Origin of the sequence: Chryseobacterium sp. CFS15, assembly GCF_031118795.1 — a bacterium.
In the GTDB taxonomy this organism is placed as follows: Bacteria; Bacteroidota; Bacteroidia; order Flavobacteriales; family Weeksellaceae; genus Chryseobacterium; species Chryseobacterium indoltheticum.
This window is the reverse complement of record NZ_JAVHYL010000002.1, coordinates 173,014-288,356: the sequence shown is the minus strand read 5'-3', so window position 1 is coordinate 288,356 and position 115,343 is coordinate 173,014. Positions and strand designations below refer to the sequence as shown.

Annotated in this window: 98 protein-coding genes, 1 pseudogene and 2 riboswitches (2 of these 101 only partly in view); of the genes and pseudogenes, 45 read left to right on the top strand and 54 right to left on the bottom strand. The window is 34.3% G+C overall.

Going from position 1 to position 115,343, the window contains the following annotated elements:
* Positions 1-796, bottom strand: the 5' portion of a protein-coding gene (locus OH814_RS04050) for a transketolase C-terminal domain-containing protein (RefSeq protein WP_308827205.1). Its footprint begins 1,637 nt before the window's first position; the window shows 796 of its 2,433 coding nt (coding positions 1-796); its start codon is at positions 794-796; its stop codon lies off the left edge, out of view.
* A 139-nt stretch (positions 797-935) separates the two neighbouring features.
* Here OH814_RS04050 and OH814_RS04045 point away from each other — a divergent pair, with 139 nt between their 5' ends.
* A complete protein-coding gene (locus OH814_RS04045; RefSeq protein ID WP_076560705.1) occupies positions 936-1,232 on the top strand; it encodes a hypothetical protein in 297 nt (98 codons plus the stop codon).
* Between the two features lie 81 nt (positions 1,233-1,313).
* Here OH814_RS04045 and OH814_RS04040 read toward each other — a convergent pair whose 3' ends face one another.
* From OH814_RS04040 to queA, 5 genes are all read right to left on the bottom strand, one after another.
* Complete coding sequence (locus OH814_RS04040; RefSeq protein WP_308827204.1) at positions 1,314-2,291, bottom strand: polyprenyl synthetase family protein; 978 nt, start codon at positions 2,289-2,291, stop codon at positions 1,314-1,316.
* 72 nt (positions 2,292-2,363) lie between these two features.
* Positions 2,364-3,242, bottom strand: coding sequence for a hypothetical protein (locus OH814_RS04035; RefSeq protein WP_308827203.1), 879 nt, complete (start codon positions 3,240-3,242; stop codon positions 2,364-2,366).
* 82 nt (positions 3,243-3,324) lie between these two features.
* Entirely contained in the window at positions 3,325-4,359 is a 1,035-nt protein-coding gene (rlmN, locus tag OH814_RS04030; RefSeq protein ID WP_076560700.1) for a 23S rRNA (adenine(2503)-C(2))-methyltransferase RlmN, read from the bottom strand.
* A 41-nt stretch (positions 4,360-4,400) separates the two neighbouring features.
* Positions 4,401-4,748, bottom strand: a complete 348-nt coding sequence (locus tag OH814_RS04025) for a four helix bundle protein (RefSeq protein ID WP_308827202.1) — start codon at positions 4,746-4,748, stop codon at positions 4,401-4,403.
* Between the two features lie 46 nt (positions 4,749-4,794).
* Positions 4,795-5,844, bottom strand: a complete 1,050-nt coding sequence (gene queA / locus OH814_RS04020) for a tRNA preQ1(34) S-adenosylmethionine ribosyltransferase-isomerase QueA (protein WP_076560696.1) — start codon at positions 5,842-5,844, stop codon at positions 4,795-4,797.
* Between the two features lie 199 nt (positions 5,845-6,043).
* On the opposite strand from queA, the gene OH814_RS04015 reads away from it, so the two are divergent.
* Positions 6,044-6,736 (top strand): AIM24 family protein, encoded by a 693-nt coding sequence (locus tag OH814_RS04015; RefSeq protein ID WP_076560694.1) that lies wholly within the window; start codon positions 6,044-6,046, stop codon positions 6,734-6,736.
* Positions 6,737-6,770: 34 nt separating this feature from the next.
* Here OH814_RS04015 and OH814_RS04010 read toward each other — a convergent pair whose 3' ends face one another.
* From OH814_RS04010 to OH814_RS03995, 4 genes are all read right to left on the bottom strand, one after another.
* On the bottom strand, positions 6,771-7,448 hold the full coding sequence (locus OH814_RS04010; RefSeq protein ID WP_308827201.1) for a hypothetical protein: 678 nt from the start codon (positions 7,446-7,448) through the stop codon (positions 6,771-6,773).
* A 39-nt stretch (positions 7,449-7,487) separates the two neighbouring features.
* A complete protein-coding gene (locus OH814_RS04005) occupies positions 7,488-8,147 on the bottom strand; it encodes a hypothetical protein (RefSeq protein ID WP_308827200.1) in 660 nt (219 codons plus the stop codon).
* 54 nt (positions 8,148-8,201) lie between these two features.
* A complete protein-coding gene (locus tag OH814_RS04000) occupies positions 8,202-8,690 on the bottom strand; it encodes a DNA-deoxyinosine glycosylase (RefSeq protein WP_308827199.1) in 489 nt (162 codons plus the stop codon).
* 171 nt (positions 8,691-8,861) lie between these two features.
* The gene (locus OH814_RS03995) at positions 8,862-10,856 is read right to left on the bottom strand and encodes a S9 family peptidase (RefSeq protein WP_308827198.1); all 1,995 of its coding nucleotides are present in this window, start codon (positions 10,854-10,856) and stop codon (positions 8,862-8,864) included.
* A 316-nt stretch (positions 10,857-11,172) separates the two neighbouring features.
* Between OH814_RS03995 and OH814_RS03990 the strand changes: the two genes are divergently transcribed.
* A complete protein-coding gene (locus OH814_RS03990; protein WP_123887241.1) occupies positions 11,173-11,709 on the top strand; it encodes a dihydrofolate reductase family protein in 537 nt (178 codons plus the stop codon).
* A 79-nt stretch (positions 11,710-11,788) separates the two neighbouring features.
* Here the strand turns inward: OH814_RS03990 and OH814_RS03985 are convergent, their stop codons facing one another.
* The 4 genes from OH814_RS03985 to OH814_RS03970 form a co-directional block, all read right to left on the bottom strand.
* Positions 11,789-12,088 carry a hypothetical protein gene (locus OH814_RS03985; protein ID WP_123887240.1) on the bottom strand — a complete coding sequence of 100 codons (300 nt, stop codon included), beginning with the start codon at positions 12,086-12,088 and terminating at the stop codon, positions 11,789-11,791.
* Positions 12,089-12,225: 137 nt separating this feature from the next.
* Complete coding sequence (locus tag OH814_RS03980) at positions 12,226-13,194, bottom strand: D-glycerate dehydrogenase (protein WP_308827197.1); 969 nt, start codon at positions 13,192-13,194, stop codon at positions 12,226-12,228.
* Positions 13,195-13,339: 145 nt separating this feature from the next.
* On the bottom strand, positions 13,340-13,735 hold the full coding sequence (locus tag OH814_RS03975) for a DUF1801 domain-containing protein (RefSeq protein ID WP_308827196.1): 396 nt from the start codon (positions 13,733-13,735) through the stop codon (positions 13,340-13,342).
* Positions 13,736-14,080: 345 nt separating this feature from the next.
* A complete protein-coding gene (locus OH814_RS03970; RefSeq protein WP_308827195.1) occupies positions 14,081-14,731 on the bottom strand; it encodes a protein-L-isoaspartate(D-aspartate) O-methyltransferase in 651 nt (216 codons plus the stop codon).
* Positions 14,732-14,853: 122 nt separating this feature from the next.
* Here OH814_RS03970 and OH814_RS03965 point away from each other — a divergent pair, with 122 nt between their 5' ends.
* The 4 genes from OH814_RS03965 (at position 14,854) to OH814_RS03950 (ending at position 21,560) form a co-directional block, all read left to right on the top strand.
* Positions 14,854-15,816, top strand: coding sequence for a Gfo/Idh/MocA family oxidoreductase (locus OH814_RS03965; RefSeq protein WP_308827194.1), 963 nt, complete (start codon positions 14,854-14,856; stop codon positions 15,814-15,816).
* Positions 15,817-16,031: 215 nt separating this feature from the next.
* On the top strand, positions 16,032-17,753 hold the full coding sequence (locus OH814_RS03960; protein ID WP_308827193.1) for a cellulase family glycosylhydrolase: 1,722 nt from the start codon (positions 16,032-16,034) through the stop codon (positions 17,751-17,753).
* Positions 17,754-17,934: 181 nt separating this feature from the next.
* A complete protein-coding gene (locus OH814_RS03955) occupies positions 17,935-20,217 on the top strand; it encodes a cation:proton antiporter (protein ID WP_308827192.1) in 2,283 nt (760 codons plus the stop codon).
* Positions 20,218-20,429: 212 nt separating this feature from the next.
* Entirely contained in the window at positions 20,430-21,560 is a 1,131-nt protein-coding gene (locus tag OH814_RS03950; protein WP_308827191.1) for a hypothetical protein, read from the top strand.
* A gap of 50 nt (positions 21,561-21,610) precedes the next feature.
* Here the strand turns inward: OH814_RS03950 and OH814_RS03945 are convergent, their stop codons facing one another.
* The 9 genes from OH814_RS03945 to OH814_RS03905 form a co-directional block, all read right to left on the bottom strand.
* Positions 21,611-22,459: a lytic transglycosylase domain-containing protein gene (locus OH814_RS03945; protein ID WP_201133702.1), complete on the bottom strand. Its 849-nt coding sequence runs from the start codon at positions 22,457-22,459 to the stop codon at positions 21,611-21,613.
* Between the two features lie 68 nt (positions 22,460-22,527).
* A complete protein-coding gene (locus tag OH814_RS03940) occupies positions 22,528-25,023 on the bottom strand; it encodes an ATP-dependent Clp protease ATP-binding subunit (RefSeq protein WP_308827190.1) in 2,496 nt (831 codons plus the stop codon).
* A 454-nt stretch (positions 25,024-25,477) separates the two neighbouring features.
* Positions 25,478-29,077 carry a choice-of-anchor L domain-containing protein gene (locus tag OH814_RS03935; RefSeq protein ID WP_308827189.1) on the bottom strand — a complete coding sequence of 1,200 codons (3,600 nt, stop codon included), beginning with the start codon at positions 29,075-29,077 and terminating at the stop codon, positions 25,478-25,480.
* Positions 29,078-29,247: 170 nt separating this feature from the next.
* The gene (locus OH814_RS03930) at positions 29,248-31,617 is read right to left on the bottom strand and encodes a choice-of-anchor L domain-containing protein (RefSeq protein ID WP_308827188.1); all 2,370 of its coding nucleotides are present in this window, start codon (positions 31,615-31,617) and stop codon (positions 29,248-29,250) included.
* 175 nt (positions 31,618-31,792) lie between these two features.
* On the bottom strand, positions 31,793-32,344 hold the full coding sequence (locus OH814_RS03925) for a DUF1003 domain-containing protein (protein ID WP_083677045.1): 552 nt from the start codon (positions 32,342-32,344) through the stop codon (positions 31,793-31,795).
* A 10-nt stretch (positions 32,345-32,354) separates the two neighbouring features.
* Positions 32,355-33,122, bottom strand: coding sequence for a TIGR02757 family protein (locus OH814_RS03920; RefSeq protein WP_308827187.1), 768 nt, complete (start codon positions 33,120-33,122; stop codon positions 32,355-32,357).
* Positions 33,123-33,128: 6 nt separating this feature from the next.
* Complete coding sequence (locus OH814_RS03915; protein ID WP_308827186.1) at positions 33,129-34,043, bottom strand: ribonuclease Z; 915 nt, start codon at positions 34,041-34,043, stop codon at positions 33,129-33,131.
* A 148-nt stretch (positions 34,044-34,191) separates the two neighbouring features.
* Positions 34,192-34,761, bottom strand: a complete 570-nt coding sequence (rdgB, locus tag OH814_RS03910; protein WP_308827185.1) for an RdgB/HAM1 family non-canonical purine NTP pyrophosphatase — start codon at positions 34,759-34,761, stop codon at positions 34,192-34,194.
* A gap of 94 nt (positions 34,762-34,855) precedes the next feature.
* Entirely contained in the window at positions 34,856-35,686 is an 831-nt protein-coding gene (locus tag OH814_RS03905; RefSeq protein ID WP_308827184.1) for a CPBP family intramembrane glutamic endopeptidase, read from the bottom strand.
* Between the two features lie 170 nt (positions 35,687-35,856).
* Between OH814_RS03905 and OH814_RS03900 the strand changes: the two genes are divergently transcribed.
* Entirely contained in the window at positions 35,857-37,056 is a 1,200-nt protein-coding gene (locus tag OH814_RS03900; RefSeq protein WP_308827183.1) for an MFS transporter, read from the top strand.
* A gap of 93 nt (positions 37,057-37,149) precedes the next feature.
* Here the strand turns inward: OH814_RS03900 and OH814_RS03895 are convergent, their stop codons facing one another.
* Genes OH814_RS03895 through namA form a run of 3 tightly spaced genes read right to left on the bottom strand, consistent with a single transcriptional unit; the run spans position 37,150 to position 38,874 of the window.
* Positions 37,150-37,482: a CCC motif membrane protein gene (locus tag OH814_RS03895; protein ID WP_076560649.1), complete on the bottom strand. Its 333-nt coding sequence runs from the start codon at positions 37,480-37,482 to the stop codon at positions 37,150-37,152.
* 18 nt (positions 37,483-37,500) lie between these two features.
* Positions 37,501-37,776 carry a DUF2752 domain-containing protein gene (locus OH814_RS03890; protein ID WP_374990551.1) on the bottom strand — a complete coding sequence of 92 codons (276 nt, stop codon included), beginning with the start codon at positions 37,774-37,776 and terminating at the stop codon, positions 37,501-37,503.
* 45 nt (positions 37,777-37,821) lie between these two features.
* Positions 37,822-38,874 carry an NADPH dehydrogenase NamA gene (namA, locus tag OH814_RS03885; protein ID WP_308827182.1) on the bottom strand — a complete coding sequence of 351 codons (1,053 nt, stop codon included), beginning with the start codon at positions 38,872-38,874 and terminating at the stop codon, positions 37,822-37,824.
* Positions 38,875-38,982: 108 nt separating this feature from the next.
* On the opposite strand from namA, the gene cdd reads away from it, so the two are divergent.
* The 3 genes from cdd (at position 38,983) to OH814_RS03870 (ending at position 42,646) form a co-directional block, all read left to right on the top strand.
* Positions 38,983-39,465 (top strand): cytidine deaminase, encoded by a 483-nt coding sequence (gene cdd / locus OH814_RS03880; protein WP_308827181.1) that lies wholly within the window; start codon positions 38,983-38,985, stop codon positions 39,463-39,465.
* 67 nt (positions 39,466-39,532) lie between these two features.
* A riboswitch (cobalamin riboswitch) is annotated at positions 39,533-39,711 on the top strand.
* A gap of 34 nt (positions 39,712-39,745) precedes the next feature.
* Positions 39,746-41,584, top strand: a complete 1,839-nt coding sequence (locus OH814_RS03875) for a TonB-dependent receptor domain-containing protein (RefSeq protein ID WP_308827180.1) — start codon at positions 39,746-39,748, stop codon at positions 41,582-41,584.
* A gap of 12 nt (positions 41,585-41,596) precedes the next feature.
* Positions 41,597-42,646: a DUF5074 domain-containing protein gene (locus OH814_RS03870; protein ID WP_279195141.1), complete on the top strand. Its 1,050-nt coding sequence runs from the start codon at positions 41,597-41,599 to the stop codon at positions 42,644-42,646.
* 63 nt (positions 42,647-42,709) lie between these two features.
* Here OH814_RS03870 and OH814_RS03865 read toward each other — a convergent pair whose 3' ends face one another.
* From OH814_RS03865 to OH814_RS03820, 10 genes are all read right to left on the bottom strand, one after another.
* On the bottom strand, positions 42,710-45,055 hold the full coding sequence (locus OH814_RS03865) for a hypothetical protein (protein ID WP_308827179.1): 2,346 nt from the start codon (positions 45,053-45,055) through the stop codon (positions 42,710-42,712).
* A complete protein-coding gene (locus OH814_RS03860) occupies positions 45,015-46,061 on the bottom strand; it encodes a hypothetical protein (protein WP_181898904.1) in 1,047 nt (348 codons plus the stop codon). Before OH814_RS03860 ends, OH814_RS03865 begins: the two co-directional genes overlap by 41 nt.
* A 169-nt stretch (positions 46,062-46,230) precedes the next feature.
* Positions 46,231-47,652, bottom strand: a complete 1,422-nt coding sequence (locus tag OH814_RS03855; RefSeq protein WP_308827178.1) for an HD domain-containing protein — start codon at positions 47,650-47,652, stop codon at positions 46,231-46,233.
* A 174-nt stretch (positions 47,653-47,826) separates the two neighbouring features.
* Positions 47,827-48,375: an L-threonylcarbamoyladenylate synthase gene (locus OH814_RS03850; protein WP_308827177.1), complete on the bottom strand. Its 549-nt coding sequence runs from the start codon at positions 48,373-48,375 to the stop codon at positions 47,827-47,829.
* 68 nt (positions 48,376-48,443) lie between these two features.
* Complete coding sequence (gene tnpA / locus OH814_RS03845) at positions 48,444-48,884, bottom strand: IS200/IS605 family transposase (RefSeq protein WP_308827176.1); 441 nt, start codon at positions 48,882-48,884, stop codon at positions 48,444-48,446.
* A gap of 129 nt (positions 48,885-49,013) precedes the next feature.
* Positions 49,014-49,517 (bottom strand): DinB family protein, encoded by a 504-nt coding sequence (locus OH814_RS03840; protein ID WP_308827175.1) that lies wholly within the window; start codon positions 49,515-49,517, stop codon positions 49,014-49,016.
* 78 nt (positions 49,518-49,595) lie between these two features.
* A complete protein-coding gene (locus OH814_RS03835) occupies positions 49,596-50,045 on the bottom strand; it encodes a GNAT family N-acetyltransferase (protein ID WP_308827174.1) in 450 nt (149 codons plus the stop codon).
* A 61-nt stretch (positions 50,046-50,106) separates the two neighbouring features.
* Complete coding sequence (locus OH814_RS03830) at positions 50,107-51,321, bottom strand: cystathionine gamma-synthase (protein WP_308827173.1); 1,215 nt, start codon at positions 51,319-51,321, stop codon at positions 50,107-50,109.
* A 10-nt stretch (positions 51,322-51,331) separates the two neighbouring features.
* A complete protein-coding gene (gldC, locus tag OH814_RS03825) occupies positions 51,332-51,658 on the bottom strand; it encodes a gliding motility protein GldC (protein WP_076560627.1) in 327 nt (108 codons plus the stop codon).
* Positions 51,659-51,775: 117 nt separating this feature from the next.
* Positions 51,776-52,762 (bottom strand): gliding motility protein GldB, encoded by a 987-nt coding sequence (locus OH814_RS03820; RefSeq protein ID WP_308827172.1) that lies wholly within the window; start codon positions 52,760-52,762, stop codon positions 51,776-51,778.
* Positions 52,763-52,881: 119 nt separating this feature from the next.
* On the opposite strand from OH814_RS03820, the gene OH814_RS03815 reads away from it, so the two are divergent.
* From OH814_RS03815 to OH814_RS03795, 5 genes are all read left to right on the top strand, one after another.
* Complete coding sequence (locus OH814_RS03815) at positions 52,882-53,418, top strand: GNAT family N-acetyltransferase (protein WP_308827171.1); 537 nt, start codon at positions 52,882-52,884, stop codon at positions 53,416-53,418.
* Between the two features lie 9 nt (positions 53,419-53,427).
* Complete coding sequence (gene nadE, locus OH814_RS03810) at positions 53,428-54,219, top strand: NAD(+) synthase (protein ID WP_079465334.1); 792 nt, start codon at positions 53,428-53,430, stop codon at positions 54,217-54,219.
* Positions 54,220-54,301: 82 nt separating this feature from the next.
* Positions 54,302-54,790, top strand: coding sequence for a ribonuclease domain-containing protein (locus OH814_RS03805; protein WP_308827170.1), 489 nt, complete (start codon positions 54,302-54,304; stop codon positions 54,788-54,790).
* The gene (locus OH814_RS03800) at positions 54,777-55,388 is read left to right on the top strand and encodes a matrixin family metalloprotease (protein ID WP_308827169.1); all 612 of its coding nucleotides are present in this window, start codon (positions 54,777-54,779) and stop codon (positions 55,386-55,388) included. Before OH814_RS03805 ends, OH814_RS03800 begins: the two co-directional genes overlap by 14 nt.
* A 114-nt stretch (positions 55,389-55,502) precedes the next feature.
* Positions 55,503-55,808 carry a barstar family protein gene (locus OH814_RS03795; protein WP_308827168.1) on the top strand — a complete coding sequence of 102 codons (306 nt, stop codon included), beginning with the start codon at positions 55,503-55,505 and terminating at the stop codon, positions 55,806-55,808.
* Positions 55,809-55,923: 115 nt separating this feature from the next.
* Here the strand turns inward: OH814_RS03795 and pafA are convergent, their stop codons facing one another.
* Positions 55,924-57,570, bottom strand: coding sequence for an alkaline phosphatase PafA (gene pafA / locus OH814_RS03790; RefSeq protein ID WP_308827167.1), 1,647 nt, complete (start codon positions 57,568-57,570; stop codon positions 55,924-55,926).
* 232 nt (positions 57,571-57,802) lie between these two features.
* Between pafA and OH814_RS03785 the strand changes: the two genes are divergently transcribed.
* Both OH814_RS03785 and OH814_RS03780 read left to right on the top strand, forming a co-directional pair.
* Positions 57,803-59,521, top strand: coding sequence for a S41 family peptidase (locus OH814_RS03785; protein ID WP_308827166.1), 1,719 nt, complete (start codon positions 57,803-57,805; stop codon positions 59,519-59,521).
* Between the two features lie 113 nt (positions 59,522-59,634).
* Positions 59,635-60,348 carry a hypothetical protein gene (locus tag OH814_RS03780; RefSeq protein ID WP_308827165.1) on the top strand — a complete coding sequence of 238 codons (714 nt, stop codon included), beginning with the start codon at positions 59,635-59,637 and terminating at the stop codon, positions 60,346-60,348.
* Positions 60,349-60,397: 49 nt separating this feature from the next.
* Here the strand turns inward: OH814_RS03780 and OH814_RS03775 are convergent, their stop codons facing one another.
* Positions 60,398-60,772: a transcriptional repressor gene (locus OH814_RS03775; RefSeq protein WP_308827164.1), complete on the bottom strand. Its 375-nt coding sequence runs from the start codon at positions 60,770-60,772 to the stop codon at positions 60,398-60,400.
* Between the two features lie 98 nt (positions 60,773-60,870).
* Between OH814_RS03775 and OH814_RS03770 the strand changes: the two genes are divergently transcribed.
* The 6 genes from OH814_RS03770 to OH814_RS03745 all read left to right on the top strand — a co-directional run bounded on the left by OH814_RS03770 (position 60,871) and on the right by OH814_RS03745 (position 64,597).
* Positions 60,871-61,776 (top strand): NAD(P)/FAD-dependent oxidoreductase, encoded by a 906-nt coding sequence (locus tag OH814_RS03770; RefSeq protein ID WP_308827163.1) that lies wholly within the window; start codon positions 60,871-60,873, stop codon positions 61,774-61,776.
* A 54-nt stretch (positions 61,777-61,830) separates the two neighbouring features.
* Positions 61,831-62,679, top strand: coding sequence for a GLPGLI family protein (locus OH814_RS03765; protein WP_308827162.1), 849 nt, complete (start codon positions 61,831-61,833; stop codon positions 62,677-62,679).
* A gap of 53 nt (positions 62,680-62,732) precedes the next feature.
* Positions 62,733-62,984: a hypothetical protein gene (locus OH814_RS03760; protein ID WP_308827161.1), complete on the top strand. Its 252-nt coding sequence runs from the start codon at positions 62,733-62,735 to the stop codon at positions 62,982-62,984.
* Positions 62,985-62,995: 11 nt separating this feature from the next.
* On the top strand, positions 62,996-63,556 hold the full coding sequence (locus OH814_RS03755) for a hypothetical protein (protein ID WP_308827160.1): 561 nt from the start codon (positions 62,996-62,998) through the stop codon (positions 63,554-63,556).
* A 5-nt stretch (positions 63,557-63,561) separates the two neighbouring features.
* Positions 63,562-64,131: a Crp/Fnr family transcriptional regulator gene (locus OH814_RS03750; protein ID WP_308827159.1), complete on the top strand. Its 570-nt coding sequence runs from the start codon at positions 63,562-63,564 to the stop codon at positions 64,129-64,131.
* 76 nt (positions 64,132-64,207) lie between these two features.
* Positions 64,208-64,597 (top strand): RidA family protein, encoded by a 390-nt coding sequence (locus OH814_RS03745; RefSeq protein ID WP_308827158.1) that lies wholly within the window; start codon positions 64,208-64,210, stop codon positions 64,595-64,597.
* Between the two features lie 282 nt (positions 64,598-64,879).
* On the opposite strand, the gene OH814_RS03740 is transcribed toward OH814_RS03745, so the two are convergent.
* The 4 genes from OH814_RS03740 to OH814_RS03725 form a co-directional block, all read right to left on the bottom strand.
* Entirely contained in the window at positions 64,880-65,806 is a 927-nt protein-coding gene (locus tag OH814_RS03740) for a malate dehydrogenase (RefSeq protein WP_115621650.1), read from the bottom strand.
* Between the two features lie 160 nt (positions 65,807-65,966).
* A complete protein-coding gene (locus OH814_RS03735) occupies positions 65,967-66,518 on the bottom strand; it encodes a biliverdin-producing heme oxygenase (protein ID WP_308827157.1) in 552 nt (183 codons plus the stop codon).
* Between the two features lie 9 nt (positions 66,519-66,527).
* Positions 66,528-68,735, bottom strand: coding sequence for an ATP-binding protein (locus OH814_RS03730; RefSeq protein WP_308827156.1), 2,208 nt, complete (start codon positions 68,733-68,735; stop codon positions 66,528-66,530).
* Positions 68,736-69,261: 526 nt separating this feature from the next.
* On the bottom strand, positions 69,262-70,275 hold the full coding sequence (locus tag OH814_RS03725) for a nucleoid-associated protein (RefSeq protein WP_076560588.1): 1,014 nt from the start codon (positions 70,273-70,275) through the stop codon (positions 69,262-69,264).
* 483 nt (positions 70,276-70,758) lie between these two features.
* Between OH814_RS03725 and OH814_RS03720 the strand changes: the two genes are divergently transcribed.
* A complete protein-coding gene (locus OH814_RS03720; protein ID WP_123887203.1) occupies positions 70,759-71,157 on the top strand; it encodes a hypothetical protein in 399 nt (132 codons plus the stop codon).
* 131 nt (positions 71,158-71,288) lie between these two features.
* Here OH814_RS03720 and OH814_RS03715 read toward each other — a convergent pair whose 3' ends face one another.
* Positions 71,289-72,827, bottom strand: coding sequence for a RagB/SusD family nutrient uptake outer membrane protein (locus OH814_RS03715; protein ID WP_308827155.1), 1,539 nt, complete (start codon positions 72,825-72,827; stop codon positions 71,289-71,291).
* 10 nt (positions 72,828-72,837) lie between these two features.
* Positions 72,838-75,750, bottom strand: coding sequence for a TonB-dependent receptor (locus tag OH814_RS03710; RefSeq protein ID WP_308827154.1), 2,913 nt, complete (start codon positions 75,748-75,750; stop codon positions 72,838-72,840).
* A 382-nt stretch (positions 75,751-76,132) separates the two neighbouring features.
* On the opposite strand from OH814_RS03710, the gene OH814_RS03705 reads away from it, so the two are divergent.
* The 7 genes from OH814_RS03705 (at position 76,133) to OH814_RS03675 (ending at position 82,800) form a co-directional block, all read left to right on the top strand.
* Positions 76,133-76,489 (top strand): response regulator, encoded by a 357-nt coding sequence (locus tag OH814_RS03705; protein WP_076560570.1) that lies wholly within the window; start codon positions 76,133-76,135, stop codon positions 76,487-76,489.
* Between the two features lie 148 nt (positions 76,490-76,637).
* Positions 76,638-76,730, top strand: a riboswitch (TPP riboswitch).
* Between the two features lie 61 nt (positions 76,731-76,791).
* Entirely contained in the window at positions 76,792-77,589 is a 798-nt protein-coding gene (gene thiM / locus OH814_RS03700; RefSeq protein ID WP_308827153.1) for a hydroxyethylthiazole kinase, read from the top strand.
* Positions 77,586-78,224 (top strand): thiamine phosphate synthase, encoded by a 639-nt coding sequence (thiE, locus tag OH814_RS03695; RefSeq protein WP_308827152.1) that lies wholly within the window; start codon positions 77,586-77,588, stop codon positions 78,222-78,224. The genes thiM and thiE overlap by 4 nt, the downstream gene beginning before the upstream one ends.
* Positions 78,221-79,054 carry a bifunctional hydroxymethylpyrimidine kinase/phosphomethylpyrimidine kinase gene (gene thiD / locus OH814_RS03690; protein WP_308827151.1) on the top strand — a complete coding sequence of 278 codons (834 nt, stop codon included), beginning with the start codon at positions 78,221-78,223 and terminating at the stop codon, positions 79,052-79,054. The genes thiE and thiD overlap by 4 nt, the downstream gene beginning before the upstream one ends.
* Entirely contained in the window at positions 79,041-79,691 is a 651-nt protein-coding gene (tenA, locus tag OH814_RS03685; RefSeq protein ID WP_123887196.1) for a thiaminase II, read from the top strand. Before thiD ends, tenA begins: the two co-directional genes overlap by 14 nt.
* Before the next feature lie 379 nt (positions 79,692-80,070).
* A complete protein-coding gene (locus OH814_RS03680) occupies positions 80,071-81,189 on the top strand; it encodes an AraC family transcriptional regulator (RefSeq protein ID WP_308827150.1) in 1,119 nt (372 codons plus the stop codon).
* A 153-nt stretch (positions 81,190-81,342) separates the two neighbouring features.
* The gene (locus OH814_RS03675) at positions 81,343-82,800 is read left to right on the top strand and encodes a serine hydrolase domain-containing protein (protein ID WP_308827149.1); all 1,458 of its coding nucleotides are present in this window, start codon (positions 81,343-81,345) and stop codon (positions 82,798-82,800) included.
* A gap of 107 nt (positions 82,801-82,907) precedes the next feature.
* On the opposite strand, the gene OH814_RS03670 is transcribed toward OH814_RS03675, so the two are convergent.
* From OH814_RS03670 to OH814_RS03660, 3 genes are all read right to left on the bottom strand, one after another.
* Positions 82,908-84,542 carry a GMC oxidoreductase gene (locus tag OH814_RS03670; protein ID WP_308827148.1) on the bottom strand — a complete coding sequence of 545 codons (1,635 nt, stop codon included), beginning with the start codon at positions 84,540-84,542 and terminating at the stop codon, positions 82,908-82,910.
* A 412-nt stretch (positions 84,543-84,954) separates the two neighbouring features.
* Entirely contained in the window at positions 84,955-85,182 is a 228-nt protein-coding gene (locus tag OH814_RS03665) for a toprim domain-containing protein (protein ID WP_374990548.1), read from the bottom strand.
* 234 nt (positions 85,183-85,416) lie between these two features.
* On the bottom strand, positions 85,417-85,686 hold the full coding sequence (locus OH814_RS03660) for a hypothetical protein (protein WP_308827147.1): 270 nt from the start codon (positions 85,684-85,686) through the stop codon (positions 85,417-85,419).
* 578 nt (positions 85,687-86,264) lie between these two features.
* Between OH814_RS03660 and OH814_RS03655 the strand changes: the two genes are divergently transcribed.
* Together OH814_RS03655 and OH814_RS03650 are read left to right on the top strand one after the other, a co-directional pair.
* Positions 86,265-86,411 (top strand): hypothetical protein, encoded by a 147-nt coding sequence (locus tag OH814_RS03655; RefSeq protein WP_308827146.1) that lies wholly within the window; start codon positions 86,265-86,267, stop codon positions 86,409-86,411.
* A gap of 82 nt (positions 86,412-86,493) precedes the next feature.
* A complete protein-coding gene (locus tag OH814_RS03650) occupies positions 86,494-86,859 on the top strand; it encodes a helix-turn-helix transcriptional regulator (RefSeq protein WP_308827376.1) in 366 nt (121 codons plus the stop codon).
* Between the two features lie 36 nt (positions 86,860-86,895).
* On the opposite strand, the gene OH814_RS03645 is transcribed toward OH814_RS03650, so the two are convergent.
* Genes OH814_RS03645 through OH814_RS03635 form a run of 3 tightly spaced genes read right to left on the bottom strand, consistent with a single transcriptional unit; the run spans position 86,896 to position 99,239 of the window.
* The gene (locus OH814_RS03645) at positions 86,896-87,636 is read right to left on the bottom strand and encodes a hypothetical protein (protein WP_308827145.1); all 741 of its coding nucleotides are present in this window, start codon (positions 87,634-87,636) and stop codon (positions 86,896-86,898) included.
* The gene (locus tag OH814_RS03640) at positions 87,626-97,846 is read right to left on the bottom strand and encodes an RHS repeat-associated core domain-containing protein (RefSeq protein ID WP_308827144.1); all 10,221 of its coding nucleotides are present in this window, start codon (positions 97,844-97,846) and stop codon (positions 87,626-87,628) included. The genes OH814_RS03645 and OH814_RS03640 overlap by 11 nt, the downstream gene beginning before the upstream one ends.
* A gap of 10 nt (positions 97,847-97,856) precedes the next feature.
* Complete coding sequence (locus OH814_RS03635) at positions 97,857-99,239, bottom strand: T9SS type A sorting domain-containing protein (RefSeq protein ID WP_308827143.1); 1,383 nt, start codon at positions 99,237-99,239, stop codon at positions 97,857-97,859.
* A gap of 331 nt (positions 99,240-99,570) precedes the next feature.
* On the opposite strand from OH814_RS03635, the pseudogene OH814_RS03630 reads away from it, so the two are divergent.
* The 7 genes and pseudogenes from OH814_RS03630 (at position 99,571) to OH814_RS03600 (ending at position 108,987) form a co-directional block, all read left to right on the top strand.
* A pseudogene (locus tag OH814_RS03630) lies at positions 99,571-100,043 on the top strand (recombinase family protein).
* Between the two features lie 110 nt (positions 100,044-100,153).
* Complete coding sequence (locus OH814_RS03625; RefSeq protein WP_308827142.1) at positions 100,154-100,729, top strand: XRE family transcriptional regulator; 576 nt, start codon at positions 100,154-100,156, stop codon at positions 100,727-100,729.
* 337 nt (positions 100,730-101,066) lie between these two features.
* Positions 101,067-103,892, top strand: coding sequence for a TonB-dependent receptor (locus OH814_RS03620; protein ID WP_308827141.1), 2,826 nt, complete (start codon positions 101,067-101,069; stop codon positions 103,890-103,892).
* Positions 103,893-103,899: 7 nt separating this feature from the next.
* Positions 103,900-105,213, top strand: a complete 1,314-nt coding sequence (locus tag OH814_RS03615; protein WP_308827140.1) for a DUF5690 family protein — start codon at positions 103,900-103,902, stop codon at positions 105,211-105,213.
* Between the two features lie 10 nt (positions 105,214-105,223).
* Positions 105,224-106,378 carry a TIGR03364 family FAD-dependent oxidoreductase gene (locus OH814_RS03610; protein ID WP_308827139.1) on the top strand — a complete coding sequence of 385 codons (1,155 nt, stop codon included), beginning with the start codon at positions 105,224-105,226 and terminating at the stop codon, positions 106,376-106,378.
* A gap of 3 nt (positions 106,379-106,381) precedes the next feature.
* Positions 106,382-107,050 (top strand): phosphonatase-like hydrolase, encoded by a 669-nt coding sequence (locus tag OH814_RS03605; protein ID WP_308827138.1) that lies wholly within the window; start codon positions 106,382-106,384, stop codon positions 107,048-107,050.
* Between the two features lie 83 nt (positions 107,051-107,133).
* Positions 107,134-108,987 carry a LamG-like jellyroll fold domain-containing protein gene (locus OH814_RS03600; RefSeq protein ID WP_308827137.1) on the top strand — a complete coding sequence of 618 codons (1,854 nt, stop codon included), beginning with the start codon at positions 107,134-107,136 and terminating at the stop codon, positions 108,985-108,987.
* Between the two features lie 356 nt (positions 108,988-109,343).
* On the opposite strand, the gene OH814_RS03595 is transcribed toward OH814_RS03600, so the two are convergent.
* The 3 genes from OH814_RS03595 to OH814_RS03585 all read right to left on the bottom strand — a co-directional run bounded on the left by OH814_RS03595 (position 109,344) and on the right by OH814_RS03585 (position 112,352).
* Positions 109,344-109,637: a helix-turn-helix domain-containing protein gene (locus OH814_RS03595; protein WP_308827136.1), complete on the bottom strand. Its 294-nt coding sequence runs from the start codon at positions 109,635-109,637 to the stop codon at positions 109,344-109,346.
* Positions 109,638-109,764: 127 nt separating this feature from the next.
* Positions 109,765-110,613 (bottom strand): RteC domain-containing protein, encoded by an 849-nt coding sequence (locus OH814_RS03590; RefSeq protein WP_308827135.1) that lies wholly within the window; start codon positions 110,611-110,613, stop codon positions 109,765-109,767.
* A gap of 65 nt (positions 110,614-110,678) precedes the next feature.
* The gene (locus OH814_RS03585; protein ID WP_308827134.1) at positions 110,679-112,352 is read right to left on the bottom strand and encodes an AraC family transcriptional regulator; all 1,674 of its coding nucleotides are present in this window, start codon (positions 112,350-112,352) and stop codon (positions 110,679-110,681) included.
* Positions 112,353-112,709: 357 nt separating this feature from the next.
* Between OH814_RS03585 and OH814_RS03580 the strand changes: the two genes are divergently transcribed.
* Genes OH814_RS03580 through OH814_RS03565 form a run of 4 tightly spaced genes read left to right on the top strand, consistent with a single transcriptional unit; the run spans position 112,710 to position 114,867 of the window.
* The gene (locus tag OH814_RS03580) at positions 112,710-112,883 is read left to right on the top strand and encodes a hypothetical protein (RefSeq protein WP_308827133.1); all 174 of its coding nucleotides are present in this window, start codon (positions 112,710-112,712) and stop codon (positions 112,881-112,883) included.
* A 9-nt stretch (positions 112,884-112,892) separates the two neighbouring features.
* Positions 112,893-113,048 carry a hypothetical protein gene (locus OH814_RS03575; protein ID WP_308827132.1) on the top strand — a complete coding sequence of 52 codons (156 nt, stop codon included), beginning with the start codon at positions 112,893-112,895 and terminating at the stop codon, positions 113,046-113,048.
* 4 nt (positions 113,049-113,052) lie between these two features.
* Positions 113,053-114,558 carry a MauE/DoxX family redox-associated membrane protein gene (locus tag OH814_RS03570; RefSeq protein WP_308827131.1) on the top strand — a complete coding sequence of 502 codons (1,506 nt, stop codon included), beginning with the start codon at positions 113,053-113,055 and terminating at the stop codon, positions 114,556-114,558.
* A gap of 36 nt (positions 114,559-114,594) precedes the next feature.
* Positions 114,595-114,867 carry a DUF6520 family protein gene (locus OH814_RS03565; RefSeq protein ID WP_308827130.1) on the top strand — a complete coding sequence of 91 codons (273 nt, stop codon included), beginning with the start codon at positions 114,595-114,597 and terminating at the stop codon, positions 114,865-114,867.
* 64 nt (positions 114,868-114,931) lie between these two features.
* Here the strand turns inward: OH814_RS03565 and OH814_RS03560 are convergent, their stop codons facing one another.
* Positions 114,932-115,343: the end of a prolyl oligopeptidase family serine peptidase gene (locus OH814_RS03560; protein ID WP_308827129.1), read on the bottom strand. The gene runs 2,075 nt beyond the window's last position; only the last 412 of its 2,487 coding nucleotides appear in the window; its start codon lies beyond the right edge, outside the window; its stop codon occupies positions 114,932-114,934.

Below are 115,343 nucleotides of genomic sequence, written 5' to 3'. Positions count from 1 at the left end.
CATCCAATAATGAAGGATAATCCCAGGCTTTCACCTGAATAATTTCACAACCTTGGTTTTCACCTTCTTTTCTCTGGAAACCGCTCAACATTTCAGAAATATCAGCTTTTGCTCTCTGCTTCATTGTAGGAACAGAAATTCCGTAACCATCATCCCAGATAGAAACAATCATCGGAACCTGAAGCGCACACGCAGCATTCAATGTTTCCCAGAAGTGACCTTCTGCTGTAGAAGCGTCTCCGATGGTACCGAAAGCAACTTCGCCACCTTTATTTGAGAATTTTTCAGAACCGTCAAACTGTACGGTTTTATATATGTTTGAAGCTTGTGCTAAACCTAATAATCTAGGCATTTGACCTGCAGTAGGAGAAATGTCGGAAGAAATATTTTTCTGCGCCGTCAAATCTTTCCAGCTTCCGTCTTCATTTAAACTTCTTGTCGCAAAGTGACCGTTCATCTGTCTTCCGGCAGAAGCAGGCTCTCTTTCTACACTTGTATCTGCATACAGCTGAGCAAAGAAACTTTCAACCGTCAAGGCATCTGCTACTAATGCAAAAGTCTGATCTCTGTAATATCCTGAACGGAAATCTCCGTTTCTGAAAACTTTTGCCATTGCAAGCTGCGGAAGCTCTTTTCCGTCTCCAAAAATTCCGAATTTAGCTTTTCCGGTAAGTACTTCTCTTCTGCCCAGATAAGACATTTCACGAGAGATTCTTCCTAACTTATAGTCTTCAAGTATCTGATTTTTAAAATCTTGAAAGGAGATCTGTTGAGTTTCAATATAGGTTGTCTGCATAGCCAAATATTAAATATTTTTTATTAATGAAGTATTTTGCTAATATACACTTTTTATATTAATTTTAATTTTCAATAATGTTTTTTAAAAATTTGATAATCAAGATTATGATGTCTTAATTTTACATAATATAAAGAAAATGGAAAAAAAATCATCTCATATACTCAATGCATCCAGCAATTTACTGGGTTTTTCGATGCTGATTATCACTTCGCTGAAAATCACAAAAACTAGCCACAATACATATCTAGATGAATTTGCAGGAGTCGCATGTGTACTTTTTGCATGCAGCAGTTTTCTCTCATTTTTGGCAATAAGATCACGGAAGGAAAAGATGGAGAATAGATACGAGCAGATTGCGGATTATTTATTTTTATCCGCTTTATTTTGTATTGTTTTGTCGGTGATTATGGTAACAACGATGATTTTAGACTAAAATTTTCTCTCGCTGATTTTTTATTAAAATCTACCAAATCCCTTAATCTGCGGCAATTTAAAACAGAAAAGGATTAAAGTTTTAGAACTTTCTTTCAATAACGTAATCAAGCATTTTATGTAAAGATTCTCTAACCTGAGAATCCGGAAATTCATTGAGGATATCTTTTGCTTTTTGCTGAAAATCTTTCATCACGGTAATGGCGTAATCTAAACCGCCCGAACTTTTCACAAAAGCAATCAGTTCTTTTACCCTTTTTTGATCGTTGTTGTAACGTTTAATCGTATTGAAATAATACTTTCTGTCGGTTTCGCCGGCTATTTTTAAAGTATGAATCAACGGCAAAGTCATCTTTTGTTCTTTGATATCGATTCCGACAGGTTTTCCGATGACATTTGAACTTAAATAATCGAATAAATCATCCTTAATTTGAAAAGCCATTCCGGTATATGTTCCGAACTGCATCATTTTCATGGCTAAAGCTTCGTCTGCGTTATTCGACAAAGCGCCTATTTCACAACAGGCGGCAATTAAGGTTGCTGTTTTCTGGCGGATAATTTCATAATAAACATCTTCGGTAATATCAAGTTTTCTGGCTTTTTCCAATTGAAGAAGTTCGCCTTCAGACATTTCTCTGATGGTTCTGGAAATCACGGAAAGTAAATCATAATCTTTATGGTCTGTAGAAAGTAATACCGCTTTTGATAATAAAAAATCACCTACTAAAACCGCAATTTTATTCTTCCACAAAGCATTGATTGAAAAGAAATTACGACGTTTAAAACTTTCATCCACCACATCGTCATGGACCAAAGTTGCCGTGTGAATCAACTCAATCATTGAAGCGCCACGATACGTTTTTTCGTTAACATCGCCAATTAATTTTGCACACAGAAACACAAACATCGGACGCATCTGTTTCCCTTTTGTGGTAACAATAAAACGGGTAACTTTATCGAGTAAAGCGACTCTGCTCTGCATAGATTCATAAAACTTTTGTTCGAAAAGTTTCATTTCCTCATTGATCGGCTGCTTGATTTCTTCTACAATGTTTGCCACGAAGTAAGAATGATGGGTGAGTATTTATTAATTCTCACAAAGATAATTTTTTTCCGCCAATTTTAACAGAAATTAAAGTTTGAGTTTTTCTTTAGGAATAAAATAAAAAAATGGCTTGGTCTTCTTAATAGGCGAATAAAATTTTTCGCCGGAAATATAAACTCCGGTTTCATCAACAGCAATTCCTTCAATCTGACCAATGGTTAAAGCACTTCCCAAATAAAGATGTCTGGAGCTTTCTTTGAAAAAGATTCCGGGCTCAGATTCATTAAAGATGTTTAAAAACACTTCTGTTTTCTTGGTGTAACCCACTACGTAAAGCTTTTTATCAAAATAAGAAGCATCTGTTACGACAAAATTTGTTTTGTAAGATTCTATTTTTTGAGCGGGCTGATTTTCAAAAACTTCTGGATCAATCGTGTAATGCGTGGTAGATTTTGAAGCCCATTCTTTAGTGAAAATATGGATTTTACCATTTAAATAAATCATTGATTCCAAATCAAAATCTGTGTTGATATTTCTTGAAATAAAATCTTTTTGCTCAGGATAATAAAATGAAATCGTCGTCATCGAATCATTTTGCAGCTGATTGTTTTGAAAAGGAATTTTATAAATTTTTAAATGTTGTCGTGTTCCGGCATTGTTTCCAAAATCTCCGATGTAGAAGTTTTTGCCATCGTTGGTTAATGCTTCCCAATCTTTATTTTCGGCATTTATTTTTAAAACTTTTAAAATTTTTCCTGAACTTTTATCTATTTCAAACAATTCTGCAGGGTTTCCACTGTCGTTAAAAGTGTAAAGTTTTCCATCAAAAAAATTCAGTCCTGAAGTTTCCTGAATTGAATCATTGAGAACTGCAATTCTATATTTTTTTAGCTTAAAAATTTCTGCCTGTTGAGAAAAAACAGTCTGAAAAAAGAATAGGGTAAATAATAGAATGATCTTCTTCATTCTACAAAAATAGGATTTTAGGTATAAACTGACTGTTAAGAATAATCAAAAACCTTTAGAAAAAGGCAATGATTAATAGAATTTAGTCTGTAACTTTATTAGCCAACTGTCCGCAAGCTGCATCAATATCACCACCACGACTTTTCCGAATCATAACGGTAATTCCGGCATTCTCAAGCTGACGAACATAATTGTCTTCTGCTTTCTTGTTGCATTGGTCGTATTTTCCGTCACCGATTGGGTTATATTGAATCAAATTAACTTTAGAAGGAATCTGTTTACAATATTTAATTAATGCTTTAATATCCTCGTCTCCGTCATTAATGCCTTTCCAGACACAATATTCGAAAGTGACTACTGAACCTGTTTTTTTGTACCAATATTGAAGAGACTCCATAATATCCGTCAACGGAAATTTATCAGAGAACGGCATAATTTCGTTACGCTTAGACTCAATCGCTGAGTGAAGAGACAAAGCTAATTTAACACGCAACTCATCATCTGCCAACATTTTTATCATCTTCGGAATTCCGGATGTAGAAACAGTGATTCTTCTTGGCGACATTCCCAAACCTTCCGGCTGAGTAATTTTTCGGATCGCTTCCACTACATTTTTGTAATTCATCATCGGCTCGCCCATTCCCATAAATACGATATTGGAAAGCGGCCTGTTGAAATACATTTTACTTTGGCTATCAATTAAAGCAACCTGATCTACTATTTCAGCGACTTCAAGATTTCTCATTCTTTTGAGTCTTGCTGTAGCACAAAATTCGCAGTTTAACGAACATCCTACTTGTGAAGAAACGCAAGCTGTAGTTCTGGTTTCTGTCGGAATTAAAACAGATTCTACCAATAAGCCGTCGTGAAGCTTCACTCCATTTTTAATGGTTCCATCTGTACTTTTCTGAAGCTGATCTACAGAAACTGGATTAATGGTATATTCTTCAGAAATTTTGTCACGAAGCTGCTTTGAAAGATTCGTCATCTCCTCTATTGAATGCAGATTTTTGCTCCACAGCCAATCGTAAACCTGTTTCGCACGAAACGGCTTTTCTCCTAAAGATCCAAAATAATCTTTAAGCTGGTCAAGGGATAGAGTTCTTATATCTTTCATAATATTAAAGAGCCAAGTTAAAAGTAGAAATTAAAAAGTTTTTAAAGTTTAGTGTTATTTACTATTGCAGCCAGAATATTTTTCAATTCGGAACTTTCTTTCAATAGAAATTTAAATTCCTCAGAATCATAACCGTCTAATTTTTCCAAAACCCGAAGCCAAAAATTACTTTCCCTTGCTTCTCTTAAAGCAATTTTCACTTTATTTCTAAAGTCTGCTTTAGAAGATCCGGCTTGAGATTCTTCATAATTAGCACCAATTGATGTAGCAGATTTTCCAAGCTGAAATCTTATCAATTTACTTTCAGAATCATTTGGTAGTTTTCTTAAAAATATAAGACAATTAACTCCAAATTCAAAAGTTCTCGTAAGTAAATCGTTTTCTCTCATCTTAACCTCTAACTTTATACTTTTAACTTGGTTCTTTTTACTTGTTTTATATAATCAACATTGCGTCACCGTAAGAATAGAATTTATACTTTTCTTTTACGGCTTCTTCGTATGCATGCATTAGGAAATCTTTTCCGGCAAACGCAGCAATCATCATCATTAAAGTTGATTTTGGCGTATGGAAATTGGTAATCATTGTGTTGGCAATTCCGAAATCATGTGGTGGATAAATGAATTTATTAGTCCAACCATTGAAAGCCGAAATTTTTCTGTTTGAAGAAACAGAAGTTTCAATTGCTCTCATCGTCGTCGTTCCTACTGCACAAACTCTTCTGTTTTCCTGAACAGCTCTATTGATAATTTCAGCATTTTTCTCATCGATGATGATTTCTTCTGATTCCATTTTATGCTTAGACAAATCTTCTACCTCAATTGGGTTGAAAGTTCCTAATCCTACGTGAAGTGTGACCTCAGCAAAATCAATTCCTTTGATCTCTAGTCTCTTCATCAAATGCTTAGAGAAATGCAAACCTGCAGTTGGTGCCGCTACAGCTCCTTCCACTTTTGCATAAATCGTTTGATATCTCTCAGCATCTTCCGGTTCTACGTCTCTTTTGATATATTTTGGAAGCGGAGTTTCTCCTAATTCTTTTAATTTTGATCTGAATTCTTCATAAGAACCATCAAATAAGAATCTTAAAGTTCTACCTCTTGAAGTTGTATTATCGATTACCTCAGCAACCAAAGATTCGTCTTCAGTGAAGAATAATTTGTTACCAATTCTTATTTTTCTTGCAGGATCTACCAAAACATCCCAAACACGAGTTTCTTTATCAAGTTCTCTCAATAAGAAAACTTCAATCTTAGCTCCTGTTTTTTCTTTATTTCCGTAAAGACGAGCCGGGAAAACTTTAGTATTATTAAAGATGAAAAGATCTTTCTCATCGAAATAGTCTACTACATCTTTGAATAATTTATGCTCAATGGTTTGAGTTTTTCTGTCGAGAACCATTAATCTAGCTTCATCTCTATGCTCAGAAGGGTGTTCTGCCAATAATTCTTCAGGAAGGTCGAAATTAAAATCGGATGTTTTCATTTTTTAAATTACGGTTTAAAAATTATGTAAAATTACATGGTGTAATTTTCGAAGTGCAAATATACAACATTCTATACCCCTTTGTCAAGTGTTTATTTCACGCCTCTTTATTCATGAGGCTTTGAGGCTAAAATTTTATTATTTTTGATTTTTTATCAGCAAAAAAATGACTATTTTGGCTTAATCAAAATATTAAACGATGAGCAAATATTCTATTGAATCTTTTGTAAATGAAACAAAAGAAAACCCTCTTGAAAGAGATTATTTCGAACTGGAAAAACCAGCACTTTTAGAAATCAACCTAAACAATCAATCTGTCTGGACAAAAACAGGAAGTATGGTCGGTTATATCGGCAATATTAATTTTGAAAGACAAGGAATGCTTTCTGGCGGACTTGGGAATTTGTTGAAAAAAGCAATCAGCGGAGAAGGTGCAAAGTTGATGAAAGCAGAAGGAACAGGAAAACTATATGTTGCAGATGATGGTAAAAAAGTAAGAATTTTACATCTCAATAACGAAACGGTTTGTGTGAACGGAAATGATATTTTAGCACACGAACAAAGCATAAAAAGTGACATCACCATGCTGAAAAGTATTGCCGGAGTAATGTCGGGCGGATTGTTTCAGGTAAAACTTTCGGGAACAGGACATATCGCAATTACTACTCACGGTGAGCCATTAACTCTATTAGTAACTCCGGATGCACCAGTTTTCACAGATCCGAACGCAACTGTAGCCTGGTCTGGAAACCTAAGCCCAGAACTGAAAACCAATGTTTCTTTTAAAAGTTTAATCGGAAGAGGAAGCGGCGAAGAGTTTCAGATGAAATTTTCAGGTAATGGTTGGGTTTTGATTCAGCCTTATGAGGAAGTTTATAGACTTGAAAAATAAATATTAAAAAATGCGATTCGATTGAATCGCATTTTTACTCTTTAAAATCTGACCAATTAGTAGGTTCTTTTAAAACTTTAGGTACCTCTACAGTCAAGTCGACTTTTTGAATCAATTCAAAAAAATTAGATCTATTATATTTAGAATTGTATTTATAATCAACACTTCTAACTATATATTTTTGATTCTGATTAAGCAAATTTTTTAATTGTTTTTCAGCTTCACGTGTAATTATATGATCTATTCTAAAATCAATATATTCAAACTTTCCAATAACCAAATTTACAACTGCGTCAATTACTTTCTTTTTCCGTTTTGAATTCTTGAAAACAACAAAACTATATTTCAAAGAATCAAGTTTTTTAATCTCAAAGACTTCTTTTCCTTTGTAAGGAATTTCATGATAATGTTCCTGATTTATTTTGCGAGAATGCTTGTATAAAAAATTAACTTGCTTCCCTATATTTTTCACTTTAAAAACATGTTTTAATTTGTAATCTTGTGAATAAAGTACCGCAATAATATTATTTTTTTCAGACTCAAGATTGAGTCTAACACCATTTTTTGTATCATAAAACCATTCTTTATTCCAAACATGTTTTTTAGTTATTTGATATTCTGATTTTTCTTTTATGAAATAATCAAAATGATACTTCTGCGAAAAAGCAAAGCTCGAAATAAAACAAAATAAAAGCAAAAAAAAATTCTTCATTATAAATAATTTGTGAAACATAGTATATTTAGTAAAACTTTAATCACATGTATTTTTGATGACTTGTCCTTGATTATAATGATCTACTTTATTAAAATTCTTATAAGAAGTAGTTATGGAACATGATGTAAGATTTTGAATTTTTGAAAATGAAATATATTTAAACTTCTGAGGTAAAATTATTTTTACTTCTTTTTTTATTATTGGAAAAAGTTGTAATTCCTTGAAATTATCAAATTCTCCTTTTAAAGAAAATACAGACAGAGAATCTTTATTTATAACTTCATTTTTGAATAAATAATACGAATTATTATGACCAAACTCAGAATGAAGTAATATTATCTTATCAATTGTAGGATACTTTTCATCAGAAATAGGTTTTACTATAAAAAAATCATCCAAATCTTTCATGTTAGAAACTGTACCTATATAATTATATATTTCTCCCTTCTTTTTTGAATTTATATAATAGAAATAATGTCGCTCTTTAGTCGAAAAATCTCTAATTACAGCAAATAAACGTTGATTTGGTTTATAGAGTTGTAAAACTGGATCTGTACCTTGAAAACCGACACGCATAATACCTAGTTTTTTAATTCCATTAGCCTTGTGATAATCAAGTTCATAATAAAAAGTATACTCTTGCGAAAAAACAAGGCTTGAAATAATACAAAATAGTAGCAAAAAATTTTTCTTCATATAAAAGTATTTGTGGAACACAAATATATCTTTTTAATTGGAAATGTTTAAAGTTTATAAATAATCTAATACTTTTTTCCATTCCTCAAATTTTCTTTCAAAAGAAATCGTGTGAAGAGGGCTTGTTGAAGGCAATAAATATATTGGGATTCTAAAATTTTTGCCTAATAATTTCTGTAGATTTTTATATGACTTTCCGCCATTGCAAAATATTGCCTGAATGTTTGGATAACTTTCTAAAAGCTCTCCAATCTGGTTGGCTTCTTCATTTTTAATTTCAGAATCGAGGCTTCCTTTTCTTTCGCAGGAATCGATGACATCCCAAATTGCAATGTTATTTTTCTTTAAAATATCAATTCGTTCTGAATAATCTTCTGTAAATTCTTCATTAAACAGTTCAAAAATAATCTTCCAGAATTTGTTTTGAGGATGAGCGTAGTATTGTTGTTTTTCTAAAGACTTCACACCGGGAATTGAACCTAAAATTAAAATTTTCGATTGACTATCAATAAATGGTGGAAATGATGAAATTCGGTTCTCCATAATCTTAAGATATAAATTTTGAATTGAATTTATTTAACGCAAAAAGCGCAAAAATTTCTTTTAAATCAAACTAAATATTTTCGTTATTATTAAACAAAAAACGGGCTAAAGCCCGTTCCTATTGATATTTTTGAATACTTAAATTAATTATTCATTTTTAATTATTGATTATTAAAGCGTTTCTTTCAACCAATCAAAAAATTCTCTCTGCCAAACTAAGCCGTTTTGCGGATGAAGAACCCAGTGGTTTTCGTTCGGGAAATATACTAGCTTTGATTTCAGACCTCTCAATTTCGCAGCCTGGAAAGCTTCCTGACCTTGTTCGTAAGGAACACGGTAATCTATTCCACCCTGAAAAATCATAATTGGTTTATTCCATTTTTCCACAAAATTACTCGGGTTAAATTCTGTATATGCTTTTGGAAGAGGTTTTTCCCAAGGTGAACCCAAGTCCCAGTTGGCAAACCAAAGTTCTTCGGTGGTTAAATACCAAGATTTCATATCAAATAATCCATCGTGAGCGATAAACGTTTTGAATCTGTTCTCATGAATTCCCGCCAACATAAATACGCTGTAACCACCGTAACTTGCTCCAACTGCTGCAACTCTGTCACCATCAACGTAAGGTAACGTTTTAGCATAATCTGTTGCTGCCAAATAATCTCTCATCGGTTGTCCGCCCCAATCTTTTGAAATTGCTTCATTCCATTTTGTTCCCCAACCCGGCATCCCGCGACGGTTTGGTGCAACAACAACATAACCGTTTGCTGCCATTAAAGCAAAATTCCATCTTGTACTGAAAAATTGCGTAAGTCCAGATTGTGGACCTCCCTGACAATATACTAAAGTCGGATATTTTTTATTCGGATCGAAGTTTGGTGGATAATGGAACCACACTCCCATTTCTTTTCCGTCTGTGGTTTTCACCATTTTCAATTCAGATTTTCCTTGTGCTAATTTCGCATAGGTGTCTTTATTGACGTCTGTAACCTGGCTTAATTCTCCGTTTTTAAGATTTACAGAGAATAATTCTGAAGCATGGTTGATATCGGTTTTTGAAACTAAAAGAGATTTTTTTCCTTCCGCAAAAATATCGGTTACATCAAAATTTCCTTTTGTAATCTGACTCACTTTTGCATTTTTAAGATCTACAGAAAATAACTGAACAGTTCCACGAAAAGCTGCATTAAAATAGATACTTTTAGAATCGCTGCTCCAGAAAGTTGTTCCTGTTACGCTTTCGTCCCAGTTTCCTGTCATATTGCTTTTTGCACCGGTTTTCCAGTCCATTACCACAATATCATTTTTATCAGCTTCATATCCTTCTCGCTCCATACTTTGCCACAGCAACCATTTTCCATCTGGTGAAAATTTTGGGTTCACATCATAACCCATCATTCCTTCAGTTAAATTTTTTGTCGTTGCTGACGCTAAATCGTAAGCGAAGATATCTGTATTTGTGCTTGTAGAATATTCTTTACCGCTTTTAGGCTTTGTAACATACAGAAGTTTTGAAGAATCCGGACTGAAGACAAAATCTTCTGCTCCACCGAAAGGTCTTTGCGGAGAATCCCAAGTTTTTCCTTCCAATAAATCTTTAGCAGAATCTACACTTGAAGAAGTATTGACTACAAAAACATGATTATATTTCCCTTCATTAAAATAATCCCAGTGTCTGTGATTGAGATCTGTGTAAATCTGGGCAGTCGTTTTTGGAGTATCTGCATATTTATCTTTCCCCATCAGTTTTTCCACCAAAACTTGCTTGCTGAAAGCAATTTTCTTTCCATCAGGAGAAATAACGATGTTATCTGCTTCGCCGATGGTGTAAAATTCTGTCCAGGTTTTTCCGCTGTCTTTTGAAAGATAGATTTTTTCACCTTCCTGAGCGTACAATCCGTTTTTATCCCACTGAACTAAAGCTTTTTTACCTAAATCAATTTTAGAAGACTGATTATTGATAACATCCAGGAAATAACTTTCGTTTTTTGTTTTTTCAGTTTTTAGATCAACCTGTCCGACTTTATAAATCAGCGAAGATTGATCGGGTGAAACAGCCTGCACTCCTACTTTTTTCAAAGTCCAAAGAATTTCAGGTGTCATGAGTTGTTGTGCATTCATTAAGAAAGGCGCTGCCAAAGCGAGCAGACTGTACTTAAGTTTCATATTCTGTACTATTTTTATGAACTTTCGGGATTTTGAGATCTCCTCGGTTCTTTTATTATTCTAAGATTGCCAAAGTTAATATATAAAATAAAAAGAAGTGAAAAATTGAAGAATAAGTTTTGAATCTTTTCGAATTGTAAACCCTACATTATCAATAGTTGTAAAGACCTTTACACAATCACACTGGTTTTTCGTTAGTTTTAAATTTGCAAAACACAAAAGCTACACATACATTTACAATCATGTATTTTATGATTAACGATGTCACTTCGGAATCATTAAAAATTATTATTAAGATTTAAAATAAAATAAAACCATGCGAAAAGTATCACTTTTTATTGCCACAAGTTTAGACGGTTATATTGCTAAACCGAATGATGACCTCAGTTTCCTGAAAATTGTAGAAAAAGAAGGTGAAGATTATGGTTATTCAGAATTTACAGAAAACATTGACACCTTAATTATCGGGCGAAAAACTTATGATTATGTGCTTAAAGAATTAGGATCATCTCATTACGATAATGGGAAAAGAGATGTCTATGTCATTACAAGAACTGAAAAACCCAATGTTGGAAGAACCACTTTTTACACAGGAAATCTGACTGATTTGGTAAAACAACTACAATCTGAAAACGGAAAAAACATTTATTGTGACGGTGGTTCAGAAATAATAAACGAATTATTAAAGAACGATTTGGTAGATGAATTTATAATTTCTATTGTTCCTGTTTTATTAGGCAATGGAACAAGACTTTTTAAAGACGGAAGACCAGAACAGGAGCTTCAGTTTGTGAGTGCAAAAACATACGAGACGGGACTGACACAGCTTTATTATAAAAGAAAATCAGAATAAAAACAAACTATAGAAATAGTTTTACGAATTTTTTCTAAACATACAAATCCCCGCAAAATTAATAGCGGGGATTAAACTTTTAGCTTACTATATCGTCATTTTCTTCTTCATGATCATCTTCATTATCGCTTCTGCTGTATAGATTATTTTCTTCATCAGGAAGCTGATCTGTGATTTGTTCGAAATTATCATCATCCTCTGCTCCCGGAATATCTAAACCATAAGGCATTCCGTCGTTGACGTGACCGGGATTGGTGATAGGATTACCATCTCCATCCAAAGGAATATGTTGCTCTTTATTGAAAATATCTTCACTTGGTCTGTAATCCATTTCCTCCAGTTTTCTGTCCTGCTCGTTTTTGTTATCTTCAGTGATCATAATAATTATATTTAGTGTTGAATTAGAATAGACAAAAATGGTTCCAATTGGATAAGAGACATGGAAAAAGTTGAAAGAATCGAGTTGGAAAATTGCAACTTTCTTTTAAAGATTTCAAATTAAATCGAATCCCAAGTTTAATATACTTCCGGATTTGCAATATGCGGCATTTTTTGTCCTTTAGAAAAAGCAATAATATTTTCTGCAGCCAGCCTTGCCATACCATTTCGGGCTTCGATCGTTGCAGAACCAATGTGTGGAAGAACGCACACATTCGACAATTGTAAAATAGGATCATTATCTTCAATAGGTTCCGGGTTGGTAACGTCTAAACCAGCGCCCCAAATCTGCCCTGAAACCAAAGCCTGATACAAATCTTTCTGATTATGAAAACCTCCTCTCGCTGTATTCACAAAAATTGCATTTTTTTTCATCCTTTCAAAAACTGAAGCATTAAAAAGATCACTTTGTTCAGGTTTAAAATTCGCATGAATACTCAAAACATCCGATTGCTCGATTAATTCATCAAAAGAAACATATTTTGCATTCAGTTCTTTTTCGGCTTCTTCATTATGATTTCTGTTGTGATAAATGATATTCATTCCGAAGGCTTTTTTACATTTTTCAGCCATTTCAAAACCAATTCTTCCTAAGCCGAAAATACCCAACGTTTTACCATACAATTCCTGCCCGAGCTCATAAAGCGGATCAAAGTTTCCCCAATTCCCATCTTTCACTTTTTGAAAATAAAAACTGGTTCTTCTGGAAACCGATTGCATCAATAAAAATGCAACATCAGAAGTAGCCCGACTCAAAACATCTGGCGTATTTCCTACCGGAATATTTCTTTTGGTAGCTTCTTTAATATCAACATGATCAAAACCTACGCTGAACAATGCAATTGCCTTTACATTTGGACATTTCTCAAAAAATTCCTGATTAAATTTATTGGCGCCAACATTTAAAATTGTATCGGTATTTTTACAGTATTCTAACCATTCTTCATGTGACAAATCATCATTTTCAGGGACTATAACTTCCAAACCGGCTTCCTCCAGCATTGTAATTCCTGTTTCGGGAATTCTTTTGTTTATAAAAACTTTCATTATTTTATTATTTAGACAAATAAAAACCTCACTACTTTTACAAGTGAGGTTCCTATTAATTATTATTGACTTATTTTCTTGATTTCATTCAAATTAAAGTCCAATTTTCGTTCCGAAAAATCTCAGGTTAATGGTTTTAAATAAATTATTTTAATCTAATTAATTCGCCTTTTCGTTTTACAATATTTTTATAATCCCACTGAATTTCCACAGACTTTTTCAGCCAACGTAGAATATCAGTTTCATTCATTTCATTCATATTATTATAAAATACAGATGCATCCTGAAATTTTTCACCTTCTACATTCAACTGTTCTTCATTAAAGGATCTTCCGCTCCAAAACATAAGGCGGATTCCTTTTTTCTGCTTACTGTAACCCACAATTGGATTTCCCTCTAAAAACCAGACCGGATGTGCATGCCAGATTTTATTCTCAGCATCATTCAGCCCAGAATCAATCAATTGAGAAAGTTTTATGCAAATTTCTTTATCTGAATCTGCTTGTCTTTCGTTATAATCAAAAATATCAGCGTTAATCATCTATCATTTTAGTTAAAAGTTGATTGGATTCAAATTAATTTATAAGTAATAAAATGATCCAAATTACTAGAATAACAAGATGTATAATAGTTGAAAGTTTCATTTCTTTTTTCAAAACAAATACCTTTATACCATTAATGATTAGTAAAATAACGTTTAGTATAGCTAAAACGAAAACCGACAAAACATCAAAGTTTGGCGTGCATGGTCCAGATTTAAATTTGCCAGAAACATTTATTAAAACTATTATCAATATTGCTATTAAATAAAATACTATTGATTTTATTGCATTCTTTTTTTCTTGGCTCATAGTATATTTGCAGGTTATGAGAACTAATCTTCAGCCTACTGATTTGTATTATTCAACATCGGAACAAATTTGTAAGCTCCGAATTCTTCCTTTTCAATTTCTGTAGGAGAAATTTTAGTGAATCGGTATAAAACCTGTTGGTCGGTCGGACCCAAAGGAATAACCATTTTCCCACCCACTTTTAGTTGTTTTAATAATTCTGTCGGTAAAACAGATGCTCCGCAAGTCACAACAATTTTATCAAATGGTGCAAAAGTAGGAAGTCCGGCAAAGCCATCTCCAAAGCTTTGGAATTTAGGATAAAGATGCATTTCACGCAGCTTCTTTTTAGAAAAATCAAAAAGGTCTTTTTGTCTTTCAACGGTATAAACTAAAGCTTTCATTGCCAATAAAACTGCAGTTTGGTAACCACAACCCGTTCCTATTTCAAGCACTTTTTCTCCAGCCTTCACCTGCAAAAGTTCAGACTGCTCTGCCACCGTTGAAGGATGAGAAATCGTCTGATGCGCCAATATCGGAAAAGCACGGTCTTCATATGCAAAATCTTCAAAAATGCTTTCTATAAAGAGGTGTCTTGGTACTTCATTTATTGCAGAAAGTACATTTTCATCCGATATCCCAATCTTGTGTCTGAGATATTCAACCAAATTTTTCCTTTTCCCTTTATGTACAAACGAATCGTGCATCATCAACAGTTATTAGATAGTGTAGCTACAAAAGTAAAAAAACAATCAATACGTATCAACCTAAAACCTATCATCTATTTCCGAACACCTAAAATTATTATCTTTACAAAAATTACAACGCTATGTTAAAAGCAGGTTTGGTAGGCGCCGGACATTTAGGAAAGATACATTTAAGACTTCTTAATCAATCTGATAAATACGATTTCGTAGGTTTCCACGATAAAGATATAGAAAACGGAAGAAAGCTAGAAGCTGAATTCGGATACAAATATTTTGAAAATTTTGATGAATTATTAGATCAAATCGAAATGTTGGATATTGTAACACCAACATTGTATCATTATGATTATGCTCTGAAAGCTATCGAAAAAGGGCTTCATTTTTTCATCGAAAAACCGGTAACTCAGACGCTTGAACAGGCTGAAGAAATTCTCTCAAAATGTCGAGAAAACGGCATCAAAGCACAGGTTGGCCACGTTGAAAGATACAATCCTGCGTTTATTGGCGCAAAAGATTACATTCAAAATCCGATGTTTATTGAGATTCACCGTTTAGCAGAATTTAATCCTCGCGGAACTGATGTTTCTGTAGTTTTAGATTTAATGATTCACGATCTTGATATTTTGTTGAGTGTGGTAAAATCTAAAGTAAAAAACATTCATGCAAGCGGCGTTTGTGTGGTAAGTAAAACTCCGGATATTACCAATGCAAGAATTGAGTTTGAAAATGGCTGTGTTGCCAATTTGACGACTTCCAGAATTTCGATGAAGGCGATGAGAAAGAGTCGTTTTTTCCAGAAAGACGCTTATATTTCTGTTGATTTCTTAGAGAAAAAAGCTGAGGTTATCAGAATGAAAGATGCGCCCGAAAATCCTACTCCTTTTGATATGATTATTGAAAATGCAGAAGGTGAAAAAAATCAGATTTTATTTGAATACCCAAATATTCAGGCAAATAATGCGATTTTGGATGAATTAAATTCTTTTGCTGATGCCATTTTAGAAGATAAAAATGTAGAAGTTTCTCTGGAAGATGGAACTGAAGCGTTGAAAGTAGCTTTAGAGATTATGAAGTTGATTTCTTAGATTAAAATATTTTTCAATATCAATAGAAACGGGCTAAAGTCCGTTTTTTTTATTGAAGAAAAAATTAGCATCTTGACATAACTTTCTGTAAATATTTTATAAGCTTGTGAAGAACTAAATCCTGTAATTTCATATTTGATTTTATTTAAATATTTTAAATATATTTGTTAAATTCAAAATTCTAAAAATTTTCCCTAATATTTAAAATAACCATTATGAAAGGAGCCATTCTATTATCTGCTTTTTTATTGTCTCAATTTGGGACATCACAGTTGTTAAAAACACAAGGACAGAAAATAATTAATGATAAAGGTGAAAATATTCAACTTCGAGGCTTAGGTTTAGGAGGATGGATGCTGCAGGAAGGTTATATGCTGAAAACTGCAGATTTTGCAGGACCACAATATAAGATCAAAGAAAAAATTGCAGAACTCATCGGTAAGGATGGAATGGAAAATTTCTATAAAGCCTATTTAAAAAACGGAATCACAAAACAGGATATTGATTTTTTAGCAAAGTCAGGGTTTAACTCGATCCGTCTTCCAATGCATTATAATCTTTACACTTTGCCTATCGAAAAAGAAAAGATAAAAGGACAAAATACCTGGCTGGAAGAAGGTTTTATAATGACCGATGATCTTTTGAAATGGTGCAAAGACAATAAAATTTATTTAATTCTTGATCTTCATGCAGCTCCGGGCGGACAAGGAAATGATGTGAATATTTCTGATAATGACAAATCGAAACCTTCTCTTTGGGAAAGTGAGGAAAATCAGAAAAAAACAATTGCACTTTGGAAAAAATTAGCAGAAAGATATAAAGATGAAACGTGGATCGGCGGATATGATTTGATTAACGAACCGAATATTAATTTCACAGGGAAAAATCAGAACGGAACAGATGAAATGTCAAATGCTCCCCTGTGGAAACTTCAAAAAGAAATCACCGAAGCCATTCGTACCGTTGACAAAAAGCATATTATTTTTCTTGAAGGAAACGGTTGGGGAAATAATTACAATGGTCTAACACCGCTTTGGGACGACAATCTCGTTTTTAGTTTTCATAAATACTGGAACTACAATGATGATGCAACGTTAAAGTTTATTTTAGATCTAAGGGAAAAATATAATATTCCTATTTGGTTGGGAGAAACCGGCGAAAATTCTAATGTCTGGTTTACGGAACTGATTCAGTTACTGGATAAACACAATATCGGTTATGCATTTTGGCCCATGAAAAAAATTGATAATATTGCAGGAATCAACAATGTAAAAATCACTCCGGAATATCAAAAACTATTAGATTACTGGAAAAATGGCGGTGAGAAACCTTCGAAAGAATTTGCAGAGAAAGCTTTAATGAAAATTGCAGACAACTATAAATTTAGCAATACCGAGATTAAAAAAGACGTAACCGATGCGATGTTCAGACAGACAACTGATGATTCTACAAAACCTTTTAAAAATCATCAGGCTCCCGGAAAAATATTTGCAACGGATTATGATCTTGGAAGAATAGGATCTGCTTATTCAGATAAAGATTTTATCAATCTTTGGGTGAGTGATCCGGCAAAAAGATCAGAATGGAATTCGGGAAATCAGCTTAGAAATGATGGTGTTGATATTTATAAAACCAATGACAATCAATATTACGTCGGAAAAACTGAATCCGGAGAATGGCTTCAGTACACAATCAATTCCAAAACAAATAAAATCTATTCTTTAGACCTAAAATATGCCAGCATTAGCAATGCAAAAATAAGAATTGAAGATGCTACAGGAAAACTATTATCAACAATTTCTTTAGATGCAACAGGCGGAACTGAAAATTGGAAAACGGTTTCCAAAAAGGGCATCAACCTTATAAAAGGAGAAAATAAAATCAGAATTATTTTTGAAAACGACGGCGTCAATCTGGCTTATTTTGAATTAAAATAATAAGAACCTTACACAATCCATCCTTTTTATTTTCTAAATGGGATGGATTTTAATCAGGTTTAAATTACATCTTTATTCTTTTCATTACATTATTCTGCGTATTCGTTACATTTCAAAAAAAACAAGTTTTTACATCCGTTTATTCTTTAGAAATTTACACTCAAATAAATGACTAATGATTATGGGGAAATATAGAAATATCATTTTTTATATAGCAACGATTATATTTTTCTCGACATTGATGTACTGGTTTTTTGTGGAAGGAAAAACCCTCGAAATAGGAGAAAATATTCCTCCAAGCAAAGCAACAGGCACGACGATGTGGGAAAATTTTACTGATTCTTTTTTATCAAACCTTCATCATCCTTTAGCACTTTTACTGGCTCAGATTGTTACCATTATTTTGGTGGCAAAATTATTCGGCTGGATTTGTATGAAACTAAAACAGCCTTCCGTAATCGGAGAAATGATTGCCGGAATTGTTTTAGGGCCATCACTTTTCGGATTATATTTTCCTGAGCTTTCAGCATTTATTTTTCCGACAGAATCATTAGGAAACTTACAGTTTTTAAGCCAGATTGGTTTGATTCTCTTCATGTATATTGTCGGAATGGAGCTTGATTTAAGTGTTTTAAGAAAAAAAGCACACGATGCAGTTGTGATCAGTCACGCAAGTATTATCATCCCTTTTGCGTTGGGAGTTGGGCTGTCTTATTTTATTTATAAAGAATTTGCTCCAGAAGGAATTCAGTTCAGTTCCTTTGCTTTATTTATAGCGATTGCAATGAGTATCACTGCATTTCCGGTTCTCGCCAGAATTGTACAGGAAAGAAATTTACACAAAACCAAAATCGGAACCGTCGTTATTACCTGTGCCGCAGCTGATGATATTACAGCATGGTGTATTTTGGCAGCGGTAATTGCAGTGGTAAAAGCAGGATCTTTCTCAGGGTCAATTTTCGTTATTATCATGGCGATAGTTTATGTTTTCATCATGATTAAAGCGGTGAGACCCTTTTTACATAGAATTGCAGAATCTCAGAAAGGAAAAGGTTTTATCAGCAAAGCATTGGTTGCCGTATTTTTCTTAATCTTAATTATCTCATCTTATGCCACAGAAGTTATCGGAATTCATGCTTTATTCGGAGCTTTCATGGCTGGAGCAATCATGCCTGAAAACGTAAAATTCAGGAATCTTTTCATCGAAAAAATAGAAGATGTTGCCTTGGTATTATTGCTTCCTCTTTTCTTTGTATTTACTGGTTTAAGAACACAAATCGGGTTACTAAATGACCCACATCTTTGGAAAATAGGCGGATTTATTATTCTTACCGCCGTAATCGGGAAATTTGTGGGAAGTGCATTAACTGCTAAATTTTTAAAACTAAACTGGAAAGACAGTCTTACAATTGGCGCGTTGATGAATACGAGAGGTTTAACAGAATTAATTGTTTTAAATATCGGTTACGATCTTGGAGTGTTAGGCCCTGAATTATTTACAATGTTGGTCATCATGGCATTATTCACCACATTTATGACCGGGCCTTGTCTTGATATGATCAATTATTTCTTTAAAGGAAAAAAATCGTCACTGGAAGAGGAAGAACATGATGAAAACGATGCAAAATACCGAGTCCTTTTATCTTTTGAAACTCCGGAATCAGGAAGTACATTACTGAAACTTGCCGATAATCTTACGCATAAAATGAATGGCAACAAAAGCGTAACCGCCATGAATATTGCTCCTGTAGATGAATTGCACGCTTTTGATATCGATAATTTTGAGAAAGAACAGTTCAAAAATGTGATTGAAACTTCGCAGGAACTTCAGCTTGAAGTCGCTATCCTTTTCAAAGCTTCCACCGATATTGAAAATGATCTGACGAATATTTCGAACAAAGGAAATTACGACCTTCTTTTGATCATGCTCGGAAAATCAATGTACGAAGGAAGCTTACTCGGAAGACTTTTAGGTTTCACCACAAAAATTATTAATCCTGAAAAATTACTGAACACTGTAAAAGGGAAAAGTAATATTTTCAACAATTCGCCATTCGATGATTCTACGCTGCAGATTCTCGATAACACCAATATTCCTGTCGGAGTTTTGGTAGACAGAGATTTTAATTCGGCAGACAGAGTATTCATTCCTATCTTTAATTTAAGTGATTTTTATTTACTTGAATATGCGAAAAGACTGATTAACAATAATAATTCCCAAATCATTATTTTGGATGTTGCAGGACAGATCAGAAACAATATTGAAGTGAAAGAGCTCATCAGAAGCATCGAACAGGTTGCACCCAATCACATCACTTTATATAACGAAAAACAGATTGAAAAGGAGTTTTTACAGGCCCAAGATTTAATGTTAATCAGCAAAAAAAGCTGGCGAGGTTTGATCGATTCTAAAAGTCTTTGGCTATCAGATATCCCTTCAACACTGATCATTTCAAATCCTTAATTAATAATTTTCATAAATTTAGATATTGATATTTTAAAAAAGACCGGAACTTGATGAGTTTCGGTCTTTTAAGTTTTGCATAATGAGATTTTATATACGTCAATCTTTTGTATTTAAAGCATTTTCAACATTTTTTTATATCTTTAGAAAGAGATAAATTTCATAAAGGGACAAAAAACATTATTTTTAATATTAAATATTTTTAATCTACCATGTACAAACTTTTCTTATTCTTTATTCTATTTCTATCTTTTACGAAAAACCAAGCTCAAGAGTTATCAGTACCGTTTGAAATTATAGATGGATTTCCTATTGTTCATGTATGGGTAGAAGGTAAAAATCATCAATTTGTTTTTGATACCGGAGCATATAAAACATGTATAAATTCTGAGGTTTTTCCTAATCTTCCAATCTCAAAAAAGATTGAAAATATAGGTGGAATTGGCAGTGAAAGGAAATCGATGAATGCAGTGAATTTTTCTTTTAATTTTTTAAATCAAAACTACCTTAACCAAGAAGTTATTTATACAGATTTAAGTTTATTCTCAAAAATGAGTTGCACGAACTTAAAGATAAGTGGAATTATCGGACGTGATGTCATGGAAAATTATATTGTGGAAATAAATCCTGACAGTAAAAAAATTATTTTTCATCATCACTCGGATTTTAATGAAAGTCAATTGAAGGGTTTTACCAAAATGAAACTTCAAAAAAAAAGTCCGGCGGTTCCCATAAAGATTGGAGGAGAGACAAGATACGCTCTTTTTGATACAGGAAGCGCTTACGGAATAAGTACAACAAATTATAAGCTTGAGAACTATATCAAAACAGCACAACACATTTCCTATAAAAGTAAAGGAAGTAGCATTGGAATACATGGCGTTAATAATGATGAAGATATACATTACAAAGTTTACAATTCTCCACTAGAGGTCGGAAACCTCACTGTAAAAAATCAGGTTTTTGAAACATCAAAAAATGATTTTAATAATATGGGATTTGATTTTAGCAAACAGTTTATTTCCTATTTAGATTTAAAAAATCACAAACTTTTTATAAAACAGGTAAATCAGAATACTGAAAGCATTAATGATAATGCTCTATATAATATAGGTTTTTCTGTCGGTTATAATGTTGAGAAAGAAAAAAGTATGATAACAAGACTTTCTGCAAAAGTCGAAAATTTGGTTCCAGGTGATACTTTGATAAGTATTAATGGTGAAACACCTCCAACAAACAATTGTGAAATGTACTCTTTTCTAAGAAAATTTTTCGGTTCAAAAATGAAAATCATTATTGAGCGGAATAACGAAACAAAAGAAATTGAAATAGAATCTGTTTAAGTCCTATAAAACAAAATCCGAAGTATTACTCTCGGATTTTTTATTTTAAATTATTTTGTACGTATCGATTTAGAAAGAATTGCATTTTTTTTCATTAAGAAATCGGGCATCAAATCTGTAGGAAGAAAGAGTTTGCTTTCTCCATCATTCTCTAATGTGCTTACAATTTCAGGATTCCAACCCAGAAGATCATTCATATTAATTTTTAATTCTTCTGCAATTACGCCCAGCTTAAATCCTGCATTAATTTCGGTTTCCGACAAAGCAATTTCCTGAGAGTTTGTCGCCCTATTATTTAAAAGATGAATCGTTCTGGAATCATTATAATTTGCCAAAACCGAGTTTAATTCTCCTGTTGCATAACATGCATTCAAGTATTTCTTCACATGATTAATGGTTTCCGCAGGCAAATATTTAGAAAAAACATGGTATTGTGTAGAGTTTGCAGCCTGCATCGCTTTGGCAATATTTCCTTCTCCACAATTATAAGCAGCAACAACGGTTACCCAATTGTTATATTTTTTATACAGATTTTTCAGCGAAACGGCAGCTGTTTTTGTACTTCTGTATAAATCATTTCGGCGGTCTTCTGTTAATCCGTATTGATTGGCATGAGCGGTCATAAACTGCCAAACTCCTACCGCTCCTGCATGTGAAGTAATATTTCGGTTAAAATGAGATTCTATTAAAGCTAAATTTCTCAAATGCTTTGGCAACCCTTTCTCAACCATAGAAAATTCGATAAATGTCACAATTTCCTTGTTGGCTTCTATGATATTCTTGTATTTTCTTACACTGCTTTCCGAAGTGTCTGAAGCAGCAAGAAACTGCGCATTCACAAAATGTGAACAGCTCAGGAATACTGCCGATACTATAATTTTCTTGAGATTCGTTTTCATTTTATTTGGGTAAAGCTACTCAATCGCAAAGACGTTTTTTTAAAATTTCATTTCCGATTGAGCAACAATTAATCTACTTTCCAGCTGATTTTTTCTTCTTCGCTATTCCATTCTACCGAAAGATTTTGCCCGGATTTCACTTCTTCTCTTACAATCATTTTCGAAATTGGTCTTGCCAGTTGCGATCTGATTACCCCGGAAATCTGTCTTGCTCCATATTTACTGCTGAATCCATTTAATGCTAAATTCTTTACCGCTTCATCACTAATTTTCAAGCTCATTCCCAATCTTGTTAATGAGTTATGAAGTGATTTCAGCTGGATATTAAAGATTCTTTCTGCAATAGATTCTGTAATCGGTGCAAAAGGAATAATTTCTGTAATTCTCGCCAAAAATTCGGGTCTGAATTTTCCAGAATTTGACATAATCTGCATCAATGAATTCGATTCGGGAACTTTTCCTTCTTCAAACTGTTTTACAATTTCTTCACTTCCGATATTTGAAGTAAACAAAATCAAAGCGTTGCTGAAATCTCCTTCTTTTCCAAGCTTGTCATGAACTTTTCCTTCGTCCATAATCTGTAAAAACACATCAAAAACTGAATGATGCGCTTTTTCAATTTCATCAAATAAAACTACGGTGTAAGGTTGTTGCCTGATTTTATTCACCAACATCCCACCTTCTTCGTAACCTACGTAACCCGGAGGCGCTCCGTATAAAAGAGCTGCAGAATGTTCTTCTTTAAATTCTGACATATCGAAACGTACCATCGCTTTTTCATCATTGAAAAGCAATTCTGCCATCGATTTTGCCAATTCTGTTTTTCCGGTTCCGGTCGGGCCTAAAAGGAAGAATGATCCAATGGGTTGTCCAGGCTTGTTTAATCCACTTCGGTTTTCTACAATAGCGTCCGAAAGAATTTTCAAAGCGTGATCCTGGCCAACGACTCTGTTCATCAGAAGACCTTCCATATTCAGAAGCTTTTCTTTTTCCTGAGCCTGAATTTTTCCAATCGGAATATTCGTTTTCGCAGCCATTACCGCCGCCAATTCCAAACGGTCTACTTTTTCTCTTTTTATAGCCGCATGTTGTAAAAGTTCGGCATATGTTTCTTCTATTATTTTCTGAATTGATTCTGTCGGCATCGAATTGTCGATTTGCGGTTGTTCACTTAGAGAACCCCACAAAATAGGGCTGATTTTATCTCGTAATAAATTGTAATTCCAAATCAATTCGTCTGCCTTATCTTTTTCATCAAAATATTCTTCTGTCAAAATATTTTCATAGATTTCTTTCCAGCTTTCCAACTCTTTTTCTGAAAGTTCATCGAGCATTTTTATTGCCGCCATTGTCCGGTCTAAAAGATCAATCGCTGCATCGGGAAGTTTTTTACCTTTTGCGTAACGTTTTGCCAAGCGCACACATTCGGGAATTGCATTTTTTTCAACTTCAATACCGTGATGTTTTTTATAGCCATCCAGCAAAACATCGATCATTTTAACACAAGTTTTTTCGTCCGGCTCAAGAACTGTTAAAACTTCAAAACGGCGGTTAAAAGCCTGTTCAGGTTCTATAATTTTTCTGTATTCTTCCTGAGTAGTTGCTCCGATTACGGTAATTTCACCTCTTGCCAATTCTGGTTTAAGGATATTTCCGATATTTCCGATGCTGCCTTTCGGGTCTAAAAGCGTGTGAATTTCATCAATAAATAAAACTGCTTTTTCAATTTTTTTGCATTCGTTGATTACTTTTTTAAGACGGTCTTCAATTTCACCTTTATAAGAAGTTCCTGCCAATAAAGCACCGGTATCCAATTCAAGCAAAGTTGCATTTTTAAGCATTTCCGGAACATTTCCTTTGATGATTTCTGTTGCAAAACCTTCAACCAAAGCTGTTTTACCAACCCCAGGCTCACCGACGATAATTACATTGGGCTTACTTCTGCGGCAGAGAATTTCCACCAACATCCTAAGTTCTTTATCTCTACCTATAATATTTTCTATTTCACCATTTCTCGCTTGTACTGTTCGGTCTACGCAATAGCTTTTAATGGATGGAAAAGAAGAATCTGAAAAGTCTGAAGACCCTCCAAATAGAGATGAAATATCGCCGTTATCTGAAGCAGCAAAAGGAGTATCTTTTCGATATAAATTGAAAATCTCATGTTCTCTTAAAGGAAGTGATTTTAACTGTTGCAGCGTAAAAGCAACCTGCGGTTTCACAATCGCTGTAAGAATACAGATCGGAGTAATCTCATCTAAGCCAAGCTTTAAACGAATGTCATCTGCTTCTTCCAAAATCTGATCTACAAACTCTCCTTCTCCAACTTCTGCCGGAAGATGGCTCGTCTTGGGATAATCTTCGATGCGTACATCTGCCCATTCGTAGAAATATCCCGGATCTTTATCTATGGTTTTCAGAAACTCGTTTAAGCCTATATCTTTATGCATTAAAGCCTGCAAAATATGCGGACCGCTATAAGTGGCGTTGTAATTTTCTCTTGCAATCGACTGTGCAATATGAAACAGTTGCTTTACTGTCTCGTTGGTAACAAGTACTCCCATTTATATTTTAATATTAATATTTTTGACATTTTTTGGTATAACTAAAATAAGTTTTTTTTGTCAATCATTAAAATTAAATAATGTTTATTTACAATTGCCGTGATTTATTTGTCTTGAAAACAAGTTTGCTATGATATTATTCTTTATTTCGAAAAGAATATTAATTGATTGATTAATCAAATTAAGATAAGAATAATGAAAAGAGTTCTAAAATCATTAAATATGAAACTTTTTTGACGCAAAGATTTATATTTCAGTTTTATATTTTAGAAACAAAGGCAAATAAATTTACTTAGCAAAGCTTGAGAACATTACTTTATCAAATCAATTCATATTTGTTTTAAAATTTCTCACTAAGATTCAATTTGAATTACTTTAAAAATTAATAATACCTTATCAAACAAACAAAGCCTTTCTTACTTGGAAAGGCTTTGTTGTTATTTTTTTAATAGATTTAATCTCTATTTTTCAGAAGAATCCATCCTGATTTTAATTCAAGTTTTTTACTTGCAGGGTTTTCCCATTGCACACGGTACCAATACGTAGCTGTTGGTAAATTAATGCCTTTTAAAGATCCGTTCCACATGGTATTTGATTTGTTATCTGCCTTGAATAATTCGGCACCATATCTATCAAATATTGAAGCTGCAAAGTTTTTGTAATTGCTGATTCCTTTAAAATCAATATAATCATTCACTCCATCATTATTTGGAGTAATAGCATTGCTTAATACGAACGTAAAAAACTCTAGCGAATTACCACACTTTGCGCCCTGTGTTCTTACCATTAATTTGTAGTTAGCGTTTCTCAATACATTATAAAATATGTTTGAAACCTGCCAATTTACTCCACCATCAATAGAATACTCCAAAACTCCACCAGTAGGATTTGTAGCCGAAATAGTAAGCATTTCCTTATCGTAAACCACATTGGTGAATTGCGGAAGATCAGGATTAATAATCTGTACGGTAAACAGTTTAGAACATACTCCATTGCTGATCTCAACAGAATAAGAACCCGGAACATTGGTAGTAATCGTCTGTGTAGTGGCACCTGTACTCCATAGGTAAGTATAATTTGGTCCTGCACCTGCATCTAGTGTTGCAGGATCTCCGGCACAAACATATACATCTGCTAACGCAGAAACTATTGCCGGAACCACTTCAATGGTAATTTTTGCAGGTATCGTTGATACGCAACCGTTTCCTCCCAACGCAAAAACTTCGTATGTGGTAGTAACTGTCGGAGTTACAACTTGTGTATTTCCATTTCCGGTAAGACCTGTCCAGTTATAGGTAAAACCGCCACTTGCCGTTAATGTTACAGACTCACCTGCACAGATTTTTGCTTTTGATGCTGCTATGAAAGCTGTTGGTGGCCCCACAATGATCGTAATGGTTGCAGGAGCTGCAGATACACATCCATTTGCACCTGTTGCAGTAACAGAATAAACTGTTGTAGTTGCAGGCGAAACAACCTGCGTGTTGCCTGTTCCTGTTAAATTTGCCCAAGTATACGTTACTCCGCCTGTCGCTGTAAGTGTTACAGATTCACCCGGGCAAATCTGCGCAACAGAAGAAGTTAAGGTGACTACAGGTAAAACTTTATCTTCAATAACATTTACGGTTGCTGTAAAAGTACATGTTAAGTTTCCCGGTTGGGTAACATTAGTTACCGTTAAAGTATAAGCACCTCCTGCATTCACTACAGGGCTTAAAGTATTGGCTCCTGAAACGATATTTCCACCTGCAGTCGTCCACAAAATCGTTGAACCAGCGGGAACTGTAGATGCCGTTGCATTCAATGTAATCTGAGGAACCGTACAGGTAATTGTTTGCGGAGCAGCTATTGTTAAATTTGTAACAGCAGTAGTCCGCAACTGTAATGTTACTACATAGCTACAGCCTCCGTTTTTGACCAATACATAGATCGTCTGGTTACCTGCACTTTGAAATGTTGTAGGAGCAGCAATCGTATTGGCATTTCCTGCATTTGCATCTGCCTGAAGTAAATAATATGCAAAAGTTGCAGTTCCCACAGTAGTAATTTGTGGTTGTGCTGATGTTAAATCATATGTAATATTTCCTTGCTGATAACATTTCAGGAGTGTTGCATTCTGTACTGTGATTGGTTGTGAAACCTCAATCGTTATTGTTGCAGGCGTTGTAGAAGTACATCCGTTTGCTCCGTTTGCTGTAACGGTATATGTTGTAGTTGTAGCCGGAGTTACCGTTTGTGTATTTCCTGTTCCGGTAAGCCCATTCCAGGTATAAGTAGTACCGCCTCCTGCAGTAAGTGTTACCGTTTCACCTGCACAAATTAAAATTTTACTTGCTGTAAGTGTGGTTGTTGGCGGGGTACTATCTCCTACAACAGTCACATTAGCCGTACTTGTACAAACAATGTTACCGGGTTGGTATGTATTTGTAATGGTTAAAGTATAAGTCCCTGCTGTGTTAACTATAGGGTTTAATGTATTCCCTCCTGATACAATGTTACCACCTGTAGTCGTCCATGAAAATGTAGATCCAGCAGGATAAACTGACGCTGAAGCATTAAGCGTTACTTGACTATTCGTACACGTTAAAGCTGTTGGCGTTGCGATAGTGGCTGTAATTTGCGGAGCTTTTACCAATTGAAGTTGTGCAACTTTAGAACAGAAACCATTTTTTACCAATACATAAATGGTCTGATTTCCTGCACTTGAGAATGTTGTAGGGGCTGCAATTGTATTTGCGTTTCCTGCATTTGCATCCGCCTGATTGATATAGTATGAAAAATTAGCTCCCGGAGTTGTGCTTATTGCCGCTTGAGCTGATGTTAAATCAAAAATAGCGTTGCCTGCTGTGTAGCAACTTGTTAATGTCGCGTTTTGTACCGTCGGAGAAGTTCCGCCAACAATCGTTACTGTAGCAGAACCAGGACATGAATTCCCCGGAAGGGTGACCTCAACTTTGTAAACTCCCGGTTGTGTAGCCGTGTATGAAGCTCCGGTTGCGCCTGGAATAACCACATTATTAAGATACCAAACATAAGTCGCATTCGGAACTTGGGTAGAAGCTGTAAAAGTTTGTGGAGCATTATCACAAACGTTAATTGATGCAGGAAGCTGAACTCCTCCCGGACCTAAAATCTGTACACCAATATCGAAAGAGCCTGCTTCTAAGAATACACCTGAATCATATCTGAAATCCTGATTGTCTGCTAAAACCATTTTAAAATGATAAGATTGCCCCGGAACAACAGTTGCATTTGCCGTCAATGGGATTGTTCTTCCACTAAAATTTGTTTCTATATTTGATGTATTATAACCTCCAAAATATGCAGCATTTAATGCTCCGCAAGTCATTGTAGAACCATCAAATTCGGTTGCAGGACGAATGTTTTTTACACTTACAGGACCGGCACCGCCAGGTAAAACTGCTAAGTTTGTATACGTAGATCCTGGAGTATTAGGTTTTAATAATAATGCAAAACCATCTGTATATTGACAAGGGTAATCCCCAAAATATTCCTCAGAAGCAAATAAATACCTGAATTTAACTTCAGTTGCTGTCGGAACAAAGTCAAATTCTATATAACTGGCATCTTTTAGCAAATTATTAGAAATTCCTAATGCTGCAGCCAAATCGATATCTCCCTGAGTCGGAAGCGGATCACTTAATTCACCTATCTGATAAGCATTCCCTGATTTCCTTGCATGCCCCGTCGTAAGTACAATACCTTTAGAAAAAGGAAAATTTGTGGTTCCTTTATTAAAAAAACCCCAACTTCTGGTTGGGTCACCCGCCAAAAGATTTGGAGAAACTACTACATTAGAAACATTTGCAGTAGAACATGAAGAACCGCCAGCAATAAGCACATCTGTTACCAATTGTGTTATACTATAAGAGGATTCGACGTAATTTGCTGCATTGACATCAATAAACACTCCTGCTTTCATCGTCAGACTAGATGGCTTACTGGTACTTTTACTTATTTTTCTCTGGGAAAACGTAAAATTACCAAGAAGCATGAAAACAAGAAGCAAATATTGTAATCGACCATTTAACATTTTAAACTATTTTTAACAAAAATACTATTTTTTTTGATTAAAATTTAAGCGAAAAACAATTACATTGGTTTTAACACAATTATATAAAGGCCAGATTTTCAGTTTCATTTAGAAATGAAACAAAAAAAGACCGACAAAATCGGTCTTTTAAAAATATCGTCTTTTTAATACTATTCAAAATTCTTAAGTAAAATCCAGCCGGTTTTTACGGTAAGCTTCTTGCTTGCAGGATCTTCAAATGTCACCTGATACCAGTAAGAAGCTGTAGGCAGTTTTTTACCCTGGAAATAACCATCCCAGAAAGGTCTTGTTTTTTCTGCATTAAATACCACTTTACCATATCGGTCTGATATTGCTGCCTGGAATTTATTGTAATTACTTACCCCTCTGAAATCAATTATGTCATTTACATTATCCCCGTTTGGAGTAATTACATTCTGCATGATAAAGGTGAAATACTCTAAGAACCCTACACAAGTGGTAGTTTTTACCCTAACTCGTATCGAGATTATTTTATTGTTTGGAATATTATTAAAAACATTAGAGCCTTGCCAAGTAACACCGTTATCTACGGAATACTCGAGTACACCACTGCCCAAATTGGAAGCAGTAATAATTAATGTTCCGCTTTGACTGTAATCTACATTGATAATTTCAGGAATCAGTGCCTGTTTTACTTCTGTTGTAAATCTTTCAGTACAAACACCGTTAGTGATATCTACAAAGTAAATTCCTGCAGTTTCAGCTACGATCGTCTGTGTAGTTGCACCATTGCTCCATAAATATGAATAATTTGGTCCGGCTCCTGCATCCAAAGTCATTCTATCGCTTTCGCAAATAAATCCACCTGAAAGATTAGAAGTAATTGCTGGTACAACTTCTACTTTAATAGTTGCAGGCTGTAATGATTTACATCCCTGAGCACCGATTGCATATACGGTATAAGTTGTCGTCTGCGTTGGCGATAGTGTCTGTACAGCACCAGTTCCTGTAAAGTTACTCCATTGGTAAGTAGCTCCTCCTGAAGCAGTTAAAGTAACAGATTCACCTAAGCAAATTTTCAATTTTGTAGCAACAAGCTCAGCAACTGGTGTCGCTTCCTTACGCAAAGTTAAAGTCACCAGTTTACTACAAAAGCCTCCATTTGATACCACGACATGCAAAATCTGACCATCGGTTCCGTTATATGAAGCTAAATTCGCATTAGGAATAAAATTGTTATTTTGTGCCTGAGCATCCGCCTGATTTACATAAAAACGAAATATCGCACCAGTCGTTGTACTGATTTGTGGCTTAGCATCATTTAAATTAAAAGTACTTAAAGTTGGAGTTGTACAAAGTTTTAAAGTTGCATTTTGAGCTGCCGGACTCGTTCCGCCTACTATTGTAATTGTAGCAGATGCCGGGCAAGTATTTCCAGGAACAGACACTTTTACTTCATAAACACCCGGCGCAGTGGCAGTATAACTTACAGCTGTTGCACCTGGTATTAATACTCCATCTTTATACCATTGGTAAGTCGCTCCAGTAATCCCTGAAACTTGAGCCACTAAAGTCTGAGGAATATTATCACATACATTTAAGGTGGCTGGCAATTGCGCTCCATTTCCATCTACTAATTTAATTCCGATATCAAAAGATCCGCCTTCAATAAATACTGCAGAGTCATACCCCCAATCTCTATAATCAGACAAAACCATTTTAAAATGGTATGCAACTCCCGGTGTTACCGTTCCCACCGCAGTTAAAGGAACAGTTCTTCCATCGTAATTTGTTACAATATTAGTAGGTGTATTATATCCTCCAAAATATATCTCATTGATTGCAGGACAACCTAAAGCCCCCTGAATAAGAGGATGAATATTTGTCATCGCAACAGGTCCCGCATTATTTGGTAAAACAGCCAAATTCACGTAAGGACCTCCCGCAACAGGTTTTATTAATAATGCAAATGCATCTGAATACTGGCACGGAAAAGTACCTGAATATTCTTCAGAAGCAAAAATATAATTGAATTTTATCTGGCTGGAGTTGGGTACAAAATCAAACTCCAACATGACATTGTCATTATAATGATCAGTAGTACTAGGATTAGGAACCGCTACCAACAGATCCGGATCATCTATTCCCGCCCCGGGAATCGTATAACTGGCACTAGATGCCACGTTCCCAGCTTCCCGAGCGCGCCCTGTTGTTAAAACAATACCATCTGTAAAAGGAAAGTTGGTGGTACCTTTATGAAAATATCCCCAAAATCTATCGTCACTTGAAACGGGTTGAGTCGGAGTAATGGTAACATTAGATACATTCGGAATAGAACATGTAGATCCTCCGTTTATCAGAACATTTTTCACCAATTGTTCCGGAGTATACGTAGACGGTACATATCCTGCAGCATTTACATCGATAAATACTCCCGCTTTTTTATTGGTTTCGTTCACATTGTTTTTCGGCGGCTGCCTTTGTTGAGCAAAAATAGAAGCCGAAATAAACAATAATGCGAAAAGAAAAAGGTAATTTTTTAGTCTATAATTTAGCATTTTGTAATTGTTTGCCCAAAAATACCAAATTTTTCCGATTTAAAATACATACATGATTTATTATTATCAATAATATGTTCATTTATGTATATTCTGATGAAATTTTGATAATAAATAAAAAAGACCAATCTCATTGATCGGTCTTTCATTTTATATTATGAAAGTAAACTTCAAATTAATCTTTTTTCATTTCATCGATTTTATTCTGAAGCTCGGTTATTTTATCTTTTAGAAATCTAATTTCGTTTTTATTAGAGTTTACGTTACTTTTAAGAATAGCTTTTTTTGCTCTTTCGTTGTGATCTTCATCGTCTTCTTCTTCATTGATCTCTTCAATATCTTCCTGAATATCTTCAATATCTTCGCTGATCTCTTCAAGATCTTCACTAATCTCTTCAAGGTCTTCGCTGATCTCCTCGATATCTTCCTGAATATCTTCAATATCTTCACTTATTTCCTCAATATCTTCCTGAATGTCCTCAATTTTTTCATGGCTTTTATTCACAGACATCTGAATCAAAATTGAAAGATAAATAGCTTCAAGCGAAAGTACTGTCGTTAAAACAAGCAACATTTTATCTACATCTACAATACCAAAAACGGGCAGTAAAAATGAGGTGATAAAAAGTAATGTATGAATGATGAGGGAAGGTATAGAACCAATCCAGGAGGTGATTCCGTCTGCCATTCTCTCAAGAAATTCTATTTTTTCGTGTGGTGTTTTCATCATTTATGTTTTAAAGTAATTCTTTCGTTACGCCCAATCCAAACAAAGCAAAATCATATTTTGCAGGATCATTTTCGTCAAATTTTCTAATGATTAAATCTAATTCTTCAACGGTTTTCCAGTCATTTTGTGTTCTCGAAATAAGACCCAATTTTCTAGATATATTTCCGGTATGCACATCCAAAGGAATCGATAAAAATTTTTGATCAATATTGTTCCAGATTCCAAAATCTACGCCACGATTATCTTTTCTGATCATCCATCGCAAAAACATAATAATCCTTTTTGAAGATGAGTTTTTGTATGGCGAACTTACATGCTTATGCGTTCTGTGTTTTTCAATTCCTAAAAAACTTTGCCTGAATCTTTCAATAGAGTGCTGAAAATTATTTTCATTTTCGTTGATTAGAAATAAATCTTCAAGACTTTTGTTTTCCTTATAAATTTTGTTGAATTGTTTAATAAAATACGCAAAATCTTCTCCGTTAAAAGTTCTGTGAATACTTTTGTCTTTAATGCTGTTTAAATCCTTTTCAGAAAAATTCATTACAAAATCATAAGGAGAATTTCCCATGATATCAAGCATCTTTTCAGCCGATTTAATAATAGACTTTCTGTTTCCCCAGGAAATTGTTGCCGCCAAAAAACCAGCAATTTCAATATCCTGTTTTAATGAAAAACGATGCGGAATCTGAACAGGATCATCCTGAATGAATTCAAGATTATTGTAAACATCCGCTTTTTCGTCTAAAAAATCTTTTAATTCCGAAAGATTCATACAATTTTAAAATTTAACACATTCCAAAGCTTTTGGAAGATAAGAATTCGGAAAAACCGTTCTTGCCTCATCCGTAAAAACGGTCAGATCACCGTAACGATTAGAAAAATGTCCTAAAATCAATTTTTCAACTTCGGCTTTCTTTGCAATTGTTGCTGCTTCTAAAGCGGTTGTATGACCTGTGTAATCGGCCATTTCTTTAAGATCGTGCAAAAATGTAGATTCATGATACAAAACCGTTACATTTTTTATAATCGGAATAATAGATTCCAAATATCTTGTATCACTACAAAATGCATAAGAAACAGACGGAGCCGGAGTTGTTGTAAGAATTTCATTTTTAAGAACATACCCGTCACTCAAAACAAAATCTTTTCCTGCCTTTAAATTATGATAGTCACACGTCTCGATCTCAGCATATTTTGAGACTTCTTCCATATTAATATGACGCTCTTTTGGCTTCTCTTTAAACAGATATCCATTACAGTAAATTCTGTGATCCAAAGGAATAGTAAATACTTCTACCCTATTATCTTCATAGATTTTTTCTGAATAATCTTTATCTAATTCATGGTATACAACCTCAAAACCTCGATGCGTCTCGGTAATAGAAAAAATAGTTTCCAGCATCTTTTTTATTCCTTTCGGACCGTAAACATGCAAAGGAGTATCCCTTCCCAAAAGTCGGAAAGAAGCTATTAAACCCGGTAAACCAAAACAGTGATCGCCATGTAGATGCGATATAAAAATATGATTGATTTTTGAAAATCTTGCCTTTGCTTTTCTCAGCTGCACCTGTGTTCCTTCACCGCAATCAATCAGGAAACATCTCTCTTCCATTTCCAGAAGCTGAGCCGTAGGCGAAGTATTAATCGTGGGTATAGCCGAATTAAAGCCTAATATCGTTAAATAAGTACTCAAATCAATAGTTTATTAAAGCAAATGTACAACAAATGGTTGAGGTTGAAAATGAGGTTGACGTTGAGTTTACGTTTTAAACTCAAATTTAAAATAAGAAAAAAGTTCTCTAAAAACACAAAGTTTTTGCAATCTTAACCTTAACCTTAACCTACTTTTTCAAGAAATCAAGAAACAAATCTAATGCCTGTTTTCTATGGCTGATTTTATTTTTATCTTCAGGAATCATCTCTGCAAAAGTTATTTCGTGACCTTCGGGAACAAAAATAGGATCATAACCAAAACCTTGGTGTCCTTTATTTTCTTTGAGTAAATTCCCATGAACCCTTCCGTCAAAGTATTGAGCACCGTTTTCGTCATAATAACATAATACGGTGATGAAATAAGCTTTTCTGTTTTCAATATTCTCCATTTCGCTCAACACCTTTTCAATATTTTTAGCAAAATCATGGTCTCCGGCATATCTTGCCGAAAAAATCCCGGGTCTTCCGTCTAAAGACTCCACCACCAAACCGCTGTCGTCTCCCAAGCTTGGAATGCCTGTTTTTTCGAAACAGTATTTAGCCTTAATTAAAGCATTGGCATTGAAAGTGTCTCCATCTTCAACGATTTCGTCATGAATATCGTAATCGGTAAGGCTTTTTACGGTAAATTCACTTCCTAAAATCTGTTGAATTTCTTCTTTTTTATGAAGATTGTGTGTGGCAACTAATATTTCCATTTTATTTTTTATATGTTTATTTAAACACAAATATTATTCATATAATACCACAAAATGATTGTTCAGTTTATATAATTTGTGTTTTAAATTGAATTTAAATTTCAGAATAACGCACTTTATTTCTAAATGTAAACAGGTAGAAAAATACAGAAAACACTACAATTCCGATCACCAGAATCATCCATTCCTGAATTTCAAAAGCTTCTGCAAAGCTTTCTTTTTGAGTATAAAATATCAGGATCGCCGAGCAAAGATTATTAAAACCATGCAATAGCATTGGCAAAAGCAGCGATTTTGTTTTATAATAAACCAATCCTAAAACAGTTCCCAGCAAAGTTGCGCCTACAAACTGCCACGGATTCGCATGTATCAAACCAAAAAGAAGACTTGCAAAAAGTATCGCTTTCCAGGGTTTCACTCCTTTATTGATCATTCCTTTCTGGATAATTCCTCGGAAAACAATTTCTTCAAAAATAGGCGCCATAATCACCGCAGTAATGACCATCACGACAGGATCATCGGTAAGGCCGGCCATCAGATTTTCAAAAAACTCGTAAAAATCTCCGAAAAAAGGTCCGGTTGTAGGAATTTGCGAAGTGATAAATTCTCCGATAAACATCATTCCAATCATCATCGGAAAAATAAGAAGATAGGTAGAAAAATTGGTAGGCGAAAAATTGAAATTCAATTTCTTACCTGTTTTCTGACGCACCACTAAAAATTCAAAAGCCCAAATCATTACACAGAAAACAACAGCATTGGCAAGCATCATAAACCAAGGCTTCTGCATAAAATCTACCTCAAAAATAAATTTCCCTGCAAGGCCTATGAAGCCAACCGAAAGACTTCCAAAAATATATCCTGCAAAAAGGATGAGACCTCCCATCCAGTCAAAAATATAGTTTGGATATTTTGAGTTTTCCATGTACTGATGATTTTTTTAAAAGAAACAAAGATAATTGAAATTATATGAAATGAAAACCTATATTCAACTTCTGACGTCTGTAAAGTATGACAAATCTTATCTTTTTTTAATCTTAATTCTGAAGCTAAAAAATATTTACGAAGTATCTTTGCAGATTAATTTTTTATCTCATGGAAAGTTCAATAAACCAACCAAAAAATATCAACCTCCAACTCATTTCTTATGTATCTTTTACTTTCGTCGGATATTTCATTATCGGTCTATCGCTTTCGGTTTTACCGATTTTCATCAGCAAAAGTTTAGGTTACAGTCTTTTAATTGCAGGGATGGTGATTAGTTTACAATATATTTCCACCTTTTTTCTGAGAGCATATTCCGGGAAAGTTATTGACGGAAAAGGTCCTAAACCAGCCGTTTTATTTAGCATGCTCAGTTTTTCACTAACAGGAATTTTTCTAATTTTTGCTTATTATTTTAAATTTTCTCCGATTTTAAGCCTTAGTTTTCTGATTATTACCCGTCTGTTAACAGGCTGTGCTGAAGGAATGGTCGGAGCAAGCCCGATTAACTGGGCAATTATGGCTTTAGGCGAAAAACATACTGCAAAAATAATTTCTTATAATGGTGTTGCCTGCTACGGGGCTTTAGCAATCGGAGCTTCTTTAGGAATTGTGATCGAACACGCATACAGTCTTTACGGTATTGGAATTCTTTCTATTATTTTAGGAATAATCGGATTTTTCTTTGCTAAAACCAAAGAAAATAAGACCAACACGAATCCAAAAGAAAATCAGTCTTTTTGGAAAGTTCTGGGAAAAGTAGCTCCTTTTGGAGTTTGTCTGGCTTTAGGTGGAATCGGTTTCGCAAGTATCTCTACATTTATCACGTTATATTACAATTATTTTCAGTGGAATAATGGTGCTTTGTGTTTAAGTGTTTTTGGAGGATTATTTGTTGCCGGAAGGCTGGTATTTAGCAATGTTATCAATAATTATGGTGGAATAAAAGTTGCCATTGCCTGTCTTTTTGTAGAAACCATCGGGCTTTTAATTATTGCATTTGCTACCAACGCTCAAATGGCATTGGTGGGAGCCGGTGTTACAGGATTAGGATTTTCTTTAATTTTTCCTGCGCTTGGTGTTGTTGCCATAAAGAGTGTTTCGCCATCAAGTCAGGGTTCTGCTTTAGCTGGTTATGGGCTTTTCATTGACATTTCTTTGGGCGTTGCAGGTCCGATAATTGGAAGTGTTGCCGATTTTTTCGGAATGCAGTTTATCTTCCCATTCAGTGCAGCAATGGTTTTTATAGGATTGGGGCTGGCTTATTTTCTGAAGAAAAAATCAAACTTAAAGAAACTGAATAAGGCTTAAATTAAAGACTTCATGTAATAAATTTAAAACATTTAATTCAGACAAAAAAGGTTGCAAAAAAATTGCAACCTTTATATTTTTAAACAAGACTTATTATTGTCCCATCAAATCTCTGATACGTTCCTGCATCAATTCTTGATCTGAAAGTGCATCCCATCCGAAAACAGCAATCATCACAATATTTAAAACAAGATAAAGTGCACTTAATATCAAACCAATAATACACAGAATTCTTCCGGTGTTAAGGTTATTGTAATCAGAATATAATGTCGGATTACTTTGGTACAACGCATTGTCTTTTTTGTAAAGTACAAGTCCGATAATCCCGGCAATTAATCCCAGGACACCGTAGCAACAGCATCCGACGATAGAGACAATTCCTAGAACAAGTACTGCAGTAGCATTAGGTAGTTTTTGTTGATTCATAATTTGTTTTTTTAATGTTTAGTTTAAATGAATAATAAAATGTTTATAAAAGTAAGAAAAAACCATGATCAGTGAATTAATTATTGCTAAAAAAATCAAAATCTGTCCGTAATTTCTTTTTTTGTCTATAAAATTGATTCCTACAAAGCAGAAAAACAGCAACAATGTATAAACTGCCGGAAACATTTGAAAGGCTTCAGAAAACTTTCCCTGAAAAACCATCAATATTGCCCGTTGTGATCCGCACCCGAAACATTCGATTCCCAAAAACTTTTTGCTGGGACACGGAAGCATAAAGTCTTCTATACGCATTGTTGTCTTTTAAATTCGATCCTAAAATTAAGAAGAAATTTTCGCTCTAAGGTATTGATGTGGAAAAAAAGATTCTTCTTTCATTTCAAATGAACCCTGAACGGCCAAATAAGGATTTCGCAAAATCTCTCTCGCTACAAATATAAGATCAGCTTCATTATTCTGTAAAATCTCTTCTGCCTGTTCGGTTTTTGTTATCAGACCAACTGCTCCTGTTTTCACATTCGCCTGATTTTTCACAGCAGAAGAAAACGGAACCTGGTAACCGTCAAAAACTGAGATTTTTGCTCCATGAATATTTCCGCCGCTTGATACATCAACCAAATCAACATTGTGATCTTTTAAGATTTTTGCCAATTCTACACTGTCATCAATATCCCAACCGTTTTCCGCATATTCCGTTCCCGAAATTCTTACAAATAACGCTACATTTTCATTAAGTTCTTCGTTGACGGCATCTACAATTTCCAATAAAAATCTGATTCTGTTTTCAAATCTTCCACCATATTCATCAGTTCTTACATTAGAAAGTGGTGACAAAAACTGATGAATAAGGTAACCGTGAGCACCGTGAATTTCAACGACATCAAAACCTGCATTTACCGCTCTTTTTGCTGCATTTTTAAAATTCTGAATCTGTTCTTTTATTTCATCCACAGTCAAGACATGAGGAATTCTTTCTGTCGGATGATACGGGATTGCACTTGGAGCAACCGTTTCCCAGCCTTCCTCCAAAGAGATTTGCTTATTTTCCCATGTAGAACCTTTTCTTCCGGCATGTGCAATCTGAATTCCTATTTTGCTGTCTGAATTTTTATGTACGAATTCTACAATTTTCTGAAGTTCAGCAGCCTGTTTGTCATTCCAGATTCCCATGCAGTGATTGGTAATTCTGCCTCTTGGTTCTACGCCACTTGCTTCCACCACGAGAAGTCCCGTTCCACCTTGAGCACGGCTTCCGTAATGTACAAAATGAAAGTCGTTGGCAACACCGTTTTCGCAAGAGTACATACACATCGGCGACATTACCCAACGGTTTTTAAGCTCTACATTTCTAAATTTTATTGGAGAATATAACATTGAATTTAATTTTTCTAAAAGTTAAAATTACAAATTTAGTATAGTAACAAAGATGTTGCCAGCTTCCTTAAAAAGGGTTACATTTACCGCCCTTTTTAAGGAAATAAAATGAAAAAAGATATAAAGATCGGTTTCGAGCATTTTACAAGCAGAAATGAACTGACAGAAATAGAAAAAAGCCTTTTTGAAAAAGCAATTCAAGCCAGAGAAAATGCGTATGCTCCCTATTCCAACTTTTTTGTAGGATGCGCAGTTTTATTGGAAAATGGTGAAATTTTCTCAGGAAACAACCAGGAAAATGCAGCTTTTCCTTCCGGACTTTGTGCAGAACGAACTGCTCTTTTTTGGATCGGAGCTAACTTTCCGGATCAAAAGATTAAAAAAATATTTATCGTGGGCGGACCAAAAGAATTTTCGGAGAAAAACCCACCAATTCCTCCATGTGGAGCTTGCCGACAAAGTATTATAGAATACGAGACAAAGCAAAACGAAAATATTGAGCTTTATTTTTCCAATTTAAATGATGAGGTGATCAAAGTGACCTCTATAAAAGATTTGCTTCCTTTTTATTTTGACGGAACATTTTTGTAAGGTTTATCACACAAATTAATACCGCAGATTGTGTTTAATAAAATTTAATCTTTCTTTTCAAAAAAACTATATTTGCAAAAATTTTGGTTTCCAAGAGATTGGAACTAAGAGGGAATTGGGTGAAAATCCCAAGCTGTCCCCGCAACTGTAAATCGCACTATGATTTTCTACAAAAAAACCACTGCCAAAACGGGAAGGTGTAGCAAAGCGAAAGTCAGGAGACCTGCCGAAATTTAACATTAAAAATAGAATTGCTTTCGGAGGAAAGGCAGCGTATGACATGATTTTAAAAAGAGCATTAACCCTACTTTCTGTATCTTCTTGCCTGACGATTTACTATAGTCAGGAAAAAGATATTGACACCGTATTTGTATTCGATAATCAGATGAAAAAAGTAAAACTTTTTCATTCTTTAACTACTTTATCTCCTGCAGATATTCAAAAAAACTCTTCGAATCTTTCTGAGGTTTTACGATTTCAGTCGCCTGTTTATATTAAAGAAAATGGTCGTGGAGCAGTTTCTTCGCCTTCATTTCGAGGAACAACGGCTCAACAAACAGCTTTTGTCTGGAACGGGATTAATATTAATTCGCAGTTTTTGGGACAGGGTGACATCAATAACATTGCCCTTTTCGGATACGATCAAATGGAAATAAAATCAGGTGGCGGAAGTGTCATTTACGGAAGCGGTGCCATTGGCGGAAGTATTCATCTGAATAACGATCTGAGTTTCAATAAAGGTTTCAACGGAATGTTTAATTCAGAAATTGCTTCTTTCGGCACTTATAATAATTTTGCAAAGGCTGCTTTCAGCAATGATAAATTCAGTTTTAAAGTTTCAGGAAATTACCTGATCAGCCAAAATGATTATAAAGTTCCCGAGGAAAATTATATCAACAGAAATGGGAAATTTTACAACTCAACTTTAAATATTGGTACTTCTTATAAAATTGCTAGCAACCAGACCATTTCCTGGCAAAGTCAGTTTTATGATGCAACCCAAAACTATCCTATTTTTACAGAAAACGGAAACAAGAGTAAATATGAATCGCAAACGGTAAGAAGTTTACTTTCCTGGGATATCAATAATTCTAAAATTTCAAACAGCTTAAAAGCAGCTTATACGGAAGATAATTTTCAATATTTCGGAAATTATAATGACTCTTACACAAGTGGCGGAATTAATAAAAATTATATTCTTAAAAACGACTTCAACTATTTTATTGATCCCAAATGGAATATCAATTTAATTGGAGAATTTCAGCAAAACCAGGGAGAAGGTTTGGGAACTTCAGGAATTACCGGCACAGTAAAAAGAAATGTAGGATCTGCTGCAGGTCTATTGAGATACTTTGCAACACCTAATCTTCGCTTTGAAGCAGGAATTAAGCAAGATTTTGTTGAAGATATCAAGTCGCCTCTTCTCTACTCTTTCTCAGGAAAATGGAAAGCCAATAACTGGTACAGCCTGAATTTGAATTTCTCTAAAAACTTCAGATTCCCTTCCTTTAACGACTTGTATTGGACGCCTGGCGGAAACCCGGAACTGCGACCTGAAACATCAGTTCAGACCGATATGAACCATGAGTTTAAAGTTGGAGATTTTAAGCTGACTTTGAGCCCTTATTATATGCGAATCACAGATATGATTCGTTGGCTGGATACCGGTTTGGGATACTATTCGCCATTCAACACCAACAAAGTAGAATCTTATGGTTTAGAATCGCAACTTAGTTATCAAAAACGGTTTAATGAAGATCATTCAGTAAAGCTTGTAGCGGGCTATACTTATGCGAAATCTATTAATTTGGAAACTCAGAAGCAGCTTACTTATGTTCCGCTTCATAAATTTTCATCGAATGTAGATTATCAGTATAAATTTCTACGTTTTTACGCACAAGGAATGTTTAACGGTTTAACGTATACAACGTCTGATGAAAGCAAAAAATATGCGATCTATCCGTATTTTGTGATGAATGCAGGTCTTTCGGCAACATTTATGAAAAATTATACTTTAGGGATAAAGGTGAACAATATCACAGATGCTGTCTATGAAACAATGGCCTATTATCCTTTACCAAAAAGAAATTACAGCATAAACGCAACAATAAATTTTTAAATCAATTATATTATGAAATTAAACAGACTATTACAGTTTATTTTTGGATTCGTCCTGTTATTTTCGATTTCGTGTACATCAGAATACGAAGAGACAATTCCGGAAATTACTTATCAAAACGGACTTCTTATTACCAACGAAGGTAATTTTGGGTCACCAAATGCAGATGTTACTTTTATTACAAAAGATTTAAGCTTAATGCAGAACGACATCTATAAAGCAAACAACAACAAAGAAAACCTTGGTGATGTACTTCAGACCATGGTTTTAAACGGAGATAAAGCATATCTTTTACTGAATAACTCAAACAAAATTCAGATTGTAGACCGCTATTCATTTAAAAAAGCAGGAGAAATCACAGCTCAGTTAAACAATCCTCGTTATATGGCGATTGCAAACGGAAATCTTTACGTTTCAAATGATAAATACGGCGGAGCAAAATTTGTAAATGTTTATAAATTGTCTGATAATTCTTTTGTAAAGAAAATCGATTTCGCATCTACAAGCACCGTTGAGAGAGTAGTTGAAGCAGGAGGAAATATTTTTGTGCAAAATGCTTCATATGGTTTTGGGAATACCATCACAAAAATCAACACGACCACTAATGCAATCGAAGGAACACCGACACCGATGCCAAACGGAGATATCACCAAAACAATTACGTACAACAGCAATGTGTATGTAATTGCTCAGGGAACTGCTGATTCTTATATTTACCAGATCAACCCAGCAGGAAGTATTGTAAAAACAACCACTCTTACAGGGATTGCTAATGGTACCAATCTTCAGATTGACGGTGGCAGATTTTACTTCACTTCAAGCAATAAAGTTTATTCTATGGATATGAATGCTACGGCTGCACCTACCAATCCTATTATTACTGCGGTTGATGGTGGAGCAAACTTTACTCTTTACGGATTCAGTGTTATTGACGGAAGAATCTTCACTTCTGATGTAAAAGGATTTACTCAGCCAAGTGAAATCACCGTGTACACAACCGGAGGAACTGTTATCAGTAAATTCACAGCAGGAATGGGAGCTACATCGGTTTATAAAAACTAATTTCTCATTTTAGTAAATAAAAAATGCGGTTTCAACAGAAGCCGCATTTTTTATCTGCAAACTTTATCTTCTTGCTTTAAAATAAGCTTTAAAAGATTCACAACCACTCATCATATCTTCATATTCATCAGAATATTTATTTTTAAGATTCTGGTAATATTTATTTTGCCTAAATCTTCTGTCTTCGTAATATTCAGCATTAGAAGAATAATTTGTAGTATTCTCTCCAATAAAGTCATAATTATTATTTTCACACCTTCCCTGCATCCTTATGCACAAAGCTCGGAATTGATCTGTTTGAGCATTCTCTAAAGCCTTTCCGTAATAGAATTTTGCAAGAGAAGCAGTATTAAATTCCTGATTGTCTTCATGTATTGAAAAGTTCCCTGCCGAGCTTACAGAATAACGTCTCATCATCCACGCATTTCCATATTGCGACATATTATAATAACAATTTGCTACCAAGAAATAATAATAATCTTTGTCTCTTTCTTTCGGATTATTGGCTCTATTAAGATATTCTATAAGCTTTTTGGTAATCGAAATTTTATTGATTCTAAAATGTTCTTTTTCAGGAATAAAATCTGGAGTATATTTTAAATGATAAAAAGGATTCTTATCAAAAACTTTACCGGATGAATAATAACTGTCTTTACCATCTCTTTCCCAAAGTGAATATTGTGCATCAAAATAACTTTCACCTAATTTATTAAAAGCATTCAATGCAAAATTCAATTTGTTTTGTCTGATATATTTTGTACCTAATAGATCATACAAATCATCGATTTCTGACTGAGAAAGCAAATGAAAATTCCTATAAAATGAATCTGAATTTTTATTTAAACGTTTAATTTTATCAATAAAGCTTTGTAATTGTTCAGGCGAATAAACTGCATCTAAATAATCAAAATAATTATCATAATAAGTACCGTAAGTTTGGTTAGAATTTTTTAAAGATTTGTAATACACAAAATTATAGTCACTATTTTCGGTAGAAGGATCATTTAAAGAAGCATACACAATTGCAGCATCATCAGTATTCCCCAAATACTCAAGCTCTCTTCCTAAAGCAAAAATAAAATGCTTGTTGTTTTTATTTTTAATAATAATATTTTTTGCAGCATCAGGAATTTTGGCATTTCCATGTGCTTGATTCGCAAAAAGATTTAAAGCTTTTATAATTTCTACATTATTTCGAAGAAGATTTTCAGGTGGTAAAACTTTTTCCAGCTCAGCAATTTGATTCAAACTTTCGGTATAGTTTTTTGTCATTAGTAAAAGTTCGGCTCTTGTATATTTCCAGAAATTCGGATTTTGAACTTTAGATAAATCTACAGAATTGATAAACTCCAAAACTTCTTTTGCATATTGTCTGTCAATTTCAGAACGTTCTAACATTTTAAGAATATTTTGATTTTCAAAATTGTTATTACCCCAAAGATCTTCTTTAGAAGAAAAAAGAGAATAGTATGGAGTAAAAACCCAATCTTCAAGCTTTCCCAATTCCCGATAAAGTAAAAAACTCAGTCCGTCAAATTTTGGATTTTGGGCATAGATATGTTTTATATTTTCTAAATTTTTATCGGGATTATAAAGACCGTAAAGTAGTAAAACATTTGCTTTTTCTTTTGCATTTTTAGCTAAATTTAAAACATTAGATTCAGCAACTTTAGAAGCAAAATATTGCCATGAAACAAATCGTTTTTCAGGACTTGCTGCGAAAACTTTAGCAAAATACAGATTTTTTAACGCCGGATTTGTCTCTGATATAGCCTTAAAATATAAAGCCCACGTATCAATCACATCATTGGTCTGATTTGGCGAAAAATATTGACTGTAAACTTTTTCAATACTTTTCATATCCTTATTATAAAAAGCAAGTCGAAGTGCCAAAAAAGCATATCTTTTTTTGAAATCCACTTTTCTGCTTTTTGAAGCCAAAACGGTCGCTTTGTTTAATAAATTATTTCGTTTTGCAGTCGAAGTATTTTCGTTTCTCTCCCATGGATCATCTTTCCAGGTATTGAAATACTCGCAGTTTTTAGCAAATTTCAAATAATTAATTGCCTCAATATCTTTGTTGGAATACAAATAACGAAGAAACGGATTCATAGAATTTTCCTGAATATCGGAAAAACTAAAACCTTCCAAAACTGCAGAAATATCAGTAAGAGAAATTTTATTATCACAATACTTTCTCCACAATTTTTCATTATCCTGCTTGGAAATTACAGCTTCCGAATTTTGTTCAAAACTTGAAGACGAATAATAAAACGACGAATAAGCCTGAAAAGAAAAGTTATTAGGATTCAGAAAATAAAACCGTACATCATCTCCATAAGGATAAAAACCGCATGCGTAAAAAGCATTACTTAGTAAAATCGCTGTAAAAATGACTAATTTCTTCATCGGTATAATTATTAAGCTGGTTTTCATCTAGGTGAAAAAGCGTTACGGTAATTTCTTTATCAAGCTTTATATTTTTCTTGATCAACGCAATGGCTTTATTGATTTTATCTGCTGTTATTTCCTCGTATTTTATCTTGTCGCCCACTCTCAGATAGGTTTCGTAATTAATCACAGTGTCTTTCTGTACCTCGTACCAAAGTGGTTTTATCTCCTTTAAGTGTGGTTTAATATCCTTTACATCATACAAAACATTCGTAAACTGATTGTTCTGATATACCTGCATCCATGAATAAACCGGAAGTGCAACATCTAGGTGTAGCGGATATTTTTTTCCTGTCTTCAGATAACTTTCCAATTCTTTGAGGTCTAAAATTGAATTTTTAGATTGATCTGCCAATGGATTAATGAGATTATAACACATCAAAGTCACTTTATCAACGGGCGGAACCCCCATTTTATCGGGATATTTGTAAGGATACAATCTCAAAGTAGCTGAAATTTTCTTTTGTGAAATCAGTTTTAATTTCTTTAGAAAATAGAAGTACTTATTCTTTGTAGAGGCAGTCCAATCGCAGTCAATCTGTATTTCATCCACTTTTAAAGAGTCTAATCTTTCGTTTGTGTATTTATTGATTAAGAAATTGACATTGTCCGCTAATTTATCCAAATCTTTCTCATTACTTTTATAAAAAACAATATTCTTAATATAAACCGTTGGAATGACCTCATATGGATTTGGTTTTTCTACATCACAATAAGAATTCAAAGAAAAACTCGTTTTAGAGATTGGAAAATTTCCCATTGCATCCGTGTAATCTACCTCAAAAAATTTCACGTACAATTTTTTGATATTTTGATTAACCAGAATTTCTTTTTCTTTATTAGAACTTGTAGGATAATCGTTGGATTTCCAATAATAGAAAGCATTTTCCACTTTTTCTACTTTTTTATTCTCACAGGAAAAAATAAGAAAAATAAGAGGAAGAAATAAAAAGATTTTTTTCACCATTAAAATTTTAAATAAATTTGAGTTTGAACATTTAGCAAATGTAATAACAAAATCTTCCAGCTTTGAAAATTAATTAACAAAACTTTATGATAATTATAATTAACTATTGAGCTAAAAAAAGCAACAGATTTTCATCTATTGCCTATAATTAGTTAATAAGTTGATTTTAAACTAAAGTCAAACCTAGTTTCTGAGCTTCGGCAATTACAAATTTTCTTGCTTCTTTGTTATCATTTCCAATTTCACCTTCCAGGATTGCTTCTTTTACTTTTTCCTTTAAAATTCCGATTTCTCTTCCGGGTTTCAGATTGAACATTACCATAATTTCCTCACCCGAAATTGGTGGCTGGAAGTTTCTTACCTGATCTTTCTCCTCAACTTCTTTTATTTTAATGGCAACATATTGGAAATTCTTTTTAAACTTTTCTTGTTTCTTAGAATTTTTGGTCGTGATATCTGCCTTGCAAAGTGTGAACAAATCTTCCATATCTTCTCCGGCGTCGAATAAAAGCCTTCTCAGCGCAGAATCTGAAGCGTCATCAGTAATTAATGCAATCGGTCGTGACGAAAGTTTTACCATCTTCTGAACGTATTTCATATCGGCATTCAATGGTAATTTCAGCTTTTGAAAAAGTGTTTTCACCATTTTTGAGCCTAAAAATTCATGCCCATGAAAAGTCCAGCCTGTTCCTTCCACGAATTTTTTTGTCGGAGCCTTTCCGATGTCGTGAAGCAAAGCAGCCCAACGAAGCCATAGATTATCTGTATTTTCAGAGATATTATCAACGACTTCCAAAGTGTGGTAAAAGTTATCTTTATGAGTCTGTCCTTCTACTTCTTCTACGCCTTTCAAATCAATTAGTTCAGGAATAATAAGCTTCATCAATCCTGTTTCTTCCATCAATTTTAATCCAACAGAAGGTTTCTGTGAAAGCATGATTTTATTAAACTCAACCATGATTCTTTCCATAGAAACAATCTTTATTCTTTCCGCCTCTTGTTTGATTGCGTTTAAAGAATTTTCTTCAATTGTAAAATTTAAAGTTGATGCAAAACGAACCGCTCTCATCATTCTCAACGGATCATCAGAATACGTTTGAGCTGGCTCTAAAGGAGTTCTCAAAATTCCCTTTTCAAGATCACCAATTCCATCAAAAGGATCAATTAATTCACCGAAATTATCTTTATTCAAAGAAATTGCCATTGCATTGATGGTAAAATCTCTTCTTTTCTGGTCGTCTTCAATCGTTCCGCCTTCCACTTCGGGTTTACGGCTATTTTCGGTGTAGCTTTCTTTTCTTGCGCCTACAAATTCAAGTTCAAGATCTTTGTATCGGATCATCGCTGTTCCGTAGGTTTTAAAAACCGAAACTTTCATTTTCGGATCAATTTCTTTTCCTACATTTTGGGCAAGCTCAATTCCGCTTTGTTCGGTCACAAAATCAATATCGGTAGACGCTTTTCTTTTCATTAAAAGATCACGCACAAAACCACCAACGATGTACACCGACTGATTGTTCGCCGCAGCCACTTCAGAAATAATTTTGAAAAGTTTTAAATTTTGATTTTGATTAAGGTTGATGAACATTTTTTTTAAAGATGTAAGATTTTAGATTTCAGATATTAGACTTACAATTAATTTAAAATTCCCAGTCTTTATCTAATGTAAAACCACTAAAAAATCAGATTTTTAGGTTTAAAAACTAAATTTCTGACTCCTTAATGGCTATGAAGTTTTGCAAAGATAATTAAATATAAATTTTTATTCTCTAAGAACTTTTATTCTGTTGTCACTCCAGATTTTTATCACAGAAGAACCCGAATATTGCGAAATTTTTTCTCTGTCTTCTTCTACTGCAAAATCAACCAGATCAATAATCTCTTTTGAAATATCTGAAAACTTTAAAGGGCTTTTATCTCCACTAAAATTGGCAGAAGTTGACACCAATGGCTTATTTAATTTTGTAATTAATTTTTTACAGAAATCATTTTTCACCAGACGAATTCCGATACTTCCGTCTTCTGCAAGAAGTTCTTTCGGTAAACCTTTTGGGTTTTCGTAAACAATAGTTACCGGTTTTTCGCTCAAATCGATAATTTCCCACGCCATTTCCGGAACGTCTACCAAATCCTGCAATCTTTTTTCAGTTTCCACCAAAATAATCATCGATTTGTTTTTTTCACGTTTTTTAATCTCGAAAATCTTGTTGATGGCGTCTATATTTGTTGCGTCACAACCGATTCCCCAGATGGTGTCTGTTGGGTAAAGCATTGTGCCGCCGGATTTTAATATGTTGATGATGTTTTCCATGATTCAATAGGGGCGGGCTTTAGCCCGTCTTCAAAATTAAGCATTCATTCGGCTTTAGCCAAAATTTACTATTTAAAATCATATTTCTCAATAAACTCTTGATATTCTTCGGCGAATGTTTTCTTTTGATGATGTATTTCTTGATTCTTAATATAATTTCGAACTGATTCAATCATAGATTCTGACACGGAAACTGCAAAATATTCGTCCTGCCAAGCAAATTTGTCTTTAGTCAATTTGTTTTTGTTGATCCAAAAAGAAGATTCGCCTTTTATTAATTGGACAATTTTTTCAATATTTTGATTCGAACCTAAAGAAATTAAACAATGGCAATGATCTGAATAACCATTAATCATATCTAAATAAATTCCTTTGCTAGATGCGTTTTCTTTTATATGTTTCCAAATCATCACTCGCACTTCTGTCGAGTTTAAAAATGGAATTCGGTTTATAGTAGAAAATACAAGATGAATATAAATTTTAATGAAAGGCATTTGTGTTGTTTTCATCAAAATTATAAAATTTTTAGATTTTGGCTGAAGCCAATATAGGAATTTAAAACATAAAACGGGCTAAAGCCCGTTCCTATTGATATTAATTAAGTTCTTTGATAAAGAAACATTATTGTCTTTAAATATTTACAACTTCGGCAAATACCTTTCATCCACCACATTCAAATGATGAATATTATGTCCAACAATCAGTTTCCCAATAGTTTCTGCAGAAATTTGATTACCATTGGCAGTTCCAATATTATTTAAGACTGAAGAACTCATTGTTTCCAATAAAATCTGAGAAGATTTTCTCACCAATTGATACTCTTCCAACAAAGAATCTAAACTTCTTTCGTTCGCAAAAGAGTTTTGTGCATACAATTCTTCATCAAAACCTGGTAATTCAGATTGTTCACCTCTTGCTATAGCCAGAATTCTGTATTGAAAAATTCTTTCGGTATCCGATAAATGAAGAAGAACTTCTTTCAGCGTCCATTTTCCTTCTGCATAAGCGAATTTTGATTGTTCTTCTGTTAAAAATGAAAATAAAGAAACGGTTTTCTCGCCCGATTTTTTTAATTCTTCCAACCAGTTTTCAGATGGAATTAAATCTAAATATCTTTGAATATATTTTTGAAAATCAGTCATAATTTTTAAAATTTAACAATATAGCAGTCTAACAATGTAACAATTACTGGTAAACTGCTAAATTGATACATTGTTACATTAAATTTTATTTGTCCATTCATAGAAATTCACTTCATCGTAAATTTCAAATCCACAACTTGGATAGAGTTTGTTTCCGATGTCATTAGATTTTCCTGTTTCAAGGAGAACTCCGCAAGCATTGGTAGATTTTGCTAATTGTTTTGCTTCTTCAATCAATCCTTTTGAAAAGCCTTTTCCTCTGTAATTTTCATTTACAAAAAGATCGTTCAACAGCCAGTAACGTTTCATTCTTGTCGATGAAAACAATGGATATAACTGAACAAAACCTACTAATTCATCATCACTTTCGGCAACAAAAATTTCAGAATCGTTACGTTTTATTCTTTCTTTTAGGAAATTTTCAGCAGCCGGAATATCAGATTCTTTATGATAAAAAACTCTGTATTGATCAAACAACTCGGCTAATTGAGACACATCCTGAACTGTAGCTTTTCTTGTATTTTTCATGTATGAAATTTAATTAAAAATAAACATCCGCTATAAAAACGGATGCTTAAATTCATTTATTTTAAGAGAATGCTTTTTCCAAATCTGCAATCAAATCTTCTGCATCTTCGATTCCAACGCTTAAACGAACTAAGTCATCAGTAATTCCCAATTCAGCACGTTTTTCAGCAGGAATTGAAGCGTGAGTCATTAAAGCAGGATGATTCGCTAAAGATTCTACTCCACCCAAAGATTCTGCCAATGTGAAAACTCTAACTTTTTCTAAGAATTTAATAGCATCTTCTTTTTTACCTGATTTGAAAGTGAAAGAAACCATTCCTCCGAAATCTTTCATCTGAGCTTTTGCCAATTCATATTGAGGATGAGATTCCAATCCTGGGTAAATTACTTGTGCAACTGCAGGATGAGATTCCAAATATTTTGCTACCGCCATTCCGTTTTCAGAATGTCTTTGAACTCTTAATGCTAATGTTTTAATTCCTCTCAACACCAAATAAGAATCGTGAGGTCCTAAAATTCCACCACTCGCAAACTGAATGAAGTGAAGCTTTTCGCCTAATTCAGCATCTTTTGCGATCAAAGCTCCTGCGATAACATCAGAGTGACCTCCTAAATATTTTGTCGCAGAATGCATCACAATATCTGCTCCCATATCGATTGGTCTTTGAAGATACGGTGTCGCAAAAGTGTTGTCAACTGCAACCAGAATATCTTTTCCTTTTGCAATTTCTACCACTGCTTTGATATCGACCAATTTCATCAACGGATTTGTTGGAGTTTCTACCCAGATCAATTTAGTTTTATCAGTAATGACGTCAGCAATTTTTGAAACATCATCAAAATTCACGAACGTAAATTTCAACTGATATTTTTCGAAAAGTCTGGTAAACATTCTGTAGGTTCCGCCGTATAAATCGTCTACGGCAATAACCTCATCACCCGGATTTAACAATTTTAAAACACAGTCGATTGCCGCCAAACCAGAACCGAAAGCTAAACCTCTTGCTCCGTTTTCGATGCTTGCCAAAGAGTCTTCCAAAGCCTGTCTTGTAGGATTTGCCGCTCTAGAATATTCATATCCTGAATGTACACCCGGGCTTTTTTGTGCGAATGTAGATGTTAAAAAAACCGGAACGTTTACAGAACCTGTTGCAGATTCGTGATGTTGTCCGCCGTGTATAACTTTTGTATTGAAATTCATTGTTTTATAATTTTGGTTGGAAGCTGGATGATGGAAGCTGGAGGTCTTAAACTTCCGACAACCAGCTTCCAGCACCCAGCATTTATTACATTTTTATTGCTGATTTAATGGCAAATTCTTCTGCTATCTCCTCGATCCATGCTGCAACATCATCTTCTCCTGTTGCTCGTTGATAAGTACTTCCCATAGAGACTAAAATCTGATGCATAAACATTTTCATCTGGTCAACCGGCATTTCTTTTGTCCAAAGATCGATTCTTAAAGCTTCTGATGCTTTTTCGTCCCAAACGGAAATCATTACTGCTTTTGTCTCTTCTTTTTCTACTCCTCCATCCTGAGCATTCCATGTCATTTTTTCTGGAATGTGATTTTCATCCAGCTCTACATCTATCGTTATTTGAGTCTTTCTCATTTTTCTATTTTTCTAATATGTTTAATTGGTTTTTAGGTTTTAGTTGTTAGTTGTTAGTTGTTAGAATTATATAATATTAAAAGCTATCAACCATCAACCAATCCCCATCAACACTACTTACTCTTCTAATTTCGGTTTATATCCTGCTTTATTGAAAATTTCCGTCGCATCCATTTTAAGGAAATCGGTTAGTTTTGTCTCAGGATTTTTCTTTAGATATTCCTTACAAATCTGCCATCCGATAAACACACCGACCATTGGTGAAGATTCGTTATCAATTTCTGTATAAAATTTTGAAAACGGTCCCGGATTGATAAAACGGTCTACCAAACGGTGATCGTCTCCAAAAATTAAATTATTTTCAACAAAATAATTATAAATATTTGCTTCATTGGCAACAGACCAGTCGTATTGCTTTTTATCATAATCCATTTTCAGATAATCTGGGGTTTCGGGCAAAAAAGCATCCTGAAGCAGCATTATTTTTCCGTTATAGACCAAAAGATCGATAAATTTCTGATGATCGGGAGAAAAAGGAACAACCTGCTCTGCAAACATTCTTGAAACTTTAGGTACTATATTATTCGGGTTCATCGATTTCTGAAAATAATTTTCCAAACCTTTATAATTTGGGTTATTATTTCCCATAAAACCACTTACGTCAACAAAAAGGAAATTAGTTTTCTCATCAAAAAATATAGGATCCTGAATCATCTGTAATGTTGATGAAAACAGATATACTTTCGGTGTTTTAAACTTCGGAAAATAATATTTGATGTGCGAAAACAGATCCTGAAGTTCTTTCTGAAGTTTTGTCTGATCTATTTTTGAAATTGCTTCTTTGTAAATCTTCACTTCATCAGGATTCACTCTGTTTTTAGCGAAATCGGCATCAGAAACTGTTCCCTGAAACCACGGAAATTTAGCTTTAAACTGATCCAAAGGAACATTTACATCGTAAAATTCTTTTGAGATATCGGTAAGTTCTACCTTCTCGGCAGGATTTTTTATTTCTACTTTCCAATCAGTTTCCTGCTCTTTTTTACAAGAGGCTAAACTTAAAACTAAAAGGCATGAAAGTGCTGCAATTCTAAAAATCTTCATTATTTTTACATGAAATTTAAGTTTACAAAAATAAGGATATAAATATAAACTTATGCTGAAAAAGGATTTTTTTGTAGCTATTAGATTTATATAAAAATCTTTAAAACAATACCAAACCAATGATGAATATTCATATTGAAACCGAAAGACTCATTCTCCGAAATATTGTGGAGGAGGATTACAAGCGTCTTTTTCTGCTCGATTCTGATCCGGAAGTCATGAAGTATGTCGGAATGCCCACACTTTCTGAAATTGAAGAATCTAAAGAAGTGGTGAAAATGATCATGCAGCAATATGAAGACAATGGCTTGGGAAGACTTGCTGTTATTGAAAAAGAAAGCGGACTTCTTATCGGATGGAGCGGACTAAAACTAAATACTTCCGAAGTAAACGGATACCAAAATTTCTACGAACTCGGCTATCGTTTTTTACCTGAAACATGGGGAAAAGGTTACGCTACAGAATCAGGAAAAGCTTCTTTGGATTATGGTTTTAATGATTTGAAAGCCGAAATAATTTATGCATACGCTCATTCTGAAAATCTGGCCTCAAACCACATTTTAACAAAACTTGGATTTGACAAAACAGGTGAATTTATAGAACCAGACGGAAATTGTTTTTGGTACGAACTTAAAAAAGAAAATTTTAATTCATAAAAATATACAATGCAGACACAAAAAGTAATAGATCATATCGTACAATGGCTGAAAGATTATGCCGAAAAATCAGGAGCAAAAGGTTATGTATTGGGAGTTTCTGGTGGTGTAGATTCCGGAGTGGTTTCTACTTTGGCAGCGATGACCGGATTAAAAACGTTGTTGATCGAAATGCCGATTCGTCAAAAAGAAGATCAGGTAAACCGAGCTTGGGAACACATGAATGATCTAAAATCTAAATTCCCGAATGTTGAAGCAATGTCTGTCAATCTTACGCCAGCTTTTGAAGAACTATACAAAACTTTTGACGTTCACGATGACGAGTTTCCAAACGAAAAATTGGCTTTTGCGAATACAAGATCGCGTTTGAGAATGCTTACTTTATATTATTACGGGCAAATCAATGGCCTTTTGGTTTGTGGAACCGGAAACAAAGTGGAAGATTTCGGAATTGGTTTTTACACCAAATACGGTGATGGCGGTGTTGATGTTTCTCCTATCGCAGACCTTTACAAAACTGAAGTTTACGAATTGGCACGAGCTTTAAATCTTGTGAAAAATATTCAGGAAGCAATTCCTACAGACGGACTTTGGGATGCCGAAAGAACCGATGAAATGCAGATTGGAGCGACCTATCCCGAACTTGAAAAAATTCAGAAAGAATGGGGAACAAAAACAGAAGCCGATTATAGTGGTAGAGATCTCGAAGTTTTTAAAATTTTCAGCAGAATGAATAAAGCTGCACAACATAAGATCAATCCAATTCCGGTGTGTGATATTAATGAGGAATGGAGGAATTAAATTAATGTAACAATTTATCAATGTAACAGTTTACCAATTAATTGTTACATTGATATACTGATAAACTGGTAAATTGAATCATATGAATCCTAAAATCCGTTCTCTTTTCTTTGCCTGTCTCGGACTTCTTTTCGGAATGTCTGTGATGTTTGTTTATAATAATTTTATTGCTGACAAGAAAACAGATTCTACGATTGAAAATAAATTTCAAGCAAAAGAAGGAAGTACAGCTGAAAACAGCAGTGAAATTTATTCAATAACACGAGAAGATGTCGTAATTAATTATGTAAAGCAAAATCATAACCTTCCAGATTATTATATCACAAAAAATGAAGCCAAAAAATTGGGTTGGAATCCGTCACAGGGAAATCTTTGTGACGTTTTACAGGGAAAAGCGATTGGTGGAGATTATTTTGGAAACCGAGAAGGTAAGCTTCCGAAAGGTGCAAAATATTTTGAAGCTGATGTTAATTACAGTTGCGGAAGCAGAAAGAGTGATCGAATTGTTTTTACTAAAAACGGTGAGGTGTATTTAACTAAAGATCATTATAAGAGTTTTGAGAAGAAATAAATATCTATTTATAATTGTCGTGCTTTTATGGTGCTGTTCATGTAGCAAGAAAAAAGATTTAAATATACTAAACGATAAACCGGTCATTATTTTGGTTCAGCCTTTTAAAGATATGAATTCTGAGACAACAAAATTTATAGCCTTTGAAATCAAAAAAATATATCCTCACCTCAAAATTCTTGATGCTATTGATTTACCAAAAGAAAGCTATTGTAAAGAAAGAAATCGATATAGAGCAGATTCCATTATTCAATATTTAAGTAAAAATACCACAAATGGATTTGTAAAAATAGGTTTAACTACAAAAGACATTAGCACAACAAAAGGTGCAATTAAAGATTTTGGGATTATGGGATTAGGTTTTAAACCTGGAAGATCTTGCGTTGCGTCAAGTTTCAGGTTAACTCCCAACAATAAAAATGATCAGTTTTTCAAAGTTGCTATACATGAAATTGGACATACACAAGGCCTCAAACATTGTCCTGTAAAATCTTGCTTTATGAGAGATGCTGAAGGTAAAAATCCTACAGATGAAGAAACTGACTTTTGTAATAATTGTAAAAACTTTTTAAAAACTAAAAATTGGAAGTTTAAGTAACTTTTTTATTCATTTGAGATTACTTCGTCACTTCGTTCATCGCAATGACAAAAAACAACTTTTTAACAATCACTGAAAACTCCTACATTTGCAAATTAGAAATTTAAATAAAAAATGAATACAACATACATCGATTTTGTAGAAATCGGAGACTATGAAGATTTTTATACTCAACTTAAAGAAAAAGTAAAACTTCCGGAACATTTCGGAGATAATCTGGATGCACTTTCAGATGTAATTTCTGGTGAATTGGAAATGCCTTTGCATATCGAGTTTGTTAATATGAGCGTTGATCAGCTTGAGATGTTTGAAGATCTTCTGACAACGCTGGAAGATGCAGAAGAGGAAGTTGAAGACTTTACGTTCAACTATTATCTGGAGCAGTACGAAGATGAGGAAGAGGAAATTGATGAGCAGTAAAAATCTGAGAAAAAATTAAAGATTTTCGGCGATGCTTCGCATCGCCGAAATCCAATAAATAAAGACTCGGGCGCAACAAAGCTGCGCCCGAGTCTTTATTTAAATACCCCAAATATTATTTTCCTAAAACCTCAGTAATCGGATTGCCAACATTTCCGCTTGGAAACTGAATGTGTAACAAAGCCGAAACCGTTGGAGCAATATCCGTCATGTCATATTGTTTATTGCTTTCACCATGCTTAATTCCCCATCCCATAAAAATCAAAGGAATGTGTGCATCGTAAGAATTCCAAACACTATGTGTAGTTCCTGTTTTTGAATATGGAGGAAGCATAGAATCATGAGAAATAAGCTGAATATCACCACTTCTTTGTCTGTTGATCCCGTTGATAATTCTTTGTTTTATCGGTTCTGGAATTGTTGCTTCCTGTACTTCTGTTGTAGAAACAGCATATAAAACTGTAGGATCTTTTTCCAATTCGTGAATCGCAAATTCTTTGATATCTTCAAGCTCAAGTTTATTATCAGCCATTAATTTTCTATCAAAATAAATTTGATAATTATCAACTCCGTTAATTAATTTATCAACTCCAAACTTAGATTTCAGCTTTTCGTTTAAGCTTTTCTCCATTCCTTCACCAAAAAATCCGGTGTTGATCTTATGCTCTTTCAGGAAACCTACAGAATGCGCTCCGCCATGATCTGCAGAAACAAAAACTGTGTATTGATTCTTCCCAACTTTTCCATCCAAATATTTGAAGAATTTAGCTAAATCCTGATCCAACCTTAAATAAACATCTTCCACTTCGATAGAATTTGGTCCAAATTTATGTCCGGCATAATCTGTTGAAGCTAAATTAATCGCTAAAATATCAGTCACGTCATCGGCTCCTAAATTTTCACCTTCCACAGAAGCTTCAGCTAACTTTAAAGTTAACGTGTTTCCAAAAGGTGTATAACGGATGTTATCTTTTTTAATTTTATAATCTTCAGCCAAATTATTATAAGGAAAAACAGGTGTTTTCGAACTTCCTAAAAGCCCTTCCCAAGGCGAATTATCCGGTGCGCTTTCTGTATATTGGTTAATTGGCAATAAAGTATTCCAACCGTTTGAAACCAATTTATCCGGAAGATTTTGAGAATTAAAACTCTTCACCCATTGAGGCAAATCATTCATATACCAGGTACTCGTAATAAAATCTCCGGTAGAATCGTCAAACCAATATGCTCCATTTGGTGTGTGACCAGCCGGAAGAATTGAAGCTCTGTCTTTCAAAGAAACCCCAACTACTTTACCCTGAAAATTCGTCGCCAATCTCAACTCATCTGTAACAGTTGTAGACCAAAGGTTTTTCGGAGAGTGACTTCCTACTTTTACATTGGTTGTACCGACAGGCTGTACGTTTTCATCAGTTGTACAATATACATTTTTACCTGTTTCTTTATCTGTCCAGTCATTTCCGGCAATCCCGTGAATCGCAGGAACCGAGCCTGTATAAATAGAAGTATGTCCCAAAGCCGTCACTGTAGGAACATAAGGAATATGCACATTATTTAAGGAATAACCTTTATTCAAAAGTCTTTTGAAACCGTCATTTCCATACTTGCTGTAGAATCGGTAAAGATAATCCCACCTCATCTGATCGATAACCAAACCTACGACCAGTTTGGGTCTATCAACCTGATTGTTTTTATTTTTCTGAGCATTGATTGTAATTACAGACAGCAATGCAGCTGCAGCAACTGAAATTTTCCTAAACATTGAATAACTTTTTAGTGCGACAAATTTACGGGTTTTGAAAGTTTTGGTGTGTGAAATTTTGATTAAATTTATTGAAACACAAGTCTTATCTGATAAGATTTTTTCGCATTTTTATATTGAAAACTTAATATAGATGTAGTTTCGATACTGATAAAATAAAATTATCAATTTATTGATTTTAATTAATTTACAATTGACAAATATCTGTTATCTTTAAAAATTACTTATTACCATGAAAAAAACGTCAGTTCTTCTTATCTTTTTTTTATTTCAACAATCCGTTTTCGCTCAGAAAGATCAGTATTATGACTTCATCAAAACCTGGAATTTCATTAAATATTATCATCCGGATCTCGCAAGCGGAAAGATAAATGCTGACAGTTTATTTTTGGTCAATGTAAAAAATATCAGCGCTCAGGATGATTTTAATTCTATAACTGAGAAATTAACTTCAAAACTCAATAAAAAATTCGCAGCTTCAGCTCCTGCTGAAATATTACGGGACGTTCTTTCAAAAAATCAGAATTTCGACTGGTTTCAGAAAAACCGAAAAGTAAGTTCTGAAAATAAAGACTTGCTCAATACCATTTACAAGCATCGCTATAATTTTGAAAACCTTCCAAAAGGGAAACTGGTGAGTGATGAAAAAAAATATCCATTTCCTAAAACTGAAAATCTTCCGGTAGAATACCGTTTACTGGCATTGGCAAAAATACAAGGAATTGTAGACTACCTTTTTCCTCACAAATACATTATGGATAAAGGCTTTGACGAGTTTTTTAAAAATAGTTTAGACGAAAATTCAAAAATAAATTCAAGGAAAGATTTTGAAATTTTACTGGCGAAATTTGCTTCAAAATTAAAGGATAGTCATGCTTTCAGTTTTTACAAACAGTTGAATTATAAAAAAGATATTTTTCATGGCAATTATCTTGCGCCATTTGATTTTCAGATTGTTGATGATCATATTCTAGTTACGCATCTCATTTTTCCGGAAATCTGCTCCAAAGCTCAAATTAATATTGGAGATAAGATTACTTCAATTAATGGTAAAAGCATTCCCCAAATCATCAAAGAGAAAGGAGAATTACTATCTACCTCGAATAATGAAAAACTGGTATATGTTCTTTCAAAATACGAAAATAACCTGATCTGGCCCGATGATCTTTCACAAAAGAGTATAGAAGTAAAATCTGGCAAGAGCAATAAGAGATTTTCTACAAAAATTGATATGGTTGACATTTCCAATAAAGAAAAATACGACTTCATTGTTACTTATTTACAGGATAAAATACAGAAGAGAGAAAACCGTAAAATTGTTCATGACGATGTTGCCTACTTTAAAATCAATCATACGTACCAGTTTATTAATAAGGTAAGCAATGACAAGATGGATGCGGTTATGGATAGTATTTTAGTTGATGCTTCAAAGAAAAAAGCGATTGTTTTTGATATGAGAGCCTACCCTGATTGGGGTGGTTTTGTACATCATTATGTTTACAAATATTTCTCTCCTGTCGAAAATTATTTTTATAAATATTATGCTCCAAATCTTAAAAATATAGGCACGTTTTTTTATTTGGAAGATCGAGCTCATTATTTTCCAGAGATTAAAGACAAAAAAACATATCAATATCAGGGGAAAGTATTTATTCTTGTAAATCCCGAATCTCAAAGTGCAAGCGAATGGTATACCATGAGTCTTCAGAATATTTTCCCGCAATCCTTAACGATTGGCCAGCAAAGTGCCGGTGCAGACGGGGACCTCGTTAAAGTAAATTTACCCGGTGATTATCTTCTGGAATTTACAGGAAACGGAATTTTTTATCCTGATAATTCTCAAACCCAACAAACAGGAATCAGAATTAATGAATTGATTAAATATAAAGATCAGGATTTCTTAGATAAAAAAGATTTGGAATTTGAAAGGGTTTTAAAAGACTTAAGATAATTGCTGTTGCGTCTTATCTACAATTTAACATAATTTTAAAATTTCTTCATCTTCTTTAGCATCAATTTTGCTACCACAACAAGGCAGAATTACGCCTCTCAACCTATTGAATTATGAAGAAAATGCTTTTTACGAGTGCTTTGGCAGTGCTTACTTTATGGTCTTGTAATAAGAAAAATGAAGATCCGGCTGTTTCTAAGGAAACAGTAAATGCAAATACAGCTGAGCATGAATATTCATCAGAAGCGATTTCAGACACAGGATACAACATCAGCAAAATCCCTGTTACCGATAAATTCAATGGAGTTTTTCCTTATTTTAAACTTCCTGAAGGATATACTTTCACCGACCCAAATTCTTATCAGGGAAACGGACAAACCAAAGATTTTGATAAAGAATATTTCTACGATCACGGTTCATATACGGTAATGGAAGGTAAAACTTACAAAGCCGAGATCAGAATTTCAACAGAATTTAAAGACAAGAAATTTTCTCCGCTTGAAATTCAGAAAAGTTTTGACGAGCTGATTAAAAATCTTGGTGGCGTTAAAATAAATACAGGCGAACCTTTACGTGACGGCGAAGAAGAACGTATAAAAAAGACAGATCCTGAAGCTTACAATTTGGGCTACATGCATTCTTGTAATAACTGGAAGAACGTAAATACCTACATTATCCGAACTGCTGAGAAAACTGTGTTTGTACAATACAACCTTGGGAAAGAACAAACCAGCATCACCGTTTTGGAAGCTAAACCTTTTGAAAATAAAATGTCGATTGTAGGCGAAAAGCCAAAAGTAGATTCCGGAGACTCAAAGAAAAAGTAACTCTGTAAAATAATTTATAAAGAACCTCTGTAAATTTTGCAGAGGTTTTTTATACACAATCCTTACAAATCCCGGTTAAAATACAGTTGACACTTTCCACTACATAGCCTTTTTCTAACGTAAACTGAACTTCATTTGGCAGACATTCTATCGTTTCGCATTTTGTGCATCGAAAATGAAAATGATAATCTGCCAGTTTTTTTTCGTCACATTTGATGCAGACCGCAAAATACTGTTTACCGTCTTCTGCAACAATTCTATGAAGAACGCCATCTTCACAGAACCGATTGAGAACACGGTAAATTGTTGCTCTATCGATATCGATCTCAACCTTTTTCATGATAGCTTCCTGACTCATCGCTTTTCGGGAGCCTGCTAAAACATTAAAAACGGCATCTTTGGTTGGGGTGCTTCTTCTTATCATTTTTATTAATGCGATTATGTTGCAATAATAAAAATTTATTCTAACTTTGCCAAACTTTCAAGTTAAACATTTTCATTAATTTTTAAAAATCAGAAATTATGAACACCACAGAATACGAAGTAATCATCATCGGAGGAAGTTATTCCGGGCTTTCAGCAGCAATGGCTTTAGGTAGATCATTAAGAAAAACTTTAGTAATAGACAGCGGAAAGCCCTGTAATGAACAAACTCCACATTCTCATAATTTCCTGACACAGGATGGAAAATCACCCAAAGAAATTGCAGAAAGTGCGCAAAAGCAAGTAAGTGAATATGAGACGGTTCATTTTCACAAAGGAAAAGCAACTGATGCCAAAAAATCTGAAAACGGTTTTGAAATCACTACAGAAAAAGGAGAAAAATTTCATTCAAAGAAATTGATTATTGCAACGGGACTTGTAGATGAGGTTCCTGACATCAAAGGTTTTAAAGAATCTTGGGGAATTTCTTTAATTCATTGCCCGTATTGTCACGGATATGAATATAAAGGCAAGAAAACAGGGATTATTGCCAATGGAGATAAAGCGGTGCATATTTCTTCGCTTGTGAAAAACCTAACCGAAGATGTTACAATCCTTACACAAGGAAAAGCCAACTTTACAGAAGAGCAATTAGAAAAACTGAAACGAAACAATATTAAAATTATTGAACATGAAATTTCTGAATTGAAACACGATAATGGAATCGTTGAAAGCATTATTTTTTCAGATCAAACAGAAATGAAATTCGAAGCAGTTTACGGAGCCTTTCCTTTTCATCAGCATTCTGAGATTCCGAAAAATTTAGCTTGTGAATTTACAGAATTTGGTCATATAAAAACAGATCAGTTTCAGAAAACCAACATTCCGGGAGTTTTTGTGTGTGGCGACAATTCTTCAATGATGCGTTCGGTGTCTAGCGCAGTGATGACAGGAAATGTAGCCGGAGCAATGGTGAATATGGAGCTGGTGACGGATTGTTTTTAGAAAAATATAGATTATTGAATCAATTTTGTAGATTTGATGGATATATCAATACAAATGAATAAGATCTTCATAATTCTATTTTTCGTTATTGCTTCAAAAATTAGTGCACAAAATCAAAGATTCATTTATGAATATAAATACATTCCCGATTCTACAAAAGTTGACAGTATTTTAACAGAAAATATGCGTCTCACTATTTTTAAAGATCATTCTGAATTTCTGAGCGAAATGAAAGCGAAAAGAGATTCTGCAATTCTAAAATCATCACAGAAAGGTAATAGAGAAATCGGGACTGATCTTTCTTCAGGAAATATACGTTCGATGGTTTGGAAAAACAAAAATAATCTAAAAAATTATTTAACAGAATTCATTGGAATGGAATCTTACAAAGTAATCGATGAAACAGATTTAAATTGGGAATTAATCGATGAAACGAAAAAAATTCAGAATTACAATTGCCAGAAAGCAATGTTAAAATTTGGCGACAGAGAATGGACGGCTTGGTTTACAACAGAATTGCCATTTCAGGACGGTCCGCATTTATTCAGGAAACTTCCGGGTTTAATTGTGGCTATTGAAGATTCTAGAAAGCATCACTCTTTTCAGCTCATCGCCAATTATAAAACCAATGAGGGAACTTCCGTTATCAAACCGTTTCATTTATTGAAAGACTATGAAGTAAACAGGAAGCAGTTTAATAAAAAATGGAATGACTTCAGGAAAAACCCGATTAGTTCAAATGAACAGTTTTTATTAATGAATCCACAGATTATTAGTTTTAAATCCTATGACGAAAACGGGAATGAAATAGATGCAAATACTTTTAAAAGAGCAGGGATAGAAAAGGCAAGAAAAAATTTAGTAAAAAATAATAACTTTCTTGATCTTGACTTGTACAAATAATTAATATTTTCCAAAACTAAAATTACTTATCTTTAAGTTCAACATTCAAAAACATGATGAATAAAGATCTTTGGGAAAAAATTGAGCTGTTTGATTTTGATCATCCACCAAGTGAATATGATTTTACATTGCGGTTGGCTCATGAAAATTATTGGACTCAAAATTTTACAAAACATGCGATTTTAGAATACAAAAAATTCATGTATCTAGCTGCAGTTTCAGACATGATGGTTTCACCTTCAGATATTGTAGATACGGTTTGGCATCAACATCTTATTTTCACCAAATCTTATTCAGAATTTTAACCTTTTAATATATGAAAAAGACAGTTCCATTATACTACATGGCATTATCATTAGCAATATTTTCCTGTAAATCGGAGAATAAAGAAACCGAACAACAAATAACAGCGACAGAACAAATCACTCAGCCGAAAACCGAAAAACCAGCCGACAAAAAGGAAATTCAGGAAATCTATTTATCAGAATACAGCAAACTTGCTCCGATTGAACTGAAGGAAGCTAAAAGTAAAGATGTTTTCAAAAAATACGGAACAGAATTTAGCGGAAACTGTTATGCATGTGATTTAGCAATATTTAAACTCAACAAGAAAAATTTTGATATTGTAAATGTTTGTGATGATAATGATTTTCAAAGATTCGAAGACTTTAAATATGAAAAATCTGGCAATATCTTGAAAATCACAACCTCAGAAACAACTTTTATCTTTACTAAAGTTGAAAACGAACCTATTTATCAACTGACATTTGAAGGTAAAAAACCTGACTTTAAAAATAAAAGAATTTCAGAATTCTACACTCCAGAAACTTTGATTGAAAAATTTGAAGAACATGATTGTGGAGATTTCCAAGGGTGAAAAACATGAATCAAATTCTTAAAACCCATATCCGGAAAACAGTTGATCTTTCGGAAATAGAATTGGAAAAAGCCTGTTCTTTTTTTGAAGAACAACATTTCAAAAAACGTGAAATGATCATTAATGCGAATGATCAGGTAAACCATGTGTATTTTATTGTTTCCGGGCTTTTGAAACTTTTTTATACCGACAGTGATGCAAAAGAGCACATTATTTCATTTTCTATGGAAGATTGGTGGGAAAGTGATTATGCTGCATTTTATACCCAAACAAAAGCAACTCAGTCATTACAATGCCTGGAAGACACTATAGTTTTAAAACTTTCATTTGATAATTATCAACAACTGTTGACTGAAGTTCCTAAAATGATCGATTTCTTTCTGAAAAAAGCTATTGGAGGACATATTACCAGCCAAAGAAGAATACTTTCACTAATGACGATGAGTGCAAAGGAGCGCTACGAACAGTTTCTGAAATACTACCCTTCGCTTTTACAGAGAATACCAAAAATAGTCTTAGCTTCCTATCTTGGGGTTTCGCGCGAAACACTGAGCCGCTTTTTTGAATCAAAATAAATTGTGACACACGTCACACAATAACATTCTCTGATCTGCCGAACTTTGTTCCATTGTTTAACTAAAATATTTCAACATGGAAAAAAGAATCATTAACCCGTGGGCATGGCAGAACGACAGAAACTATGCACAAGCTGTGGAAGTTAAAAATGTTCAAAGCACGCTTTACGTTTCGGGGCAAACGGCGATCGACGACAACGGAATTACAAGCGATGCCGACATGAGAACGCAGATAAGTAAGACATTCGAAAATCTTGAAAAAGTAATTCGACAGGCAGATTTTGAACTTAAAAACATTGTTCGTCTCAATGTTTATACGACAGACCATCCCGCCTTTTTTGAAAATTTTGATATCTGGCAAAGCTGGATTGCAAAACATAACATTCAGCAGGCAAGTAATGTTATTGAAGTAAAAACATTATTTGAAACGTTGAAAGTGGAAATGGAGGCTACTGTTGTAAAGTAATTTTCTTAAAAAAAAGAGATTCTAACGCATCGTCAGTTCGAATAGCGAAGCGTATCGAGAACTTTTATCTTAAACACTTATTAAATTAATTCCAAGAATAAGTTTGGCTAAAGCCAATTTGAAATCTTAATTGGGGTCGGGCTAAAGCCCGACCCTATTGATAAAAAAATCTAAAATCTTTTTCAATAAATAAAAACAAAGTACAAAAATCGTTTATGAAGATAAGATCAATGCAAAACAGCGCACTCAAAGAGTGCGCTGTTCATTTATATAAAGTTTAGATTAAAACTTCAAATCACCATTTACTTCTCTTACCGCTTGTGCAGCTTCAGCAAATTTAGCTTTCTCTTCTTCAGTTAAAGTAATGTTTACGATGCTTTCAACACCGTTTTTCCCGATAATTGCAGGAACACCAAGACAGATATCGCTTTCGCCATATTCTCCGTCAAGCATTAATGAACATGGGATCATTTTCTTTTGGTCACAAGCGATTGCCTGAACCATTACAGAAACTGCCGCACCCGGTGCATACCAAGCCGAAGTGCCTAATAATTTAGTTAGTGTAGCACCACCAACTTTAGTTTCCTCGATTACATATTTTTGTTTTGCTTCGTCAAGGAACTCAGTTACAGGAACTCCGTTTCTTGTTGCTTTGCTCAATAAAGGAAGCATTCCTGTATCACTGTGAGCAGCGATTACCATACCGTCAACATCAGAGATTGGAGCTTCTAAAGCTTCAGCCAATCTGTATTTGAATCTTGCAGAATCTAAAGCACCACCCATACCGATGATTTTGTGCTTAGGAAGACCTGAAGTTTTGTGTACCAAATAAGCCATTGTATCCATTGGGTTAGAAACCACGATGATGATTACTTCCGGAGAATTTTTCACTAAGTTTTCAGTAACTTCTTTTACGATTCCCGCATTGATACCAATTAATTCTTCTCTGGTCATTCCCGGTTTTCTTGGGATACCAGAAGTAATTACTGCTACATGAGAACCTGCTGTTTTGCTGTAATCTCCTGTTGTACCGGTAATTTTTGTATCAAATCCGTTCAAAGATGCAGTCTGCATCAAGTCCATTGCTTTTCCTTCAGCAAAACCTTCTTTGATATCTACTAAAACTACTTCTGAACAGAAGTCTTTCATTGCGATGTATTCTGCACAACTTGCACCTACAGCGCCTGCACCTACTACAGTTACTTTCATAATATATTGATTTATTGTTTTTAATTGGCATTATGGAACTTTATAGTTTCATAATATTTTTTTATTATTTATTTTGTTAGTTTAATTTTTGCTTCCCAAATGTACAAATTCCCGAAAAATTGAGCAATCTTTCGGGAATTTTAATTATTATTTAAGGAAATTAATTAACGTTTAGTAAAAACGTATATAATTTTTTGGCTCCGGATAATACTTTATTGTAGTTTTCTTCGGTAACTTCAGTATCCAGAACTTCTTTAAAGTTTTTCCACATCGGGCCTGTATTTTCCTGATAGCATCCGAAAAAGTTGAAAGTTACCTCATCAAAACCTTCAGTTTTAGAAAGCTGTTTTGCAATCACATTTCCACCTAAAGTAGATCCTTCAATTACATACATTGCTCCTAAAGCTTCATGCTCATTGGTAAAATCAAGCGTATGAGTTGGCTTCTGATTTTCTAAAGCCAGACTTGCCAGATCTTTTTCAATTAATGGAAGTTTTACTCTTTTGTTTAACTGAAGTTTTTCAGAAAAATTTTCAGAAAGATTATTGAATATTTTGTCTTCGCTGTGAAGAAGCATCAGATAATTGGTATTGATAATTTTTTTATAATCTTCTAAGCTGAAAGTTTTATTAAAAATTTTCTCAGAATTAAAAAGCTTTCCAGCTGCATCGTGATACTCCGCCGTATTTTTTTTTAGATATTCAGATACCATATTTTTGTTTTAAAGTTTCACAAATTTAGGTTTTTGAAACGTTAAAATAAAGCAAGTACCATCTTTAGTGCTTTCATAATCTACATTTCCGCCGAGTCTGTTCATTATCCTGTGAACGATCGAAAGGCCTACTCCATTTCCTTTAAACTTTTTGGCATTATCCATACGGTTGAAAATTTTGAACATTTTATGTTTATTTTCTTCCGGAATTCCGATGCCGTTGTCTTTTATACGGTAGATAATTTTATCGCCGGCTTCTGTACCTTCTATTTCGATAATAGGCTGTTCCTGATCCGATGAATATTTTACAGCATTATTGATGATATTCAAAAATACCTGATGTAGCATTGTTTTATCAGCCAGAACTTCCGGGCATTCTTTAATTACCACCATACTTTTACGGCTGTCGTACATAATCTTTGCATTTTCCGTAATTTTCTGAATGGTCTCATTGGTTTCGATGGTCTCAAGCTTTATTTCGCTGTGTTTTGCACGACTCAGCTGAAGCACATTCTGCATCATCTCTGCCATATTATCGATCTCGCCAATGATAGATTTTATTTTATTTTTATCTTTCTCATCTATATCTCCCAAGCTGTTGAGCAGCATCTGCGCATTGAGTTTCATCACAGTAAGCGGAGTTCCCAAATCGTGTGAAATGGTGTACGAAAAACTGTCTAGTTCTTCATTCACTTTTTTCAGCTGATCATTTAGCTTTTTTATGGTAATATACTGTTTGTGAGAAGTTTCAAAAATAAGATCCCGAATAAGATGTACAGCAATTTGGTTTTTGGAACTCCATCTTTTTGATTTTCCTTTTATATTTTCAATAAAAACATTAAAAGATTCTCTTGGCGAAACCGTTGTCATCTCTTCCCCGTTTTTTGAGAAAGTATTAACCTTTTTTTCGGGATTTCCTGCCCAGCTGATGTGTTCATCAAACTCTTTTCTGAACCAGATTAAAATCTCTTTTTTACTTTTTTCAATAAAATATATAATAATTCCTGCTGCATCAGAATTCAGACCCAGCTCTTCGCCGTAATCTTTCAGAAAACGATTGCTTATAAAGACATTATCTGAGGTATTTTCATAGGCCCATCCTACAATTTTGTTGATGATTTCCCGATCTGGTGCAGCTCCGTCGGTTACAATATCATTGTCTGAAATAATTGCCAATCCGTCAGCTTTTGGCATAAGTCTAAGCTGCGATTTATTAAAATCCAAAGAATCGAATAAAGTGCCGTGTTCCAAAAATTCAGATTTTAGAGCAGATAATCTTTCGTTCAAATCTATTCTATATTCTAATTCTTTTTTAGATTTAAAAGACGAATAAGCGTTAGATGCCAAAACAGTGAAAATGCCTGCCTGCACACGATCTTCAAGGTCTATATGTTTCGGTTCAGAATTTTGGCAGGTCACCAATCCCCACAATTGATCATCAATGATAATCGAAATGCTGAAACTTGATGAAGCTCCTGAATTTTTGATGTATTGCCCATGTATAGGCGACATTGCTCTGCAAGCTGCAAAGGTAAGATCTATATTTCTTTCTTCGCGACTGAGAATACGAACAGGCTCGGTATGAACATTAGAAAATATTCTTTTTCTTTTCTTTTTGTAGAGTTCACGGGCTTGTCTCGGAATGTCGTGTTCGGGATAATGAAGTCCTAAATAGCTTTCCAGATGACTGTTTGTTTTTTCTGAAATTACTTTTCCGGAACCATCATTCATAAATTTATAGACCATGATCCGGTCATAATTTATAATATTGAAAATCGTATTGAGGAGTTGATCCCAAATCCCCTGTTCGTTATCAATGATATAAAAATTATCATATTTGTTGGTAATACGCTTAAGAGGGTTTTCAATAACCGCCTCAAACTCCAGAAAAATATAATCATTTGCTCTGAAAACCGAAAAGTGATATTGTTTGTCGTTGATTACAATTTTGTCGAAATAAGTTTCATTTTCTCTTTTTGAAAGAAATCCTGCATCTTTAAAAATATCAGAATCGATCACGGTTTGAAAAACCTCAGGAAACTGCGAAAGTTTTTTTCCAAAAAGATCTTCACTGCGTTCTACTTTGAAAACATCTGCGATATTTTCGCTGAAGAAGGTAATGGTAAGGGAAGTTGTCTCGATGCCAATTAAATATCCAAAACTTTGTATATAGCCAGGAATATGAATGGGCTCATCATGACATTCAACAAAATTCATAATATGCTAATAAAGATCAAAGATAACTAAATAATATCCTATATAACATCGGTGTGGTATGTAAGGTTAAACTTCTCCTTAATAATTAACAAGAATTATGATTTATTAAAATAAAAATAGAATTTAATTAATTAAAATCTAATCATAACTCATAATTATTAACAAATTAATTAACATTACAAAAATAATTTATAATATATATCATTTATTTCGCCTCTTTTACTTCTGTCTTAGACCATTGGTTTTCAAGAGATAAACATGTTTTTGTTTTAGGGAATCGAGCATATTAATCTGTGAAATATTCTTTCAGACAATTTAAATTTTTTATCGGAACAATTGTCGGAGATTGTTACACCATTCGTTGGCTTTACAGGAAAGAGGATTCAATTTACTATCATTATTGATGTTTAATGTTCAATAATTCCGTCGCTAATTCCCGGTTCAAAAAACTCCATTGTTTTACAGGACGGCAAAGTTCGTCCCGACTTTTTTCATAAACTGATCGAAATTTATCTTAAGCTAATCTCTATACTTCTTTATCGAAATAAAGCATATAAAATTTCCCTTTCTCATCCTGCCCTTGCTCAAGCATTTTTCGATCTCCATGAATGTAGATGTGAAAATTTTTATCTAATTTAATTATACTTTTGAAATGTCGCTGCGTCTTTTTCACCGCCGCTTCACTGATCGGGAATTCTTCGGCAATATTGATCTGCATTTCCTGTTCGTAATCGGTTTTATAATTGTTAAAACTTTCGATTACATGTTCGTCTTTTAAGACTTCAGCAGCAAACTCATCCAGCTTAAATTCTTCTTTCTCTTTGAAAAAATTAATAGACTGGTTCAAAAAGTCAGCCTGATCTGCTCTTGAAACCTCAAATTCCTGAGGAAGCTGTTTTGTGATATAGTCTTTGTAAACCATTAAAGCTTCCTGCGTGTGGAAATACTCATCATCACGCTGTTTTACCTTTAAAAAATCTTCAAACCAGTAATACATATCTCCGTTTTTGTTGTTATCAACCACGGAAAGTACATATCCACTTTCTTTATTGTTATTGTAAATTAAAGCGGCTTTATCAATTTTAGACAAACTGATTCCCTGATCTTTTTCAATCTCAAAAGTTTCATTTTTGGGGAATATTTTTAAGAAAGAATCTCTTTTTTCGGTTTTAAAGATTCCGATTTTATCTACTCTTTCTTCGCTTTCTCTTTCGTCTTCAAAGAAAACGATAAACAATTCTCCGCCCTGAACTCTTGGATTTTCTGCAGCTTCGAAAAGATGCTTAGCAATATTTTCTGCCTCCCAAAGAAACTTGGCTTTATCATCAAAAATCTCAGACACGGAACTGAAAACCGGATTGTTTACCAAATAAGAATCGCTGTAGAATTGGTAGGTTTCTTCAGTTTTAAAAGAGCCTAAAAAATAATTCTCCAGCAGCTCTACCGTACCTTCATCGAGCTGAAGCTCTTCCTGTGAAAGTATAAGTGATTCTCCGTTGATTTTATTTCCGACTCTGTGGACTACTATTTTTGTAAACATCTCTGATTTTTATGGACTGCAAATATATTTATTCTCAAAATTAAAACGGAATAAATCTCTCTTTTCTTTAATTCTGAAAAATAAAATTACGACTCGTTAAGCAATGACATTTGACTTCGTCGAATATTCGATTTCATTTAGCAAAGAAATACAAAAAACATAAATGATCAGTCAATTGAAGATATATGCAAAATACAGAATGGGTAAATTATAAAAATTTAAAATAAATTTCAGCATCATCATTTAAATGATTCATTACAAAACAATAAAAACCAATCTCAATTAATTACATTAAAAATCAACTCGTTACATTTTTAATCACTAAACAAAGAAATAAAAAACACATGAAACAAGCATCAATAAATGATTTGTTAATAGATAAACATTAAAATAAAATTCATACAAAAAGCAATTTTTTAATATTACACCGAAGAAATTGGTACAGTTTTGGCTAATACAAGAATGTTTTGAAAAATATTTAAAATGAAGAATATTGAGAAGAAAGTAATTAATGAAGATGGAGCAATTGAGCATTTAAAAGTATTCTATCCTACATTACAACAAGAAATAGTGCAACTTTCAGCACAGAATAATTTTGCAGGAGCAATTCAGGCAACTATTAATCATATGAAAAACCTTTTGCAGGAATCGAAGATTAATATTGTAAACCACAACATCAAAATGATGGGCTGGCTATATATAAACGGGACACAAACCGTAAAACAAATTATTGAGAATCTTTTCGTAAGATCTTTCACAAGCTTTAAAAAGCAAACCGACACTCACCAATGGAATATATTATATCAATATATGCCGGTAAGCTTTCAAAGAATTTATGTAAAGCAGGTAAAAATGGATGAAATCCTATTCAAGAGACACTAAATCACATCATATATCACGAAAAATCCCGGGGCACATTGCTTCGGGATTTTCTATTTTTATGGAATTGATGCTGATGATATTCATATTTAAAAAAGCTTGTGAATATCATCAAATTATATTAATTATACCTTTTAAGGATTCTGATCATATCCTGCAACCTGAATCTGAGACAAAGGAATCTGATACAGATAATCGTTGGTAGTAATGGTAAAATTATAATTAAGCTGTGCTGCAGCTTGATTGATAACCGATACTCCGGCATTCCAACGTACCAAATCATGCCAGTAAACACCTTCCCCGGCGAACTCTACTCTTCTCTCTTTGCGAAGCGCAGTCGTAAAATCATTAGCTGATATCGATGTGGAAACCCCAGCAAGGCCTGCTCTCTGGCGAATTCTGTTTAAATACGGAACTGCTGCCGCCGTATTTCCCTGACTGTTTAAAATCTCAGCATACATCAACAGAACGTCTGCATAACGTATAATCGGGAAGTTGATCGGCCAGTCATAACGATTGGTCAAAACAATTCCTTTTTCACGGAATTTTACGAAAAATTTAGCCTGATCCGGCTGTCCGTTTTGTGCGATGAAGCTTGTTTTAATTGTTAACGGAAGTCTTAAATCTCCTGGTTCATACGTGTCAATTAATGATTGCGAAACACCCAATTCCGCAGAACTGAATAAACTTCCTTGTGGATTATAAAAAGGATCTGCCACTCCGAAATTAGGCGAAACATAACTCGGCAAGTACGAACCTTGTGACAAACCGCCGCTGATGTGTTGAATTTCGAAAATATGGTATTTATTGTCATTAGCACTTTTAAATAAATCTGCATAATTCGGAGCAAATGTAACAAACTGACCTTCTCCCTGAATCACTGTAAATAAATGATCTTTCGCTTTTGCTACATACGCACCGTTATTGAGCGGATAACCGGAACCTGTAAGATAAATCCTCCCTAACATTGCATGAGCCGCCGATTTTGTTATTCTTCCTTTATTAGCCGCATCGTAGACATTTTTTAGACCTCCAATAGATGATTCAATTTCTGAAGTAATGAAATTATAAAGCGTTGCCAAATCTGTTCTTGGAATGGTAGCCGCCTCTTCCGGGCTTACCGGATGATCAATTAAAGGGACTTTCCCAAAACTGCGCATCAGCTCAAAATAAGCGTACGCTCTCAAAAAACGAGCTTCAGAACGATATTGTTCTTTTGTTGCAGGATCTGCAAAAGGCACAGCATCTATTCTCGATAAAAGCATATTGGCATACGAAATCTGTTGATAGGCATCTTCCCAAAGAATTTCCATCTCTTCGGTAGAAGAAGTATCCTGAAAACGGTTGATGGCGTAGTAATCTCTATTTCCGTTTTGAGAAATTGCATTAAAATTATTAGAACGGACTTCTGATGCCAATAAATAAAAATTAACATCATACCCGCCTCTTGATGAGGCATTAATCATTGCAGAATATACTCCCGACAATGCCTGCTGAATTTGTAATTCTGTGGTGTAAAAAGAGTTTTGGGTAATATTATTTTCCGGCTCGAGCCTTAGATCATCTTCACAGCTAACCGTACCTAATGCTAAGGCTCCAAAAATTAAGGCTTTACCTAAAGTTCTGACGTTAAATTGTAGAAAGGGTGTATTTTTTTTATAAGTAATTTTCATTTTTTTAAATTTAGAAGTTAAAGTTTAAGCCCATCATATATACCTTCGCATTGGGATATGCTCCGTAATCGGTACCGTCTGACTGTACAGATTCTGGGTTGTAGCCACCATAATAATGGTCTTTTCTCCAAACATTTTCTAAACTGACATAAACTCTCAGATTAGAAATTTTTAATTTTCGGGCTAATTCCTCCTCAAAATTATATCCTAAAGTAACGTTCTTTAATTGGATGTAAGTGGCATCATACAACCATCTTGTATCTAAAAGACTTCCTGTAGTACCATCTAATCTTGGTGTTTTTCCGTCTCCCGGATCTGCATCAGAACGCCAACGATTGGCCCAGTTCCCCATCACGTTTGTCGTAGTTCCCATTCCTGTACGATCGATTGCACGCCCAAGTAATGCATAACTATATCCTCCTTTCTGGCCTTGAAAAAACACAGAAAGATCAAAGTTTTTGTAAGAAAACGTATTGGTAAAACCCCAATAATAATCAGGAGTAGGGCTTCCGATGATATGACGGTCATTTTCGTCAATTTTTCCATCCCCATTAAAATCTTTGTATTTAACGTCTCCGGCAATAGCACCATTTGTTTTTGCCACACCTGTATTATTGATATCTGCTGTTGACAAAACACCAATCGCTTCGTACAAATAAAATGAATTGAGCTCTTCGCCTACTTTAATAATATTGGTACTGCTGCTAAAACCCGTATATATAGGTGCATTGTCGCTTCCTAACTGCAAAACTTTATTATTATTGAATGCAATATTTGCCGAAGTGTTCCATTTGAATGCTCCCGTTAAATTTTTTGTGCTAAGATCGAATTCTAAACCTTTATTCTGAACTGAGCCTACATTCTTCCACATGATATTATAACCGGTTACGTAAGGAATTGGTTGCTGCAAAAGAAGATCATTGGTCTTTTTGACGTAATAATCTGCCGTAAAATCTATTCTGTTGAATAATCCTAATTCAAAACCAAAATCTGAAGACTGTGTTTTCTCCCACGTCAAATTCGGATTGGGAATTGTATTGGATATCAGACCATTTGACAAACCTCCACCAAATGAATAATTTCCTCCTGCAAGTGTACCAAAAGCCCGGTAATCTCCGATGTTATCGTTTCCGTTTTCTCCCCAGCTGTATCTTAATTTTAAGTTGCTCAGCCAGGTTTTATCTTTAAGAAATTCTTCTTCATCCATTTTCCATGCTCCACCAAATGCTGCGAAAGTTCCATAAAGATTATTCCATCCAAATCTGGAAGAACCGTCTCTACGTATACTTGCAAATAGCATATATTTCTTTTGGTAATCATAGTTTACACGTCCGAATAATGAGATCAGCATACGCTCTGAAGCTGTATATTCTGAATTTAGCACTGATGCAGACTGTGTGAAATTAAACGTTTTCAAATCATCATTAGCGAAACCTTTGTTACGATTGTATTGTGAAGTCGTTCTGTAATTTTCGGCACTATACCCTGCAAGAGCGGCGATACTATGACTTCCGAAGGTCTTTTTATAATTTAATAAAGCTTCACCTAAATATCGGTTATAATTAACCGTTCTTCTGCTCGCAATACTTACCTGCCCCGGAATATTTGTAACTAAATTGAAAGTTGGTATATAACCGGTATTGATGTTATAATTATTAGTAGCACCTCCTGAAATTTTAAAATTTAATCCCGGTAAAATATCATAAGACATGTACATGCTAGACAATAACCTGAATTCATTGGTATCATTGGTTGTGTTTTCTAAAGTTCCAATCGGGCTTACTGTAGAACCCGCCCATCTGTATCTTGTATTTTTCCAGAAATTGGTATAAAGACCGGCTGATAATTCTGCTACTGGAACCATAGAAAGCATTTTGTGTGCTTCATTATCTTTCCCGTCTACCGCAGCTCCGTAACTTTGAGAATAACTTGGGCGTAAAGTAATTCCGGCCTTCCATTTATCAGAAATATTTACATCAATAACTGCACTTAAATTAAATCTATTAAAACCTGTATTAAGCGCCATACCTTCCTGATCAAAATACGCAGCCGAGATTGCATATTTTACATTCTGGCTTCCCCCTCTCACCGATAACTGATAATTCTGAATGGCGGCCGGGCGGTAAAACGCATCCTGCCAGTCGATATTTGCTACCTGATTGGTTCCCCATCTTGGATCGACCATATAGGTGATATTTGCCAGATTATAATCAGTAGTATTTGCCAGATTAAAATAATTTGCTCTCACTGCATAGCTGTCAGAAGCTGAATTCCCTGGAGATAAAGCAACCCATCTTTTATTAATAGACTCGGTTGCATAGTCAATCCATTCTGCGCTGTTCATGATGTCAAGCTTTTTCTCGATGGTTTGAACACCATAATACTGAGAAAATGAGAATGATGGCTTACCTGAAACTCCTTTTTTAGTCGTTACAATCACGATCCCATTAGAGCCTCTCGATCCGTACATTGCCGTTGATGCAGCATCCTTTAGTACTTCAATCGATTGCACATCATCTGGAGAAACATTGGCCATGTCATCTACTACCATTCCATCAACTACATAAAGAGGAGAATTGCTTGCTGAGATAGAAGCTGAACCACGCACTCGAATTTCTAAGGGTTCTCCCGGTTTTCCTGAAGTAGCACGGGTTTTAACACCCGCAATCTGACCCGTTAATGCCTGATCAACTCGTGCAATAGGACGATCTTTGAAACTCGCCGTACTCACCTTTCCGACAGATCCGGTGACCTCTCCTTTTTTTTGTGTACCGTAAGCGATAACGACTACTTCCTCAATATCCTTCGTTTTATTATTGGATTTTGTACTATCCGAGGCCTTACCTGTGGTTTCTTTTTCCTGTGCGAAGATAAAACTTGTGGTACTTAGTAAAATACCAAGAGTTATTATAGATTTCTTCATTTTGTGGCTGGTGATTAATAATTATTACTTTTATACTTTCATTTAAATTAAAGCATGAGAAAAGTTAAATCTGAAAGACATGATATTTCTCATATTTTTATTTTTATAAAAGTATACTTATCGAAAATTTCAGCTATCCTGCTGTTACCTGCCCAAATCTCATCGTATAGAAATACACACAAACCACTCATTATCAACAACATTATTTAATTAAAAAAAATTCAGGAATAGAAAAAATTAAAAACAATTACTCAAATAAAGAAATATCTTAAGCGTATGCTCACCAATTTCATCTTCATAAACTTTGAATTTTCATTCTATATTATGATAAATTATTTTAGCAAGATCTCAATGTTGGCTTTGTTTTTGCCAAGCAAGATGTATGAAAACAATTTTTATCGTAGAAGATGAGACAGGCATCAGAGATGCATTACAATTGCTCCTGTCATTCGAAAATTATGACGTCCGTTCATTTGCTACTGTTGATGCCTTCAACAATAGAGATCAATCGGTTGTTCCGGATGTTTTTATATTGGATGTAAGATTACCTGATGGTTCGGGTACCGATCTTTGCAATCAAATAAAAGAAGATGAAGCTACTTCAAAAATTCCGGTAATGATTATCAGTGCTCATGCAAAAGCTGAAAATGTAATCAATGCATGCAACGCTGATGAATTTATTTCTAAACCGTTTGACATCGATGATGTTCTTGTAAAAATTGAAAAGCTAACTGCATAATATTTTAACAACTATACTTTAAATAAAAACACTCTGAAGCATCTGTTTCAGAGTGTTTTATTTAGAGTGAAAAATTTGAAATAGCTGCGTTATTTTGACAATATAGACAATGTTTTCATTCAAAATCAATATTTTTCAATACTTTTGTCTTGCGCTTTAGGGGTATTCTGAAAAGAATTGAGAGAGTCCCTTTGAACCTGATACGGCTTACACCGACGTAGGGAAAAGCAATATGTCATATTCTAAATGATGACTGTTGTTCCGGATTTTATCCTAAAGCTTTTATTGATAAAAATATTAGAATGGAAAACAATCTTTGGAACAGCATCCTTCACGTACGAAACAATTCTCCCCTCGTTCATAGTATCACCAATTATGTTGTGATGAACAACACTGCTAATGCACTTCTGGCGATTGGCGCATCACCTATAATGGCTCATGCAAAATCTGAAGTAGAAGAAATGGTAAACATTTCAAATTCATTGGTCATTAATATTGGTACACTTGATGAATATTGGGAAGAAGCAATGCTTTTGGCAGCAAAAAAAGCGAATGAATTACACAAACCTTGGATTTTAGATCCTGTAGGAGCCGGAGCAACATCTTATCGTGATTCGGTTTTAAGCAAGATTCTTTCTTTAAATCCAACAGTGATCAGAGGAAATGCTTCTGAAATTATTGCCCTTTCAAAAACCAGTAAAACGATCACAAAAGGAGTCGACAGCACTGCCAAAAGTAATGAAGCTGTAGAAGCTGCCAAAATATTGGTCAAAAATCACAAATCGACAGTTTGTATTTCAGGTGAAACCGATATTATCATTAGTGAAAATCAAGAAATCCATTTAAAAAACGGCGATCCAATGATGACCAAAGTTACCGGATTAGGCTGCACAGCAACTGCATTGATTGGTTCTTTTATCGGAGTTATTGAAAACAAAACAGAAGCTGTTATTGCAGCAATGAGTTTATTGGGTATCGCAGGAGAAATAGCAGCTCAACAAAGTGCCGGTCCCGGAAGTTTACAGCTCAACATCATTGATAAACTTTACAATATTACAGAAGAAGAATTTTCGGCTCATCTAAAAATGATAAAGCAATGATCTTAAAACCTTCATTTCCTTATCAGCTGTATTTGGTTATTTCTGAGAAAGATTGTTTGGGGAAAGATTTTCTTGAAGTTGCAGAAAAATCAATTTTGGGTGGCGTTGATATTATTCAGCTTCGTGAAAAAAATACCTCAACAGAAGATTTTCTTCGGAAAGCATTCACATTAAAAGAGATTACCTATAAATATAATATTCCACTCATTATTAATGACAATTTTGAGGTTGCTGAAAAAATTGGTTCGGCAGGAATTCATGTCGGGAATAACGATAAATCTCCGTCAAGCCTAAGAAATGAATTGTTTTTTAAAGATAAAATAATTGGATATTCTATTGAATATTTAAGCCAACTTGAAAATGTAAATACAGAATTGTCAGATTATCTTGGCATCAGTCCAATATTTAATACCGACACCAAAAAAGACACCGTGACTGAATGGGGATTGGAAGGTTTATCAAAAATAAGATCTCTTACAGACAAGCCACTCGTTGCCATCGGCAATATCAATTCTTCAAACGCGGCCTCCATTATAAAAGCAGGAGCAGATGCATTAGCTGTTGTATCTGCAATTTGCAGTGCCGAAAATCCTGAAAAAGCAGCTTTCGAAATTAAAAATAAAATATTGAAATGAAAAAATATTCTTATCCTACCGTTCTTACGATTGCCGGTTTTGATGGCAGTGGCGGCGCAGGCATACAGGCAGATATCAAAACATTTTCAGCTTTGGGATGTTATGCAACATCTGTGCTTACCGCACTTCCGGTTCAAAATACAATGGGCGTAAGAAAAATATATCCCGTTTCAATGGAGGCTGTTGCAGATCAAATAGAAGCTGTACTCGACGACATTTTCCCGGATGCCATTAAAATTGGAATGGTGCATAATTCTCAATTGGTTGAAACCATCGTAAATACTCTAGCTAGATATCCAAAAATTCCAATTGTATTTGACCCTGTTATGGTTGCCACAAGCGGACATCAATTGATTGAAGAAGAAACCATTCAAACCATCGTTGAAAAATTATTTCCCATTGCAGAAATTATTACCCCAAATATGGATGAGGCTTCGATATTGGCACAAATGGAGGTGAAAACCTTAGAAGATATGCAGATTGCGGGCGAAAAGATTTTAAGATCAGGCTGCAAAAATATCCTTCTCAAAGGCGGACATCAGGAATTACCTACCGTCACTTCGTTATTTTTTGAAGAAAATGGCGAGCAATTAACTTTTGAAACTGAAAAATTTAACACCAAAAATACTCACGGTTCCGGCTGTACGCTTTCTTCGGCAATTGCTGCTTTTATAGCAAGAGGTGAAGAGTTGTCTAAGTCAGTTGAATTAGCGCAGGAATATGTTTTTGAAGCTATTAAAAACGGAAAAGATGTTGTCGTCGGAAAAGGAAATGGTCCTCTTAATCACTTTTTTAATCCCCATAAAATAATTAAAAATGAATTGGTCTGAATTAACCTGGAAACAAACTGAAGAACGGTATCAAGCTATTCTTACTATGCCTTTTGTTGCCCAATTGGCAGATGGAAGTCTTCCCAAAGAAAAATTTCAGTTTTACATGGCTCAGGATTCTTTATATCTCGAGCATTTCGGAAGAGCATTGGCGTTGATCGCAGCAAGAGCACATGATATTAGCAACACCTTACAATATCTGAAATATGCAGAAAACGCAATTATAGTCGAAAACGCACTTCATGAATCTTATTTTAAAGATTTTGGCTTAAAAGATAAAGGTACAATGCAGCCTGTCTGTCATCATTATGTACATTTTCTTAAGAGTACCGCTGCGCTCGATTCTGTTGAAATAGCTATGGCAGCAGTATTGCCCTGTTTTTGGATTTATAAAAAAGTAGGAGACCACATTTACAATACCATAAAGTCTGAAAATAATCCTTACCAAAAATGGATTGAAACGTATGGCGGTGAAGAATTTGCAGATGCAGTGCAACAGGCGATTAACATATGTGATGAGGTGGCGGCTTCTACAACTCCTGCCATTAGAGAAAAAATGACAGAAGCATTTTTAACCTCATCCAGAATGGAATATTATTTCTGGGAAGCAGCGTATGATAATAAAATCTGGATTTAAATAAGGAGATAAAGATTTCTGCATTAACTGTGAAAAAGCTGCTTATTGATTTTAAAATATTTTTATTTACCGCAAAAGCATCAAAAGAAATGATTGAAAAAAGAGAAATTCAAAGCTTGCAAAACTAAACATGATTAACATCTATTTTGTAAACTTTTGATTGCCTACAACAATCTATCATCTTTTGTTTCTTTTGCGGTTAAAATTATTATATATAAAAAAATAATTTACTCAGATTTACAGCGTTTACAAACAAATAAAAGCTTGGTTTCAACCATTCTTATTATTCATAAAAATTTGGAAATATGAATGTGGTATCTATTGGCAATTCATTTATATTTACAGCACAAAAAACTATAATCCAAAAGAAATCTGGTGAATGGATAATTTATTAAATATTGTAACGGGCATCTCAATGTTCATTTCATTTTTTTTGGCGTTTTTTATGCTCGTCGTTAAAACAAAGCACAAAATCAGCAACCGTCTCTTTGCTTTTTTTCTAATTATTTCCGCTGTCGATATTAGCGAACCATTTATTAGCCAAATTTCAGAAGGCCCTTCAAATCTGGGAATGTTCAGAACCACATTGGCTTTTTTGCAAATTCCGATTTTTTACCTTTATGTTTTATCGGTTTGCTATTCCGATTTTAAACTGAAACCCAAATATCTCATTCATTTACTGCCATTTTTGGTTTCAAATATTGCTCTTATTCCCCGATTTTACAGTGTAGATGTTGCTTCGAAGCTCGACTTCATCATCAATCGCCAAAATATGATTGAGTTGCAGTTAACTCATTGGTTGTTTCATATTCAGGTTGTGGTTTATTTTACGGCAGTTTTTCTATTGTTGAGAAAAGCAAAAAAACTTTATCTGGAGAATAATTCAGGAGGAAATCTTAATGCTTATCAATGGTTGTTTCAGCTTACGGGAGTTTTGGCAACTCTTTATCTGATTGTTATTTTCAAAAATATTTTCAAATTTTCTGATTACCCATACATTTCTGATTGGATTAAGATAGGAATTCTCTTGCTGCAACCTTTTATCACTTGTTGGTATCTGTATAAAGCACTTAATTATCCGGGACTTTTCAGAAATATTGATTCAAAAATGAAGCTCGTTTCCGATTTGGTTTTGGAAGACAAAGCAATAGAACCGGAAACACTGAATGAAGATTTATTGAAACTCAAGCAATATATGGCTAATGAAAAACCGTTTCTTAATCCGGATTTAAAGATTCAGGATATTTCAAAAGAAATCAATGTTCCGGTTCGTGAATTATCCGTTTTAATCAATCATCAATTAGGGCAGCATTTTTATGATTTCGTGAATACGTACCGAATTGAAAATGCAATGCAAATTCTGAAAGATTCATCAAAATCTAAGGTTACCATTCTTGAAATTTTGTATGAAGTTGGTTTTAATTCGAAATCTTCCTTCAATACAGCTTTTAAAAAACAAACCGGAAACACGCCGACAGCTTATCGTAAAGCGTTATAAAACAACAGTTTGTAATTACTCGTACTTTCTAATTTATTACTCTTACCAATTTTTCTCTCGAAATAAGGCCGAATACATTTATTCGGTCGCATAAGATTCTGCACTTCCACATCTTTGTATCGAAATATTTATCAAACCTTAAATAACGATACAATGAAAACAATTTCTTACATCAGCTTTTTTCTATTATTCTTTGCAGGCTTTCAGGTTTTTGCTCAGAAAAAAGATTACAGTTTTCTTACCGACAGTTTGAAAATTGAAGGACAGTTAGAAAAGTACAAACTTCCCGGATTTAGCGTGGTTGTTTTTGAAAACTATAAAATTATTTACTCTAAACAATTTGGTCAGAAGTCGGCAAATTCTCCAGAAAAAATAGATGAAAATACAGCATTTTCTACCGCATCTATTTCCAAACCAATCACTGCACTTCTTTGTTTTATTTTAGAAGAAAAAGGTTTAATTAATCTAAATGAACCGATTGACAAATCTTTGAAAAGATGGCATCTACCCAAAAGTAAATTCACAGAAAACAATGCTCCGACTTGGAAACAATTTCTGAATCATACCTCAGGAACTACCCAAAGTGGTTTCGAAGACCATTATGAAGGCGAAAAAATCCCAACGATAAAAGAAAGTCTTTTAGGAAAAATCCCGAGATACGATAAGGAAATTGAGTTTACTTTTGAGCCGGGAACCGATTGGCAATACAGCGGTGGTGGTTACACAATTATTCAAATGGCATTGGAAGATACTTTCAATAAATTGATTGCAGAGCTTGTAAAAGAATATATCTTTTCTCCGCTTGGATTAAAAAATACAACAATGATTCAACCAAATGAAAAAGGATTTCTAACAAATGTAGCTTTGGTTCACGATAAAGACGGAAAAGTAATCAAAACAGGGTTGCCGATTACGCCACAAGTTGGCCCTTCAGGATTATGGTCTACCCCAACTGATTTAGCCAAAATTGCTATTGAGATGCAAAATGCTTTGCGCAATAAAAACAATAAAGTGATTTCTCACAATGTGGCAAAAAAAATGACAAAAGTAACCGCTTTAAAAAATGCAGTTAGCGGATGGAGTTACGGTTGGCAAAAATCTTTTGGATACAATAATTATGATTGGTTTGCCTGCAATGGCTCAAACACAGGAGTTGGCGGAAATGTGATGGGTACAATGAAAGATGGAAATGGTTTTGCATTTCTTGCCAATGGTGAAAAGCCAAATCGTTTTCCTGTGATGGGAGCAACACAAAGAAAAATTCTTTCACTAATGAACTGGAACGGCAATTTCCACAATGAAAAAACTCAGGAAATACCTGCAAATCTGAAAAAACAACTCATCGGAACCTATGATGATTTTCTTTACGGACAAGGAATGGAAACCAAAATAGTAGAAAAAAACAATCGTCTTTACGTAGAATCTGAGCTTTTGGAACATTTTAAAGGAAAAAATGATAATGAGTTGGTGTATCTAAAAAATGGATTATTCGAAATAACAGATTATCCAAACCTTTTAAAATTCGATTTCAAAGATGAAAAACCAAGTTTTGTTACTCTAAAAAGAGATGGTTTAACAGCCACAACTCAAATGATTAATAAAACAAATTAACCTTTAATAGAAATAAAAAAACGGATGTTTACAGTGATAAACATCCGTTTTTAGTTGTAAATATTTTCTAAATTTTAAAACAGCAATCGCCTTATCATTAAATTATATCAAAAATCTTCAGAAATAATATGCTCTATACAATATTCTGCCAACGCAGTAATCGTTAAAAACGGATTAACGCCAATCGTTCCTGGAATTAAAGATCCATCAATGATATAAAGATTTTCAGATCCTTTAAGTCTGCCCATCATATCTGTCGCCTTTCCCAATACGGCACCACCCAATGGATGATAACAAATATCTGCACCAAAACCATTATTGAAAAGTAAATGCGCTCTTGTTCCTCCGTTTACTTTATTCATTTTTTTTATAAAATATTCAGCATTCGTTCTTGCGAGCGCCACATTCTCTGCAGACCACTGTAAATCAATTTTTTTAGAAATCGGATTAAAGAACACAGAACCTTTTTTGGGCACCGGATTAATCATTAAATAAAGTGAAGTTGCTACATCCATTCCCATTGGAAGCGGCGCGATTTCGGAAAAAAACGGGTGTTCCTTATCATCCCAATTATCAATTCCACCTACAGGAATCGTAGAATGGTTTACACCAGTTCCACCGGAAAATGTTTTGACAAAATTTCTACCGGTCATGAAATTTCCATTATTGCCCCAGTTTTGTCCTACTTCAGAATTTAAAGTCAATTTATTATCATTTGATGATTTTAAAAGCAATTCTAAAGTTCCCATTGTACCGGCGCATAAAAACAGTTTTTTACAAACAATTTTCTTTTTTGCAACCGTCTCACCAAGAGTATTTGTCTGGATAACTTCCAAAATGTAGGTATTATCTGAACCTTTTGTGATACTTTCAACTTTATTCAGATCATGAATATGAACTTTACATGTTTCCTGAGCTTTTTTAAGATAGGTTTTGTCTAAAGATTTTTTACCGTAATTGTTTCCGTAAATCACTTCACCAGCCAAAGCCGAACGAGGAACTTTATTTTCATATTCATCTTCCATATATTTAAAATCATAAACATTCGGAACACGAACGGTTTTAAATCCTGCTTTATGAGCTTCTTGTTCGCCGACTTTATTGAATTTATAAAAACTGCAGTTTTCTAGAAAACTTTCATCCGCAGAATTAACTTCAAGCTCCTTCTCCGCCAAAGGGAAATATTTTTTATAAAACTCTTCAGTATTCAGTTCTGGAAATAGTTCGCCGAAATAATCTTTCTTGGGCAAGACGGCCATTCCTCCGTTAACAAGAGATCCGCCTCCAACCCCTCTTCCCATCCAGATTTTGATATTGCTAAAATCCCATCGATCAAGCGTTCCTGTATATTTTTTGGTGTTGAAAATATTAAAAAATGGGGCAATCGTTTTAGTTCTCAGCCAAGCTGCAGATTTCCCGGGACTAATCATAGGAGAAAATTTTTCACCACACTTTTCCCAATTAAGACCCATTTCAAGAATTGTTACTTCATGTCCGGATTGTGCCAAACGCAAAGCAGCAACAGCTCCACCGTAACCGGAGCCAATAATAACATTGTCAATTTCTACAATTTCTGTTTCGAAATTCAATTCGTTTTCTTTTCCAAATAAAACTGATGAAAAGCTTGTAAAATACAATGCTCCAACTCCTAAAAGTGAATGTCTTAGAAATTCTTTACGGTTCATAAAATGGTCTTTTGGTTTATCATAATGTAAAAGGAAGTTAGTTGTATCTTCAGCCATTACTTCTTTTTGCAAAATCAAGACCACTCCGGGAAAATTACTTATGTACACTTCATATTTTAGTATTTAAAGCATAAAAAACCGCTTTAGAAAATATCTAAAGCGGTTTATAATATGTAGCGATTATTGCTAATCAATAATTATTTTACTTCTTCGAAAATAACTATATATGAATATCAAAGAGTTATAATTTTATGGTACAAATATGATACTGATTAATATGTATTTTTATTACTGAAAATATGTAATCCACTAATAATCATACCTTTTTATATTTTAATCGATTTTATTAAGGAATCATTGATATAATCTACAGTTTGCAGTGGTGTTGGCTTTACAGATTCAACAGGTTTTCTATTTAACTGCGTGTCGAGGCTCTCGACAAAAATACGTTTCCGTTTTTCCAACAGTTTTATAAAGATATTTCATCGCACAGTTGCAGGGCCTCGTTGACATCTTTGCTCGGAAGTTCAACTGTAGATACTTTGAAATTCTTAAATTCTTCTGCATATTTCTTGACCGCTTTCTTTCCTGCATCATCGTTATCAAAACAGAAGATGATTTCCTCAAGTTCCTTTAAATGGCTGCTGGCTTCGGCTATCTTGTCGGTAAGTCCTTTCGTTCCAAAACAGCTTATCATGCTGTAATTGTCGCTGATTCTTGCATTTGGAGCAGGCTTTCACGTCTTTCAGATAGTAATGCTTGTACTTGTCATCGTTAAAGATGTAACGGAAGTACAGCCCTGTAACTTGGTTCTTCCGATTTCTAAGCGCAAAGCAGAGACACCATTTCGCAGAGGGGCTGTAGCCCTTTTCTCCGGTTCTGCTGTTGATGAGTCCCTTGTCTTGCAATATACCAACTTCTAAAACTTGTTTTAATAACTCTTCAGTTTTTCGTTCACCGTGATGGAATTGGGCAGAGTTGTAGCCGATTTCTGTTCTCGTAAAATCAAGCCCTCTTTTATCCAATATTCCTTGGCAGGTTTTGAGTTGTTGATGGCATTTCTAAAATAAGTGAAGATATTCGTTAAAAATTGTTCTCTGCTTACTGTTAGATTTCCGGAATTCGTGTTTAAAATCTCTTGAGCTTTTTTTATCGCTTCGTGCTTGCTCAGATTTTCCCTATGCATTATAAAATCTATCACATTGATACTTTTTGTAAATTTGCTTAGTAAATGCGAAAACGTAAAGTACAGGCGAAAATTTGCAAACTAAATGCGAATGCAAATTTGATTAGAATTATGCTATTGCATCTGGTTTTTAATCCTACAAGTCATTTTTATAAACGTTCTTTTTTTAATAAACAAATTCTTTTCTATTTGGAGCTGAAAAATTAAGCACAAAGTAAATATGATTTGTCCATTATATTTTGAAGAGAATATTCTGAATTTTGGTGTAACAAATAGTATGTTTGAGATCTTTGAAATTATTTAAGATGTGTTTACCTGAAGATACCGAAGAAATGGCCTTGACTGTAAATCGTCAGCAAAAAGTGGACATTAGACATTAAAAATTTAAGGAGTGTTTTCATAAAAAGAGTAATTTTAATTATGGCAACACCGAAAAAAATAGAATTGCAATACACAAGGGGAATTACAAGCCTTATGTCTATACCACCATTACGGAACATTTAGCCAGCACCCACAAATTTGTAGCCGGATGGAGTGCGGCAAGGTTCCTTGAATGGGCAGGCAGTATTGATGATGCAGTCAATGAGTACATCATGCAAATTATTGAAAACAGGAATCATCCTGAACAAGCCTACAAAAGCTGTTTAGGAATTTTGAACTTCGAAAAAAAAGTAGGCAGAGAGCGATTGATCAATGCCTGCAAACGGGCATTGGATTTTAAAATCTACAGAAAATCTTAGAGAACAATCTAGATCAAATGATCGATCCTGAAAAAGGAGAACAGGAGCAGGAACTCCCTGATCACGGCAACATCCGAGGAAACTGCAAATAGGTCTGAACATAAAAAAAATTAGAGAGCAAAGAGGTTTGCTCCAAAAGGTAGTAGCATTAGCAGCTGGTCTGCATCCTGCCAATTACAATAAAACGGAAAAAGGGGAACGAGAACTTTCTATTGAAGCTCTTGACAAAATCGCCAAACTTTTCTCAATGACTATCGACCAAATTGTAAATTATGAGGGCGATATCCCAACCGAAGTAACGATTGAGAACAAAGATTTGAACGAACGCTTAAAAATGATTGACCAGCTGGAAGAGGAAGATAAAAACGCAATCTATCGCATTATCGACGGGATGCTCACTAAATCTAAATTTAAAGACTTTTTTAATAAAAATGTGGCGGCATTATAAACCATAAACCCTCGCTTTTGCGAGGGTTTGTTGTTTTTATTTTTTTGTTGGCGGTGGTGGAATTCTTCCTTTTCCAATACCTGTTTTTTGAGAATAAAACTTTAATGAATCCTCAGAAGGAAAATCATTTGTTACTTTCGTGAAATTCTTACTTGTAAAACTCTGCTTCAAATAGACTTCTAAAACAAAAGATAGTAATTGTATTCTAGAAGGCAAGGCATTTAAATCTCCATAAACCAATTTACTTTTATTTTTATTCTTCAATATTATTATCATTTCGGACTTATCATCTGCTGATTTTGTCCCATAAAATTCATCCCACTTATTGAAGTCTTTTAAAGTATAATAAACCCAATCTTCGAATGGTTTCGTCATTATTAAAGACATTTCTTGATTTCCCTCGTAACCATAAACTTTAACTGATACTTGACCATTTGAAGATATATTCATATCATAATTAAAATTAAAAGGGCTATCAATTATATTTTTAAAAGATATATATATAGTATCATAATTAATTGCACTAATATCTCCAAGATCTAATTTATGATATTTTACAAGCTCATTCTCATATTTCAAGTATAATGTATCTTTTTTTAATATATGATTAGTTGAATCTTTTTTTATCGGGAAGTTTAAATTATTGTTAATAATAAAATTATATTTTGAATGATTTTTACTGTTCTCTTGAACGAAAATAACATTTTCATCACGTTTTGAACAACTAAATAAAGAAAGAAAAATTCCTATGAAATAAATTTTGTTATTAATCTCCATAACTCATATCTTTTTTTATATCAGCATCACTCTTTTTTATATTATTCTTTTGATTGAAAGATTTAATAATAGGTACTCCTATTTTTAGCCTTTTATCGTCTCTTCTTTCCTGATAATGGTCATAATATCTTTTAGAATAATTGTTTTTCTTTCCAAAGTTTACTAAATCTTTATCATAACCCGCTGACTGATCTAATTTTTTGTTGTCAGAATAATCAATTGCACTTTTTTCAGCATGAATTACTGTTTCATGTATAATAGTTTCTAAATTTGAATATGCACTACCAGAACCTAATATATCAACAGTTATATCAACACCATCTTGAGTTATCTTATCAACAGTCATTCCGCTTGCCGGTAAAAGATTTTTAGAATTATAATCCTTTGTAAGTCCGAAATCTCCAACAATTAAATCAACACCTTTATTATGATATTCTCCTCCATCTTTTCTGTATTGAACACCCGCTACTTTCTGATTAGGAGCCGCATATTTTGAGAGAAAAGCAATTCCTTCTTTAGATGTCGCATAGTGATTCCATGCTTTAACTAAACCAGGGTTTTTATAAGAGCCATCTTTATTCTTTGCAAAAATCTTACTTGGATCAATATGCTCAGGTTCTCTTCCATCTGGATCTGTATAACGCACAGGATTATTGAATGTGTATACATACGGCGACCAGCTCGGCATCTTCTCTGCCAGTGGGTCAACACTATTCCAAAAACTCAATCTTGGGTTATAATATCTTGCACCATAGTAATACAATCCTGTCTCACTATCCAATTCCTTGGCATTAAATTTATACGGATTATCATAAACACCAGTCATCTGCTCTGCCATGGTTTCTCCGAATGGTAAATTTAGGAAAAATTGAGTAGTTTCAGCAGCTGAATTTGTTATATATGTTGAAGAACCGAGATGATCACCATGGTAATAATATACATCAGCTACTGCGGATTGGTTTTTAGCATATTCGTTTTCCAATTTCGAAGTATCATAACCTGCTTTTTTCAAATATAAGTAAAAATCAGCTTCTGCATCAACGGAATCAGAAGACTTCTCTTTACCTGCTTGACGATTCTGCTGGACAAACTGTCCTGCTCCATCCAGAAGACGACTTGCCACTCTTTGAGAACCCGCATAATAATGTTTAGAATAAATTGATGCATGGGTTAACACCACATATGGGTTAGGATAAATCTTATAATTATTCAGTATCATATTTCCGTCTATCAAAGCTCCATTTTGATAGAGCTCTGCTCCTGTCTGAAGATCATACTTGATTACTCGTTCTCCCTTATCGTCGTAAACATAATACTGATAGACGCCGGTATCGGTGTCATTATAAGCTTTAAGTCTATCACTTTCATCCCAGAACATTCTTATTAAATTGTTTGGGGTCTGATGCTCAGTAATATTACCATTAGAATCATACACGAAACTTTCTGTATTACCGGTCTGCATATCATCAATCCCATTTATTTTGTGAGTTCCGCTTATATAATGATATATATTTTCGTAAGTATTCAATGGATTAATGTTTGAATCCTGGATGTGCTGTTGCTGTTTTTTCTGAATAGATCCGGAAGAATTATAGGTCATATTAAGATTAAAGGATGCATTTGATACTGCATAGTTTACCTGAGGACTTGTCAATTCTCCGCTTGCATAAGAAAGCCTGTTCATCTGATCATACTGGTAGAGGTACTGATAAGCTCCGGCCATATTATTCGGCGATTTCGGTGCTGTATTATTGACAGATGTAATATTATCAACGTAATCATATGAATACGAATTATTGAGTAATTGATTGTTAACATTATTCTTCAATATATGATTATCCAAATTTCGACTGGTCGGAATATAAGTATAGTCAGATCTTGTATCATTCCCATATAAAATGGAAGTTCTCTGATCATAATGGTCATATTCGATATCTTTTATGTACTCATAATTTTTACTATTAACCATTCTTTTAAGGTTTCCTCCTAAGTTATATTCATAGAGTAAAGCCTCTCCATCAGGGTAGACAATACTTCTGATCCTGTTCCAGCTATCATACTCAAATTTCGTCATAAAATTCATGGTCGGAATCTGAAAGCCTGTAACATTTCGATTCTCACTGATAACTTCGCCCATCATTCCATATTCAAAACTAACGTCTCCAGAATTATCACTTTTATAAATAATTCTTCCTGTATTATTTCCAGAATTGTTAGGAGCATATTTGTAATATGCATTCGATGGGTTAGAACCTGTCGGAAGATCAGGAAACGAAATCTCTGTTAAGCGGTTATAATCATAAATGTATTTTATCTCTGCACCATTTGCAGTATTAACTTGTGTCAGATTGCTTGCAGAGTCATAAGTAAATTCAGATATTCCACGATCAGGATGATTTACTGAAACTTTTCTTCCTGCCAAATCATAATCATAGTAAGTCACTGTTCCTTCAGGATCTGTGACAGTTTTCAATTCTCCAATGTTATTGTATGTATACATAGTCTGCAAAGCAGTCCCTCCAATGTAAGAACTCGTATTGATTGCTCTGCCATCTGCGTCTTTTATTGACTCTGACTGCAGTTGTGTTATAGCATTTTGCATTTGAGTTGCAATTGTTTTATAAGTATTGTTATCAATCAAATAACTCATGTTTGCAACATGACCATCTTCATCTACAGATGTTAAAGGACGATCATAAACATCGTAGGTAGTAGAGGAATAATAAGATGAGGGATTAGGATTTATAGCACAGTTTGCACATCCATATCCATATGGGTCTTTATCTTCAACTACCGGATGGTATTGTTGAATTGCTCTTCCCAAAGAATCATACATGATTATACCAGAAACTGAAACTTTTTCTGACCCAGCAATCTCAATATCTTTTTTCACCTGCACAGTACGATTCAGACCATCTACTATTGAAAAAGTTTCAATAGGGTTGGAAGGGTTTTGAGGATCAAAATTCTCTGTTCTGGCATAATAAATCATTGGATTGTTCGACGAGTTATTGTAATTTTCACCCAGAGAACTCCAAAAGCCATATGAATATTTAACAGTATAAGGACTAACACCATTCTCATAAGGCGCTAATATTGATGACATCCTTCCTTTTGCATCATAAGTGTATTCAATACTGTTCCCTCCTGTATCAATAGTTTTTGTAGGAACATCAAATCTTGGGTCATATTCTGCAAAAGATTCAATACCAAAACTGTCACGTACTTTTACCGGATATTTATAAGGAGCCGCATTATAATCGTAACTTACAACATATCGTTGGGAATTTTCATTAGAAGGATTCGTAACTTCTATAATATTACCATAAACATCGTATATGTATTTGCTTACGGCATTCTCATAACTATTAAGTTGTATCGATATCGATTGGATATCGCCAGTATTTGGATAAACTCTACAGTCACGCTGTCTCATCATCGTGGAAGTGGTGGTTCCACTGTAAACTTTTATATTTTTTGGTACATTTAGTATATTGTTATTTAAAACATGATAAGTTATTTCCGAATTGTAACTGGAAGAAGGGCTTATGTATTGATAATTGACCAACTGTTGTTGGTTATTATATGTAAAGTTCACGTCGGTACTTACCATACCACCAGTGTCATAATTTGTGATTGTCTTACGGTCAAGTAATACTGTGGCCATCTTTCTTCCTTCAGTGCCCCCATTATCGAATGTATATGATAAAGAATTCAGGTCAATTACAGTATTGTTATTGATAAATTTATGCAGTGTATACCTATTGATAGTCCTCGACAACATAGTAGATCCCGTTCCGTTATAAGCTTCACTGCGTAAAACAAGTCCATTTAAGAAATAATTATTGTTATTATATGTATCCTCATTACGTCTGTAAACTACAGAAGAATTCATTTGCTCAGAGATTACTTTTTCGAAACCAAAATATTCTCTCTCTCTTCTGTTATATTGCGAATTTTGATATCTAAATCTTGTTACCATATCTTTTCCCGGAGTAGAAACAAGATGATATAGAGACATAGCATCAGGATTAAGATAATTTACCTCTTTCATCACCAATCTTCCGTTAGGGTCGTTATAAGTTGGCTTATTGAATTCGTAATCTATTGTGAAAATACTGGTTGGTTTCAGATCGTTATTTACACCGGCATTTCTTATCACTGTTTTCAGTTTGTTTGTTTTTCCAACTAGGGAATAGTTTACAACAAAACCATCATTCTGAGAGATAACGAGATCCGCAAAACCATCCCCATTCATATCTTTAAATGATTTATCAACTTCAGCAATTGATAGCCCTACATTAGCAGAGGCATCACCACCTATTTTAAGATAAATGATTGGGAAAGGAAACAATGGCCACCATACGATTGGTATCGTCTTGTAGTACCCCCCACCAATATTAATACCACCTCTATACGTCTTGGCTTCATTATTATAATCAATCCCACTGCCAGTTTTTGACAGTACGACGGGTGATGAAAATTTATTCCCTAAATTGTATTTAACGCTGGTCTGATTGGAACCAATAAGTAAAATATCTGTCAAACCATCTCCGTTAATATCTTCAAAAGTAGATTTAGATGATCCCAATGCATACGAAGCAGATAAGCCTATATTTACTGGTAGGGAAGTAAGACCCGAAAAATCAAAATTAAATCCTAAGCCGAAAGAAGAAACAGGACCTGAAGAATAGGTTTCAGCATTATTGAAACTATGGCCTCCATCCAGACTATTTCCTAAATTAAGATAAAATTTCATTGCCGACGTTCCGCCGCCTGTAACTCTGTCGGGCATTCCATCGCCATTTATATCCAGCCAGAAGGATTCACCGGAATCATTGGCATCATAATTTGTATTTATGCTTACAGAAAAAGATGAATTACTTTCATTACCACTCTGCATAGCATCACTTGGAATATAATCATAAGCTGATGACGAACTTATGATTTCTCCATTCTTTAGTGCAGAAGCAGCTGCAGCAATCGTTCCAGTGGAAAATTGTGCGCCGTTCGTATTCATGTAACTATTTGTATTTGAAATATATGCATTTACCAATGGTCCATGTATTGGACGGTGTCCACCCGTTGCATTTGTTGTCTGCATTGCATCTTTATACACTGCATCAGGATAACCATCTCCGTTAAGATCCATAAAATCCTGAAGAGTAATATTTCCATCACCCACTAAATTTGAGTTAACATTACTTAATCCTGCACCGGCAAGACTTCCACTTAAGGTATTTGTTCTGGTTTTACTGTAATATTTTTTATTGATTCCATACATTTTTGTATCTACATCACCCTGAATAATAAAAGTGTCTGGGAGATCGGGATTAGCAGTCTGAGGATTAAAAAATGTGCTGACTGATTCATCATCTCTGAACCCATCAGCCGATGAGTATTGTTCAGGTCCAACTCCAATCCATTTTTCAAAATATCCTATGGCTTGTCCTCCATTGGGCGCAGTTATTCTGCCACTTATTAGGTAAGGATCCATTGGTTTAATAGGTTCAGGATTAAAATTGGCAGGATTCTGATAATAACCTGAGTTGTTAATCTGCTGAACAATACATTCTGCGGTTTCCTGTTGAGTCGGTAAATTTTCACATGCCGGAAAACTCATAGAAATCGGCGGTTCTACACCTTTTAAAGATGCGAGATTAATTAATCTTCCATATTCATCAGATGGTGTTGCAGGATTCAATATAAAGCCATCAGCATTTGTTGAAGTGATCACATCCGCATATTCATTGTAAAGGAATTGACTCCAATTATGATAGAACTGTCCTACTTTTTCGAGAGCGGAAGAATTTACCGAGGTGTGATTTACTGAACCAAAGACGGTATTGGAAGAACCATAAAATAGATTAAAAGGTTTGTTCTGATATAAATTACTGTATTCCTTATAAAACTTGTAGTCAGATTCAGAAAGGCAATATATCTGGACGCTGATTCTGCCATCTCCAGGTGCAGCAGTTGCAGCATTTCCTGTAAAGAAACTAATTGGGCTCAGTCCATTGACTATCTGATTAGAAGTTATGTCCAACTCCACACATGTTGTGGAATTCATAGGGTTAATTATTCTTCGTTTAGCCAAAGTTTGATTACCTCTTTTTACAATGTAATAGAATGTTCCTTTTGTTAATCCCGCATTGGAAAAATTACTTTTATTTAATTCAATTTTGTATTCCTGAATTCCTACTGGAGGCGTAGATTGGCTTTCTGTTACACTAATTTGTTTATTTAGTTCTGTTATATAAAACGAAGGGTATTCTGCAACAGGATAAAGTAACTTTTGAAAACTTCCTGTTGGGGTATAGTGGACCGAAATCTTATTCCAGTTACTATCTTTAAAAGAGGTATGCGAATCTGTTTCTACCACAAATCTGATCACCGAAGGGACATCATTACCACCAAAATTAAGGTTTGTTACATTTGGAATGTTGTTAGCTAATGGTGTGGTAGTAAAAGAACTATTACTCTGCGGGTAAGTTTGGTTATATAAAATAGTTTCATTACCAGCAGGATCGGTCTTTACAATTTTAAACTTTATGTCATCTGTGGAAAATGGGAAATTAACGCTGGGTACACTAATCAGAACATTTCCGGGTGAATCAATTTGCAATGGTTTTGTGTGATTGTTCAAAAAATAATTATCTGAATAATACCCACTGTTCATATCATAACCATCCTGTTGATAAAAAGGCATTTCTACAGCAGAAATATCTGTATTGACATACCTTATTTTAGGGTTTGATAAAACTTTATAGTTTGCATTCTCATTGTAGTGCAACCTGACAAAAATTTTCTCTCCTGATTTAACCTTTAAATAGTTTCCATTATTTATTGCCAAATGGTTATTTGAATTAGGCGGGGACAGAACTTGGATTGCTGAGAAATAATCATTATACTTTGAAATCAAAATGTTTTCAGAGGCCATTCCAGCGTTCAGAGTTTTAAGGTAAATCCTTACATTTTTTGTAGGGTCATCAGGATTTAGCATTTCTACAGAATAGTCAGATTTTGCACCTGAAGTATTTTGAATATTTACAACATCACTGAATTCAACAAACCCATCACGCGGAGCTACCCACACTTTGACTACATCGTTTGATACTACGTCCTGCCATTGACCTTCAAGAGGTGTATTGTGCTGTGTAAGTGCATCTGCAACTATGACCATATTTTCAGTCGTATCACTGAACTGGGTCATTTCGACATTTCCATTAGAATGATTTCTTCGGCCAAAGAGTACTTGCCCATCTTTAACAACATCCATTACGCCATCCGAATTGGCATCCAGAATAAATGATTGTGTATCACTTTTACTAGTTGACCACATCTGTGAATAATTAAATCCAAGGCTGAAAACACGTATTCCCGCATCCCATCCAATATTGTTTGTTTTGGTTTTCGTCAGTGAAAAATTGCTGTTTAGATTTTCAATATTCTTGTCAGAACCAAAAGTAATGTTTGAACCGCTTAAACTTCCAGGGCGAAACCTAAGCCCTGCATTTCTTTTTCTATAAATAAGATCAGGAATTCCATCTCCATCAAAGTCCATAAGCTCCTGCGACTTTTTAGCTTCTGCCTCAGAATGACCTATATTAAAAGATGCCATGATATGACCATATGTCCTAAAAGGACCAGGAAGAAGAATGTCCAGTCCAACACCAGGGACACGACCATGTATTCCCCATTCAAACATATTATTTGCTCCTATTTTTGAAGGCTTTAATCCACTTGGAAGAAGAGGAAATGCATCATGACCTCCACCACCGTCAATATTTGTATCTGCTCCGAAATTTGCTCCGTTTTCAGCTAAGTCATTATAATACTCAAAACGGTGTTGATTAGTAAATTCATCTTTGCTGTCATATTCGATGATATCATGCAAAAGTGTTTTGAAAAATTCACCGGATGTATATTGTAAATTATATCTCCTGATTACTTCATCATCATATTTAATAACAATATTTTCAAGCCTGTAAGGTTCTACGATTTTTCTCCCTGATTTTGCATGCATCGAAATATCTGGTCTTACAATAGAGTTTTCTCTTTGAAAATTTACTGAGTAATTTCCATCGCTTCCGGCATGTCCAGTATAAATAATCTTTTTAATATGGAAATACACACCATTATTGAGATTTTCATTTTCTCCAGACTGGTTAGATAATACAAAATTCTCATATTCGAACTTTATATTATTTTGGTACACATCTTCTATTTTTAATACACTCCACTTTATAATATTACCACTTCCATCTTTGATTACAGTTTCATTAACTACCCCATTTTCATCACCTCCATAATATGTTTTCGTACCATTCGTAGAGGTTACAATCCACCTATAAAGCTTCGGATTTGAACCGTATCTTTCTATTTTAGTAAAATCGTGATTTTTTCTTAAAAAGAATACTTTTTTATCATTAGTTAGCAAGGCAGTTCTCTCCTGTTGATTTGTAGTGTATACTGTACTTGTTTCATTGATGTTGTTATGACGATGCGGAAGATAGTTACCATCGTATACAAGCATTTCCCCATCCATTGAATATAGTTCAGTTTCAAAAGTTGGGTTAAATTTTGGACTTCCCCAACGTGTATCTATTGTAATAGAAGAAATTCCGTTTACGTCCCAACCTTCACCAAGCCAGCTGTTACCCGCAGAGCTGCTGTAACCAACTGAAAGGGATGGTTGCATTCCTCTTCTGCCAGAAGGAATTATAATAGGGTGCGAAACATTAGCATCTCCTTTGTGATTAGGAACAGGGGAGTTGATAGATGAGATTGCTGCTGTAGGATTTCCTGCTTTAAGACCACTAATTCCCGTAGGATTAGCGGCATTCAGTTGGGGAGACTCAGGAGCAGACACAATACCGTTGATATAATCACCTTCTCCATTTCCTTCAAAAGTTACCATCTTAGTCTTAACATCAACAACCGTAGATGTTTCAGTCTTCCATTGTTTCCTATCATAGTCAAAAGAAAAAACCTTTATATCCTTTGGAGAAGTTAGTCCAAGCTTTTTTTCATCATAGGGAATACTGATCTTTAAATTCTTTTTAAGGTTACCTGTTCTTGATAATCTGTAACCGGAATTATTTTGAGTAACATTTCTTAATCCTCCTGACACAGCCGGAAGATCTTTAGTTCGTAATTTTAAAATATCAACAGAGGCAGATTCAGCAGTTTCTTTATCTGCCTTTAGGTTGATATCCTCATAATTTATATCAATCTGCTGGTCGTTGGTAAAATGAACTGTTTTGTAACTGTAAATATTATTATTAATTATTTTAAAGGATTTTTGATCTTCAGGAATATTATAATATTTAGTAATATTTTCTCTGGTAACAGAAAACTTTCCCGATCTTAATTCGGTATCAGTTAATTGAAGTATTCTCTCAAACTCACCGGCATTTGAACCAACCATATTTCCATTAACATATGCATGCCCATCACTTAAACCTTTTACGTATAGCATATTTCCAGATAATAATGCAGTGATTTCACTTTCTGCATCCATCAATCTTTTGGTTTCATAAGAAATTTTTAGATTTCTGACTTTGTATTTCACACCTGAAGCTGGCGATGTAAATAGGATGCTGTTTAGACCGCTTTTAAGTATGGAATGGCTTAATTCTTCCTTTTGATGGCTCCATCCGGAAGATGGAATTATAATTTCACCTCCTGTCGCCAAATGATGATTTACAGATCTTGAAGCAGAATGATATGAAGCCAATCCGAATAATTCATATTCAAGAAAAATCCGGGAATTCATATTTGGATTAGCAGAAATATTTACCGTAAAAAAATTATCTTTTACCCAGTCTTCTTCTCCTTCTGTTAAAACTCCGATTAATCCCTCTTTTTCAAATGCTGAATACTCAATGCTTTTACTGAGAACATTTTCTGAATTATTATTACTAATGGGTTTAATATTAAAATCCCTATCGTTTATATTGTAGTCTCGGAAAACATTATTTTCAGTACTCATGAAAGATTTACTGACATCAGCTAAATGGGATAAAAGAGGAAAATCAGAAGACCTATCATTATTTTCTGCTTTTGTTCCATTCCATTTTTCTTTCCATTCTCTGACACGTTGTCTGTCTTCCTTCGTGAAACTTGCAAAAAGGAACATGATAGCAAAAAAGCATACCAAAAGAACTGACTTCTTTGTGAAAGGAAGTTTTATTGATTTTATTTTCATGATTTGGTTTTTAGTCAACAATTAATTTGAATGTTTTAATTACTTTTCCATTCTGGATTAAAGTGATTAGATAAGAACTTTGAATGATTAATGAGCTGCTGTAAAATTTTGAATGATAATCTATTTTTTCCAATTTGACCAGTCTTCCTCCACCATCATAGATACCTATAGATAAGTTTTCCATTTCAGGAAATTTTATGGTGAAGTTTTGACCTTTTTTAACAGGATTTGGATAAAGAATAATTTGACTAAAATCCAATGAAAGTAAATTTTGATCATCTGATGACTCTCCCAAATTCGATTCATTTTCTTTAGTAGATCCTCTTAATGGACTTACTGCAAACGTAAAATATTGATAATTTTCACCTTCTTTAGCCTCGCTAAAGTCAACCTTATTGAAATCTACATAATTTTCATTTTCCACACCTTGCAGCTTCTTAATTTCGCCGGCTGAATTCTTTAAAAACATCCAGTAAACAATAGGTAGTGAATCAGGATTGATTACTTTTTTATCTATCCTGATTTTATACTCATTTTTAGGAATTGTAGAGCCAATAAAATTAATTTTCCAGTTCCTTTCAAGAATCTTGAAATTACCTTCAGCTTTTGTATTCATAGCTTTGTCATCATCAGACCAGATCACGAAATTATTGTGATCAAAAAGACTTGTGTTTTCAGTATTAGTTTTCTTAATATCCGTTTTTCCAATTGTTAAAAATTGATCTTCAACATTAGATGATTGTTTTTGATAGAGTTCATTTCCGTCATCTCTTCCCAAGCCGGTAGGTCTATGTTTGAACTCTTTATGTTTTTCAGGATCCCAAATCACTTTCGCATCACTGCCATAATATTTTCCTCTCTGCAAAGAAATCCCATATTTAATAGACAGGTAAGAGTGAATCTTATTTAAATCCATCGCTTTTGCCTTTCTAGGGATGAAAATCATTTCGTACAGATTCTGATCTTCAAACCTAATCTTCAGGCTATCTGATTTTCCGTCCGATTTTTCAGCGTTACCAATAAAAGAAAATATGCTCGGTCTCTTCTGTATCTTTACAGTCTTTATAGACTCTTTACGTTCATATTTATCATTACTCAAGGATATTCTTTGATCATCATTTTCCCATATTTTTTCATCCTCCTTGAAAGTATGAACAAGACTCAAAGTATGACTTTTATTTTTACTGTGTTTTATATATTTTTTTAGTAACCTGTCTTTAATTCCATAATGAAAGTTGAGCAGGTTTTCATCTTTAGGATTAGCAACTTCGCGAGGAGCTAGAGTAGATTTCTCCCAGATTTGAGCATCAGATCCGACAAGTTGTGAGAAAACATTCGATGAACACATGAGTATGAGTATCAACGTCGTTTTTAAACATAAAAGTTTTGACATAATAGTGATTATGTATTAATATTATTATATGGGATTTTTTAGTAAAAAAGAAGAGAATTCCTAAAAGTTAGGGAAATATTGTATGTTTTGGCTTCATATTATGGTGATTTAGTTATTAGTGTTGCAAAAGTAATAAAATAATTAAGGTAAAGTAATAAAAATATTAAAATATGTTAAATGTAATTTTTTCAGGGTAATTATCGTGTAAAAATAATAGTCTAAAGCGACATAACTTGACGTATTTTTTTCTACACATAATGTATTGTACAATTAAATGGTTGTATTTTGAGAAATTTCCGGTACAACAAAAAACCGTCCGGAGCTCGATAAGATGATTGAACAGTTTAGGAAAGGTGACGAACTTTATGTGTGGCGATTGGACAGATTGGGTAGAAGTTTGAAAAATATTTTGATCTTGTCTTAAGTTTCAGTGATAAAGGCATTATAATAAAAGGTCTTGTAGATGGTGTAGATACTTCAACGATTAATGGTCGTCTGTTTTTAAACCTTATGGCATCTCTTGCCGAGTACGGAAGGGAGTTGATAAGAGATAGAACCTATGCAGGATTGCAATCTGAAAGAGCAAGAGGGAGAACTGGCGAAATACCGAAGGAATACCCTGCAAAAACACTTTCAAAGCCAATCCTTCTGCGTTCAATTTATAAACATCCAACAATGCGTCTGGAAGATATCTATAAACCCTTAGGATTGACCAGGGCAACATTTTATAGGTATGCTAAAATTCTTGATCATCATACTGATCAAGAAATAAAAAAATGGGAATTAAAAAATTATTACTTTTGAAATATTTAATTTTAGAAATGTTTACTATTTGTAACATTTTTCGCATTCAGATTTTATTTATTTGTTATTTTTACAGTCAATATAAATAAAAGCCTGAAACAGTAAATAATATGAGTGACTTTCTAATAGGTATTGGAAAAAGACTAAAAGATATTCGAAAGAAAAACAATCTTACTATAAACGATCTTGCTACTAGAGCAAGTGTCAGCAATGGTTTGGTTTCCAGAATTGAGAATGGACGTACGATTCCCTCATTGCCGGTTTTGCTTGAACTAATCCAGTCTCTTGACATTGATGCCAGTTATTTTTTTGAAGGTGTTGAAAAAAAATCCAATGCAAAATTTATTTTTGTACCTAAAGAAAATCAGCAGGTTATAGAAAAAGAAGTGGAAGCTGAAGGTTTTAAATATATGCATATTTTTAGTAAAAGCCTCCATTCATTAGGGTTTGAAGCAGTATTACTCACCTTGCAACCCAACTCCAAAAGAGATAAAGTAATTACGGATGCCTGGGAATTTAAGTACATTCTTAAAGGTAAAGTGAAATATATTATTGATAATGAAGAAATTGAACTGCAAGAAGGTGATTCACTTTATTTCAATGGAAAATTGCCACACGTTCCGGTCAGTATTTCAGATGAAGATTGTATGATGCTGGTGCTTTACTTTTACTCAGATAAAAGCTAAAAAAACATATAGTTTTCTATTATTTTAAGAAAAAAGTTTACAAATAGTAAAATTCATTCTTTCATATATTTAAGACTGTTCACATAAATTCCATATCCAAAGATCAAACAAAATGAACTGCTCACTGGCAGTTCATTTTTCATTTATTAATACAAACCCATAATAATCAACGTTTTAAATCAGTTAAACATAAAAATTTTAATACAATTTGCGTCTTGAATCCGTAAGATTGAGTTAACAATCATTCATTATTTATTAAATATAAATTAATATCTAAAATTTACATATATTAAAATTATTGAGTTGTTTTGCAATAGAAATTTAATATATGTAAACAATGGGAGCAATTATAAAAAATTCTTTATTTCCTCTTTTTGCCTGCTGTACGATATTCGTATCGGCACAAAAACAAATCGTCACGGGAACAGTTTCAGATAATAACCAGCCACTTCCCGGTGCGACCGTTAAGATCAATGGCAGTTCGAAAATTGTCATTACGGATGTAGACGGAAAATTCTCTGTCAGTGATCTTAAACCAGGCCATTACGATCTGCAATTTACATACATTGGCTACGAACCTCAAAATATAACGGTTGACCTGATCTCAGATCAGTCACTGGATTTGGGAATTATTTCGATGTTTCAGAAACAGAAAAATATTGATGAAGTTGTAGTAATTGGTTCTTTGAAAAACAGTGAAGCCCGTGCACTGAATATGCAGAAAAATGCAATCAATATTTCAAACGTCATTGCTTCAGACGGCATAGGAAAACTACCGGACAGAAATGCAGCAGAAACTGTACAGAGAGTTCAGGGTGTGTCCATCGAGCGTGATCAGGGAGAGGGAAGATTTGTTTCTCTAAGAGGACTTCCGCCATTTTGGGCTTCCACAACCATTAATGGAAACAGACTTCCGACCGCAGAAGAAGAAACCACTTCAAGAGCTACCGCATTCGATTTTTTCCCTACTGAATTGATTTCTTATGTACACGTGAATAAATCGTTCACTCCTGATATGGAAGCAGACGGAATTGGCGGCGGTGTTAATTTTATCACCAAAACTCCTCCGATGAAAACCGAGTTCAGAGGAACTCTAGGAACAGGTTACAATGCAAAATCTGATAAAGGAGTTTATAATCTTGGATTGCTTTACGGAGGAAGAACAAAAGATAAAAAATTCGGATATCTTGTAAATTTTTCACACTTCATCAGAAACTGGTCAACAGATAATTTTGAAGCAAGAAGAAGTGGTGACGAAGGAGTCTTCAGAATGGAACTTCGTGATTACAATGGGGTAAGAAAAACTACAGGAGCCAATGCTGCTTTAGAATATGTATTATCTCCCAAAAGCACGTTATACCTGAAAGGAATGTACGGAACTCTTTCTGATGATGAAACTCATTACAAACATAGAGTAAGGTTTGATAAATTCAGCGCTGCCAACAATACGGCAAGAGTTGAACTTCAGAATATCCATAATTTACTGATCACAGAACTGACTTCGGTTTCTTTGGGCGGAGTTCACCAACTGAACAAAAGCAAAATTGACTGGGATATTTCCTACTATAACAACCTTTTTAAATACGGCAACATTCCGGATAAACAAAATAATTCTTATTATGTGATCAAATACACTCAAAGCGGTGTAGGTATCAATCCGGATTATATTTCAGATAAGGGAAACGGCCCGAGAGCTTATTGGAAGGCAGATGGCGGAAAACTAGATTACAAAGATCCAGATGCCTCATTTGGTTTTTACAGCAACCCCAATTTTAAGATGGATGCTTCTCAGATGAGGTTTACAGATTTGGAGTTTTATAAAGTGTACGTTCAGGAAAAAGATAAAATCGTAGCTGGTTTCAACCACGAAATAAATGTCTCAGATCAATTAACTTTAAAATACGGATTAAAATACCGTGATAAGGAACGTAACGCCCGCTTCTCTGATATTTTTTATAACTGGTCAAACGGAACTGCACCATTATTATCAGATTTCGGTCAGCATATCACAACTCAACCCGGTGCCACGAAATATTTGAGCGAAATGAATGCAAATATAGGAAACACGTTTGGTCCGGTACTTTCAACAGGTGGGATGGATCAGTTCTGGTTCCAGAATCAGGGAAATTTAGCCATCAACAAAACAGATTCTGAAGCGCTTGAATATAATAAGGCATTAGGAAGAAATTTTTTTGTTTTTGAAAAACATGCCGATGCGTACGGCATGGGAACGTATAAAATTAATGACAAAATAACGATTTTAGGAGGATTGAGATTATCGAATACCCATACCAAAGTAAAAGGTTACAATGTTGTTGACGATGTATTGATACCTGTAGAAAATGTCAAAAACTATCTTGCGGTTTTGCCAATGTTGCATCTTAAATACATGATCAACGACAAGACCAATCTACGATTTGCAGCGACACGTACTTTTTCAAGACCCAATTTCGGGGATCTTACTCCGGGTGGAACATACATTGAAGCAGATAATGAGTTTAAAGGCGGAAATCCAAACCTGAACCCCACCTACTCTATCAATCTGGATTTAATGGGCGAATATTATTTCTCTAATGTCGGGATTTTAAGCGGTGGCGTTTTCTATAAATCAATCACAGATCCTATTTTCCAGGATTCTTTTATTGGAAATTATAATGGAATTAATGGTGTACAATTCAGTGCTCCCAACAACGGTAAAGCGGCGTGGTTAGGCGGAATCGAATTGGGGATAAACAGAAGATTTGACTTTCTACCGGGATTCCTGCAATATTTCGGAACACAACTGAATGCAACTTTTATGACTTCTGAAATGGAAAAACCCAGTGGAAGAATGGTGAAACTCCCCTACCAGGCGAAAGAACTGTATAATATCCAGTTGTTCTTCGAGAAAAAAGGATTTAATGCACGACTGGCATACAATCACAAAGGAAAATTTGCGGTAGAATACGCCGAAGAAGATCTTTACGATTCTTATTATGGGAAATACAGTAATCTTGACTTCGGAACTTCTTACCAAATCAATAAAAACATCACCGTTTTTGCAGATGTAAACAACATTCTGAACAAACCTTTGATTTATCATTTTGGAAAAGATGAGCAAAGACCTGAACAGGTGGAATATTACGGTGTAAGAGGAAACATTGGGTTAAAGCTTAATTTCTAAAACTATGATGACTTCTCCATCAAAAAACAATACACTGAGTGTAACTCTGAAAGCGGCCATCGCTGCTTTCGGAGTCTACTTCTGCATGTATGCGTTCAGAAAACCTTTTGCAGTGGCTTCATTCAGTAATCTGGATTTTTTTGGTTTCGATTATAAAATACTGATCATTATTGCACAAGCGGTTGGTTATTTTATCTCAAAATTTATCGGAATTAAATTCATTTCAGAACTGAAACCTCAGAAAAGAATTCTTTTTCTTTTAATTTTTATCGGAGTTGCCGAGCTTGCTTTGTTGGGCTTTGCAGTCGTTCCTGCGCCATACAATATTTTGTTCATGTTCATCAACGGAATTCCTTTGGGAATGATATGGGGAATTGTTTTCTCATATATTGAAGGAAGAAAAACCACCGAAATTATCGGATTATTTCTTTGTTCAAGCTTTGTAGTTTCCTCAGGTGTAGTAAAATCTGCCGGAAAATTTTTGATGGACAGCTTTGGAATCTCGGAATTCTGGATGCCTTTTGTAACAGGTTTACTTTTCATTATTCCACTGATTATTTTTGCCTTTTTGTTGAATAAAATTCCAGCTCCGAATGAAGAAGATATCGCTCTGAAAAAAGAGAGAAAACCTTTGAGTGAAGAAGAAAGAATGTCTCTGGTGAAAAAGTTTTTCCTTCCTTTGGTCAGCATTACGATTCTTTACATTTGCCTGACTGTTTTAAGGGATTTTCGTGATAATTTCAGCCGTGAAATTTGGGATGAGATGAGCGGTTCTGCAGACAGTTCGGTTTTCACTTTGACCGAAGTTCCGATTTCGATTATGGTTTTACTGATTCTCGGTTTTATGGTGAAGGTCAAAAACAACAGAAAAGCCTTTGCTTACTATCACTACATTCTTTTTGGCGGGATTATTTTGGTGGCGCTTTCCACCATTTTATTTCAAAGCAACATTATTTCTCCTTTTTTATGGATGACGATTTCAGGTTTTGGGATGTATCTCTGCTATATTCCATTTAACGGAATTTATTTTGACCGAATGATTGCAGCATTTAAAATTAAAGGAAACGTTGGGTTTTTCATCTATTTCGTCGATGCGTTTGGATATCTGGGAAGCGTTTCGGTACTGTTCCTGAAAAACGTAGGTTCTCAAGACCGATCATGGCTTCACTTTTATATCAATCTCAATTATATCATCGCAGCCACAGTTTTAATTTTTTCAATTATTGCTTTTTTAGCATTCCAAAAAAAACCAAGGTCAAAATCAAATGCTGAGGACGAAGAAACATCACAGGTAATTCGTTTTGACGCTTTTAAAATTTAAAATAATACATATGAATACTCAATATGATTTAATCGTTGTGGGTGGTGGAATTTTAGGAACATTCCACGCTTACCACGCCTTACAGAAAAACCTGAAGGTGGCAATTCTGGAAAGAAATTCAGTTCCACAAGGTGCTACCGTAAGAAATTTCGGACAGGTCGTACCATCCGGAATGGATATCAAATGGCAGAATTTCGGAAAGGAAAGTTTAAACATTTATAAAGATTTACAGTCTAAAGCAGATCTTACCGTAAGACAGAACGGTTCGGTGTATATCGCTTCTAATGAAGAAGAGCTGCAACTGATTGAAGAACTGGCTCAAATCAATAAAAACAACGATTACGAATCTGTAATTCTTTCAAAAAGCGAATGTATTCAAAAGTTCGACGGACTTAGATCTGATTACTGCAAAGGCGGATTGTTCTTTCCGCGGGAGATTTCAGTCGATTCCAGTGAGATGATTATAAAGCTTCATCAATATCTGAAAAGTCAGGAAGGTCTTGATATTTTCTACAATACCACTGTCGTTGAAACAACCGAAAACAATTACCAATGTACCGTTGTAACCGCAGAAGGAAAGAAATTGAATACCTCAAAGATCATTATCTGTGGCGGACACGAGTTTAAGACATTGTATCCCGAAGTTTTTAATGAAAGTGATCTTGAGGTCAGCAAACTGCAGATGCTTCAGACCAAACCACAGGGAATTTATTCGCTGCCGGGAAATATTCTTACCGGACTTTCCATCAGAAGATATGAATCATTTAATGAATGTGAATCTTTTGCTAAAATAAAAAGTAGGGAAGATAAAAATTCATTCGAAAAGAAATTCGGAATTCATATTTTATTTAAACAGGCTTTGGATGGTTCAGTAATCATTGGTGATTCACATGAATATGCAGATGCAAAAAATGCTGATGATCTTGGTTATGATTTAAATATGGAGATCGACGAATTTATGATTAATGAAGCTAAAAAAATAATCGATTTGCCGACCTACGAAATTAAAAGAAGATGGTTCGGAATTTATTCTCAGTGCAAAACAAAAGATATTTTCGAGCACAATGTTTCGCCCCACATTCATATTGTGACGGGAATTGGTGGAAAAGGAATGACCGGAAGCGGCGGTTATTCAAAATTTAATATCAATACAATTTTTTCTTAAAAAATGAACATACAATTATTAGTTCTGGATATGGCCGGAACAACGATCGATGAAGATAATGTGGTGTATAAAACGCTTACAAAAGCCGTTAACGACTATGGCTACGAAGTGACTTTAAATAAAGTGCTTGAAATCTGTGCCGGAATGGAAAAAGCAGAAGCGATTAAAAATTTACTTGAAAATATCGGTGGAAATACGGATGATACTGAAGCCATATTCGAAAACTTTTCAGATGAACTGGCTGTTGCTTATAATGATCTCAACGTAAAACCTATCGATGGGGTTGAAGAATTTATGCTGAAAGTAAAATCTAAAGGGAAAAAAGTGGTTTTAAACACAGGATATACTCAGAAAACTGCACAACAATTACTTTCAAAACTCAACTGGAAGATTGATGTTCACTACGATGCCTTAATCACTGCAGATGACGTTTCTGAAAGCAGGCCAAATCCTGAAATGATTATTCTTGCAATGAAAAAATTCGGAATTACGGATCCGAAAGATGTCCTGAAAGCAGGAGATTCTACTATTGATATTCAGGAAGGAAAAAATGCGGGCTGCGGAATGACTATTGCAGTCCTGAGCGGTGCACAAACCAGAGAACAACTTAAAAAAGCATTGCCCGATCATATTTTAAATAACCTTTCGGAGGCTGAACATATTCTTCTTTAATTACTTCAAAAAAACTGATTACAGAAGGAATTCTGTAGTCAGTTTTAACTCCATTTCAAAATTAAATCTTTAAAATAGTTATTATGAAAACAAAACTTCTTTCTCTATTGGTCATAACCAGCGCATTGATGAGTGCTCAGACCAAAAAAGTCCTGTTCATCGGGATTGATGGTTGCAGACCTGATGTGATGATGTCATCCAACACCCCTAACATCAAGGGATTATTGCCGACATCAATTTACTCTTTAGATGCCATTACCCTGGCTCCGACATGGAGTGGAAACGGCTGGAGTACGATGCTTTCAGGAGTATTACATAATAAACATAATGTACAGGATAACAATTTTTCGGCTCCCAATTTTACAGCTTATCCCGATTTTCTTTCAAGGATTGAAACCTACAATTCAAATTTAAAAACCATCTCCCTGGCACACTGGGCGCCTATCAACAATACAATTATTCAGAATGCAGATGTAAAAACCAACTTCTCAACTGATCTTGCAGTTAAAAATGCAGCGGTTAATGCCCTGCAAAATGATAATCCTGATGTGCTTTTTGTAGATTTTGATGATGTGGATCATGCAGGCCATTCGTACGGCTTTTCTTCGGCTGTACCTCAATATGTAAATTCTATTCAGCTAACAGATACTTATATCGGTGAAATCCTGACGGCAATGAAAAACAGAAGTACGTACAACAACGAAAACTGGTTGGTAGTAGTTACCACCGATCATGGGGCTACAGATACTGCCCACGGTGGAGCCAACCTTTCGGAGAGAGATATTTTTTCCATTTACTCCAATCCATCATTTACGTCTCAGCAAATCAGCAAAACTCAAAGTCAGAATACACCAACCTATAACCGTCTGAATTTTCCTGCAGGAACGTTTGCAAAACCTATAGTTCAAACGGCCTTTAATTTCGGAACCAATCAGGACTTTACGATAGAATTTTGGGTGAAGCCAAATGCCAATTACAGCAGTGATCCAGTATTGATTGGTAATAAAAATTGGAACAGTGGAACTAACAAAGGCTTTGTCATTTCAGGATATTCGGGGCAGACCTTTAAAATGAATATTGGTGACGGAAGTAACAGATTGGATTTAATTGGTGGAAAACTTGTGACGAATCAGTGGAAACATATCGCTGTAACATTCGACAGAGATGGTCTGGCAACAATGTATGACGACGGAGTCCCCGTAACTGTTGGGAAAATGAATACCATAGGGGACATCACTTCAAATTTACCGCTGACCATTAATCAGGATGGAACCAATACATATGGTGTTAATCTCGCTGCCTCATACAAGGACGTAAGAATTTGGAATGCTAAACTATCGAATGAAGCAATTGTTCAGTGGGCAAATCAGGATGTTACAAGCTCGCATCCTTTTTACTCTAATCTTTTAGCAAATTATAAAATGACTGAGGCAACAGGAAATACCTTAACAGATTCAGGACCATTGGGCAATAATGCAACGATTACCGGTTCTCCGACAAGAGATCTTCAGACTTCAGAAACATTTACCATTCAGAATTATCTGAACACACCTAGACAAACCGACCACTTTCCTACTGTACTCAACTGGCTTTGTATCCAGGTAATGACTGCCTGGGGAATTGACGGAACCAACAGAATTCCGACGTGTGATCTTGGAAGCTTAGCCGTAAATGAAGCAGTAAAAAGCAATTCAGAGCTGAAAATCTATCCCAATCCTGCTAAGAACGAGGTAACGGTGAAATTTAAATCAACTGAAAATAAAATCAATCTGCAGATTATTGATTTTTCAGGTAAGACTTTTTTAAATAAAGATGTACAGTCATCCACAGGTGATTACAATGAAAAACTAAACATTTCAGCTCTTCCCAATGCGACCTATTTTGTTGTCGTGAAAGAAGGTACTAAAAGGACACAGAAAACATTGATCAAAAACTAATAGTTAGAATAATTAATTTTTGGAGTACAGACTAGATTTTCGGTCTGTACTTTTTATTTAGGCTAATAAAAAACTTTAGTCTTATATTGATGATTATGATATTTCAATATTATAGATTAATATTTATTTAGATAATTAACTATCCGTGATAATTTTTCAATTGAATCTAATTATCTTTACTTACCAAAATTATTATATGTAAAAATCTATTTTAAATCCAGCTGTTGCATGCGTGATGTTGATTACTTTAACATATTGCAGCAAAACACCGGAGAAGCCAGTAAAAAATATACCCTATTCGAATGTAACGGCAGATACTATAAAGACAAATGCATACTCAACGGATATGGCTGCGTTTATGACCTCCTCCCCGCACTAAAACTATCCCTTATCAACTGATGTACATCCGACAATTTATAATACAGTTTACCACTAATGGTATAATACGGTAATTTTTTGTTAGATCTATAACGTTGTAATGATCTTGAACTGATCTTAAGCAATTGTAAGACATCCTGATTATCGAGCAGTTGCTCTCCATCAATACTGTTCAATTCATTTTCATTATCCTTTAATTTCTCACTCAGGATGTCAAATCTTGTCATGATTCTTTCCATCCATGAAATAAATTCAGCTCTGTCAATATTCATAATACTTTGTTTATTGGTTATAACAAAGTTTTAGAAATAGGGTGAGAATCTTTCGTTAGTTTTTCGTACTACCGAACGATTTAATCATCATGCAAAATTTACAGAAAAGAGATTCCTTAATAATATCTCATTCTTCCTCTAAATTTCGATCGAGATTTTCAGTGAGTAAGTGAAGAAATTTTGTTTTCTCATTTTTGCGATTCTTTATTTCAGATATCGTTTTATAGAAGTTACCGAGGTCAATTTTCAAACTTTTCTCCACAGACTTTACAATTTCACTGAGTTCAATATTCCCGCCGTTAAATGCGTGAGTAAGATGAAGCGAATATAGTAGTTCAACAAGGGAAGATTTGGAAGCAGTCCAGATAAGAGGATCTTTCTTCATGCTTAAGTTTTCGGCTCTGCGATCATCCAATTCTTCGATTTTTTGGAGAAGAAATACTTCGAGTCGATCATTTGCTATAATTTGTGATACGAGATGATCATGAGAAGTTCTAAACTTTTCATCGAGATCATATAATGAGGATTCAATTTTGGTTTTGACATCAAATTGATTTCTGACGAAATATTTAAAGTCTAAATATGCTGCCCTTCTTCGGTAATATTCATAAAATTCTCTGTTATGCTCATAAAAATTTTTCAGAGACAAGATCTCATAATCGTAGTATTCCTTAAGCGCAACTTTACCTGCATTAGGTTTTGCTACCTCAACCGAAAGTAATCTGGTGTGATAAATAAACTGAGAGATAAATAACGGTTTTAACTCTTTAAAGAAATAAACTTCATCCGCCAGACTGGCAAACTTAAAACGTATCGCTCTTGATTTCAATTTTCTAACTGCCTCATCAATTTCGATCAGCGATCTTTCATGCATCGCAATTGGATCTGTTTTATAACTGAATTCCAATTCTGTTAACACTTTTTGAAGATCTGTATAAAGCTCGTCACACTCGCTGAAAAACAATTTTGCATCCATATATCTGAAATATAATCCAAATTAGAAATAAATTTGGTAATAGATCAGCAGCAGGTGAAAAATATTTAATTTTCGTTGGTATTGGATACATCCTTATACTGTAGGATAAAGTCGTTAGGAGAAACACCTTTTATTTCTGTAAAAATTTTAGAAAAATTAGAACGATTGGTAAAACCACATTCAGAGGCAATTGTTTCCACGGAATAACTGCGCCAAACTTTGCTTTCAGCAATCATTTTTGCCGCAAATTCTATTCTTAATGTATTTAAGTAGGTATTAAAATTATTTCCTTTATACTCATTAATGATTGCCGAAAGATAGGTTGTATTAGTTTTAAACTTTTTTGCCAATTTGTTCAGGGTGAATCCTTTTTCCAGAAAGAAACGATGTTCTTCCATGGCCTGGAGCTTGGCTAAAATATCCTGAACAAGTTGTTCAGATAATTTTGGATATACTTTCTCTGGAATACTGTGTTCATTTGTTGAATCTACAATGATCTCTTCGTCACCATCATTCGACTTATCAAGAGTTGGAAGATCTCTACTTTTTTTTCTTTTCAGATAAATGATGTTGCCAATTATAATCAAAGAAAGCAATACAGATCCAACCGTTATATATCCGTAAAAAATCGACTCTTCCAGTTTTTCTTTTGATTCGATAAGATCTTTGGTATCAAATTCTTTAAAAATTTTCCCTGCAAGATATTTAAAGTCTGACGCAATGATTTTGTCAACTTTAAGAAGTTGATTTGTGTAATACAGTTCCTTTTTAATATCGCCCTCTGCACTAGATTTCGCAATCAGTATTTCATATGCTGGTCTGACCTCAGGTAGCACAAACGCGTGAGTAACAAAAACAGAATCAATCCTTTGAAAATTTCGGTACGCTTGTTCAGACTTATTAATTTTCAGTAAGCTTTTCCCTTTGTAAAAATAAATGAGAGAAGCCGATGCAAAATCATTTTTCTTCTCTATACCTGAAAGCGCATTTCTAAAACTTGCGATGGACTCGTTATATTTTCCCTGATGGTATTCAGCAACTCCTTTAGTTTTAAACAAATAACTTCTTTCCAAATAGAAATTAAGATCACCTTCCACTTCTGCCAATCCGCTGTTGATCTTTTTAATGGCTTCATCGTACCTTTTCAATTCATTCAGGCAAATTATACTCTGGTGTAAACTGTTCAGATAACCTTTCTTTAAATTGTATTTTTCATTTGCATACGCAGTATGTTGTTTCCCGCCATAAAACTGTATGCATTTTTCAAAAATTACCAAAGATTGTACATAGTAGCCAAGATATCTTTTTACAACCCCTATGTGATACAAATTTTTAAAATGAAGATATTTATCCTCTGAATGCTCCAAAAATTTCCAGGCTTTGAGATACTCGTCCAGTGCAGGTGAAAATTTTTTATAGTTGAAATAATATACCGTTCCCTTGGTAAGATATGCGCTTCCTAAAATATCGGGATCAGACGTTTGTTCTGCAGCAGTAATTGCACTGTCTGCATAAGCAATTTTATCGTTTTTAGAAAAACTAACCGCATCCCTGTAAGCTTGCGTTAGTTCTCTGTAATTCTTTTCCTTTTTTGCTTGTGAAATATAGAGATTAAGAAATTTGAATGCCCGCTCATCATTTTCCTCATAGTTATCGTATTGAAGTCTGTAATCAGGAAAATTCTGTCCATTATATAAAAGACTACAAAAAGTAAAAATAAAGAAAAGAATCTTCAACATATCAAGACTTATTACAAAGAGTGGATGAATAATTTGGTGTATGATTCAAAATTACACAAATTGAATGTAAAGCAAAATATTATACAGAGCTATCAATTGTCACTTACAATAAGAAACACACAACATATTAATTTACAAAACCTTACAGATCTAATTCAATTGACTTGATTTATAAATTGTCCATGAAAATTTTATAAATCAGGCCAGCATTGGCTTTCAATGACGTCATTTGGCTGCTAAATTCGCTTCAGAATTCTAACACAACAATACACCCGGCCGGGATTCAAACCATTAAATCCCAACATTATGAAAGTTTACAAAATAATTTTAATCCTGATAAGTACGATAACATGTATCATGGCCACTTCCTGTGTGGAAAGAGATTCCGACATCACCAATGAAGCTGATCTCCCGTTTGAAAATCCCAGCCTTATGACAAAATGTGATTCTGCGGACAGTATCGAAATTATTGTTCAGGATCCTCCGCCGAAAGACCGTGATAACTGGAGACTCAACCATAACAACCTTTAAAAACTTCCTATGGCAAAGACCGTTGAATCAGGAAAAATCTGCCCATACAGTGGCATTTGGAAAGTAATGGGAAAACTGACAACAACAGTTCCCATAGCCTCAGGTACTTTAATGCCTGAATACTGTGAAAAAAAAGTACGTTGGATGTTGATCTATGCATGTTAAAGAAATGAAAAATATACTAAAATATCTGCCGAAGGCTGCTGCCTGTTTTTTTATCCTCCTATTTGCTTATGCAGCAATAAGCAAAACATTGGATTTTGAAAATTTCCAGGTTCAGCTTGCCCAATCCCCATTGGTAAGCGCTTACGCCGGTTTCATATCTTACAGTGTAATAGTCATAGAGCTTATTATTGCGGGTTTACTCCTTAGTGAAAGAACCCGGAAAATCGGTCTATATTTATCATTGGGTATGATGGTTTCCTTTAGCATCTATATTTATTTAATTTTAAATTACAGTGATTTTATACCCTGTTCCTGCGGTGGAATTCTGGAAAAAATGTCATGGAATCAACATCTATTGTTTAACCTAGGTTGCGTGATCTTATGCATCATATCTTTATACGCAAACAATGGACTCATAAACCATAGCAGGAAATCGATCAGTTTTAAAATAGGACTAATTTCAATCTTTTCAGCTGGAATTGTCATCTTTCTTTTTCTAGCCTCTGAGCATATTATCAAAAAGGAAAATAACTTTATCCGAAGATTTCCGCACCATGTGATTAGGGAAGATCTAAGCTATGATTTAAAGGTCAACTCGTATTATTTTGCAGGGGCTGTTGATGATACTGTTTATTTGGGAAATACAACATCGCCATTTCTACTTACCAAGATTGATGAAAAGTTGAATTCGACCAAAACAACGTACATCAATCCCAATAAAAAACTTAAATACAGTGCACCCAAAATAACTGTCAGCGGTCAGTCATTTTACCTTACGGACGGCTATGTACCTGTAATTTTCAGAGGACTTATTCATGATCCAAAAGGTTATGCATATCAGATTACTTCCGAAACTCCCTTTTTTGACCAAATAAAGATTATTGATTCTTCAACAATGGTCGTCAGATCACAGAGCAGCATTAACAGTGAAAATATTTTGGGATTAATAAAGCTAAGTTCTCCGGCTGATATCATATTAAAAGATGATGCACTCGAAAAACAAGAGGACGGTATTTTCGATACGGACGGACAAATTCTGTATGACGACAGTGAGAAGAGTATCTATTACTTCTACTATTACAAAAATGAGATTGTAAAATTCGATACTGGATTAAACAGGATTGGCAGGCAAAAAACTATTGCTCAAAATACATCGCACACTCCCGAAATCCACACCCTAAAGGATGGTACCAAGAAAATTGGAGTTCCCTCCCTCCCCAGCAATCAAAATATGATAGCCTATAATGGATTGGTGTTGACAGAATCTAATTTGATGGGAAAATTTGAGCAGGCATCGCAATGGCGCAAAAACAATATTATAGACGTCTACGACCTACGAAAGAATGAATACTGGGGCAGCTTTTACTTACCCAACCCAAAGAAAGAAAAACTACATCAGATGTTGATTCATAAAAACCATCTGTATGTTTTGATAGGAAAAAAAATTGTGAAGTACCGTATTGCGCAGACGTTACTGGATCAATTTAATCAGGGGAAGCCGAAAACCTGAACTTAGAGTAGGCAACCATCATAAATATTTCACACAATGAAAATTTTAAAAACATCATTGCTGCCAGTAGTCCTATTATTCATAGGAGCTGGAAGCGCTTTTGCCACTAATCTGTCAAAAGAAGGAAAAAAAGCTCTTGTACAAGGTCATGTCATCAGAGCCGACCAACCACAACAGCCTTGTCAGGAGGCAGACATCGAATGCCAGGAAGATGGTACGGTCATCTGTACTGTTGATGTAGGTATGGGATCAGAGCCCGTATTCGAAAAAGCAGGTACTTCTTGCGGGAACAACCTGTATTTTAACTAGACATTAACCATTTAACAAGAAGGGATGCAAAACATGCATCCCTTTATTGTTTTATAAAAATTTTCTACCGCTCCTCATACATTTTATCAATCCAGTCGGTTTTTATTTCTTTTAAATGATAATCCATCCAGTCGCTGACCCGCTTAAAAATATCAAGCTTTGAAGGAGCTTTCTGAAATCCATGAGCTTCTTCCGGATAGAACAGAGCAATGACTTTTTTGTCATTCCTTTTTAAGCCGAGGTAAAATTCCATAGTCTGTTCCCAATAAATATTTTGATCTTTCATTCCTGCCCAAAGTAAAATGGGAGCATTCACCTGTTCTGCAAAGTAAATTGGGCTGTTACGGATGTACAATTCTTTAGCATCTTTAAACGGCTTATTTATTTTATATTGACCATTTTCAAACTGAAAATTAAAGGGTTTTCTAAAATTATAGTTAAAAGAAAAATAAGAACGCATTAAATCGCTGTTTCCG

Bases quoted from the DNA above. Each gene is read 5' to 3' on its own strand.
- OH814_RS04015 (WP_076560694.1), top strand. From the start codon at position 6,044: ATGAGCAAATATTCTATTGAATCTTTTGTAAATGAAACAAAAGAAAAC.
- OH814_RS03655 (WP_308827146.1), top strand. From the start codon at position 86,265: ATGCAAATTATTGAAAACAGGAATCATCCTGAACAAGCCTACAAAAGC.
- OH814_RS03795 (WP_308827168.1), top strand. From the start codon at position 55,503: ATGAATACAACATACATCGATTTTGTAGAAATCGGAGACTATGAAGAT.
- OH814_RS03895 (WP_076560649.1), bottom strand. From the start codon at position 37,482: ATGAATCAACAAAAACTACCTAATGCTACTGCAGTACTTGTTCTAGGA.
- OH814_RS03580 (WP_308827133.1), top strand. From the start codon at position 112,710: ATGGCCACTTCCTGTGTGGAAAGAGATTCCGACATCACCAATGAAGCT.
- OH814_RS03870 (WP_279195141.1), top strand. From the start codon at position 41,597: ATGAAATTAAACAGACTATTACAGTTTATTTTTGGATTCGTCCTGTTA.
- tenA (WP_123887196.1), top strand. From the start codon at position 79,041: ATGAATTGGTCTGAATTAACCTGGAAACAAACTGAAGAACGGTATCAA.
- OH814_RS04010 (WP_308827201.1), bottom strand. From the start codon at position 7,448: ATGAAGAATTTTTTTTTGCTTTTATTTTGTTTTATTTCGAGCTTTGCT.
- OH814_RS03890 (WP_374990551.1), bottom strand. From the start codon at position 37,776: ATGCTTCCGTGTCCCAGCAAAAAGTTTTTGGGAATCGAATGTTTCGGG.
- OH814_RS03955 (WP_308827192.1), top strand. From the start codon at position 17,935: ATGGGGAAATATAGAAATATCATTTTTTATATAGCAACGATTATATTT.
- queA (WP_076560696.1), bottom strand. From the start codon at position 5,844: ATGAAAACATCCGATTTTAATTTCGACCTTCCTGAAGAATTATTGGCA.
- thiM (WP_308827153.1), top strand. From the start codon at position 76,792: ATGGAAAACAATCTTTGGAACAGCATCCTTCACGTACGAAACAATTCT.
- thiE (WP_308827152.1), top strand. From the start codon at position 77,586: ATGATCTTAAAACCTTCATTTCCTTATCAGCTGTATTTGGTTATTTCT.
- cdd (WP_308827181.1), top strand. From the start codon at position 38,983: ATGAAAAAAGATATAAAGATCGGTTTCGAGCATTTTACAAGCAGAAAT.
- OH814_RS03920 (WP_308827187.1), bottom strand. From the start codon at position 33,122: ATGAATCTTTCGGAATTAAAAGATTTTTTAGACGAAAAAGCGGATGTT.
- OH814_RS03765 (WP_308827162.1), top strand. From the start codon at position 61,831: ATGAATAAGATCTTCATAATTCTATTTTTCGTTATTGCTTCAAAAATT.
- OH814_RS03705 (WP_076560570.1), top strand. From the start codon at position 76,133: ATGAAAACAATTTTTATCGTAGAAGATGAGACAGGCATCAGAGATGCA.
- OH814_RS03665 (WP_374990548.1), bottom strand. From the start codon at position 85,182: ATGATAAGCTGTTTTGGAACGAAAGGACTTACCGACAAGATAGCCGAA.
- OH814_RS03835 (WP_308827174.1), bottom strand. From the start codon at position 50,045: ATGAAAAATACAAGAAAAGCTACAGTTCAGGATGTGTCTCAATTAGCC.
- OH814_RS03645 (WP_308827145.1), bottom strand. From the start codon at position 87,636: ATGGAGATTAATAACAAAATTTATTTCATAGGAATTTTTCTTTCTTTA.
- OH814_RS03670 (WP_308827148.1), bottom strand. From the start codon at position 84,542: ATGGCTGAAGATACAACTAACTTCCTTTTACATTATGATAAACCAAAA.
- OH814_RS03615 (WP_308827140.1), top strand. From the start codon at position 103,900: ATGACTTCTCCATCAAAAAACAATACACTGAGTGTAACTCTGAAAGCG.
- OH814_RS04045 (WP_076560705.1), top strand. From the start codon at position 936: ATGGAAAAAAAATCATCTCATATACTCAATGCATCCAGCAATTTACTG.
- OH814_RS03975 (WP_308827196.1), bottom strand. From the start codon at position 13,735: ATGATTAACGCTGATATTTTTGATTATAACGAAAGACAAGCAGATTCA.
- OH814_RS03605 (WP_308827138.1), top strand. From the start codon at position 106,382: ATGAACATACAATTATTAGTTCTGGATATGGCCGGAACAACGATCGAT.
- OH814_RS03570 (WP_308827131.1), top strand. From the start codon at position 113,053: ATGAAAAATATACTAAAATATCTGCCGAAGGCTGCTGCCTGTTTTTTT.
- OH814_RS03855 (WP_308827178.1), bottom strand. From the start codon at position 47,652: ATGTTCATCAACCTTAATCAAAATCAAAATTTAAAACTTTTCAAAATT.
- OH814_RS03635 (WP_308827143.1), bottom strand. From the start codon at position 99,239: ATGTCAAAACTTTTATGTTTAAAAACGACGTTGATACTCATACTCATG.
- OH814_RS04035 (WP_308827203.1), bottom strand. From the start codon at position 3,242: ATGAAGAAGATCATTCTATTATTTACCCTATTCTTTTTTCAGACTGTT.
- OH814_RS03980 (WP_308827197.1), bottom strand. From the start codon at position 13,194: ATGAAAGTTTTTATAAACAAAAGAATTCCCGAAACAGGAATTACAATG.
- pafA (WP_308827167.1), bottom strand. From the start codon at position 57,570: ATGTTTAGGAAAATTTCAGTTGCTGCAGCTGCATTGCTGTCTGTAATT.
- OH814_RS03715 (WP_308827155.1), bottom strand. From the start codon at position 72,827: ATGAAAATTACTTATAAAAAAAATACACCCTTTCTACAATTTAACGTC.
- OH814_RS03820 (WP_308827172.1), bottom strand. From the start codon at position 52,762: ATGAAGATTTTTAGAATTGCAGCACTTTCATGCCTTTTAGTTTTAAGT.
- OH814_RS03750 (WP_308827159.1), top strand. From the start codon at position 63,562: ATGAATCAAATTCTTAAAACCCATATCCGGAAAACAGTTGATCTTTCG.
- OH814_RS03710 (WP_308827154.1), bottom strand. From the start codon at position 75,750: ATGAAGAAATCTATAATAACTCTTGGTATTTTACTAAGTACCACAAGT.
- OH814_RS03995 (WP_308827198.1), bottom strand. From the start codon at position 10,856: ATGAAACTTAAGTACAGTCTGCTCGCTTTGGCAGCGCCTTTCTTAATG.
- OH814_RS03945 (WP_201133702.1), bottom strand. From the start codon at position 22,459: ATGAAAACGAATCTCAAGAAAATTATAGTATCGGCAGTATTCCTGAGC.
- OH814_RS03760 (WP_308827161.1), top strand. From the start codon at position 62,733: ATGATGAATAAAGATCTTTGGGAAAAAATTGAGCTGTTTGATTTTGAT.
- OH814_RS03865 (WP_308827179.1), bottom strand. From the start codon at position 45,055: ATGAAGAAATTAGTCATTTTTACAGCGATTTTACTAAGTAATGCTTTT.
- OH814_RS03905 (WP_308827184.1), bottom strand. From the start codon at position 35,686: ATGGAAAACTCAAAATATCCAAACTATATTTTTGACTGGATGGGAGGT.
- OH814_RS03940 (WP_308827190.1), bottom strand. From the start codon at position 25,023: ATGGGAGTACTTGTTACCAACGAGACAGTAAAGCAACTGTTTCATATT.
- OH814_RS03875 (WP_308827180.1), top strand. From the start codon at position 39,746: ATGATTTTAAAAAGAGCATTAACCCTACTTTCTGTATCTTCTTGCCTG.
- OH814_RS03575 (WP_308827132.1), top strand. From the start codon at position 112,893: ATGGCAAAGACCGTTGAATCAGGAAAAATCTGCCCATACAGTGGCATT.
- OH814_RS03610 (WP_308827139.1), top strand. From the start codon at position 105,224: ATGAATACTCAATATGATTTAATCGTTGTGGGTGGTGGAATTTTAGGA.
- OH814_RS03735 (WP_308827157.1), bottom strand. From the start codon at position 66,518: ATGGTATCTGAATATCTAAAAAAAAATACGGCGGAGTATCACGATGCA.
- OH814_RS03590 (WP_308827135.1), bottom strand. From the start codon at position 110,613: ATGGATGCAAAATTGTTTTTCAGCGAGTGTGACGAGCTTTATACAGAT.
- OH814_RS03740 (WP_115621650.1), bottom strand. From the start codon at position 65,806: ATGAAAGTAACTGTAGTAGGTGCAGGCGCTGTAGGTGCAAGTTGTGCA.
- OH814_RS03600 (WP_308827137.1), top strand. From the start codon at position 107,134: ATGAAAACAAAACTTCTTTCTCTATTGGTCATAACCAGCGCATTGATG.
- OH814_RS03850 (WP_308827177.1), bottom strand. From the start codon at position 48,375: ATGGAAAACATCATCAACATATTAAAATCCGGCGGCACAATGCTTTAC.
- OH814_RS03925 (WP_083677045.1), bottom strand. From the start codon at position 32,344: ATGAAAACACCACACGAAAAAATAGAATTTCTTGAGAGAATGGCAGAC.
- OH814_RS03675 (WP_308827149.1), top strand. From the start codon at position 81,343: ATGAAAACAATTTCTTACATCAGCTTTTTTCTATTATTCTTTGCAGGC.
- OH814_RS03730 (WP_308827156.1), bottom strand. From the start codon at position 68,735: ATGAATTTTGTTGAATGTCATGATGAGCCCATTCATATTCCTGGCTAT.
- OH814_RS03680 (WP_308827150.1), top strand. From the start codon at position 80,071: ATGGATAATTTATTAAATATTGTAACGGGCATCTCAATGTTCATTTCA.
- OH814_RS03725 (WP_076560588.1), bottom strand. From the start codon at position 70,275: ATGTTTACAAAAATAGTAGTCCACAGAGTCGGAAATAAAATCAACGGA.
- OH814_RS03595 (WP_308827136.1), bottom strand. From the start codon at position 109,637: ATGAATATTGACAGAGCTGAATTTATTTCATGGATGGAAAGAATCATG.
- OH814_RS03960 (WP_308827193.1), top strand. From the start codon at position 16,032: ATGAAAGGAGCCATTCTATTATCTGCTTTTTTATTGTCTCAATTTGGG.
- OH814_RS03815 (WP_308827171.1), top strand. From the start codon at position 52,882: ATGATGAATATTCATATTGAAACCGAAAGACTCATTCTCCGAAATATT.
- OH814_RS04025 (WP_308827202.1), bottom strand. From the start codon at position 4,748: ATGAGAGAAAACGATTTACTTACGAGAACTTTTGAATTTGGAGTTAAT.
- OH814_RS03775 (WP_308827164.1), bottom strand. From the start codon at position 60,772: ATGATAAGAAGAAGCACCCCAACCAAAGATGCCGTTTTTAATGTTTTA.
- thiD (WP_308827151.1), top strand. From the start codon at position 78,221: ATGAAAAAATATTCTTATCCTACCGTTCTTACGATTGCCGGTTTTGAT.
- OH814_RS03785 (WP_308827166.1), top strand. From the start codon at position 57,803: ATGAAAAAAACGTCAGTTCTTCTTATCTTTTTTTTATTTCAACAATCC.
- OH814_RS03780 (WP_308827165.1), top strand. From the start codon at position 59,635: ATGAAGAAAATGCTTTTTACGAGTGCTTTGGCAGTGCTTACTTTATGG.
- OH814_RS03950 (WP_308827191.1), top strand. From the start codon at position 20,430: ATGTACAAACTTTTCTTATTCTTTATTCTATTTCTATCTTTTACGAAA.
- rdgB (WP_308827185.1), bottom strand. From the start codon at position 34,761: ATGGAAATATTAGTTGCCACACACAATCTTCATAAAAAAGAAGAAATT.
- OH814_RS03720 (WP_123887203.1), top strand. From the start codon at position 70,759: ATGAAGAATATTGAGAAGAAAGTAATTAATGAAGATGGAGCAATTGAG.
- OH814_RS03755 (WP_308827160.1), top strand. From the start codon at position 62,996: ATGAAAAAGACAGTTCCATTATACTACATGGCATTATCATTAGCAATA.
- gldC (WP_076560627.1), bottom strand. From the start codon at position 51,658: ATGAGAAAGACTCAAATAACGATAGATGTAGAGCTGGATGAAAATCAC.
- OH814_RS03770 (WP_308827163.1), top strand. From the start codon at position 60,871: ATGAACACCACAGAATACGAAGTAATCATCATCGGAGGAAGTTATTCC.
- OH814_RS03965 (WP_308827194.1), top strand. From the start codon at position 14,854: ATGTTAAAAGCAGGTTTGGTAGGCGCCGGACATTTAGGAAAGATACAT.
- OH814_RS03900 (WP_308827183.1), top strand. From the start codon at position 35,857: ATGGAAAGTTCAATAAACCAACCAAAAAATATCAACCTCCAACTCATT.
- OH814_RS03625 (WP_308827142.1), top strand. From the start codon at position 100,154: ATGAGTGACTTTCTAATAGGTATTGGAAAAAGACTAAAAGATATTCGA.
- OH814_RS03640 (WP_308827144.1), bottom strand. From the start codon at position 97,846: ATGAAAATAAAATCAATAAAACTTCCTTTCACAAAGAAGTCAGTTCTT.
- OH814_RS03840 (WP_308827175.1), bottom strand. From the start codon at position 49,517: ATGACTGATTTTCAAAAATATATTCAAAGATATTTAGATTTAATTCCA.
- rlmN (WP_076560700.1), bottom strand. From the start codon at position 4,359: ATGAAAGATATAAGAACTCTATCCCTTGACCAGCTTAAAGATTATTTT.
- OH814_RS03620 (WP_308827141.1), top strand. From the start codon at position 101,067: ATGGGAGCAATTATAAAAAATTCTTTATTTCCTCTTTTTGCCTGCTGT.
- OH814_RS03935 (WP_308827189.1), bottom strand. From the start codon at position 29,077: ATGTTAAATGGTCGATTACAATATTTGCTTCTTGTTTTCATGCTTCTT.
- OH814_RS03745 (WP_308827158.1), top strand. From the start codon at position 64,208: ATGGAAAAAAGAATCATTAACCCGTGGGCATGGCAGAACGACAGAAAC.
- OH814_RS03805 (WP_308827170.1), top strand. From the start codon at position 54,302: ATGAATCCTAAAATCCGTTCTCTTTTCTTTGCCTGTCTCGGACTTCTT.
- OH814_RS04005 (WP_308827200.1), bottom strand. From the start codon at position 8,147: ATGAAGAAAAATTTTTTGCTACTATTTTGTATTATTTCAAGCCTTGTT.
- OH814_RS03985 (WP_123887240.1), bottom strand. From the start codon at position 12,088: ATGATCACTGAAGATAACAAAAACGAGCAGGACAGAAAACTGGAGGAA.
- OH814_RS03565 (WP_308827130.1), top strand. From the start codon at position 114,595: ATGAAAATTTTAAAAACATCATTGCTGCCAGTAGTCCTATTATTCATA.
- namA (WP_308827182.1), bottom strand. From the start codon at position 38,874: ATGTTATATTCTCCAATAAAATTTAGAAATGTAGAGCTTAAAAACCGT.
- tnpA (WP_308827176.1), bottom strand. From the start codon at position 48,884: ATGAAAACAACACAAATGCCTTTCATTAAAATTTATATTCATCTTGTA.
- OH814_RS03585 (WP_308827134.1), bottom strand. From the start codon at position 112,352: ATGTTGAAGATTCTTTTCTTTATTTTTACTTTTTGTAGTCTTTTATAT.
- OH814_RS03930 (WP_308827188.1), bottom strand. From the start codon at position 31,617: ATGCTAAATTATAGACTAAAAAATTACCTTTTTCTTTTCGCATTATTG.
- OH814_RS03970 (WP_308827195.1), bottom strand. From the start codon at position 14,731: ATGCACGATTCGTTTGTACATAAAGGGAAAAGGAAAAATTTGGTTGAA.
- OH814_RS04000 (WP_308827199.1), bottom strand. From the start codon at position 8,690: ATGGAGAACCGAATTTCATCATTTCCACCATTTATTGATAGTCAATCG.
- nadE (WP_079465334.1), top strand. From the start codon at position 53,428: ATGCAGACACAAAAAGTAATAGATCATATCGTACAATGGCTGAAAGAT.
- OH814_RS03990 (WP_123887241.1), top strand. From the start codon at position 11,173: ATGCGAAAAGTATCACTTTTTATTGCCACAAGTTTAGACGGTTATATT.